General features: G+C 56.8%; 113 protein-coding genes (2 of these 113 cut by a window edge). 33 read left to right on the plus strand and 80 right to left on the minus strand.

Annotated features, from left to right (window positions below):
- Positions 1–748, minus strand: partial view of an NUDIX hydrolase gene (locus U2949_RS08660; protein WP_009457498.1) — the 5' portion only. Its footprint begins 80 nt before the window's first position; 748 of the gene's 828 nt are visible here — the first part of the coding sequence; the start codon lies at positions 746–748; the stop codon falls past the left edge of the window.
- A gap of 275 nt (positions 749–1,023) precedes the next feature.
- On the opposite strand from U2949_RS08660, the gene coxB reads away from it, so the two are divergent.
- From coxB to U2949_RS08685, 5 genes are all read left to right on the plus strand, one after another.
- Entirely contained in the window at positions 1,024–2,184 is a 1,161-nt protein-coding gene (coxB, locus tag U2949_RS08665) for a cytochrome c oxidase subunit II (protein ID WP_026483582.1), read from the plus strand.
- A gap of 75 nt (positions 2,185–2,259) precedes the next feature.
- Entirely contained in the window at positions 2,260–3,867 is a 1,608-nt protein-coding gene (gene ctaD / locus U2949_RS08670) for a cytochrome c oxidase subunit I (protein WP_009457496.1), read from the plus strand.
- A gap of 17 nt (positions 3,868–3,884) precedes the next feature.
- The gene (locus U2949_RS08675; protein WP_009457495.1) at positions 3,885–3,998 is read left to right on the plus strand and encodes a cytochrome oxidase small assembly protein; all 114 of its coding nucleotides are present in this window, start codon (positions 3,885–3,887) and stop codon (positions 3,996–3,998) included.
- 1 nt (position 3,999) lies between these two features.
- Positions 4,000–4,224 carry a DUF2970 domain-containing protein gene (locus tag U2949_RS08680; RefSeq protein ID WP_003805158.1) on the plus strand — a complete coding sequence of 75 codons (225 nt, stop codon included), beginning with the start codon at positions 4,000–4,002 and terminating at the stop codon, positions 4,222–4,224.
- 50 nt (positions 4,225–4,274) lie between these two features.
- A complete protein-coding gene (locus tag U2949_RS08685) occupies positions 4,275–5,150 on the plus strand; it encodes a cytochrome c oxidase subunit 3 (protein WP_026483581.1) in 876 nt (291 codons plus the stop codon).
- 44 nt (positions 5,151–5,194) lie between these two features.
- Here U2949_RS08685 and U2949_RS08690 read toward each other — a convergent pair whose 3' ends face one another.
- A complete protein-coding gene (locus tag U2949_RS08690) occupies positions 5,195–5,401 on the minus strand; it encodes a twin transmembrane helix small protein (protein WP_026483580.1) in 207 nt (68 codons plus the stop codon).
- A gap of 28 nt (positions 5,402–5,429) precedes the next feature.
- Between U2949_RS08690 and U2949_RS08695 the strand changes: the two genes are divergently transcribed.
- The 4 genes from U2949_RS08695 to cyoE are packed head-to-tail and all read left to right on the plus strand — an operon-like array spanning position 5,430 to position 8,753.
- A complete protein-coding gene (locus U2949_RS08695) occupies positions 5,430–6,212 on the plus strand; it encodes an SURF1 family protein (protein ID WP_257722890.1) in 783 nt (260 codons plus the stop codon).
- 1 nt (position 6,213) lies between these two features.
- On the plus strand, positions 6,214–6,843 hold the full coding sequence (locus tag U2949_RS08700; protein ID WP_321287201.1) for an SCO family protein: 630 nt from the start codon (positions 6,214–6,216) through the stop codon (positions 6,841–6,843).
- Between the two features lie 4 nt (positions 6,844–6,847).
- Entirely contained in the window at positions 6,848–7,921 is a 1,074-nt protein-coding gene (locus tag U2949_RS08705; RefSeq protein WP_022983661.1) for a COX15/CtaA family protein, read from the plus strand.
- Positions 7,860–8,753 carry a heme o synthase gene (cyoE, locus tag U2949_RS08710; RefSeq protein WP_042485530.1) on the plus strand — a complete coding sequence of 298 codons (894 nt, stop codon included), beginning with the start codon at positions 7,860–7,862 and terminating at the stop codon, positions 8,751–8,753. The genes U2949_RS08705 and cyoE overlap by 62 nt, the downstream gene beginning before the upstream one ends.
- Positions 8,754–8,796: 43 nt before the next feature.
- Here the strand turns inward: cyoE and U2949_RS08715 are convergent, their stop codons facing one another.
- A complete protein-coding gene (locus tag U2949_RS08715; protein WP_022983663.1) occupies positions 8,797–11,421 on the minus strand; it encodes a cation:proton antiporter in 2,625 nt (874 codons plus the stop codon).
- A gap of 283 nt (positions 11,422–11,704) precedes the next feature.
- Between U2949_RS08715 and U2949_RS08720 the strand changes: the two genes are divergently transcribed.
- Positions 11,705–12,142, plus strand: a complete 438-nt coding sequence (locus tag U2949_RS08720; protein WP_026483576.1) for a DUF2946 family protein — start codon at positions 11,705–11,707, stop codon at positions 12,140–12,142.
- 98 nt (positions 12,143–12,240) lie between these two features.
- A complete protein-coding gene (locus U2949_RS08725) occupies positions 12,241–14,292 on the plus strand; it encodes a TonB-dependent copper receptor (protein WP_321287204.1) in 2,052 nt (683 codons plus the stop codon).
- A gap of 250 nt (positions 14,293–14,542) precedes the next feature.
- On the opposite strand, the gene rpoH is transcribed toward U2949_RS08725, so the two are convergent.
- The 11 genes from rpoH to U2949_RS08780 form a co-directional block, all read right to left on the minus strand.
- A complete protein-coding gene (rpoH, locus tag U2949_RS08730) occupies positions 14,543–15,439 on the minus strand; it encodes an RNA polymerase sigma factor RpoH (protein WP_321287206.1) in 897 nt (298 codons plus the stop codon).
- A 287-nt stretch (positions 15,440–15,726) separates the two neighbouring features.
- Complete coding sequence (fghA, locus tag U2949_RS08735) at positions 15,727–16,620, minus strand: S-formylglutathione hydrolase (protein ID WP_257722888.1); 894 nt, start codon at positions 16,618–16,620, stop codon at positions 15,727–15,729.
- A gap of 126 nt (positions 16,621–16,746) precedes the next feature.
- Positions 16,747–17,853, minus strand: a complete 1,107-nt coding sequence (locus U2949_RS08740) for an S-(hydroxymethyl)glutathione dehydrogenase/class III alcohol dehydrogenase (protein WP_026483572.1) — start codon at positions 17,851–17,853, stop codon at positions 16,747–16,749.
- 152 nt (positions 17,854–18,005) lie between these two features.
- Positions 18,006–19,247: a cardiolipin synthase ClsB gene (gene clsB, locus U2949_RS08745; RefSeq protein WP_026483571.1), complete on the minus strand. Its 1,242-nt coding sequence runs from the start codon at positions 19,245–19,247 to the stop codon at positions 18,006–18,008.
- A gap of 41 nt (positions 19,248–19,288) precedes the next feature.
- Positions 19,289–20,140, minus strand: coding sequence for an endonuclease/exonuclease/phosphatase family protein (locus tag U2949_RS08750; protein ID WP_009457467.1), 852 nt, complete (start codon positions 20,138–20,140; stop codon positions 19,289–19,291).
- 18 nt (positions 20,141–20,158) lie between these two features.
- Positions 20,159–21,946, minus strand: a complete 1,788-nt coding sequence (gene aspS / locus U2949_RS08755; protein WP_009457464.1) for an aspartate--tRNA ligase — start codon at positions 21,944–21,946, stop codon at positions 20,159–20,161.
- Between the two features lie 42 nt (positions 21,947–21,988).
- A complete protein-coding gene (locus U2949_RS08760) occupies positions 21,989–22,648 on the minus strand; it encodes a DUF502 domain-containing protein (RefSeq protein ID WP_026483570.1) in 660 nt (219 codons plus the stop codon).
- 11 nt (positions 22,649–22,659) lie between these two features.
- The gene (locus tag U2949_RS08765; RefSeq protein ID WP_371478382.1) at positions 22,660–22,863 is read right to left on the minus strand and encodes an FmdB family zinc ribbon protein; all 204 of its coding nucleotides are present in this window, start codon (positions 22,861–22,863) and stop codon (positions 22,660–22,662) included.
- A gap of 264 nt (positions 22,864–23,127) precedes the next feature.
- A complete protein-coding gene (locus U2949_RS08770) occupies positions 23,128–24,387 on the minus strand; it encodes a putative Na+/H+ antiporter (RefSeq protein ID WP_026483569.1) in 1,260 nt (419 codons plus the stop codon).
- Between the two features lie 43 nt (positions 24,388–24,430).
- Positions 24,431–25,375, minus strand: a complete 945-nt coding sequence (gene ubiA, locus U2949_RS08775) for a 4-hydroxybenzoate octaprenyltransferase (RefSeq protein ID WP_035269713.1) — start codon at positions 25,373–25,375, stop codon at positions 24,431–24,433.
- 210 nt (positions 25,376–25,585) lie between these two features.
- Complete coding sequence (locus U2949_RS08780; protein ID WP_088451788.1) at positions 25,586–26,782, minus strand: aminotransferase-like domain-containing protein; 1,197 nt, start codon at positions 26,780–26,782, stop codon at positions 25,586–25,588.
- A gap of 295 nt (positions 26,783–27,077) precedes the next feature.
- Here U2949_RS08780 and U2949_RS08785 point away from each other — a divergent pair, with 295 nt between their 5' ends.
- From U2949_RS08785 to U2949_RS08795, 3 genes are read left to right on the plus strand one after another with little or no spacing between them, the layout of a single operon-like run.
- The gene (locus U2949_RS08785) at positions 27,078–27,683 is read left to right on the plus strand and encodes a HutD/Ves family protein (protein ID WP_026483566.1); all 606 of its coding nucleotides are present in this window, start codon (positions 27,078–27,080) and stop codon (positions 27,681–27,683) included.
- Positions 27,684–27,687: 4 nt separating this feature from the next.
- Positions 27,688–28,911, plus strand: a complete 1,224-nt coding sequence (gene hutI, locus U2949_RS08790; protein ID WP_321287213.1) for an imidazolonepropionase — start codon at positions 27,688–27,690, stop codon at positions 28,909–28,911.
- 2 nt (positions 28,912–28,913) lie between these two features.
- Complete coding sequence (locus tag U2949_RS08795; protein WP_321287216.1) at positions 28,914–30,335, plus strand: formimidoylglutamate deiminase; 1,422 nt, start codon at positions 28,914–28,916, stop codon at positions 30,333–30,335.
- 177 nt (positions 30,336–30,512) lie between these two features.
- On the opposite strand, the gene hutH is transcribed toward U2949_RS08795, so the two are convergent.
- Together hutH and hutU are read right to left on the minus strand one after the other, a co-directional pair.
- The gene (gene hutH / locus U2949_RS08800; RefSeq protein WP_026483563.1) at positions 30,513–32,048 is read right to left on the minus strand and encodes a histidine ammonia-lyase; all 1,536 of its coding nucleotides are present in this window, start codon (positions 32,046–32,048) and stop codon (positions 30,513–30,515) included.
- An 18-nt stretch (positions 32,049–32,066) separates the two neighbouring features.
- Positions 32,067–33,797 (minus strand): urocanate hydratase, encoded by a 1,731-nt coding sequence (gene hutU / locus U2949_RS08805; RefSeq protein ID WP_321287218.1) that lies wholly within the window; start codon positions 33,795–33,797, stop codon positions 32,067–32,069.
- A 316-nt stretch (positions 33,798–34,113) separates the two neighbouring features.
- On the opposite strand from hutU, the gene hutC reads away from it, so the two are divergent.
- The gene (gene hutC / locus U2949_RS08810) at positions 34,114–34,803 is read left to right on the plus strand and encodes a histidine utilization repressor (RefSeq protein WP_026483561.1); all 690 of its coding nucleotides are present in this window, start codon (positions 34,114–34,116) and stop codon (positions 34,801–34,803) included.
- A 133-nt stretch (positions 34,804–34,936) separates the two neighbouring features.
- Here the strand turns inward: hutC and U2949_RS08815 are convergent, their stop codons facing one another.
- Positions 34,937–35,458, minus strand: coding sequence for a helix-turn-helix domain-containing protein (locus U2949_RS08815; protein WP_321287220.1), 522 nt, complete (start codon positions 35,456–35,458; stop codon positions 34,937–34,939).
- A gap of 474 nt (positions 35,459–35,932) precedes the next feature.
- Between U2949_RS08815 and U2949_RS08820 the strand changes: the two genes are divergently transcribed.
- Complete coding sequence (locus tag U2949_RS08820) at positions 35,933–36,487, plus strand: GNAT family N-acetyltransferase (protein ID WP_321274566.1); 555 nt, start codon at positions 35,933–35,935, stop codon at positions 36,485–36,487.
- A gap of 9 nt (positions 36,488–36,496) precedes the next feature.
- Here U2949_RS08820 and U2949_RS08825 read toward each other — a convergent pair whose 3' ends face one another.
- From U2949_RS08825 to U2949_RS08840, 4 genes are all read right to left on the minus strand, one after another.
- On the minus strand, positions 36,497–37,351 hold the full coding sequence (locus tag U2949_RS08825) for an arylamine N-acetyltransferase family protein (protein ID WP_321287222.1): 855 nt from the start codon (positions 37,349–37,351) through the stop codon (positions 36,497–36,499).
- Between the two features lie 155 nt (positions 37,352–37,506).
- Positions 37,507–37,827, minus strand: a complete 321-nt coding sequence (trxA, locus tag U2949_RS08830; RefSeq protein ID WP_321287224.1) for a thioredoxin — start codon at positions 37,825–37,827, stop codon at positions 37,507–37,509.
- Positions 37,828–37,947: 120 nt separating this feature from the next.
- Entirely contained in the window at positions 37,948–39,138 is a 1,191-nt protein-coding gene (locus tag U2949_RS08835) for an MFS transporter (RefSeq protein ID WP_321287226.1), read from the minus strand.
- Between the two features lie 27 nt (positions 39,139–39,165).
- Entirely contained in the window at positions 39,166–39,657 is a 492-nt protein-coding gene (locus U2949_RS08840; protein WP_321287229.1) for a DUF2938 domain-containing protein, read from the minus strand.
- 80 nt (positions 39,658–39,737) lie between these two features.
- Between U2949_RS08840 and U2949_RS08845 the strand changes: the two genes are divergently transcribed.
- Together U2949_RS08845 and cml are read left to right on the plus strand one after the other, a co-directional pair.
- A complete protein-coding gene (locus U2949_RS08845) occupies positions 39,738–40,211 on the plus strand; it encodes a helix-turn-helix domain-containing protein (RefSeq protein ID WP_026483554.1) in 474 nt (157 codons plus the stop codon).
- A gap of 267 nt (positions 40,212–40,478) precedes the next feature.
- Positions 40,479–41,684, plus strand: a complete 1,206-nt coding sequence (cml, locus tag U2949_RS08850) for a CmlA/FloR family chloramphenicol efflux MFS transporter (RefSeq protein WP_321287232.1) — start codon at positions 40,479–40,481, stop codon at positions 41,682–41,684.
- Positions 41,685–41,850: 166 nt separating this feature from the next.
- On the opposite strand, the gene U2949_RS08855 is transcribed toward cml, so the two are convergent.
- From U2949_RS08855 to U2949_RS08865, 3 genes are read right to left on the minus strand one after another with little or no spacing between them, the layout of a single operon-like run.
- Complete coding sequence (locus U2949_RS08855) at positions 41,851–42,339, minus strand: GNAT family N-acetyltransferase (protein WP_321287234.1); 489 nt, start codon at positions 42,337–42,339, stop codon at positions 41,851–41,853.
- A gap of 18 nt (positions 42,340–42,357) precedes the next feature.
- Positions 42,358–43,389, minus strand: coding sequence for an LLM class oxidoreductase (locus U2949_RS08860; RefSeq protein ID WP_321287236.1), 1,032 nt, complete (start codon positions 43,387–43,389; stop codon positions 42,358–42,360).
- A gap of 12 nt (positions 43,390–43,401) precedes the next feature.
- Positions 43,402–44,025 carry a glutathione S-transferase family protein gene (locus tag U2949_RS08865; RefSeq protein WP_257722877.1) on the minus strand — a complete coding sequence of 208 codons (624 nt, stop codon included), beginning with the start codon at positions 44,023–44,025 and terminating at the stop codon, positions 43,402–43,404.
- Positions 44,026–44,170: 145 nt separating this feature from the next.
- Here U2949_RS08865 and gcvA point away from each other — a divergent pair, with 145 nt between their 5' ends.
- Positions 44,171–45,055 carry a transcriptional regulator GcvA gene (gene gcvA / locus U2949_RS08870; RefSeq protein ID WP_257722876.1) on the plus strand — a complete coding sequence of 295 codons (885 nt, stop codon included), beginning with the start codon at positions 44,171–44,173 and terminating at the stop codon, positions 45,053–45,055.
- Between the two features lie 170 nt (positions 45,056–45,225).
- Here gcvA and U2949_RS08875 read toward each other — a convergent pair whose 3' ends face one another.
- Together U2949_RS08875 and U2949_RS08880 are read right to left on the minus strand one after the other, a co-directional pair.
- Complete coding sequence (locus tag U2949_RS08875) at positions 45,226–46,443, minus strand: 2Fe-2S iron-sulfur cluster-binding protein (RefSeq protein ID WP_257722875.1); 1,218 nt, start codon at positions 46,441–46,443, stop codon at positions 45,226–45,228.
- 5 nt (positions 46,444–46,448) lie between these two features.
- Positions 46,449–47,492, minus strand: coding sequence for an aromatic ring-hydroxylating dioxygenase subunit alpha (locus U2949_RS08880; RefSeq protein ID WP_321287240.1), 1,044 nt, complete (start codon positions 47,490–47,492; stop codon positions 46,449–46,451).
- 156 nt (positions 47,493–47,648) lie between these two features.
- Between U2949_RS08880 and U2949_RS08885 the strand changes: the two genes are divergently transcribed.
- Positions 47,649–48,599, plus strand: coding sequence for a LysR substrate-binding domain-containing protein (locus U2949_RS08885; protein WP_321287242.1), 951 nt, complete (start codon positions 47,649–47,651; stop codon positions 48,597–48,599).
- 339 nt (positions 48,600–48,938) lie between these two features.
- On the opposite strand, the gene U2949_RS08890 is transcribed toward U2949_RS08885, so the two are convergent.
- Entirely contained in the window at positions 48,939–50,132 is a 1,194-nt protein-coding gene (locus U2949_RS08890; RefSeq protein ID WP_115634602.1) for an amino acid aminotransferase, read from the minus strand.
- Positions 50,133–50,607: 475 nt separating this feature from the next.
- Between U2949_RS08890 and U2949_RS08895 the strand changes: the two genes are divergently transcribed.
- Positions 50,608–51,357, plus strand: a complete 750-nt coding sequence (locus tag U2949_RS08895) for a tyrosine-protein phosphatase (protein ID WP_026483544.1) — start codon at positions 50,608–50,610, stop codon at positions 51,355–51,357.
- Here U2949_RS08895 and U2949_RS08900 read toward each other — a convergent pair.
- From U2949_RS08900 to U2949_RS08935, 8 genes are all read right to left on the minus strand, one after another.
- Complete coding sequence (locus U2949_RS08900) at positions 51,354–52,454, minus strand: MBL fold metallo-hydrolase (protein WP_026483543.1); 1,101 nt, start codon at positions 52,452–52,454, stop codon at positions 51,354–51,356. The two genes, U2949_RS08895 and U2949_RS08900, sit on opposite strands and share 4 nt — an antisense overlap.
- Positions 52,455–52,801: 347 nt before the next feature.
- Positions 52,802–53,908, minus strand: a complete 1,107-nt coding sequence (locus U2949_RS08905; protein ID WP_035274771.1) for a hypothetical protein — start codon at positions 53,906–53,908, stop codon at positions 52,802–52,804.
- 26 nt (positions 53,909–53,934) lie between these two features.
- Positions 53,935–54,957: a Nif3-like dinuclear metal center hexameric protein gene (locus U2949_RS08910; protein WP_257722873.1), complete on the minus strand. Its 1,023-nt coding sequence runs from the start codon at positions 54,955–54,957 to the stop codon at positions 53,935–53,937.
- Positions 54,958–55,205: 248 nt separating this feature from the next.
- On the minus strand, positions 55,206–55,556 hold the full coding sequence (locus U2949_RS08915; RefSeq protein WP_035269656.1) for a hypothetical protein: 351 nt from the start codon (positions 55,554–55,556) through the stop codon (positions 55,206–55,208).
- A 42-nt stretch (positions 55,557–55,598) separates the two neighbouring features.
- A complete protein-coding gene (locus U2949_RS08920) occupies positions 55,599–56,543 on the minus strand; it encodes an ornithine cyclodeaminase family protein (protein WP_321287246.1) in 945 nt (314 codons plus the stop codon).
- Positions 56,544–56,554: 11 nt separating this feature from the next.
- Positions 56,555–56,833 carry a 2Fe-2S iron-sulfur cluster-binding protein gene (locus tag U2949_RS08925; protein ID WP_009457378.1) on the minus strand — a complete coding sequence of 93 codons (279 nt, stop codon included), beginning with the start codon at positions 56,831–56,833 and terminating at the stop codon, positions 56,555–56,557.
- Positions 56,834–56,844: 11 nt separating this feature from the next.
- Positions 56,845–57,189, minus strand: coding sequence for a hypothetical protein (locus U2949_RS08930; protein ID WP_026483538.1), 345 nt, complete (start codon positions 57,187–57,189; stop codon positions 56,845–56,847).
- Positions 57,189–57,497, minus strand: a complete 309-nt coding sequence (locus U2949_RS08935) for a 2Fe-2S iron-sulfur cluster-binding protein (RefSeq protein WP_009457376.1) — start codon at positions 57,495–57,497, stop codon at positions 57,189–57,191. The genes U2949_RS08930 and U2949_RS08935 overlap by 1 nt, the downstream gene beginning before the upstream one ends.
- Positions 57,498–57,699: 202 nt before the next feature.
- On the opposite strand from U2949_RS08935, the gene U2949_RS08940 reads away from it, so the two are divergent.
- Positions 57,700–57,891 (plus strand): hypothetical protein, encoded by a 192-nt coding sequence (locus U2949_RS08940; protein WP_026483536.1) that lies wholly within the window; start codon positions 57,700–57,702, stop codon positions 57,889–57,891.
- Here U2949_RS08940 and U2949_RS08945 read toward each other — a convergent pair.
- The 6 genes from U2949_RS08945 to U2949_RS08970 form a co-directional block, all read right to left on the minus strand.
- Entirely contained in the window at positions 57,888–58,922 is a 1,035-nt protein-coding gene (locus tag U2949_RS08945) for a 2Fe-2S iron-sulfur cluster-binding protein (protein WP_257722872.1), read from the minus strand. The two genes, U2949_RS08940 and U2949_RS08945, sit on opposite strands and share 4 nt — an antisense overlap.
- Positions 58,923–58,942: 20 nt before the next feature.
- Positions 58,943–59,422: a GlcG/HbpS family heme-binding protein gene (locus tag U2949_RS08950; RefSeq protein WP_022983673.1), complete on the minus strand. Its 480-nt coding sequence runs from the start codon at positions 59,420–59,422 to the stop codon at positions 58,943–58,945.
- A gap of 31 nt (positions 59,423–59,453) precedes the next feature.
- On the minus strand, positions 59,454–60,914 hold the full coding sequence (locus tag U2949_RS08955; protein ID WP_026483534.1) for an aldehyde dehydrogenase family protein: 1,461 nt from the start codon (positions 60,912–60,914) through the stop codon (positions 59,454–59,456).
- A gap of 60 nt (positions 60,915–60,974) precedes the next feature.
- The gene (locus U2949_RS08960; RefSeq protein ID WP_026483533.1) at positions 60,975–61,709 is read right to left on the minus strand and encodes a TenA family transcriptional regulator; all 735 of its coding nucleotides are present in this window, start codon (positions 61,707–61,709) and stop codon (positions 60,975–60,977) included.
- 123 nt (positions 61,710–61,832) lie between these two features.
- Positions 61,833–63,314, minus strand: a complete 1,482-nt coding sequence (locus U2949_RS08965) for a gamma-glutamyltransferase family protein (RefSeq protein ID WP_026483532.1) — start codon at positions 63,312–63,314, stop codon at positions 61,833–61,835.
- Positions 63,311–64,828 (minus strand): hypothetical protein, encoded by a 1,518-nt coding sequence (locus U2949_RS08970; protein WP_321287251.1) that lies wholly within the window; start codon positions 64,826–64,828, stop codon positions 63,311–63,313. Before U2949_RS08970 ends, U2949_RS08965 begins: the two co-directional genes overlap by 4 nt.
- 170 nt (positions 64,829–64,998) lie before the next feature.
- On the opposite strand from U2949_RS08970, the gene U2949_RS08975 reads away from it, so the two are divergent.
- Both U2949_RS08975 and U2949_RS08980 read left to right on the plus strand, forming a co-directional pair.
- Positions 64,999–65,733, plus strand: a complete 735-nt coding sequence (locus U2949_RS08975) for a sulfite exporter TauE/SafE family protein (protein WP_026483530.1) — start codon at positions 64,999–65,001, stop codon at positions 65,731–65,733.
- 100 nt (positions 65,734–65,833) lie between these two features.
- Positions 65,834–66,541, plus strand: a complete 708-nt coding sequence (locus U2949_RS08980) for a GntR family transcriptional regulator (RefSeq protein ID WP_009461948.1) — start codon at positions 65,834–65,836, stop codon at positions 66,539–66,541.
- Here the strand turns inward: U2949_RS08980 and U2949_RS08985 are convergent, their stop codons facing one another.
- The 3 genes from U2949_RS08985 to U2949_RS08995 form a co-directional block, all read right to left on the minus strand.
- Positions 66,542–67,132: a TetR/AcrR family transcriptional regulator gene (locus tag U2949_RS08985; RefSeq protein WP_026483528.1), complete on the minus strand. Its 591-nt coding sequence runs from the start codon at positions 67,130–67,132 to the stop codon at positions 66,542–66,544.
- A 63-nt stretch (positions 67,133–67,195) separates the two neighbouring features.
- Positions 67,196–68,431, minus strand: coding sequence for a multidrug effflux MFS transporter (locus U2949_RS08990; protein ID WP_026483527.1), 1,236 nt, complete (start codon positions 68,429–68,431; stop codon positions 67,196–67,198).
- Between the two features lie 184 nt (positions 68,432–68,615).
- Positions 68,616–69,164 (minus strand): ferritin-like domain-containing protein, encoded by a 549-nt coding sequence (locus U2949_RS08995; RefSeq protein ID WP_026483526.1) that lies wholly within the window; start codon positions 69,162–69,164, stop codon positions 68,616–68,618.
- Between the two features lie 554 nt (positions 69,165–69,718).
- Here U2949_RS08995 and U2949_RS09000 point away from each other — a divergent pair.
- Both U2949_RS09000 and U2949_RS09005 read left to right on the plus strand, forming a co-directional pair.
- Positions 69,719–70,252, plus strand: coding sequence for a Chromate resistance protein ChrB (locus U2949_RS09000; RefSeq protein ID WP_080655504.1), 534 nt, complete (start codon positions 69,719–69,721; stop codon positions 70,250–70,252).
- Positions 70,206–71,462 (plus strand): MFS transporter, encoded by a 1,257-nt coding sequence (locus tag U2949_RS09005; RefSeq protein WP_407654174.1) that lies wholly within the window; start codon positions 70,206–70,208, stop codon positions 71,460–71,462. Before U2949_RS09000 ends, U2949_RS09005 begins: the two co-directional genes overlap by 47 nt.
- Before the next feature lie 40 nt (positions 71,463–71,502).
- On the opposite strand, the gene U2949_RS09010 is transcribed toward U2949_RS09005, so the two are convergent.
- From U2949_RS09010 to U2949_RS09035, 6 genes are all read right to left on the minus strand, one after another.
- Positions 71,503–71,889: a RidA family protein gene (locus U2949_RS09010; RefSeq protein WP_026483523.1), complete on the minus strand. Its 387-nt coding sequence runs from the start codon at positions 71,887–71,889 to the stop codon at positions 71,503–71,505.
- A gap of 57 nt (positions 71,890–71,946) precedes the next feature.
- Positions 71,947–72,921 carry a Bug family tripartite tricarboxylate transporter substrate binding protein gene (locus tag U2949_RS09015; RefSeq protein WP_321287257.1) on the minus strand — a complete coding sequence of 325 codons (975 nt, stop codon included), beginning with the start codon at positions 72,919–72,921 and terminating at the stop codon, positions 71,947–71,949.
- 11 nt (positions 72,922–72,932) lie between these two features.
- A complete protein-coding gene (locus tag U2949_RS09020) occupies positions 72,933–73,850 on the minus strand; it encodes a fumarylacetoacetate hydrolase family protein (protein WP_321287259.1) in 918 nt (305 codons plus the stop codon).
- A gap of 14 nt (positions 73,851–73,864) precedes the next feature.
- Complete coding sequence (locus tag U2949_RS09025) at positions 73,865–74,524, minus strand: GntR family transcriptional regulator (RefSeq protein WP_009461966.1); 660 nt, start codon at positions 74,522–74,524, stop codon at positions 73,865–73,867.
- A gap of 146 nt (positions 74,525–74,670) precedes the next feature.
- Entirely contained in the window at positions 74,671–75,186 is a 516-nt protein-coding gene (ssb, locus tag U2949_RS09030; protein WP_321287261.1) for a single-stranded DNA-binding protein, read from the minus strand.
- 259 nt (positions 75,187–75,445) lie between these two features.
- A complete protein-coding gene (locus U2949_RS09035) occupies positions 75,446–76,657 on the minus strand; it encodes an MFS transporter (RefSeq protein WP_321287263.1) in 1,212 nt (403 codons plus the stop codon).
- A gap of 111 nt (positions 76,658–76,768) precedes the next feature.
- Between U2949_RS09035 and uvrA the strand changes: the two genes are divergently transcribed.
- The gene (gene uvrA, locus U2949_RS09040) at positions 76,769–79,732 is read left to right on the plus strand and encodes an excinuclease ABC subunit UvrA (protein ID WP_321287377.1); all 2,964 of its coding nucleotides are present in this window, start codon (positions 76,769–76,771) and stop codon (positions 79,730–79,732) included.
- A 150-nt stretch (positions 79,733–79,882) separates the two neighbouring features.
- Here uvrA and U2949_RS09045 read toward each other — a convergent pair whose 3' ends face one another.
- The 3 genes from U2949_RS09045 to U2949_RS09055 are packed head-to-tail and all read right to left on the minus strand — an operon-like array spanning position 79,883 to position 82,707.
- A complete protein-coding gene (locus U2949_RS09045; protein WP_026484807.1) occupies positions 79,883–81,007 on the minus strand; it encodes a deoxyguanosinetriphosphate triphosphohydrolase in 1,125 nt (374 codons plus the stop codon).
- 5 nt (positions 81,008–81,012) lie between these two features.
- The gene (gene aroB, locus U2949_RS09050) at positions 81,013–82,101 is read right to left on the minus strand and encodes a 3-dehydroquinate synthase (RefSeq protein ID WP_321287266.1); all 1,089 of its coding nucleotides are present in this window, start codon (positions 82,099–82,101) and stop codon (positions 81,013–81,015) included.
- Positions 82,102–82,707 carry a shikimate kinase gene (locus tag U2949_RS09055; RefSeq protein ID WP_009461975.1) on the minus strand — a complete coding sequence of 202 codons (606 nt, stop codon included), beginning with the start codon at positions 82,705–82,707 and terminating at the stop codon, positions 82,102–82,104. It abuts the gene before it with no gap.
- A gap of 119 nt (positions 82,708–82,826) precedes the next feature.
- On the opposite strand from U2949_RS09055, the gene U2949_RS09060 reads away from it, so the two are divergent.
- The 4 genes from U2949_RS09060 (at position 82,827) to U2949_RS09075 (ending at position 89,927) form a co-directional block, all read left to right on the plus strand.
- Complete coding sequence (locus U2949_RS09060; protein WP_026484809.1) at positions 82,827–85,274, plus strand: penicillin-binding protein 1A; 2,448 nt, start codon at positions 82,827–82,829, stop codon at positions 85,272–85,274.
- A gap of 96 nt (positions 85,275–85,370) precedes the next feature.
- Positions 85,371–85,505: an LPS translocon maturation chaperone LptM gene (gene lptM, locus U2949_RS09065; protein WP_080655585.1), complete on the plus strand. Its 135-nt coding sequence runs from the start codon at positions 85,371–85,373 to the stop codon at positions 85,503–85,505.
- A gap of 41 nt (positions 85,506–85,546) precedes the next feature.
- Entirely contained in the window at positions 85,547–86,815 is a 1,269-nt protein-coding gene (gene lysA, locus U2949_RS09070) for a diaminopimelate decarboxylase (RefSeq protein ID WP_257722863.1), read from the plus strand.
- A 199-nt stretch (positions 86,816–87,014) separates the two neighbouring features.
- Positions 87,015–89,927: an EAL domain-containing protein gene (locus tag U2949_RS09075; protein WP_321287273.1), complete on the plus strand. Its 2,913-nt coding sequence runs from the start codon at positions 87,015–87,017 to the stop codon at positions 89,925–89,927.
- Positions 89,928–90,806: 879 nt separating this feature from the next.
- On the opposite strand, the gene ccsB is transcribed toward U2949_RS09075, so the two are convergent.
- The 3 genes from ccsB to U2949_RS09090 all read right to left on the minus strand — a co-directional run bounded on the left by ccsB (position 90,807) and on the right by U2949_RS09090 (position 95,154).
- The gene (gene ccsB / locus U2949_RS09080) at positions 90,807–92,165 is read right to left on the minus strand and encodes a c-type cytochrome biogenesis protein CcsB (RefSeq protein ID WP_026484812.1); all 1,359 of its coding nucleotides are present in this window, start codon (positions 92,163–92,165) and stop codon (positions 90,807–90,809) included.
- A gap of 15 nt (positions 92,166–92,180) precedes the next feature.
- Positions 92,181–94,223: a cytochrome c biogenesis protein ResB gene (locus U2949_RS09085; RefSeq protein ID WP_026484813.1), complete on the minus strand. Its 2,043-nt coding sequence runs from the start codon at positions 94,221–94,223 to the stop codon at positions 92,181–92,183.
- A gap of 226 nt (positions 94,224–94,449) precedes the next feature.
- A complete protein-coding gene (locus U2949_RS09090) occupies positions 94,450–95,154 on the minus strand; it encodes a c-type cytochrome (protein ID WP_026484814.1) in 705 nt (234 codons plus the stop codon).
- Positions 95,155–95,311: 157 nt separating this feature from the next.
- Here U2949_RS09090 and yihA point away from each other — a divergent pair, with 157 nt between their 5' ends.
- Positions 95,312–95,935 carry a ribosome biogenesis GTP-binding protein YihA/YsxC gene (gene yihA, locus U2949_RS09095; RefSeq protein WP_009459957.1) on the plus strand — a complete coding sequence of 208 codons (624 nt, stop codon included), beginning with the start codon at positions 95,312–95,314 and terminating at the stop codon, positions 95,933–95,935.
- Entirely contained in the window at positions 95,932–96,951 is a 1,020-nt protein-coding gene (gene hemB, locus U2949_RS09100) for a porphobilinogen synthase (protein WP_026484815.1), read from the plus strand. The genes yihA and hemB overlap by 4 nt, the downstream gene beginning before the upstream one ends.
- 118 nt (positions 96,952–97,069) lie before the next feature.
- Here the strand turns inward: hemB and dsbD are convergent, their stop codons facing one another.
- The 24 genes from dsbD to U2949_RS09220 all read right to left on the minus strand — a co-directional run.
- Positions 97,070–98,995 carry a protein-disulfide reductase DsbD gene (dsbD, locus tag U2949_RS09105; RefSeq protein WP_026484816.1) on the minus strand — a complete coding sequence of 642 codons (1,926 nt, stop codon included), beginning with the start codon at positions 98,993–98,995 and terminating at the stop codon, positions 97,070–97,072.
- A 37-nt stretch (positions 98,996–99,032) separates the two neighbouring features.
- On the minus strand, positions 99,033–99,419 hold the full coding sequence (gene cutA, locus U2949_RS09110) for a divalent-cation tolerance protein CutA (protein WP_009459966.1): 387 nt from the start codon (positions 99,417–99,419) through the stop codon (positions 99,033–99,035).
- Between the two features lie 46 nt (positions 99,420–99,465).
- The gene (locus U2949_RS09115; protein ID WP_257722860.1) at positions 99,466–100,440 is read right to left on the minus strand and encodes an AraC family transcriptional regulator; all 975 of its coding nucleotides are present in this window, start codon (positions 100,438–100,440) and stop codon (positions 99,466–99,468) included.
- 122 nt (positions 100,441–100,562) lie between these two features.
- Positions 100,563–101,108, minus strand: coding sequence for a flavin reductase family protein (locus tag U2949_RS09120; RefSeq protein WP_321287277.1), 546 nt, complete (start codon positions 101,106–101,108; stop codon positions 100,563–100,565).
- 123 nt (positions 101,109–101,231) lie between these two features.
- The gene (locus U2949_RS09125; protein WP_026484820.1) at positions 101,232–102,317 is read right to left on the minus strand and encodes an LLM class flavin-dependent oxidoreductase; all 1,086 of its coding nucleotides are present in this window, start codon (positions 102,315–102,317) and stop codon (positions 101,232–101,234) included.
- A gap of 600 nt (positions 102,318–102,917) precedes the next feature.
- On the minus strand, positions 102,918–103,304 hold the full coding sequence (rplQ, locus tag U2949_RS09130) for a 50S ribosomal protein L17 (RefSeq protein WP_003805334.1): 387 nt from the start codon (positions 103,302–103,304) through the stop codon (positions 102,918–102,920).
- 203 nt (positions 103,305–103,507) lie between these two features.
- The gene (locus tag U2949_RS09135) at positions 103,508–104,491 is read right to left on the minus strand and encodes a DNA-directed RNA polymerase subunit alpha (protein WP_003805337.1); all 984 of its coding nucleotides are present in this window, start codon (positions 104,489–104,491) and stop codon (positions 103,508–103,510) included.
- Between the two features lie 153 nt (positions 104,492–104,644).
- Positions 104,645–105,268 (minus strand): 30S ribosomal protein S4, encoded by a 624-nt coding sequence (rpsD, locus tag U2949_RS09140; protein WP_026484821.1) that lies wholly within the window; start codon positions 105,266–105,268, stop codon positions 104,645–104,647.
- Between the two features lie 11 nt (positions 105,269–105,279).
- On the minus strand, positions 105,280–105,678 hold the full coding sequence (rpsK, locus tag U2949_RS09145; RefSeq protein ID WP_003805343.1) for a 30S ribosomal protein S11: 399 nt from the start codon (positions 105,676–105,678) through the stop codon (positions 105,280–105,282).
- Between the two features lie 14 nt (positions 105,679–105,692).
- Positions 105,693–106,058, minus strand: a complete 366-nt coding sequence (rpsM, locus tag U2949_RS09150) for a 30S ribosomal protein S13 (protein WP_003805346.1) — start codon at positions 106,056–106,058, stop codon at positions 105,693–105,695.
- Between the two features lie 36 nt (positions 106,059–106,094).
- Complete coding sequence (gene rpmJ, locus U2949_RS09155) at positions 106,095–106,208, minus strand: 50S ribosomal protein L36 (protein WP_003805360.1); 114 nt, start codon at positions 106,206–106,208, stop codon at positions 106,095–106,097.
- A gap of 32 nt (positions 106,209–106,240) precedes the next feature.
- Entirely contained in the window at positions 106,241–106,459 is a 219-nt protein-coding gene (gene infA / locus U2949_RS09160; RefSeq protein ID WP_003805361.1) for a translation initiation factor IF-1, read from the minus strand.
- Between the two features lie 9 nt (positions 106,460–106,468).
- A complete protein-coding gene (secY, locus tag U2949_RS09165) occupies positions 106,469–107,794 on the minus strand; it encodes a preprotein translocase subunit SecY (protein ID WP_003805363.1) in 1,326 nt (441 codons plus the stop codon).
- A gap of 12 nt (positions 107,795–107,806) precedes the next feature.
- On the minus strand, positions 107,807–108,247 hold the full coding sequence (rplO, locus tag U2949_RS09170) for a 50S ribosomal protein L15 (RefSeq protein ID WP_022983333.1): 441 nt from the start codon (positions 108,245–108,247) through the stop codon (positions 107,807–107,809).
- 11 nt (positions 108,248–108,258) lie between these two features.
- Positions 108,259–108,444, minus strand: coding sequence for a 50S ribosomal protein L30 (gene rpmD, locus U2949_RS09175; protein WP_003805366.1), 186 nt, complete (start codon positions 108,442–108,444; stop codon positions 108,259–108,261).
- A 3-nt stretch (positions 108,445–108,447) separates the two neighbouring features.
- On the minus strand, positions 108,448–108,969 hold the full coding sequence (rpsE, locus tag U2949_RS09180) for a 30S ribosomal protein S5 (protein WP_003805367.1): 522 nt from the start codon (positions 108,967–108,969) through the stop codon (positions 108,448–108,450).
- A 12-nt stretch (positions 108,970–108,981) separates the two neighbouring features.
- Positions 108,982–109,335, minus strand: coding sequence for a 50S ribosomal protein L18 (gene rplR, locus U2949_RS09185; protein ID WP_009459977.1), 354 nt, complete (start codon positions 109,333–109,335; stop codon positions 108,982–108,984).
- A 21-nt stretch (positions 109,336–109,356) separates the two neighbouring features.
- Complete coding sequence (gene rplF / locus U2949_RS09190) at positions 109,357–109,890, minus strand: 50S ribosomal protein L6 (protein WP_009459978.1); 534 nt, start codon at positions 109,888–109,890, stop codon at positions 109,357–109,359.
- Between the two features lie 12 nt (positions 109,891–109,902).
- A complete protein-coding gene (rpsH, locus tag U2949_RS09195) occupies positions 109,903–110,298 on the minus strand; it encodes a 30S ribosomal protein S8 (protein WP_026484822.1) in 396 nt (131 codons plus the stop codon).
- A gap of 11 nt (positions 110,299–110,309) precedes the next feature.
- Complete coding sequence (gene rpsN, locus U2949_RS09200) at positions 110,310–110,615, minus strand: 30S ribosomal protein S14 (RefSeq protein WP_003805371.1); 306 nt, start codon at positions 110,613–110,615, stop codon at positions 110,310–110,312.
- Between the two features lie 10 nt (positions 110,616–110,625).
- The gene (gene rplE / locus U2949_RS09205) at positions 110,626–111,165 is read right to left on the minus strand and encodes a 50S ribosomal protein L5 (protein WP_009459981.1); all 540 of its coding nucleotides are present in this window, start codon (positions 111,163–111,165) and stop codon (positions 110,626–110,628) included.
- 12 nt (positions 111,166–111,177) lie between these two features.
- Positions 111,178–111,498, minus strand: a complete 321-nt coding sequence (gene rplX, locus U2949_RS09210; RefSeq protein ID WP_003805373.1) for a 50S ribosomal protein L24 — start codon at positions 111,496–111,498, stop codon at positions 111,178–111,180.
- A gap of 13 nt (positions 111,499–111,511) precedes the next feature.
- Positions 111,512–111,880 (minus strand): 50S ribosomal protein L14, encoded by a 369-nt coding sequence (rplN, locus tag U2949_RS09215; RefSeq protein WP_003805375.1) that lies wholly within the window; start codon positions 111,878–111,880, stop codon positions 111,512–111,514.
- Positions 111,881–112,158: 278 nt separating this feature from the next.
- On the minus strand, positions 112,159–113,713 hold the 3' portion of the coding sequence (locus tag U2949_RS09220) for a bifunctional diguanylate cyclase/phosphodiesterase (protein WP_321287283.1). Its footprint extends 386 nt past the window's final position; only the last 1,555 of its 1,941 coding nucleotides appear in the window; the start codon falls outside the window, past its right edge — the gene reads right to left on this strand; the stop codon is at positions 112,159–112,161.

Here is a 113,713-nt window from a genome sequence, read left to right on the forward strand (position 1 = left end):
TCATTTGCCAGGCTTCATCCAGCGTCAATAAGCGAAACTCACTAACCTCGCCGTCCATATTGCAGGGCCGCACATCGTCGGCCAACACACAATCGCTGACCAGGGCGTTCTCCACCTGATAGCCTTCCGGCAGGCGACGGTGCATGCGCAAGGACACGCGCAAGGGGGTGCAATTGTCCAGCACGGACTCGGCCAAACCCGCTTCTTCATAACTTTCGCGTATGAGGGAGGTATGCAGCGACTCACCGCTGACCGCCAGTCCACCGACCAGCGTGTCCCACATATTCGGGTCTGTCGATTTGGTGGGTGAACGACGTGCGGCCCAGATGCGGCCGTCTGTAGACCAGCCATTCAAATGCACCGCTTGCGTCAAAAAACCCAAAGGCCGCACTGCACCACGTTCAATTCGGGACAGGCATTGCCCTTCGCCGACCACGTCCAGCAACTCGTCACGCCAGGCCCGAATGCAACCGCCTTCCTGCAAACGCAAGGCGACCTGATCCAGGACCTGAGCCAGGCTCAATTCCTGGCTGGGGCAATCGCTCAGACGCAAGACATCTTCTTCAATCGAAACCCCAGGCAAAGGCTCAATACAGCGAGCGGCCTTGGGAGTGATCCATCCGGCAACGCGCCCATCAACAGTGACAGGACGGCTGCCCGGCGGGGGCAATTGTTGCAGCTGACTGGTCAAGCTGGCCATGCGCTGACGCAGGGCCTGAGTAAGTGATCGGTTCTGGAACAAAGTCATAGTCCGCGATTGTAATTCAAGCCTTGCCCCATTACGGCTTTTGTAGCGTTTAGTCCAACCTTGTCTTCTAGGGACATACCCTGCCCTTGAAGGCTAAAGCAAGTTCTATATAATTTCCGTGAACAGATAAGCTACTAAAAACTTCGAGCGGACCAGCACTTAGCTGCGACAAGCCCGCCACTGCAACACAGCAGTTTCTTCCAGCGTTGGATTTTTCGGAGCGTTGACGCAGCCGAACCCCGGTTTGGCATGGCAACACCAAAAGAGGGACAACAATGAAGATGTGGAGAAGTTTATTTGCTCTGACCGCCTGTTCGACGGCAGGGCCAAGCCTGGCTCAGATCACCCACATGGAGGGTGGTCCCCGTGTCAATCAGCTCAATTTGCATAACGGGGTTACCCCCATCGCCCAGGACATTGCCTGGCTGCATTGGATGATGCTGATCATCTGTACCATCATCTTTATTGGCGTGTTCGGCGTGATGTTCTATTCCATCATCCGGCACCGCAAGTCCAAGGGCGCGATTGCCGCCCGCTTTCACGAACATCTGGGTGTGGAAGTGGCCTGGACCATCATCCCTTTCCTGATCGTGATCGGCATGGCACTGCCTGCCACCAAAACCGTGGTGGCCATGAAGGACACCAGCAGCGCCGACCTGACCGTCAAGGTCACTGGCTATCAGTGGAAGTGGGGCTACGAATATCTGGACGGCCCGGCCACGGGTGTGAAATACCTGTCCAACCTGTCCACCCCGCGCGCCCAGATTGAAGGCCGCGAACCCATTGGTCCGAACTATCTGATGGAAGTGGACAAGCCACTGGTGGTGCCGGTTAACAAGAAAGTGCGCGTCATGCTGACGGCCGAGGACGTCATCCACTCCTGGATGGTGCCCGAGTTTGGCGTCAAGCAAGATGCCATCCCTGGCTTTTTGCGCGATACCTGGTTCCGTGCGGACAAGGTCGGCACCTACCGCGGCCAATGCGCCGAGCTGTGCGGCAAGGACCATGCCTACATGCCCATCGTGGTGCAAGTGATGGCGCAAGAAGACTACGACAAGTGGGCCCAGGAGCAGAACGACTTGATGACTGCCCAGGCCGATGATCCCAATAAAGAGTGGACCAAGGACGAGTTGACCGAGCGCGGCAAACAGATCTTTGCGCAAAACTGCGTGGCTTGCCACCAGGCCAATGGCAAAGGCATGCCCGGCACCTTCCCCGCTCTTGACGGCGATACGAAGTTCGTGCTCGCCCCCAAGAAAGGCCAGATCGACACGGTGTTGAATGGTCACCCTGGCACCGCGATGGCTGCTTTCCGCAATCAGCTGACAGATGTGCAGATTGCCGCGGTCATTACCTACACACGCAACGCCTGGGGCAACGCTGGCAAAGGGCCTGACCCTGTCGTGATGCCCGCCGACGTCAAGGAACAGCGCTAAGTCTGCGCTCGCCGCCTATCACACTATCAATCTATCCCTGACTACGGCCAGGGGGAGTGCAGCAAGGAGTCAAGCATGAGTAGCGTCACCGTCGACCATGTAGCGAACCCGAGCGGACATGATGATCACCATCATGCCCATGCCACCCCTAGCGGCTGGCGTCGCTGGTTGTTCGCCACCAATCACAAAGATATCGGGACCATGTACCTGATCTTCTCCTTTGTGATGTTGCTGGAGGGCGGCGTGCTGGCTTTGCTGCTGCGTACCGAACTGTTCCAGCCGGGTCTGCAGTTTTTCCGGCCCGAGCTGTTCAACCAGTTCACCACCATGCACGGCCTGATCATGATTTTCGGCGCGATCATGCCGGCCTTTGTGGGCTTTGCCAACTGGATGATTCCGCTACAGATTGGCGCATCGGACATGGCCTTTGCCCGCATGAACAACTTCAGCTTCTGGCTGCTGCCCGTGGGCGCAATTCTGTTTACCGCGTCCTTCTTTGTGCCTGGCGGCGCGCCTGCCGGTGGCTGGACCATGTACGCCCCGCTGTCCTTGCAAATGGGACCGGGCATGGACTTCACGATTTTCGCGGTCCACATTCTGGGCGCGTCCTCCATCATGGGGGCCATCAATATTGTGGTGACGGTATTGAACATGCGCGCGCCTGGCATGACGCTGATGAAAATGCCGCTGTTTTGCTGGACCTGGCTGATTACCGCTTACCTGCTGATTGCCGTGATGCCCGTGCTGGCCGCTGCCGTGACCATGCTGCTGACAGACCGTCACTTTGGCACCCACTTCTTTAACGCTGCCGGTGGTGGTGACCCGGTTCTGTACCAGCACATCTTCTGGTTCTTTGGACACCCCGAGGTCTACATCATGATCTTGCCGGCCTTTGGCATTGTCTCTGCCATCGTGCCTGCCTTCTCGCGCAAAGCCCTGTTTGGTTATGCCTCCATGGTGTACGCCACCGCCGCTATCGCGATTCTGTCCTTCCTGGTATGGGCCCACCACATGTTCTCCACGGGGATGCCGGTAACCGGGCAGTTGTATTTCATGTATGCCACCATGCTGATCTCCATTCCGACCGGGGTAAAGATCTTCAACTGGGTAGCCACCATGTGGCGCGGTTCGCTGTCCTTTGAAACGCCCATGCTGTTTTCCATCGGCTTTATCTTCGTGTTCACGATTGGCGGCTTTACCGGCCTGATCCTGGCCGTGGCCCCGATCGATATTGCGGTACACGACACCTATTACGTGGTGGCTCACTTCCACTATGTGCTGGTGGCCGGATCGCTGTTTGCCTTGTTTGGCGGTGCCTACTACTGGCTGCCCAAATGGACCGGCCGCATGTACAACGAGCGTCTGGGCAAGATCCACTTCTGGTCCACCATGATCTCGTTCAACGTGACCTTCTTCCCCATGCACTTTCTGGGCCTGGCGGGCATGCCACGTCGTTATGTGGACTACGCTGGTCAGTTCACGGACTTCCACCAGATTGCCACCATTGGCGCCTTCTGGTTCGGCCTGTCGCAATTGCTGCTGATCTACATCGTGATCCAGGCCGCACGCGGCAAGGGCGAAGTGGCCAGTGCCAAGCCGTGGGAAGGTGCCGAAGGCCTGGAATGGACTGTTCCATCGCCCGCTCCGCACCACACGTTTGAAGTACCCCCTGTCGTCAAGTAACACTGGAGGAACGCCGTATGACCCCCGAACAACGCCGTCGCAACCGCCGTCTGGGATTGCTCCTGGCCGTGTTCGTCATTGCCGTCATGGCCTGGACCTTTCTAAAAGGCAGTCAATTTTTAGGACAGTGATATGGATGACGATTTTCGGGACCTCACACGGCGCAAGCTCAGTTTTTTCCAGACATTGAAAGCCATTGCCTGGGGATTTTTTGGAGTCCGTCGTGGCCGCGACCATGAGCAGGACATTGCCAAGATCAATCCGGTCTATCTGATTATTGCCGCCTTGATCGCCACGGTTGTTTTCGTTGTGGGCCTGATTATGGTGGCCCGCTGGTTCATTGGTCAGGCCAGCTGAACCCTGGCCGGATACTGCGCCCCAGGGCACATGACCCGAAGGAGAACACTATGCATGTCGAGACTACGGCTCACCCGTCCAAGGCGCCGTATTACTACGTCCCCGGCTTGTCGGGGCATCCGGTACGCGCCAGCATTTCCCTGTGCCTGACGCTGTTGGGTGCGGCTACCTGGATCAATAACTGGCCGGGCGGCTTCTGGGTGTTTCTGGTCGGGATTCTCAGCTTCTTGCTGGTGCTGTTCTTCTGGTTCAGCGACGCCGTGCGCGAGTCTGAAACGGGTCTGAACAGCACGCGTGTCGATATCTCCTATCGCTGGAGCATGTCGTGGTTCATCTTTTCCGAAGTCATGTTTTTTGCGGCCTTTTTCGGGGCACTTTGGTATACCCGCGAAATTGCCACGCCGCTATTAAGCGACCTGGATCACCGCGCCCTGCTCTGGCCTGACTTCACCGGCACCTGGCCGAATCAAGGCCCGGCGGGCACTGTTGCCCCCTTCCAGACCGTAGGCCCGCTGTGGCTGCCTACGATCAACACGGCCTTGCTGCTGACCTCGGGCGTCACCCTGACCATTGCTCACCACGCGCTGCGAGCCAGCAAGCGTAGTAGCGCGATTTTCTGGCTGTTCATGACGGTTGCGCTGGGCTTCGCCTTTGTGGCCTGTCAGGCTTACGAATACATGCACGCCTATGCCGAACTGAACCTGAAGTTCACTTCCGGCGCTTACGGGGCCTTGTTCTATATGTTGACGGGCTTTCACGGTTTTCACGTGATTATCGGTGCCACCATGCTGACGGTGATGCTGATACGGCTGATGCGCGGGCACTTTACCGCCGAGCACCACTTTGGTTTTGAAGGGGCCGCCTGGTACTGGCACTTTGTGGACGTGGTGTGGCTGGGCTTGTATCTGTACGTGTACTGGTTCTAGCGATTCATGCTCCAGGCCCGTGTCTTCGGGCCTGGATTTTTCCTTCAAGCCAAAGGCACACCAGTGCTTTCAATCCAACCCAGATGATGGGCCAGCAACACAAACAGAAACAGGGCCACGGATAAGCCCACTCGCCAAGTCAGCGCATAGGCCATGCGATTGGAATTACCCCGGTCACGCATCAAATACACCAGGGCCGAACCCAGCGAAACAATAATCCCCAGAAACACGATCAGGACTAGCACACGCATTACGTCTCCCCCGCTTCAGGTTGAATTGATGTCCAGCAACAATCCTCGTTCTTCTTCGACTCGATCCCTGCTTGCCCTGGTTTGTCTGGGTTTGCTGATACTGCTGTTCATTAGCCTGGGACGCTGGCAACTGAGCCGCGCGCAGGAACGTCAAAGCCTGGCACAACAAATAGAACAAGGCCGCCAGCAAGCTCCCCTTCATATTGATTCCCAGGCCAGCCTGGATAAAGGTGCCTTGTGGCAGTCTGTCGCGGTGCACGGCTCCTGGCGCAGTGAGTTAACTGTACTCCTGGATAATCGCAATTTCAAAGGTAAGCCGGGCTACTGGATTGCCACCCCTTTTGTGCTGGATGAGGGCGATTTGGCGGGCTCCAGCCTGCTCGTACTACGAGGTTGGTTGGCTCGCGTACCGGGGCAACCCCCTAGTGTTCCGGCTGCACCATCCGGCCACCAGACCATTTCCGGCGAGTTGATGGAGCGCGTGCCGCGTCTGTTTGAGCTGGGCAGCAGCCCCTTGCCTGCACACTTGCCTGACCCGTCGGGCACGCCCCCTGTCGTGCAGAACCTGGCCCTGGAAGATCTGCGCAGCCGCATTGATCTGCCTGTGCTGCCGCGCGTGCTGGCCCAGACAGCTCCCACCTCGGAGTTGCAAACCAATTGGCCAGACCCGAATATCGACTTTGAAAAGAACCGTGGCTACGCACTGCAATGGTTCGGTTTTGCCCTGATTGCCCTGTGTGCCTGGATCGGTGTAGCGTGGAAATGGCTGCGACGCTCCAGGCTCAACTCTGCCCCTACAAGGAAAACCTGACGTGGACACGACTCAACCCCCTACCCGCCCGCGTTCCATGACTCCGCTGTATCTGCTGCTGGCGATCAGTCTGGCACCCGTGCTGTTTGCACTGGCCGCCTACTACATGCCTTCATTGGGACTGCGGCCAGACGAGAGCAATGCCTACGGTCAATTGATTGAGCCTCAACGCAGCGTGCCTGAACCTGCCGCACTTCCCCTGCGCAATCTCCAAGGCGAAGCTTTTGATCTGCAATCGCTGCGAGGTCGCTGGGTGCTGGTCAGCGCCGATGAAAGCGCCTGCCCCGAAAGCTGCGTGCGCAAGCTATTCATTCTGCGCAACTCCCACGCCAGCCAAGGCAAGAACGTGGAACGCCTGGCACGCGTCTGGTTTGTGACTGACCAGGGCCAGCCTTCAGAGCAAATTCTGGAGGCCTATCAAGGTACCCATATGCTGCGTGCGGACCCGCGCCAGTTGGCCGAATTCCTGGCCCCTGAAGCCGCTGGCAAGGGCCCTGAACAAGCTGTCAAAAATGGCATGTGGATCATCGACCCCAATGGCAATTTGATGATGCTGTTCCCCGAGGATGCCGACCCGCTCAAGGTTCGCACCGACATTCGCAAACTGCTGAACAACTCACGTATCGGATAAGCTCATGGCCGATATACGCCAACGCTACCGCAAGCTGGTTTACCTGACCTGGTTCCTGACCCTGGACCTGATCATGTTCGGCGCGTTTGTGCGTCTGACAGATTCGGGCCTGGGTTGCCCGGACTGGCCCGGTTGCTATGGCAAGCTTACGCCGCTGGGCGCGGGCGCACATATCGAACAAGCCTATCAAGCCATGCCCTATGGCCCAGTCAGCTGGGGCAAGGCCTGGATTGAAATGATCCACCGCTACGTGGGCGCGGCTTTGGGCATGCTGATCATTGCCATTGTCTGGATGGCATGGCGGCACCGCCATACGCTGGGGCATTCGGCCCGGCTGGCGGCTTTCACCTTACTGGCTGTGTGCGTGCAAGGGGCCTTTGGTGCCTGGACCGTCACCCACAAGCTGATGCCCATTATTGTCACCACCCACTTGCTGGGCGGCATGAGCGTGCTGGCCTTGATGACCTGGCTGGCCGTACGCGAGAACCCCGGACCGCCAGTCTCACCTGTAACCCGCCGCTGGCGACCCTGGCTGATCGGGGCCTTTATCCTGCTGACGATTCAGATTGGTCTGGGTGGCTGGGTCAGCACCAACTACGCGGCGCTGGCCTGCATGGACTTCCCGCAATGCCACGGCCAATGGATACCCGAGATGGATCTGCACGGCGGATTCTCGCTGTTCCGCGCGCTGGGCGAGCTGCCTTCCGGTGAAATGATTTCCCAGGCCGCGCTGACCGCCATCCATTGGGTTCACCGCAATATGGCCTTTCTGGTGTTTCTGGTTCTGGGTTCCGTTGCGTGGAAATTACGCGCCGACCCCATCTTGCGCCGCCCCGCAACTTTGGTGCTTTTGCTGCTGCTGGCCCAGCTCATCACGGGGTTAACCACGATCTTTTTCCAATGGCCTCTTTTGATTGCCGTCCTGCATAATGGGGGAGCTGCCGGTCTCGTTTTATGCTGCGTCACCCTGTTGGTACGGCTTTCCCGCAAGTCGACTGTCCCCCAAGGAATACAGTATGACAAACACCGCTACCCTGGCTCCCGCCTCGCTCCTGCGCCAGTATCTGGTACTGACTAAACCCAGAGTCACCCAGCTGGCTGTTTTCTGTGCCGTTATCGGCATGTTTCTGGCTGCTCCCGGCCTGCCCGATCCGGGCACCGTGGTCGCGGGCACGCTGGGCATATGGATGCTGGCGGCTGCCGCCTTTGCCATCAACTGCCTGATCGAAAGCCAGATTGATGCCCGCATGTTGCGTACCGCTCGGCGCGGTACGGCACGCGGCACCATTACCCCGCCGCAAGTCCTGGCCATGTCCGGTTTGCTGGGCGGCATGGGCATGCTGGTGCTGTATTACTGGGTGAATCCGCTGACCATGTGGCTGACCTTGGCCACCTTCATTGGTTATGCGGTGATCTATACCGTGATCCTCAAACCCCTGACCCCACAGAACATCGTGATCGGTGGTTTGTCCGGTGCCATGCCCCCTGCCCTGGGCTGGGCCGCCATTGCCAATGCCGTACCGGCTGAAGCCTGGCTGCTGGTGCTGATCATCTTCATCTGGACGCCCCCGCACTTCTGGGCATTGGCGCTCTACCGTCAGCACGACTACCAGCGCTCCGGCCTGCCCATGCTGCCCGTCACCCACGGCAAAACCTTTACGACGCTGCATGTGCTGCTCTACAGCTACATCCTGATGGCTTCCAGCCTGCTGCCCTTCATCATCCGCATGAGTGGTGTGCTGTATCTAGTAGCTGCGATCTTGCTGGGCGCACGTTTCATTCAATACGCCCACCAACTGCACCGCAACTACAGTGATGAACTGTCTCGCAAGCTGTTCCGCTTTTCCATTATTTATCTGGCGGTCTTGTTTGGGGCATTGCTGCTGGATCACTGGGTGCGCTTGATCTGATCACGCCCAATAAAAAAGCGAGCCATGATCGGCTCGCTTTTTTTTATGCCTGTCCCTCGGGGGGCTGCGCCTGTCGTACCCAGTCCGGGGGTAAAGGCGGGCCGACAAAGCTTTCTGCCTCGCTCAAGGCATGAGCCAAACCAAACAGCGGTGGCAGTTCCTCATGTTGGCGTTGGCCGGACTCGAACTCTTGCCACACTTGATACGCTCGTTGGCGCTGTCGCACCACGGCCTCGATCTTTTCACTGAAGATGGGATCTTTGCCGCGCAAGGTATCGAAATCACGCTCGGTCAGCATCAGCAAGCGGCTATAGCCCAGGGAGCGCACTTCACCAACGTGGTCGCTATGTTCCACGACATTGACTTCACCAATCGTTTGCCCTGTCCCCAGCTCCACCAGACTGCCATCAGGCAAAGTCAGTTCCAGCGCCCCGGACGCCACAAAGAACATGACACGCATGCCCCCATAACGCAGATGAATTTTCTGGTCTGGCAGCGCCAGACGTGGGCGCAAGCGCCGCGCCAGCTCTTTCTTGGCTTGCTCGGAAATGCCATCGAACATGGGCACCTGGGCAATCAGTTCCATGGCGCTCATGGTCATGTCCAGAGTGGGACGCTCGTCCAGATAGCGCCAGCGTTGTGTGATCTGCTTGACCAGATCAGCGTACATCTCGCTGGTAATCAGAGAGTGGGACAACATGGTGCGGTAGTGGGCGCGTTCTTGCGAAGCGGCGACGCGCGCCAAATAGGACTCTTGCAGCCACTGCGCAAACACCGGGTATTGCAGCGTCAAGGAATGCAAGGCATCTTCCAGCTGGGACAGACGCAACTTGTGAGCCTGCACAATCGTGCCCGTTGCCTGTTGGCCCAATAAGGGGGCCAATTCGGTTTCGGCAAAACGTATCAAACGCTGGGCCACAGACCGCTTGGCGATCAGGTTCGAGAAGCGCTTGTCCAGTTCCCGCACCAGCCAGCCCTGCAAGCCAAACAGATAGTGCAAGCGCAAGGCGGAGCGGAAACCTCGGGAGTAACGCAGATCATTGGCAATGGCGGCCTCAAAACCGGCCAAACCAGCAAGACGCACCGTATCGTTCATGCGTTCGGCCCGGCTCAATAAGGACTCGGCGGTTTTCCAATCCACAATCTGCGATTTCAGCAGCTCGTAAAACAGCTCCACCTCGCGGGCCGACAGAATCGCCATCCCCATTTTTACTTTCTGTGCTTCGGTCAGGCTTTGGATCTGACCGGATGCCACACCGGCCTGACTGGCATCGAACACCGTACACAGGCGCTCGATGACCTGTGGCTTGATCTGCTCTTGCCGACCCAGTTCCTCAGTCTTGTCGCGCAGCTCTTCCAAAGCCAGGCTCACCGCCTGATCGCGCAAATGGCGTTCCAGCGGGGTCAGTTGATTCAGGCCCAAACGGCGAATCAAGGGGCGCAAACTGATCCCATTCACAAACAGGGTCAGCAACACAAAACCCGTGGTGGCCACGCCGATGAACTGGCGCACATCATGCGGAATGGCGTGCTGTTCCGTAACGGCCAAGGCCAGTGCCAGGGAAACAGCGCCGCGCAGGCCCCCCCACAGAATTACCACCCGATAGGGGCGACTGACTCGAGTGCCAAAGCGGGTGCGCCCCAGCAAGGGGAGCACGGCAAACACCATGACAGCCCGTGCCAGCAAGGTCACTACAAACAGCAAGGCCACCAGGCCAATCTGCATCCAGGTGATTTCAGCCATCAGGCGCGGAATCAGCATGGCGGCAAACAGGAAGATCAGGGAGTTGGCCAGAAAACCCATCTGGGTCCAGGAGCTGCTCAAAAGCTCGAAGGTCGCAGGCGACATGCGGGTGCGACCTGTGGAGCCCACCACCAAACCGGAAATGACCGTGGCGACCACACCGGATACGCCCAGATAGTGCTCGGACACAAAAAAGGCCAGGTACGCCAAGGCAATGGTCAGCGTGACTTCAGCAGCCGGCCAACCGCGCAAGAGCACGAACAGGCCGCTGGCCAGACGACCCATCAAGAAACCCGCGACACCACCGCCCAGAAAACTGAACAGGAAGCTGCCCAACACCTTGCTGCCACTTAATTCCCCACCCCCCGTCAAGACTGCCAACAGCACGGAGTACAAGGCAATGGAAGCCGCATCGTTAAACAGAGCCTCGCCTTCCACCAAGGTAGACAAGCGTTTGGGTGCGCCCACTTCACGGAAAATGCCCACCACGGCCACAGGGTCTGTCGTGGCCACAATCGCGCCCAACATCAAACAGACCACCAGACCATAAGACGAAGCCGCATTCAAGGCGTAGCCAACGGCAAAGGTACAGACCACTACGGCCACGATGGCCATCATCAAGATGGCGCCGATATCGTCGAGCAGGCGGCGCAAGTTCATGGCCAGCGAAGTCTCGAACAGCAGGATGGGCAGGAAAGCGTAGAGAAAGGTCTCGGAGGAGATGTCAAAGGCCTGCAAGGTATCCAGGAAGTCCGACACCATCTTGGGCGCCCAGGCATGCAGGTGTAGCAAAATACCCAGCGCAAAGCCGATCAAGGCCAGAAGTACGGAGTACGGCAGTCGCAAGCGTCCAGCCAAAGGCGGCATAAAGGCAACCAGCCCCAGCAGGCCTGCCAACCCAAAAACAAACTGCCCAATCTGCATCGCGACATCCTTTGTCATCGGCATTGAGTCGATCGGCATGTACATACGCATTCAGGCATGGGCAGGCCAGATCGGCACGGAAAATCCCCCCGCTTTCCGCATGAATCAGAATAGCGCCTTTTTCCGGACACACAGCCGCCGAATTATCTTTTTCTCGCAAAATTTACGTTTTTTGGCCTATGGACCCGCATTCAGAAACACAAATGGACGGTGATACGGCGGCAAGCCAAAATCTGCGCCAGCGCAAGTTCACGTCTGACATAACTCGTTATACTTTCGCATCATGAATTTCCCGCGCACCTTCCTCGCTGCGACTCACTGGCCCCATCGTCTGGGCCTGTGCTTGTTGTTGCTGGCTGTAGTGCTGCGCGGCATGGTCCCTGCGGGCTATATGCCCAAGCAGACAGATCAGGGGTATGCGCTGGCCTTCTGTCTACCTTCTGGACAAAGCCTGCCCCCTGAAATGATTCAGCACTGGGCGGCCTTGTTAGGCGAGGACACCACGTCCCATTCGGACGAAGCCACCACCAGCGCCACCTGTCCGTTCTGCGTCATGCTGCAAGCCGCATTGACGCCCGCGCCGATTGCTATCGTCACGCCTTTGAGCCTGGGCCAGTTCCGGCCCTTGCTGCTTCCCCCTCTTAGCCCCGCTCTGGCGCAGGCCTTTATTCGTGGCCCGCCCGTGGGGCAACGCGCCCCGCCCTCTCTTCTTCCTGTCTGATTCCCCGCGTTCGGCTCTGCCGCCACGCCTTTTCTCCTTTGTTGCTATCGCCCAAGCGGGTTTGCCGCTGGACGACGGCTGCTCTTCGGAATTTAGTCATGAAGAAATTAATAAACCCCGGCCTGATCAGCGCCGGTGTGCTGGCCTGCGTGCCTTCTATTGCCCTGGCCCAATCCACCGTTATTGAACAACTCAGCCCTATCGTAGTGACCGGAGTGGCTCCTGAATCCCCTTTGCAGTTCAGCACCAACCCCAAACTGCCCCGCCTGCCCTTGCCTGCCAGCGACGGCACGGACTACTTGAAAACCATTCCTGGCTTTGCGGCCATTCGTAATGGCGGCAGCAACGGGGACCCGGTGCTGCGCGGCATGTTTGGCTCGCGTCTGAATGTGCTGACCAATGGCAGCTCCATGCCCGGTGCCTGCCCGTCACGCATGGATGCGCCGACCTCCTACATTTCGCCCCAATCCTTTGATGAACTGACCATCATCAAGGGCCCTCAAAGCGTGCGCTGGGGCCCGGGTGCTTCTGCCGGAACGGTACGCTTCGAGCGCAAAGCGCCCGGCTTTACCGAGAACGATGCCACGCTGGACGCCAGTATTCTGGGCGGCTCGGCGGGTCGTCACGCAGGCAATGTGGACTTTGCGGCTGGCAATGCCTCTTACTATGCCCGCCTGACTGCCAATCAAGATCGCGCGCAGGACTACAAGGACGGAGATGGCGAACGTGTGCCCTCGCGCTGGAAGAAATGGAATACGGACGTCGCCATTGGCCTGACACCGGATGCCGATACCTTGCTGGAACTCAGTGCAGGCACAGGTGACGGCTATGCCCGCTATGCTGGTCGTGGCATGGATGGCACAAAATTCAAGCGTGAAACCCTGGGTCTGCGTTTCAAGAAGGATATGCCCGAAGGCGTGCTGCGCAATGTAGAGGCTCAGCTCTACTACAACTACGCCGATCACGTGATGGACAACTACGGGCTGCGCACCTTCAAACCGGGTGGTGGCATGTCCATGCCTATGGCCTCCAATGTGGACCGCCTGACCTGGGGTGGCCGTCTAAGCATGGATTGGGCCTTGAGCGAGGACCTGACCTTAACCACGGGTGCTGATTTGATGCGCAGCCGCCATCGCAAACGCAGTGGCATGGGCATGCAGGACTACCGCGATCAGGATTGGGTGAAAGATGCCGAGTTCGACAATATTGGCCTGTTCACCGAAGCCCGTTGGGATTTGAACGACGCCAGCCGTTTGATTGGTGGTGCACGTCTGGATTGGGCCAGCGCCCGTGACCTGCGCCCCAGCCTGGGCAGCGGCATGATGAGCAAGCCCAACCCCGGCGCGAACGAGCGCCGTAAGGAAACCCTGCCCAGTGCTTTCCTGCGTATCGAGCATGATCTGGATTCCCTGCCCTTGAGCCTGTACGCCGGTATTGGCCATGTCCAACGCATGCCGGACTACTGGGAGCTGATTTCCCCAGCCAGCGGCCCGCAAGGTAGCGCCAGTGCCTTCCTGGGTATTCAGCCTGAAAAGACCACACAGCTGGATTTTGGTGCTCAGTACAAGGATGAAACGGTCTCGGCCTGGGCCTCTGCCTATATTGGCCAGACTCAGGATTACATCCTGTTCGACTACCTGCCCGGTGGCATGATGGGTATGAAAACCCAGGCCAGAAACGTCAAGGCCCGCATCATGGGCGGCGAATTGGGTGCGGACTGGAAAGCGACGCCCAACTGGACCTTGGGCGGCAGCCTGGCCTATGCCTGGGGCCGCAACAATACGGATGGCCGCGCCCTGCCGCAAATGCCCCCGCTGGATGTGCGTCTGACAGCGGATTATGTGCAAGGCCCCTGGTCCGCAGGCGGTGTCTGGCGCATTGTGGCCAAGCAAAATCGCTATTCACAGGGACAAGGAAATGTGGTGGGTTACGACTTCGGGCCTACAGGTGGCTTCAGCACCCTGTCGCTGTATGGGGGCTACAAGATCAATCGCAATCTGTCGCTGACTGCCGGTGTGGATAATGTGTTCGACAAGACTTACGGCGAACACCTGAATCTGGCCGGGAACAGTGGTTTTGGTTTTGGCGCAGCAAGCCGCTTTAATGACCCTGGCCGCACCGTCTGGCTACGTGCCGCTTTGACCTTCTAATTGTATTTGCCTGCCGAGTCAGCCCGACCCGGCAAGCAAAAAACTGAAAAATCAGGGCAAAAAAAAGGGACACCTAGCTGGTGTCCCGTAAACATCCGCTTCAAAAGGGAGGGGAAGAGGAGAAGCCGAAGCGGATGCGCAAATGCCGAATTGCATAGGTGGCAAAAATCAGCAAATGTATTGTTTAGTCCGCGAAAATCAGCTTAAGTTCTTCGGATTCCCCCGAAAAGTTGTAACTCTTTAAAACGACTTAAGCCGCAGGCGCCAAGGCGATGCGCAGCTTCTTGAATGCAGCCACTTCAATCTGACGGATACGCTCTGCCGACACGCCGAATTCGGCGGCCAGATCGTGCAAGGTGGCACCGCCATCGTCCTGCAACCAGCGGGCGCGCACAATGCGCTGCGAACGCTCGTCCAGCGTATCGATCGCTTCTTCCAGGCCGCTGCCTTCCAGCATATCCTGGGCACGACGCTCCAGCACACGTGTGGGCTCCTCGTGTCCTTCATCGGACAGGTAGGAGATAGGCGCGAAATTGTCATCGTCGTCGTTGGCCGGGGCTTCCAGGGCCATATCGTGACCGGACAGACGCACTTCCATCTCGCTGACGTCCTGAGGACGCACATCGAGTTCACGTGCAATCGCGTCTACCTGAGCCGTATCCAGCGTTTGTCCGTCCGGACGCATGCGGCGCAGATTGAAAAACAGTTTGCGCTGGGCCTTGGTAGTGGCCACTTTCACCATGCGCCAGTTGCGCACGACATATTCGTGGATCTCGGCCTTGATCCAGTGCACGGCAAAGGACACCAGACGTACACCGCGATCAGGGTCAAAGCGTTTGACGGCCTTCATCAGGCCCACGTTACCTTCCTGAATCAGGTCGGCATGCGGCAAGCCGTAACCCAGGTACTGGCGGGCAATGGAGACCACCAGACGCAGGTGCGACAAAATCAGTTCACGCGCAGCATCCAGGTCATCCTGGTCGCGCAGGCGCTGACCCAGCTCGGTTTCGCGTTCGGCGCTGAGCATGGGCAGGCGGTTAACAGCAGAAATATACGCTTCGATCGTCCCCAGTGCGCCTGGATTAGACACGGCGGCGACGAGTTCATTACCAGACGCCAGGGCCAAAGCGTTCGCTTGTTGTGTCATGGAAAATCCTTCAAAAGTCAGCCGGCGAGAGCACTAAACAAGGCTCTCAAACCGCAGAAAACGTATTTCAACAATCATTGAGTTTAGCACTCGATGGTCTGGAGTGCTAAAAATTTCGAGTACAGGAATAAGAGCGTCGCAGCAAGAAAAAGTTCACTACTTGAGGGAAAACTGCGGCAAATCGGTGGGCGGGACGCCACAAACAGGCTAAAAAACCGTGGCTGCCTGAGAGTAACGCCTTAACGCCCACCTGAAAATAACAAAGTGCGACCTTGTTTATCCAGCGATCACAGTCGCTCGGCGTGAAAATTCAGATGGTCCTGAATGAAGGTCGAGATGAAGTAGTAGCCGTGGTCATAGCCGTCGTGACGGCGCAGGGTCAAAGGCTGTTTGGCCTGCTCGCACGCCTGCTCGAATACTTCCGGATACAGTTGTTCGGCCAGAAAACCGTCACTCAAGCCCTGGTCCACCAAGATACCGGCAGGATACGGCGTACTGGTCTTGGCCATCAGGGCACTGGCGTCGTGTTGTTCCCAAGCCTGGCGATCCTGACCCAGGTAGGCACCAAAGGCCTTTTCGCCCCAAGGGCAGCGGGTCGGCGCAGCAATAGGTGCAAAGGCCGACACGGAGCGGTACTTGCCAGGGTGGCGCAGAGCCAGCGTCAAGGCACCGTGGCCGCCCATGGAATGACCAAAAATACCCACACGGCTGGCGTCGCCGGGCAGGATGGTCGTGACCAGATCAAACAGCTCCTGGGTCACATAGCTTTCCATGCGGTAATTCTTGCTCCAGCCGGGCTCAGTGGCATCCAGATAGAAACCGGCACCGGTTCCCAGATCCCAGCCATCGTCTTCGCCTTCCACGCCAGCACCACGCGGGCTGGTATCGGGAGTGACCAGCATGATGCCGTGCTCGGCAGCGTAACGCTGGGCACCGGCCTTGATCATGAAGGTTTCTTCCGTGCAAGTCAGCCCTGCCAGGAAAAACAGCACAGGCACACGGCCTTGCCCGATAGCCTCTGCCAGACTGGCGGCCCCTTTCTGAGCGCTGGCCTGTAGTTGCGGCGGCATGTACACAGAAAAACGCATGGGCAGGCCAATTGTCTGCGAAGCGTGTTGGTAGTAGCGCTGCCAACCATTAAAACAGCGGTGTTCGTTGAGCAGTTCCAGTGTCTGAGTCATAGCCCCCTCGTGTTCTCAATTGCAGATCCGGCCCACATCCTGTGGCACGCCCAAGGGCGGCCACGGACTCTGGAACCGGGATAAAGGGTGCAGGCGACTGCCTGCGCCCTTCTCAAGCGACGTCTATCAGTACATCACCACCGAACGGATGGATTTACCGGCATTCATCAGGTCAAAGCCTTCGTTGATGCGCTCCAGCGGCAAGGTGTGGGTGATCAGATCGTCGATATTGATCTTGCCATCCATGTACCAGTCCACAATCGTGGGCACGTCGGTACGGCCACGAGCGCCACCAAAGGCCGAGCCCTTCCATTCGCGACCCGTTACCAGCTGGAACGGACGGGTGGAGATTTCGGCACCAGCCTCGGCCACACCAATAATGATGGACTGGCCCCAACCACGGTGGCAGCACTCCAGTGCCTGACGCATCACCTTGGTGTTGCCGATACATTCAAAGGAGTAATCCGCGCCGCCGTCTGTCAGTTGAATGATGTGGTCCACCACGTTTTCAACCTCATTGGGGTTCACGAAATCGGTCATGCCGAACTGGCGAGCCATGGCTTCGCGCTCGGGGTTGATGTCCACTCCGATGATCTTGCCAGCGCCGACCATCTTGGCGCCCTGGATCACGTTCAGGCCAATACCGCCCAAACCGAACACCACCACGTTAGCGCCCGCTTCCACCTTGGCGGTAAACAGCACAGCGCCCAAGCCTGTGGTCACACCACAGCCGATGTAGCACACCTTGTCAAAAGGCGCGTCGCTACGAATCTTGGCCAAGGCAATTTCCGGCACCACGATGTGGTTAGCGAAAGTCGATGTGCCCATGTAGTGGTGCACTGGCTTGCCGCCAATGGAGAAACGCGAAGTGCCATCGGGCATCAGGCCCTTGCCCTGAGTCGAACGGATCGCGGTACACAGGTTGGTCTTGCGCGACAGGCAGGATTTGCACTGGCGGCACTCGGGTGTGTACAGAGGGATCACGTGATCGCCAGGGCGCAAGCTGGTTACGCCAGCACCTACATCCAGTACCACGCCTGCGCCTTCATGGCCCAGGATGGCAGGGAACAACCCTTCTGGATCAGCACCGGACAAGGTGTAGTAATCGGTATGGCAAATGCCCGTCGCCTTGATTTCGACCAGCACTTCGCCCGCTTTGGGACCTGCCAGATCGACCTCTTCAATCGTTAGCGGAGCGCCCGCTTTCCAGGCAACAGCTGCACGTGTTTTCATGTGGTCCACCCTCCGGGTAAAAGTAATTATGGTTACGGCAAACTCGGTCCTTCGGGACCAAACTCTTAAAGTATAGAGAGTATTTTATAAGGCGCTGCCCGGCTGGCGGCACCTTGTATGGGTAAAGACCCGTACAAATTGCCTGGCAGGCATCAATACAAGGACGATTTACCCGTCAGCAGCACGCCCAGGCGCAACATACCATAGGCCAGGTAATCGACCAGCCGGCTGAATACACCCAGACGCTGATACTGCTCCGGGTAGACTCGCGCTGCATTGTGCTCGATCTCGTACTCCAGCTTGGCCTGCAGGTCCTGGGTGAAAGGCACATCCTGAATCAGCACATTAGCCTCGCGCGCCAGCAGCAGACTGAACGGGTCCAGATTGGACGAGCCCACCATGGAGTAATCGTCGATAACGGCGACTTTAGCGTGTAAATAGCTGGCCTTGTACTCGTACAGCTCGATGCCATGATCCAGCAACTTCCCGTACATGAATCTACAGGCCCGATATTGCAGGAAGTATTCAGCATGGCCTTGCAGCAACAAGCGCACCCGCACGCCTCGTTCCGCCGTCTGTTCGATACGGCGACGCAAGGTACGGCCCGGAAAAAAATAGGCATTGGCCAGTACCACCTGCTCCTGCGCTTTGCCGAGCAAGTGCAGATACGCCTGCTCAATCTGCTGACGATGGCGCACATTGTCCCGCAGCAGCAAGCAGGCCCGTACTCCTTCAAAAACCTGCCCGGCCTGCTCCGCCTTCTTGCGCGCCTGACGCCGCTTGCGCCATTCACGCCACAGGGTAAAGCGCTGGGTGAAGCTGTCCCAATCCTTGCGTCTGCGCCAGGCCATGCGCAGCCATAGAGCCTGCTGAGCCCGCACCATATCGTCGACAATGGGCCCTTCGCAGCGTACAGCAAAATCAAAGCGCGGCCTGCCCTGTCCATTGATCAGGGGCACCTCATCAAAGTCGTCCAGAATATTGATGCCACCCACAAAGCCAATGCGCTCATCGACCACCAGCATTTTCCGGTGCAGTCTGCGCAAACGTCGCAAGGACAAGCGCGGTTCGCGCCACCCTTGGGGTTTGGGGCGATAAATCCGGTAGCGGGCCCGCATGGCCTTCAATTGCTCGGCAATCTGCAAGGCATGCACATCACTGCCAAAGCCGTCAATCACCACACGTACGCGTACACCCCGCTCACAGGCTCGTCGCAAGGCGTCCAGAACGCTGTGACCGCTGTCATCCAGGTTGAAGATATAGGTTTCCAGATGCAGACGCTTTTTCGCCTGATCGATAGCTTCGCAAATAGCCGGAAAGAACTCCTGGCCGTTTTGCAGCAAGGTGATTTGATTTCCTTCGTGCCATAGTGGATCGCGCTTCAGACTCGGCATGCTTGCTAGGCCTATGCGTTAAGAAACCACTGAACGCCCCTTTACGGCAGCTCCAGCTCGGTCAGGATGGGGGCATGGTCGGACAACTGTTTCCAGGGGTCTCCCACCAGTACACGGGCATTACGCACTGCAAAACCACGCTGGTAGACGCGATCCAGACGTAGCCAGGGAAATGCCGCGGGGAAGGTACGAGGCGGTGGCGTCATGCGTGCGGCACCGTTCACGCCCAACTGAATGCCTTGATCCGGCACGACCAGCCCGCTTTTGCGCATGGTACGCAGCCATTTGATGGGCTGACGCAGTCGGAAACGGTTATCGGCCTGACCACGAGGCGAGAACGAAAATACCTCGTACAGATTCAGCTGCTGCACAAAGATGGGTGCCAGGCGGTTATTCCAGTCGTTGAAGTCGCCTGCAATCAACAAGGGCTCGTCCGCAGGGACAATGCGCTTGATGCGATCGAGCAAGGCCTGAACCTGACGAACCCGGCCGCTGTTGAACAATCCCAGGTGCACCACAATGCAATGCACCGGACGACCATCGACATCAATGACGGCATGAAGCAGACCGCGCTGCTCCATACGATGGTCGGAAATGTCCTGGTTTTCGTACTGCAGAATGGGAAAGCGCGACAGCAAGGCATTGCCGTGGTCCGTATGTGGGCGAACCACGTTACAGCCGTAAGCCGTATTCATGCGCAAGGCAGCGGCCAGGGATTCGTGCTGGGCGTCCAGGCTGCCTTGCAGCTGGTTGCGCCCCTGCACTTCCTGCAAGAACAACAAGTCGGGAGACAGCCCATAAAGCCCCAGGCGCAGATCCGCCAAAGACTCCCGTTTGCCCGAAGCCGAGCGGCCTTTGTGAATGTTGTAGCTAACTACCCGAATCACTGACACGCTGTCCCCCGTTCTGACTTACTTGTTTTCAACAGCCCGCAGACGAATATGCAACTCGCGCAGCTGCTGCTCGTCCACAGCCGATGGGGCCTGGGTGAGCAGACACTGAGCACGCTGTGTCTTGGGGAAAGCAATCACGTCACGGATCGAATCGGCACCGGCCATCAGGGTGACCAGACGATCCAGACCCATAGCCAGACCACCGTGTGGAGGTGCGCCGTATTGCAGCGCATCCAGCAGGAAGCCGAACTTCAGTTGTGCTTCTTCAGGGCCGATCTTCAAGGCATTGAACACTTTGCTTTGAACGTCAGCACGGTGGATACGGACCGAGCCGCCACCCACTTCCCAACCGTTCAGCACCATGTCGTAAGCCTTGGCAAAGGCCTTGCCGGGATCTGTTTCCAGCAGGTCTTCGTGGCCGTCTTTGGGGCTGGTGAAGGGGTGGTGAGCTGCAAAGTAGCGGTTTTCGCCCTCGTCGTATTCGAACATGGGGAAGTCCACCACCCACAGGGGTTTCCAACCTTCTTCAACCAGACCGTTCGCCTTACCGAATTCGCTGTGACCGATCTTGATACGCAGGGCACCAATCGCATCGTTCACGATCTTGGCCTTGTCGGCGCCAAAGAAGATCAGGTCGCCGTTCTGGGCGCCTGTGCGCTCCATCACCTGTTTCAGAACCTCAACATTGATGTTCTTGACGATAGGCGACTGCAGACCTTCAGGGATCGAGGTCACATCATTGACCTTGATGTAAGCCAGACCCTTGGCACCGTAGATGCCGACAAACTTGGTGTATGCGTCGATTTCGCTACGCGGCATGGCGCCGCCGCCAGGAATGCGCAGAGCAACCACGCGGCAGGAGGGGTCGTTGGCCGGTGCGGAGAAGACCTTGAAATCCACTTCACGCATCAGGTCAGCCACGTCCACGAACTCCAGCTTGACGCGCAGGTCAGGCTTGTCCGAACCGTAGCGCTGCATGGCTTCAGTCCAGCTCATGGTGGGGAACTTGGGCAGCTCCACGTTTTGCACGGTGCGGAAAATGTGCGTGACCATGCCTTCAAAAATATCGCGAATCTGCTCTTCGTTCAGAAAAGAGGTTTCGCAGTCGATCTGGGTAAACTCAGGCTGGCGGTCAGCACGCAAGTCTTCGTCGCGGAAGCACTTGGTGATCTGGTAGTAACGGTCAAAGCCCGACACCATCAGCATTTGCTTGAACAGCTGGGGCGACTGGGGCAATGCAAAGAATTCACCTGCGTTCACACGCGACGGAACCAGGTAGTCGCGAGCGCCTTCAGGGGTGCTCTTGGTCAACATGGGGGTTTCAATATCAATGAAACCCAGGTCGTCCAGGTAGCGACGGGATTGCATGGCGACTTTGTAGCGCAGCATCAGGTTGTTCTGCATCTGCGGACGGCGCAAATCCAGCACACGGTGCGTCAGACGCGTGGTTTCGGACAGATTGTCATCATCCAGCTGGAAAGCCGGCGTGACCGAAGCGTTCAGGATCTCGATTTCGTCGCAAACGATTTCGATCTCGCCCGAACGCAGGTCCGGGTTGACGGTGCCTTCAGGACGAGCCTGAACGCGGCCGGTAATGCGCAGGCAGTACTCATTACGGATACGTTCGGCCACTTCAAAGGCCTGCACGTTGTCAGGGTTGACGACAACCTGCGCCAGACCCTCACGGTCGCGCAGATCAATGAAAATCACACCCCCGTGGTCGCGGCGACGATGTACCCAGCCAAACAAATTGACCGTCTGGCCCAGGTATTCTTTGGAAACCTCGCCGGTATAACACGTACGCATCTAGGATGACTCCGAAATAGTAAAAACTGCAAATTGGAAAATTCAGGTTCCAGCCAAGGGGGGTGTCCCTTCGGGACCCTCCGGCTGGTCAGAAACAGGGGGCAAAGCGATCGGCTCGGTAGGGCTGACCACTCCCATGGATACGATGTATTTAAGCGCCGCATCCACTGTCATGTCGAGCTTGTGTACATCCGCCCGAGGCATCATCAGGAAAAAACCGGAAGTCGGGTTGGGCGTGGTGGGCACGTAGACGCTGACAAAGTCCTCTCCCAGTATCTGCGCCACTTGTCCGCCCGGCGTGCCGGTCAAAAAGGCAATGGTCCAGGAACCAGCCCTGGGATACTGCACCAGAACGGCCTCGCGAAACGCCTGACCATCGGGTGCCAACACCGTATCACTGACTTGTTTGACGGAATTATAAATGGAACGCACCAAAGGAATACGCCCAAGTAGCAATTCCCAACGATCCACAACGGCACGGCCCAGGTAATTGGCCGCCAGCAAACCCGTACCAAACAAGACAGCCAGCACCAGCACAATTCTAAAGCCGGGAATCCGCAGGCCGAACAGGGCCTGCGAAGACAGAAACTCCGGCACGACGCTCTCCAGCGTTTCGATCAGCAAGGTCAGCACCCAGACGGTGATGACCAAGGGCACCCAGATGAGCAGGCCAGTGACGAAATAACGCTTGAAGGGGCGCATAAGAAATGGTGTTAGCTGGACGATGAGGAAGAAGGTGTCGTCGCAGGCGCGGGTGTGGACGTAGCGCCACTGTCCGCGGGCTTGCTGCCACCCTGGTTACGAAAATCCGTTACATACCAGCCCGTACCCTTGAGCTGGAATCCGGCCGCCGTTACCTGTTTGGTAAAGGTAGGCTGGTTACATTCTGGACAAACCTCCAAAACGGGGTCCGACATTTTTTGCAGCACATCTTTTTCGTATTGGCACGAGCTGCATTTATACGCATAGATAGGCACGACTCATCCTAACAAAAAGCCGAAACAAACTTCGAGATACAAATAAGTAGGGTCGAAACCAGCAAATTTCAAGCCGGAGACCCGCTCAATCAGCAACCGCAAAGGGTTCCCAGGGGCGCTTCTGCCGTGATTTTAGCCCTTTTGGCGTTCAATCGCACTGAACTTCGCCCCGGCCAGACAGGCCGCCCCTGGCGGCCATCCGGTTTAGATCAAGAACATGCAGGCTGCGACCAGGGTCGGCACCATGGCACTGAGCAGCAAACGCAGAGGCGAGATCGCACCATCCGGGAAGCTGCCTTTCAGAATGGAGAAGCCAGCGGGGTTGGGCGCGTTGGCAATCACGGTCAGACCACCGCCTGTAACCGCACCGGCCACCAGCATATAGCGCCAGATATCCGAGGTGCCTTCCACCAGAGAGCCCAGATAGGTCAGCGCCGCGTTATCCGTTACTCCCGTCAAGGCCGTCGCCCCCCAGAACAGCACGGTGGGCGACAAGCCGCCCAGCAGATCCTGCAGCCACCATTTTTGCAGACCACCCAGGACCACCAGACCGGCCAGGAAGAAGCCAACCATCAGGCCTTCACGCACCAGCAAAGGGTTCTGGTAATGCTTGTAGGAGTGGGCATAGCCAATAAACAGCATCAGCAGAGCCATGAACACAATGGGGTGATGCGCGCCCAGCACAATCGCCACCAGGAAAGCCACGTGAATGGCCATGACGGTAATGGGTACCGGGCGCTGCGCCTGTTTTGTTTCAGGCATGCCCTGCCCCATTTCCATCAAGGCTTTACGGCAAACCAGGGTGACCAGAGTGGCATTGATCAAGACGGCCATCACAGCACGCCAACCAAAATGCGTCGCCATAAACGCGGTGTCCCAGCCAAAGGTGCTGGCCACCATCAAGACTGGGGGGGCTGCATAGGCAGTCAACACGCCACCAATGGAGACGTTCACAAACAGCACGCCCACCGTCAAATACTTGAAACCGGCATGGCCTTGGTGACGGAAATAGGCTTTGTGCAGCAACAGCGCCGCCAACGTCATGGCAGCAGGCTCGGTAATCAGGGAACCGGCCAGAGGCACTACCGACATAGTGATGAAGTAGGTGGAAATCTTGTCAGACACGGGCACGGCACGCGCCAGTACCGACACCGTCTTGTTCACCAGTTCCAGAATCGGACGGCTGGCGGCAACCACCATGATCGCGAACACGAACATGGGTTCGGTGAAGTTGCGGGTTTCCAAATACTCGATAGCAGACTGCAAATCCACAAAAACAGCCATATAGGCCACCAGCACACAGGCCCAGACGCCAAACACGGCCTCGACCTCGGACAACATGTGCCACAGCCCTGAGTGGCTGCCGCCTTTATTGGCCAGGCGGGCAAATACCGGAACCGAGAAGGTGTGGACGATGGCAATGGCAAATAGCGCCGTTGCGACATACTCAAGAGGAGAGGCCATTCTTCAAACCTTTAAAGCTTTACGTAAATTGCTTGAACACGGATCAAGCCAAGCTGATCGTGCCAGCCAAAGCGGCCACCACCAGCAACACACCAACCCAGATGTTGGCACGGAAAAGGCGCAGGCCTCGTTCGGGATAGCGCACGTCAAACTGCCGCATCTGCCACAGCAGATGAATGCCGATGACGGCCATCACCACGTAATACAAAATCCGCTCGTTCAGCAGAAAACCGCCCACCAGCCAGCAGGCCATGGCGGCGATGTAAAAACCGCTGATCCAGGTTTTGCCTGCATCGCGGAAACGCAGAGCCGTGGAGTGCAGGCCCAGCTTGGTATCGTCAGCCATGTCGATATAGGCATAGATGGAGTCGTAGCCCACCTGCCACAAAATCGCGCCCACCCACATCAGGATGGCGCCAAAAGGCACCATGTTCTGCGTATCGGACCAGGCCATCAACATGCCCCAGTTAAAGCAGATACCCAGAACCACTTGCGGCCAGTAGGTAAAACGCTTGCACAGGGGGTAAATCATCACGATCGGGAACAGGGCCAGGGCCAGCCAACGGCTGTACTCATTGATAGCCAGCAGCAGCAAGGCACACACGGCCATTTGCGCCAGCACGAAGATCACCGCCTGACGCATGGTGATCTGGCCGCTGGTCAAGGGCCGGAAACGGGTACGTTCAACCTGATGGTCGAAGTTACGGTCCGCCATATCGTTAAAGCAGCAGCCAATACCGCGCATCAACAAGGCGCCCAGAGAAAAGATCACCAAACGCCACAGGGTAGGAATACCGTCCGCTGCCTGCACCAGAGCGGCCAGAGCGGGCAAGAGGGTCAGCCAGGTGCCCACAGGCCGGTCCAGCCGACACAAACGGGCATACGGCCCCCAGGACGCTGGCAAATAGCGGGCCACCCAGTCATTGTTGGGACGCATATCGGACAGATCGGGACGCGGGGAAGATTCCGAAGCGGATGGAGATGTCATAGAGGTAAAACCTAAATCCAGGCCTCAAGCCATAGACTGAAAACAGGCATACCCTCTGGCAGAGGGTATGCGGTGGATTCCAGGAACCTGTTCATGCTCTGGGAGCAAGCAAAACGCAATGGCCGGCGCTGAAAACCACAGCGCTGGCCGGGCCAGCGCATGAAAAGACGCAGACCCATCAGTCTGCGTCCCGTGCCTGCCAAACGGCGATCAGGCTTCCTTGATGAGTTTACCCAAGATGGCGATGCCTTCGCGAATTTTTTCCTCGGGCACGGTGGCAAAGCTCAGGCGCAAGGTGTTGCGTTTGACGTCCTTGCCGGCGTAGAAAGGTTCGCCCGGAACAAAGGCCACCAGGTTCTCAATGGCTTTTTGCAGCAGGACCGTCGCATCCACGTGCTCGGGCAAGGTCACCCAAATGAACATGCCGCCTTCAGGACGGGTCCATTGGGCTGTGTCCGGGAAGTTCTTGTCCATGGCGTCCAGCATGATGGCGCACTGTTTCTGGTAAATATCGCGCACTTTGGGCAGGTGCTTTTCCAGGAAACCGTTATGGACGGCTTCGTAAACAGCCATCTGCGTCAGTGTGGAGGTATGCAAGTCCGTGGCCTGCTTGATCTGCACCAGTTTGTCGATGATCTTGGCTGGAGCCACGATGTAGCCCAGGCGCAGGCCAGGAGCCAGCACTTTGGAGAAGGTGCCCAGGCGTATCACGGTAGCACCGGCTTTGCGGCCCAGGGACAGCAGGCTGGGCAGACGCTCGCCGGCGTAACGCAGTTCACCGTAGGGATCGTCCTCGACGATCGGGATATGCGCAGCCGCACATCGCTCTACCAGGTCCTGGCGGCGTTCCAGAGGCAGGCGCAGGCCGGTGGGGTTCTGGAAGTTGGGCAACGCGTACAGCAGACGGGCACCCATGGCTTCGGGAGCCGACACGTACTCGGGGATCATGCCCTGGCCATCGGTAGGAATAGCCACGAACGAAGGATCGTACACAGACAGAGCCTGCAAAGCGCCCAGGTAAGTAGGCGACTCCACCAGCACCTTGCTGCCTTCATCAATGAACAGCTTGCCCAGCATGTCCAGGGCTTGCTGCGAACCGTTCACCAGCAGGATTTCGTCGGCGTCCACAGGGGCGCCTTCGGCGCTCATTTGCTCTGCCAGCCATTGGCGCAGCGGCAGATAGCCTTCCGTCGTGGTGTATTGCAGCGCCACACGGCCCTGCTCGCTCAGTACCTTGTTGAACGCGCTTTGCATTTCCTCGACAGGAAAGCCGACTGGAGTGGGCAGACCGCCCGCAAAGGAAATAATCTCGGGACGCGCAGTGACCTTGAGAATTTCACGAATTGCGGAGCCACTCAGTTTCTGGGCACGTTGGGAAAAGGTAAAAGACTGCGAGAGGGTATCCATGATTCGGGGAAGTCCTGAAGAAGAACGATTAAATACTTCATATGCAAACTTTCTAGCTTGCAATAAATAACGCAGGATGCCGAAAAAACCAGGCATCCTGCACCTTTGAATGAATTATGACTCGGGTTTATTAGCGTATACCTTGCCACCAAGCGGCTTTCAGCGCAAGTAGCTCAAGGGTTTGTGCTCGGGATTTACCCTGAAAAAACAGCCTGCCCTTCAAGACGATCGTCGCGCTTTGTCTATACTCAGCTATTGTATATACAATTAAAAATCCGCCCGGAGCCATGCCACCATGAGCCAGCCCCACCCTGCCACTTTGCTTCGCCTGCTAAACATCAGCATCCTGCCCGCGCAGCCCTGGAAAAACGGTGGCGGCACCACGCGCGAGGTGCTTTGCCATCCCGAACATTCCGACTATGAGCACTTTGACTGGCGCATCAGCCTGGCCCAGGTCCAGACCTCCGGCGATTTTTCCCGCTTTCCCGGCATAGACCGACACATCATGTTGATCGAGGGCGACAACATGCAGCTGATTCACGAGCAAGATATCCATGTGCTGCATCCATTCCAGCCCTACGCCTTCGCTGGCGAGGACAAGATGGCCTGTTTGTTACCACTCGGTCCGACACAGGACTTGAACCTGATGCTGCGCCGGGGCCGAGCCCAAGGCAGCTTGCACGCATGGCAAGGACGGAACGACTCCATGAAATTGGCCGCTGGTACGCATTTTCTGTACGCACCGCAAGGCGGCTATCAACTCCAGGCCGACACACACAGCTGGACCCTGGGCGCCGGGCAAGCCCTGACAGGCAGCACACCCGCCCCCTTGTCCCTGCAACTGCAGGCCGACCATGCTGATGCCCCGCTGGTCTACGCCTATATCGCTCCCACGGAATGAAATGATGAGCTACACACTTTGGACCGATTTACGCCTGGCCCCCACCGCCGACCCCGAGTACGTCATCGAAGATGCATGCCTGGTCGTACAGGCGGACCGTATCGCCTGGATGGGCCCACGTCATGACCTGCCCGCGCAGTGGCAACACCCCGCCCACGAACACAAGCTGGGAAATCGCTGGGTGACCCCCGGCCTGATCGACTGTCACACCCATCTTGTTTACGGCGACAACCGCGCCCAGGAATTTGCCCTGCGGCTGGCCGGGGCCTCTTATGAAGAAATAGCCCGTCAGGGTGGCGGCATTGTGTCCTCCGTCAAAGCCACCCGCTCCCTGAGCGAGGACGAATTGCTGGCCCAAGCCCTGCGCCGTCTGGATGCCTTGCTGGACGAAGGCGTCACCGCGATTGAAATCAAATCCGGCTACGGCCTGAATCTGGACAGTGAACGCAAAATGCTGCGCGTCGCCCGCCGTCTGGGTGAGTTGCGTCCGGTCACGGTGCGCAGCACCTTTTTAGGTGCCCATGCCCTGCCCCCTGAATTTGCCGGGCAAACCGATGCCTATCTGGATTTGGTCTGCGATCAAATGCTGCCCACTCTGGCACAAGAAGGACTGATCGACGCGGTTGACGTCTTTTGCGAGCGTATTGCCTTCGACCTAAAGCAGTCCGAACGCGTTCTGAAAGCGGCCCAAGCGCTGGGCTTGCCCGTCAAAATGCACGCCGAGCAGCTCTCCAATCTGGGCGGCACAGAAATGGCGACCCGCTACCAGGCCCTGTCCACCGACCATCTGGAATACCTGGATGAAGCAGGCGTCATCGCCATGAAAAAAGCCGGAACCGTGGCCGTGCTGCTGCCCGGAGCCTACTACTTTCTGCGCGAAACCCAGTTACCCCCGATTGAACTGCTGCGCAAACACGGCGTACCGATGGCCCTGTCCACTGACAGCAACCCTGGCACCTCCCCCTGTGCATCCCTATTACTGATGCTGAACATGAGCAGCACGCTTTTCAGACTGACTGTTCCCGAAGCCCTGGCAGGCGTCACTCGCCATGCCGCTCAGGCCTTGGGCGCCCCTGACATCCGTGGTGAACTGAGCATCGGGTCCCGCGCCGACTTTGTCGCCTGGGACATAGACTCCCTGCCCGAACTGGTCTACTGGCTGGGCCTGCCACGCTGCGCCCTGGTCGTACACCAAGGCAAAATCAGCCGTGACCTGCGCAAGGAATGATCATGAGCATCCCCCGAAAACATGAAGCGCTCTGGGCCCCTTGGGCCTATCTGGACGGCCAGTGGCAAGCGAATGTACTGCTGCGCTGGGACCAGGACGGCACACTGACAGACGTTCTGCCCGAAGCCAGTCAGCAGGATATAGACGCAGCGGGTTCCGTTCACACAGCGCAAGGTGCCGTACTGCCGGGCATGCCCAATCTGCATTCACATGCTTTTCAAAGTGCCATGGCTGGGCTGACTGAATTCCGGGGGCAAGGCCAGGACAGCTTCTGGAGCTGGCGCGACCTGATGTACCGTTTCGCTGCCCGTCTGGAGCCCGAGCACATGCAGGCCATTGCCCAATGGCTCTATATACAGATGCTGAAAGCGGGCTACACCAGCGTGTGCGAGTTCCATTACCTGCATCACCAGCGCGACGGCCAGAATTACGCGCCCATAGGCCTGCTGGCCCAAGGCGTCATGGAAGCGGCCAGCGCCAGCGGTCTGGCCATTACCATGCTGCCCGTGCTGTACCAGTACAGTGATTTCGGCAGCAAGGCACCGCGTCAGGATCAACAGCGCTTTTTGAATAGCCCTACGCAGTTGCTGTACCTGCTGGAGTCCCTGCACAACAGCCACCCCTTGAGTGCTGACCGGCGTTACGGAGTTGCACCCCACTCCCTGCGCGCTGCCAACGTTGGTTCTATCAGTACCTTGATCGACGGCCTGCACAGCCTGCCCTCACGCCACCCGATTCACATCCACATTGCCGAACAGACAGCCGAAGTGCTGGCCTGCCGGGACATCAAAGGCAGCAGTCCGGTGGCCTATCTGTATGACAACTTCAATGTGGACGAACGCTGGTGCCTGGTCCACGCCACTCATATTGACGAGCAGGAGCGCCAACAAATTGCCCGCAGCGGTGCCGTAGCAGGTTTGTGTCCAAGCACCGAGGCGAATCTGGGTGATGGCCTGTTCCCTGCCGCCGCCTTTCTGGCTGAGCAAGGGCGTATGGGCATAGGTTCGGACAGCCACATCTGCGTAGACTGGCGCGCCGAACTGCGCTTGCTGGAATATGGTCAACGATTGATCAGCCAGCAACGCAATGTGCTGACTTCGTCCCAACAACCTTTCGTGGCGGACTACTTGTTTGACAGCTGCGCACGCGGTGGTGCACAAGCTTCCGGACGAGCCAGTGGGCAACTAAGCCCCGGTCATCAGGCAGATTTAATGGTGATTGATCTGGACCACCCCAGTCTGGCGGGTCTGGATAAGCAGCATTGGCTGTCGGCGCTGGTCTTTGCCGAACGCGCCCACGCCAACCCGATTCGTGATGTATTCGTCAGCGGTAAAGCCTGTGTGACAGACGGCCATCATCCTCAGGAAGAAGCGGCCTTTACGGCTTATAAAAAAGCGCTGCAAAGTCTGATGAAAAACGCCTAGGCCAAAAAGCCTCCTACCCATTTTCTTCATGGTGCTCTGTACACCATAGAAAATGAAGCCAAGCTGTCTGACCCGTTCAGTGCCCCGTATGGATACACAAAAAAAATCCCTGGCGTGGGGACCCATGCCAGGGACAAGTTCGTGGAGACAAAAACAATCAGCAGGACTTCATGAACACTAAAACAGATCAGCCGCCGTTGCTGCCAAGCTTTCGTCCAGTACCAAGGCTTTCAAGGCCTCGATATCGGGAGCCAGATAACGGTCCTGGTCGTAGAAAGGAACGGCCTGACGAATCGCATCCTGCACCTTCTTCAAGCGCTCGGAAGTCAGCAAAGGTGCATGGAAATCAATGCCCTGTGCCGCGCACAGCAATTCAATCGCCACAATCGCAGCCGTGTTCTGTGCCATGTCTTCCAGACGGCGCGCCGCAAAGGTTGCCATGCTGACGTGGTCTTCCTGATTAGCCGAAGTAGGCAGGCTATCCACACTGGCAGGATGTGCCAGTGACTTGTTTTCCGAAGCCAGAGCCGCCGCAGTCACATGGGCAATCATGAAGCCCGAATTCAAACCCGCGGAAGGCACCAGGAACGGTGGCAAGCCAGAGATGCTGGCATCAATCAACAAAGCGACTCGACGCTCTGCCAAGGCACCAATTTCAGCAATCGCCAGAGCCAAGCTATCGGCAGCAAACGCCACCGGTTCGGCGTGGAAGTTGCCTCCGGAAATCACCTGATCCGGCTCGCCATTCTTGCCGGGAAACACCAGCGGGTTATCCGTGACAGCATTGGCTTCCGTCAGCAGGCTGCGTTCGTTCTGTGTGATCAGATCCTGAATCGCACCCATGACCTGGGGCTGACAGCGCAAGCTGTAGGGGTCCTGCACCTTGTTGTCATTGTCGCGATGCGACTGACGAATCTGGCTGCCAGCCAGCAGCTCCCGATACAGGCGAGCCGCATAAATTTGCCCCGGCTGGCCACGGACCTCATGGATGCGCGCATCAAAAGGCGCATCACTGCCTTTGGCGGCGTCCACACTCAAGGCGCCGGCCAGAATCGCATTGCGGAACAAGGTCTGGGTGCGGAACAGGCCATTCAAGGCCAGGGCTGTAGACACTTGCGTACCATTGATCAGCGCCAGCCCTTCCTTGGCAGCCAGCACAATGGGAGTGATACCCGCCTTGGCCAAAGCCTGCTGGGCTGGCATCCATTCGCCCTGCCACTTGGCCTGTCCTTCCCCGATCAACGTCAAGGTCATGTGCGACAAGGGCGCCAGATCACCCGATGCGCCCACGGACCCCTTGGACGGAATGAAAGGCACCACGCCCGCATTCAGAATATCCAGCAAGGTCGTAACCACATGCGAGCGTATGCCCGAAAAGCCACGCGCCAAACTGGCAATTTTCATGGCCATGATCAAGCGGGCCACCGCATCGGACACCGGCTCGCCCACCCCCACGGAGTGCGACAGAATCAGGTTCTTTTGCAGTTGCTCCAGATCGTGGTCGGGAATGCGTTGCTGGGCCAGCTTGCCAAAGCCGGTATTGATGCCATAAGCCGGATTACCTTCGCTGATGATCTTGGCCACAATGGCCGAGGACGCATCCATGTCCCCGATCGCCTCTGGTGGCAGAGTCAGAACAGTCGGTTCCTGCCAGATTTGGCGTAGCTGTGCCAAAGTCAGTGCGCCGGGAGAAAGCTCGATACTCTTGCTCATTTATCTGTCCTGTTTTTCTTACTTGATCATGGGCAGTGTCAGCCCGAAATTCTTGGCTGTTTGAATCGCCAGCTCGTAGCCGGCATCCGCATGACGCATCACACCACTGGCGCAATCGTTAATCAAGACCCGCTCCAGACGGGCCGCGGCCTGCTCGCTACCGTCAGCCACAATCACCATGCCTGCGTGCTGGCTGTAACCCATGCCTACTCCGCCCCCGTGGTGCAGCGAGACCCAGCTCGCCCCGCCTGCGGTGTTCAACAAGGCATTCAACAAAGGCCAGTCCGACACGGCATCCGTGCCATCACGCATGCTTTCAGTTTCGCGGTTGGGGCTGGCCACCGAGCCTGTATCCAAGTGGTCGCGGCCAATCACAATGGGCGCTTTCAGCTCGCCTTTGCGCACCATTTCGTTAAAGGCCAGACCGGCGCGGTGACGCTCGCCCAGCCCCAGCCAGCAAATTCGTGAAGGCAAGCCCTGGAAAGCAATGCGTTCCTGCGCCATGTCCAGCCAGCGATGGACGTGCTGATTGTCGGGGAACAGCTCTTTGATTTTTTGATCGGTTTTGTAAATATCTTCCGGGTCGCCCGACAAGGCCACCCAACGGAACGGGCCTTTGCCCTCGCAAAACAAGGGGCGAATATAGGCAGGTACAAAACCGGGAAAATCGAAGGCATTGGCCACGCCTTCATCAAACGCAACTTGGCGAATGTTATTGCCGTAGTCCACAACCGGAATACCCATTTTCTGAAAATCCAGCATGGCCTGTACATGAACGGCGCAGGACTTAGCAGCGGCTTGCTGAATACGGATGTGTTGCGCCGGGTCTTTCTGCGCCGCCTGCCACTGCTCCACCGTCCAACCCGAAGGCAAATAGCCATTGAGCAGATCGTGGGCGGACGTCTGGTCCGTCACCAGATCAGGTTTCAAACCACCAGCTTGGGCACGTCGCACCAGTTCAGGCAGTACGTCGGCAGCGTTACCCAGCAAGCCAATCGACACAGCCTCCTTGGCGGCCGTGTGCTGGGCAATCAGTTCCAGCGCATGGTCCAGATCGCGCGCCTGCTTATCCAGATAACGGGTCTGCAAACGGAAGTCGATACTGCTTTGCTTGCATTCAATTGTCAGCGATACCGCCCCGGCAAAGCTGGCAGCCAAAGGCTGTGCGCCACCCATGCCACCCAGGCCAGCAGTCAGAATCCAGCGCCCAGCCAGCGAACCACCAAAATGCTGACGACCTGCTTCGGCAAAAGTCTCGTACGTGCCTTGCACAATGCCCTGGCTGCCAATGTAGATCCAGCTACCCGCCGTCATCTGTCCGTACATGAACAAACCGGCCTGATCCAGCTCGTGGAACTTCTCCCACGTGGCCCATTTGGGGACCAGATTCGAGTTGGCCAGCAGCACACGTGGCGCATCACTATGCGTACGGAACACACCCACCGGCTTGCCGGACTGAATCAGCAAAGTCTGGTCATCTTCCAGCTTGCGCAGGCTGGCCAGAATCTGGTCGTAGCACTCCCAGTTCCGGGCCGCACGCCCGATGCCGCCGTACACCACCAGATGCTGGGGATTCTCGGCCACGGCCGGGTCCAGATTGTTCTGAATCATCCGGTACGCGGCTTCCGCCACCCAGTTCTTGCAACTGAGCTGTGTACCCGTAGGGGCATGAATCTGCCGCGCAGGATCGAAACGGGGATCTTGGCTGGCCGCCGAAGTGTGATGATCAGGCATGATGCTGTCCTCCATCTGAGGTGTCTCTGGATACGCGCTGGTTCTATCTGGCAGGCTGTTTCCACACGCGGAAGGCAGGTCCAAGCGCCGACAAAACAACGGTTTTCTTGTAAGCTCATGCCAATGTATAGTCATTTTTCCAAGTTGTCTATACATATAAAAAAGAGCCTTGCATAAGCTCGTGAATGCGAGCATGGGAAGGCATCACTCGCGGCCTGGTGCACGACCTCAGATCTGGCCTGCGCAAGACTCTTTTAAGTGTGAACACGTCCTACAGGAAAGCATAAAAATGGATGTCCCCCAGACGAGCCATTCGTCAACTGAACCAAGCATGCCCGCCTACCTGCAAATCAAGAATTTTGTGCTGGAGAAAATCCAGTCCGGCCAATGGCGTGAAGGTGATCTGATCCCCACTGAACTGGCTTTATGCGAACAATTTGGCGTGTCGCGCATGACGGTCAACCGCGCGCTGCGGGAGTTGACGAATGATGAGCTGCTGATCCGCATCAAAGGCTCGGGCACCTACGTCGCGCAGCCCAAATTCCAGTCCACCCTGATCGAGATACGCAGCATCGCGCAAGACATACGGGAGCGCGGCCACCAACACAGTTGCCAAGTGCTGAGCATGGAGCGGCTGCAGGCCAGCCCGGCTCAAGCGCGGCTGTATGGCATTGCGCCGGGCGCGGCGCTGTTTCATTCCATTATTGTTCATGCCGAAAACGGCTTGCCCATCCAGTACGAGGATCGCCTGGTGGATGCGCAAATGGCGCCGGATTACATGGAGCAGGACTGGAGCCAGATCACGCCTAATGAGTATCTGGTGCGGGTTGCTCCCTTGCCGACCGGCTTTTACAGCATTGAAGTGCTGGTGCCGCCCACCGGAATCGCACAGGCCCTGCACATGAAAGAGCAGCAGCCCTGTTTGGTGATGGACCGCCGCACTTTTTCCAGCGATCAGTTCACGACTCACGCCAGGCTGTGGCATCCGGGGGATCGCTATAAATTCACCGGCAAGATGTAGGCCGTAAATCTGCTCTGCCTAGAGTTTGACCCACAAACGCATCGATCAGGCGCACAGGCTTCTGGCCTCCTGAGCCATACACCGTCGCCATTTTCTTGTCGCATTGACCTGGCACGACCAACCCTTGAGCTGATCACTTGCCAACCACACCGGAACGAGCCTGCTCATGCTGGCGATAGCGGGTCAACGACAAGCCTGTGTGGCGCTTGAAGTACCGGCACAGATAAGAGGGATCCTCAAAATTCAGCTGATCGGCAATCTGCCCGATCGCCAGCTGGCTGTAGGAAAGCAGTGCCTTGATCTCCAACACCACCTGCCTGTCGATCAAGGCCTTGGGACTGTCGTTGAAAAACTCTTTACTCAGCTGGGATAGATAAAACGGGGTGATGTTGAGCGCATCGGCATAAAACTTCACCTCCCTATGCTCCCGACAATGCTGGCCAACCAGCTCCCAAAACCGCCAACTGATCATTTCCTTGCGGCTGAACTGCTGACTACCCTGGTATTCAGGCGGAATCTGCTCGGCAGTGCGCAGAAAGAAATTCTGCAGCTGATTGCGCAGCATGATGTCCTGATACAAGGTGCAAGTCTGCACAATCTCGCGCAGCTGCACCAGCCAGGCAGCCAGCAAAGCCCGCTCTTTCCGCGGGAGCACACACACAGCGGATTGTCATGCAGGAATACAAACAAGGGGTTAGGCAACTGATACGCCACTTCTGAGGCCAGGTTCTTGGGCATCAACAGGAAAAACACCTTGAAACTGCGCGAACGCCGTTTCAGCAGCGCAATCGTATCCTCCGCCAGCACCAGCACATCATGAGGACGTACAAGCTGATCCTTGAAGTTCAGGCTGACCAGAGCGCGGCCCGACAGGCAGATCATCAAGGTCATATAGGTATGACCAAAAGACAAAGGTATTCCCACGCCTTCCGCCAGCGTTGTCTCGCCTGTCAGCCAGCTGTCTTTGGCGCTGAATAATTGTGGAATCTGATGCATGGTATTCGTCTTTCCTTTACGGCCCGGCAATCCGCAATACTTTCTAAAAGTACCGAAACTGCCAAGTTCCTGCTCTGTTCCCTGAAGCCGCCAGGTTCTATTCTGTTTTCTGCTTAATTAGTGAGTAAAGAAAATGAAACTTCAAACAGAAAGGCTGATTTTACGCCCCTGGCAGGACAGCGACGCCGAGGATTTATACGAATACGCCAAGGACGACCGAGTCGGCCCGATTGCCGGTTGGCCGGTTCATACCAGCGTTGAGGAAAGTGCTGAAATTATCCGCACAGTTTTCAATATGCCCGAAGTGTATGCCGTCGAGCACAAGGACAATGGCCGAGCTGTCGGTTGCGTTGGCATCCTGATCGGCAAGAACAGCAACTTCGAGATCAGTGAAGAAGAAGGCGAAATTGCCTATTGGATTGGCGTCCCTTACTGGGGGCAGGGCTTGATTCCCGAGGCCGTGCGCGAAGTGATGCGACACGCTTTTGAAACGCTGAAGCTGAAGGCCCTGTGGTGCGGCTACTTTGCCAACAATGCCCAATCGCAAATTGCGCAAACCAAGTGTGGCTTTCGCCATCATCACACCGAAGAAAACAAGTACAACCAGTTCCTGCAGGACTACCGGACTGAACACATCAGCCGCATTACCGCTCAGGAATGGCTGGCCTTGCCCAAACAACAGGCCTAACCCCAGCCATCACCCTCCGGTCAGCTCGAAAGCGGCATCCTGGGACTGACTCACACACAAGAACAGCTCCTGGGCTTCTTCGCGGCTTAATGTCAGGCCCAAGCGAGTCTGCAGGCATTCAGCCCAGGCGGCCGCGTCCTTGTATTGATGCCGTTGCGACAGGCCCGCATTGTTCCGCTGCGTATACGTGTCATTGACCATTAGCTCGCGTATACCGGGCTGGGTGCGGCTGATCAGCAGGCTGTTCAAGAACACCGACTGCGGATAGGTCGAGGTGTACCAATTACCGATTTCAAAATCGATCTGCGAAGCCGGAGCCAAGCCGTACTGATACACCGTCTGCCAGCCGCTACGGGTTTGGAACTGCAAGCTCAGCACTTCTCCGGCCCGCGTAATCCGATATATGCCGTGTGGCGTTGTTTGCGGCGTATCCAGCACAAACTCCAAAGGTGCCGTTTGCGTGGTGGAGCCAAAAGCCACATCCGCAAACCAGCTACGGCCTTCAATCTCGACTCGCAGCAACATATGCGTCAGGCCGGTTTCCACCTCGGCGGGGACTTGCCAGCGCACACGGGCAATCAAGGGCGTAACGTTAAAACCCATCTGCTGCAAAACCGCCAGAAACAGCGTGTTGTGCTCAAAGCAATAACCGCCTCGTTGACGCTGAATCAGCTTGTCCACAATGGCCTCCAGATCCAGAGGCACACTGTCTCCCCGGTAAGGCGCAATGTTCTCAAACGGGATCGCTTGCGGGTGCAGCACATGCAGCTGTTGCAACACTTCCAGGCTCGGTTCCACCGGCCCCTGATAGCCGATACGGGCAAAGTAAGAATCAAGAAAAGCCGCTGTAGAAATGGCAGTCATCTGACACCTCAAAAAAACGCGATTATGAAAAACGGCAGTCTGCTCCACCTGTTTATACAGGTAAAACGACCGCCCAAAGCTGTCTTGCACCCGGCGAGCCAGGTCTGCCACCCTACCGACACCCCATTGCCAGCAAAGCGACAGACCCTAGTGGCTCAAGCGCTATGCTGACTGACGAAGTTCAGCAAATTCTGTTTGGGAACCGCCCCCACCAGACGGTCAATAACCATGCCATTCTTGAACAACAACACGGTCGGAATGCTCTGGACACCATAGCGCAGGGCCAGATCAGGCGACTTGTCCAGGTCCACCTCGCCAAACTGGGCGCGGCCCTGCATATCGTCAGCCAAAGCATTGAAAATGGGTGCCATCACCCGGCACGGCCCACACCACTGCGCCCAGAAACGCACGGCATACAAATGGGAGGCCTGGCCCAGCTCAGCATCAAAATTGTCGTTATCAAGTGTCTTGAGCATGAATGAAGACTCCATAAGGTAAGGGCGAGACGCCCGTGCCAGATCGCCATGGTGTCGCGGCGATCGAAGGCAATAATCAGGCAAGCAAACAAGGTCCCGGCAGAGGGCCGGGCCAATCTTCTACCTGGAATGAGCCGCCGTACGGCTTAAACGTGCATCCAGCCCCGCCAACAGCAAGGAAACCACCGCGATGATGACACCCACCCAGGCAACCGAGGCCACGCCATAGCCCAGACTGATCGGAATACCGGCCAGCAAAGGAGCCAAGGTCAAACCAGCCTGAAAAGCGGAGGCGTTGGTAGCCCCTGCCAGCATGGGTGCATCCGGTGCCAGCACATACACGCGCCCCCACACTGCCGGGTTCAACAGAAAACCTGCCAGGCCCAGCATGAACACCATGGCAACCGTTGCCCACACCGACGCAGCAAACAAGGCGATGATGGCCGAGCTGATAATCAGGCCAATAATCCCCGCGACCAAGGTTCCACGCGGCTGAGCATCAGCGGTACGGCCACCTATCGTCAAACCGATGAAGGCACCGACACCGAACAGGATCAGGACCGCCGGCAGCCATTCCGCACTCAAGCCACTGACTTCCATCAGCAAGGCGGCGATATAGCCGAAGGTGCCCATGTACGCGGCCGTGGTGAACATGGTGGTGGCATAGGCCACCCACAGGACGGGACGCTTCATGGCACACAATTCAGTGACCAGATCTGGCTCTTTTGCATCACGGGCAGTATGCTTGGGCAAGGCCAGCAGGACGGCGACTGCAGAAATCACGGTGACGGCAATCACCGCCCAGAAACCGCCTCGCCAGCCTGTCGCCTCACTGATGTACGTACCCGCCGGGCCACCCAGCACCATAGCCACCGTCAAACCGCTGACCACAATGGACAGGGCTTTGGCGCGGCGATCCGGTGGTGACAACTGCACAGCCGTGGCCGCTGCCACGGACCAGAAACAGGCATAGGCCAGACCCATGCCAAAGCGCGCCAGCAAAATGGCCCAGTAGCCCTGTGCCAGCAAACTGACCACCGTAGCCGCAATGAAAGCCAGCTGACTGATGAACAAGGCACTGCGGCTAGGCCAGCACAAGGCCAGGATCGCAAAAGGCGGGCCACCAATCAGCGCCCCCACCGCAAAGGCTGAAATCAAGGTGCCTGCGGTAGGCAAGGAAATGCGCAGATCCTCCGCAATCATGGGCAGGATGCCGCCCATCAGAAACTCGGCACTGCCCATGGCAAACAGGCTCAGGGCAAGCAGATAGACGGCAGACGGGATGGTTCCAGTGGTTTTCAGGCTACTCATGACAGATGTCCAACAAATTACAGCGCCTTAGGCCACTTGCTGGATCAGCAAGGCCGCAAGGTACATCCCCAAACCAAAAACCGCGTGTGTCAGCACGCTGCGCAACCGGTTGATCCAAGGCGTAGGGGTACGCGATGCAGCCACTCCGGCCCCCATGGCGGGCTGCATGACAAAAAAGGGCATCACGACCGTCACCGTGCCCACCATGACGGCGGGCAGCCAGCGGGGATCTTGCAGCCATGCGGTGCCATAGACCGCGACCAGCAAAAAGGCGAAAACAATGCCCACGGCATAGTGAATGAACCAGCCCAGGGCAGACTCCCCCGCAATCGGTTCAGCCTTGCCGATATTGCTGTGCGCGATCTGACCACGCAGCAAATGTCCAGCCCAGCGGCCTACCATGGCGTAGTTCAGCGTGGCAACGCCCATCGCCCTTTGAATCAGGCCCCAGATATCCATGAAGATGGTGGCTCCGACCCCGATCAGAATCACCTGCACCCACTCATTGATCGATAACATTGGCAATCCTTTCCGTTGATAAGCACATCGTTTTGAGTGATCATAGAAGTTGAAGTCAACTTCAAGTCAATAGGTGCAAGATGGATATTTCAGCAGTCGCCAAACAGACCGGCTTACCCTCCTCCACCGTGCGCTATTACGAGAAGGAAGGCCTGATCAGCGCGATCAGCGCTCCCGGGGAACGGCGTCGTTTTACGCCACAAGTGCTGGATCAACTGGCCTTGATTGCCCTGGGGCAGGCGGGCGGTTTGTCGCTGGAAGAAATACGGGCCATGCTGCCTCCCGATGGGGCTCCGCAGGTAGACAGGCAATTGCTGCTGTCCAAGGCCGATCAACTGGATGCCACTATCAAGCGCCTGAAAGCCATGAGCGAAGGCTTGCGCCACGCTGCCCACTGCCCCGCCGCCAACCATACGCAATGCCCGACATTCCAGCGCTTGCTGAAAGCTGCCGCCGTCCGGGTGAAGAAGAACAAGACCGGCAACTCCAGCGAGGCGGTGTCGCGTCTTGCCAAAACTTTGCAGGGCAAAAAACCAACAGCCATCACGGACTGAAGCTTCAAGGCCGTAAAAGCCTCCCCCTATAATGGTCAGATATCGCGCCCCATCCCTTTGGACTGGACCAAACACAGCCATAACGTTTCCCCCGCGACACACCTTCAAGTTATTTATGTGAGGAGCCGTCTGCATGACGAGCACTGAGTCAGCAACTGAGTAAGCCGCAACAAGCTCTGGTCTTGTTGCGGCGTTCTGTACTTCCAATCCCGCTGATTGATAACAAACAGACGCCGCCCGATCTCTTTTTCGAGTGGTAATTTTGTTATGTCTTCCTCACGCTCTTCCTGGGCTTATACGCTGCCAGCCGCCCTGCTGCTGATGGCGCCCTTCGACATCCTCGCTTCCCTGGGGATGGATATTTACCTGCCCGTCGTCCCGGCCATGCCGGAGCTTCTGGGCACGACTCCAGCCGTCATCCAGCTGACCCTTAGCCTGTACATGCTGCTATTAGGTGCAGGGCAACTGCTCTTTGGCCCCCTGTCAGACCGGATAGGCCGACGACCTGTTTTGCTGACAGGCGCCGCCCTGTTCGTGCTGGCTTCAACCGCCGCTGCCTTGTCCAGTTCCGCCTGGGCTTTTGTCGGTTTTCGGGTGTTGCAAGCCCTGGGGGCCTCGGCCACCCTCGTGGCCTTGTTTGCCACGGTGCGCGATGTGTATGCCGATCGCCCCGAGGGCGTGGTGATCTACAGCCTGTTCAGCTCCATCCTGGCTTTCGTACCCGCCTTGGGGCCGATTGCAGGTGCTCTGATTGCCCGTGCGGGCGGCTGGCAAGCCATCTTCCTGAGCTTGGCCGGAATGGGGCTGCTGGCCTGGATCCATGCGCTGTTGCGTTGGCAGGAAACCCGGCCTGCCAAGCCAATACATTCACAACAGTCCGCACTGGCCGTCTTCAAAAGCCCGGCGTTCTGGGTCTATACCCTGGGCTTCTCCACCGGAATGGGGACATTTTTTGTCTACTTCTCGACCGCGCCACGAGTCCTGATCGGACAAGCAGCTTATTCAGAAATGAGCTTCAGCCTGGCCTTTGCCAGCGTTGCCCTGGTGATGATTGCCACCACCCGCCTGTCCAAAAGCTTTGTGGCTCGTTGGGGCACCGCCGGAAGCCTGAAACGCGGCATGGGGCTGATTGCCCTTGCCGCCCTGTTGCTGGCAACAGGACAGCGCTTGCTGGAGCCCTCCTTTGCCAGCTTTATCCTGCCCATGTGGCTGGCCGCCATTGGCATTGTGATGACCGTATCCGTCACCGCCAATGGCGCCTTGGCCCAGTTCAACGACGTGGCCGGTTCCGCCGTGGCAATCTACTTCTGCGTGGAAAGCCTGATCGTTAGCGTGATCGGCACCTTGGCAGTGACCTTGCTGGATGGGGACACTGCGTGGCCGCTGGTGGTGTTTGGGCTGGGGATGAGCAGTGTGGTGTTGCTTGCTTTGATGTTGCTGGAGGCAAGGACCAAACGCGAGGTTTGTAGATAAAAAGGGAAGGCTTTCGGTACGCCTTCCCTCCATTTGGATCACCCGTCGTCACTGCTCATGAGTAATTTCAGGAGCGAGCAACGACGGACAACAATGCAATCAAGCGTACCCATGTCCGTAATCCCAGTCCCAAGAACACATAAGGACTGGGATTACGGACATTAAGTCAGCAAGCCGTCCCCAAACTCAAGTCATACGTCACCCACGCTGTTGCCTGAGCCAGACCATCGTATAGCCTTCGCGCCTGCGCATTGTCCTGCGCCGTAATCCAGCGCAGGAACGGCCAGCCTTGCTCCTTACCTGCCTGGGCGACTGCCTCAATCAAACGGCGGCCCAGCCCGCCGCCTCGCTGTTCCGGCAACACAAACAAGTCATCCAGAAAACCAGCCTCCTTGCCCAGCAAGGGCTCCGGGAAAGGACGGTAATGCGCCAGGCCCAACAGCGCACCCTTCGCCGTAGCTACCACCTTGCCCTGCAAAGGATGCTGCGCATCGAGCAGCCAGCCCCAGGTACGAGCCAGGATCTCTTCATTCATGGGCTCTTTGTAAAACTCGGCGTATTGTCTGTACAGAGACTCCCAGGCGGCCCGGTCCTGTGGCTGCAGATCCCGGATCTGAATGCCATCGACTACTAGCTGTTCTGCACTGCTATTCATACTTGTATTCCACTGTTGCTACCATGCTGTTGCAAGAGCAGGCTGCTCCTGATGAGAGGCAAAATGCGGCAGTACATACTCAGCCAGCTCCTGGATAATTTCAGCCGCCGGTCGCTGCGCAAACTGAATACCCAAAGCGGCGTGATTCACACCCACTGCCTGCCATTCCTCCAACAAGGTGATCAGCCCCTTGCGCCCGGTACGCAGTGTAAAACCACCTTGCAAGGGTGTGCGTGGATAATCAGGATCATCCACCAAATCCAGCCACTCGTTGGTCATGTGTGGGCGAAAACCGCCATCTGGAATCCGGGCACGCCAGGCCTGAATTTTGGCAGCCAGCTTTTGCGGACCCAGCGGTGTATGTGTGGCTTCCGGATAGGTCAGCCAACCATCGGCATGTTCTGCGATCCATTCGGGCGACTGCCCCGAGGAGCCGGTGACAATCAAGGGGATCGAACCGTGCACGGGCTTGGGCAGCAGCTCTGCCGTATTGAAGCGGCCTAGCGGAGAGTCGATATTCAATTGCCCCCCTTGCATCAACTGACGGAAATAGCTGACAGCGTGTGCAAAACGCTCTGCCCGTTCGGCTCGCTCCACACCATAGGCGGGAAATTCTATAGGCCTATCCCCGGAAGCAATGCCCAGCACCAGCCGTCCGCCCGACAACTGATCAATGGTGAAGGCGGATTTGGCCAGATCGATCGGGTGACGCAGGGAGAAAATCGTGCTGCCCGTGGCCAAGGCCACCCGCTTGGTGCGAGCAGCCAGAAAAGCCAGGTAAGTAAAGGGATCGAACACCTGCCCCGCATCACCAAAGCTGGGGTCATACAACGGTACGTCTCGCACCCACACCGCCGCAAAATCCTGGTGATCTATCTCCTCTACCAACGCAGCCTGCCCGGCCAGCACACTCATATCGCCTTGATAAAAACGCAGAGGCAGAAAGATACCCACGGTCAGACGGCCAGGTGCAAACATGCGGCTATAACCAGGGTGAGTGGAAAAGGTAGGGAAAGATGCGCCTTGAATCAGGCTTGTTTCATTCGTCATGATGTTCTCCCCTCAAGCGCCGGTAGCGGGCTCAGGCAGTGTGATGCCTTTACGGACTGCAGGGCGCTGGGCCACGCGCTCATGCCAGGCACTCATGTGCGAGTAGTGGCTGAAATCAAAGTCGATAGTTCGCGCAATATGCGTCCAGCCAAAATGCGCAATATCGGCGATGGAATAGTCCTGTCCTGCCAGATAAGGATGGTCTGCCAAGCGTGTATCCAGCACGGTGAACAGATCATTCACCAGACGGCGGTAGCGCTCGATGGCGGCCGGGATTTTCTCCTGGGCGAACAACTCAAAATGCACGCGCTGACCCAGAATCGGCCCCACGCTGGAGGAATGAAATTGCAGCCATTTGATTGTTTCCCAGCGCTGAACAGATTCTTTTGAAAGCAATTGGCCGGTTTTCTCCGCCAGATATAACAAGATCGCGGCGGACTCGAACAGGACAACACCTGTTTCATCATCCTTCATCACCGGGATACGCCCATGCGGATTCAAGGCCAGGAACTCTGGCTGCCTATGCTCGTTCGCTTCGATACGCACGTGATGCAAGCGGTACGGTAACGCCATCTCCTCCAAGGCGATGGTCGCCTTAAAGCCGTTAGGCGAACTATCGGTATACAGATCAATCATGGTGTGGCTCCAGAACTGAAAGTTAGCTCTTCCTTGTTATATAGATAAGCTAAACTTTAAAAACGATTCAAAAGCCTATTTTCCCCAGCTATTTGACCAAAGAAAAACGATTAGATTTAATTGATAGATTTAGATAAACTAAACCATGAATCCTGTCTTTCCTTTACAAGCTCTGCGCGCCTTTACCGAAGTCGGACGCCACGGCAGCATCAAGCTGGCCGCCCAGGCGCTGGGCGTGACCTCGGGCGCAGTCAGCCAGCAAATCCGGCTACTGGAAGATCGTTTAGGCGTGACACTGTTTGTGCGCAGCCACCACAAAATGAGCCTGAGCGAAGCCGGTGAACAGGTCTACCCTGTCCTGCTGACGGCGTTCGACCAGATCGAACAGGCCATGCACACGCTGGAAGCCACCAAGCAAAGGAAGACACTGACGATCAGCACTGTGCCTTCCTTTGCCGCATCCTGGCTGATTCCCCGGCTGGCCGACTTCAAGCAACGCCATCCCGATATCGAAATCCGTGTGGAGGCGTCCCCCACGCTGGTGGACCTGCGTCGCGACAAAGTGGATATCGCCATTCGCCACGGCCTGGGCGTGTATCCCGGCTTGCGGGCCGAGCCCTTGATGGCCCCTGTCTTGCTGCCTGTAGCCAGCCCTGCGTTGCTGCAAGACAAGCCAACCATTCAGGAACCAGCAGATTGCCTGGAGTGGCCACTGCTACAAGATGCCGACCGGGCCGACTGGGCGCTTTGGCTGTCTGCCCACGGTGTGGAGGACGATGCGCGCGCCGATAGAGGCACGGCTTTTGAGGACGATTACCTGCTGATACGCGGCGCGATTGCGGGCCTGGGACTGGCTTTGATACCGCAAGAATATGCGCAGGATGAAATGGCCGCAGGCCGCTTGGTGCAAGTGCTGGACAAGCCCTGGCCAGCCCGCTTTGCCTACTATCTGGTGACCTTGCCCGATGCGGCACAAAAAGCAGAGGTCCGTGCCTTCAGTGATTGGATAAGCGAACAAGCCCAGCTATAGCAAGGTAGCCAGCCTATGTAGGACCGCCACTTCAACAGTCCTCATGTCCACACCCCCTGCTCCAGACATCGAAGATCCGCCTGACTTCCTGCAAGGAAGCATATGATTTTTTTGAAAAAAACCCCGTCCCAAAAGGACGGGGCAAACCTCAACAAGCAATTGAAAAACTCTTAAGGTAATTCCACGGCCACCGGTCCACGGGGACGGGAACAGCACAACAAGACTTTGCCCTCTGGCACAGGGTCCAGCGGCTCTTCAAAATAATCGACCTCGCCCGAGACCAGAGTGCACATGCAGGTATTGCACAGGCCCGCCCGGCAATTGAAGTCCGGGCTCAAGCCCGTTTCCTCAGCCAGATCCAGCAGGGAAGGACAGTCCTCATGCCATTGGGCCTGACGACCATCGGGCAGGAACGTCACGGTTTGCGTCGCATCCACGGCGGTCTCAGCACTGGTTTGCGCAGCAGCTTCAGTGATGGCGGGGAGCAACGCCTGCTCTGCGTTCACCCCTGCGGCGCTGGAGACCACGGCCGTTTGCCCCTCAGGCTGAACCGTGCTGGCGGCAGTATCGCCAGCCAGGGTATTTTCCAGCACCGTCGCCGGGCCAAAAAACTCGTAGTGAATGCGGTCACGCGCCACACCCAGACTGCGCAGCACACCATAATTGCTCTGCATGAAAGCACTGGGCCCACACAGGTAAAACTCGTAATCATCCAGTGGCAGCCAACGCTGCAACTGCTCACGTGTAATCAGTCCCGACACATGGTGCAAACCGACTTGCTCATCATGCTCAGTCGGGTTGCGATAACAGAAGTAAAGCTGCACACCTTCGCGTTGTGCCACCAGCTCACGCATCTCATCGGCAAAGGCATGCACCGCGCTGTTATCGCACGCATGAATCACATACACCTTACGCTGGCTGCGTTTAAGCAAGCGATGCAGCATGGAGAGCAAAGGGGTCTGGCCCACGCCACCGCTTAGCAACACCACAGGCCGCTGGCTGCTCTCGTCCAGCACGAACTCGCCCATAGGTCCGGCCGCACTCAACACCTCACCTGGCTGCACGTGTTGATGCAGCCAGGTGGAAGCCACACCATCGGCCACGTTTAACCCTGCCGGAGCCTTCTCGTGTTTGACGGAGATACGCAGACGATCCGTGCAGTCTGGGTCCCCCGACACGCTGTAATTACGCAGCACGGTTTGCCCGTCAATCTCCAGGCGGAACACCAGATACTGGCCCGGCTGATAAGGCGGCATAACACCATCCACTGGCTCCAGCACAAACGAAGTAATCACGTCGCTTTCGCGCAGTTTTTCCAGTACCCGATAGTCCCGGAAACGGCGGTTGGCCGCGGCTTCGGTGGGCACAGGTGATGCAGTCGTATTCATCGCACTCAAGCCGTTGTTGTCTCGCTGGCGACAGCTTGCTCGGCCTGGATCATCTGGCTGATCTTGCGACGGAAGCGCAAGGGACCTGAATCCAATGGCAAATCCAACGCGGCAGGACGCTCTTTCAGGGCTTTGTGCACTTCTTCCAGAACGACTTTGTCTTCCAGGAACGCGTGGCGTACATCTTCGTTGAAGATCTTGGAGATGGCCTCGTCATCCGGGCTGAAATTGCGCAGCTGGAACCAGAAGTAGCGGGTGTGTTCTTCGTCGATAGGCGTCAGGAAGTTATAGGAGTCCATCAGGAAAACGTCCTGGTGGTACTCGCTGGGCTCCTCAGTCGCCGCACCGGCGGGCAGGAAGATGGCCTTGATCACGGCCAGCGACGGGAAACGCACTTCGTATTGCTGCTTGCGGTCGCAATTGCCTTCAAATTTCACAAACTGCTTGTAAAACGGCGCAACTTCCACATTTTTTGACCAGCGCGAGACCGTCACGCCATTATTCTCAACCTTCACCGTCAAGGGCAGGCCGATGATGTCGGAGCTGCCAAACGAGCTTTGGTGTACCCAGGACACGTGCGATGGGTCCAGCAAATTGTCCGTGACGTACAGGTAATTGCAGTCCAGCTCCATGGCATCGCCACGGTTCACACCCCACTCAGGATTGTCCCACTCGGGAATGTCGATCAGTTTGGACGGATCAGCCAACTCAGGATCACCCATCCAGACCCAGACCAGGCCAAAACGCTCCGTACAGGGGTAGCTGCGCACCACCGCGCTTTTAGGGATTTGCGCCACACCGGGCGCCTTGGTACAGGAGCCGCTGCAATCAAAGGTCAGGCCGTGGTAGCCACACTCCACCTGGTCGCCAATCAAGCGGCCTTTGGACAAAGGCAGGCGACGGTGCGGACAGGAATCTTCCAAGGCCACGGGCTGGCCGTCTTCGCGGCGATACAGCACCAGGTTTTCGCTAAGCATACGCACGGGCTGCAAGCTGCGACCGAGCTGTGTAGCCAATGCGCCTACATACCAGGCATTGCGTACAAACATGATTTACCCCCAACTCTGAATACGGTGCATGATGGCTGAACGAGCCCATTCATGTTCTCTTATTTGTCATGATAGTCGCAATCAAATTCAGCCTACTATCCATATCGTTTAGAATTTCTAAAGTTAAATTACTTTTCTGGACGGGGTCTGACCATCATGGATACCTTGCCTCCCTTACGCGCATTGCAAGTCTTTGAGACACTGGGCCATAGCCAAAGCCTGCAAGAAGCCGCCCGTCGTCTGAAAATTACTCCCGGTGCCATCAGCCAGCAATTGCGTTTGCTGGAAGACACGTTGGGCTGTAGCCTGACCTACAAAGAAGGCAAACGCTTGCGACTGACAGCGGCGGGGGTCCGCTTTCATGAAATTTGTACCCAGGCGTTTGAGCTGTTGCGCGACGGCCAGCAAGAAATGGAGCGGTCGCGCAACACCAGCCTGCTGTCCATCAGCGCTTTGCCGTCCATGCTTAAAACCTGGATGGCCCCGCTGGCATTTCAATGGCAGGAACAGTACGACCCGGAGCTGACGCTGCATCTGAAAGGCAGCCATGCCGAGCCGGATCTGGAAACCGAGCAAATCGACTTTCGGATTACCTACGGTCAGGCCGCCGCCCGCCCCCGCAGCTTTACCGAGCTTTATACGGACCGTGTCGTGCCCGCCTGCAGCCCAACCCTGCTCCAAGGACAAGCCAGCTTGCGGCATCCCCGTGATCTATTGAGCTATCCCTTGCTGTCCTCGGACTGGCAGCCACGCTTTACCTCGCCTCCATCCTGGCGCGACTGGTTTGAGTCTTTGGAGATAGACATAGGCGACACACCCCTGGATCGCTTCCGTGTGTTCTCGCTGTCGCATATGGCGCTGGAGTCTGCGGTGGCCGGTCAGGGTTTTGTATTGGCGCAATGCTCGATGATAGAAAAGGAAGTGCGTAGCGGGCAGCTAATCCTGCCCTTCTCCCATTCCTTGCCTCTGCCCTGGCCCTATATGCTGACTCGACGAGCGGGTGCATTTGAGTCACCTCATAGCCAGGATTTCCATCGCTATTTATTGAATCGGGCGCGGCAGCAAGAGCAGATCAATCAGGAACTGCTGCTGCAAGCATTAGCCTGAGCAATGTCGCAGCACGACGAAACAAGGGTAGATTTCCGATAGATCTTGCTCGCCTGGCCGTGGCTAAGTACTAAACCATTGGGTGCTTCAGCTATATAAACGCAGGGTTATTGAATGGTTTAGCTCGACACTGTTCCGCTTTTCAGTTCAGGTTCAAGCCCCCAGCCAAGTGGCCAAAACAAGTCGAATGCATCAATCAGACAAGTACGTATAAGCGGCTTCCACCATTCGATCAACGCAGTTGCGGATGCATTTTCAGCATCAAAAAAAAAGCGTGTTTACCGCCCCCGAAGGGGCCATAAACACGCTCTTTAATCCTGCGGGAAAGACGTCAGTGTCTTAGGCCACAACAGCAGCCAGCGACTCCGCAAAGTAATCCACATTGGACTGATTCAGGCCTGGCACGCTGATGCGGCCCGACTCCAGAACGTACACGCCAAAATCGTCACGCAGTTTCTGGATCTGCTCTTTGGTCAGGCCGGTGTAGCAGAACATGCCTTGCTGCTTGACGAAGTAGCTGCTGTCGTACTGAGGAGCCAGCTCTTTCAAACGATCGTGCACACGCTTGCGCATGGCAGCAATACGCTGACGCATGGTTTCCACTTCTGCAGTCCACTCAGCCAGCAAGGACTCGTCGGACAAAATGGTGGCGATGGCCTGACCACCGTGCGAAGGCGGGTTGGAGTAGATGCGCCGCACCACAGCTTTGAGCTGACCCAGAACGCGGTCAGCTTCGTCCGCGCTCTGGCACACCACCGACAAGCCGCCGCAGCGCTCGGAGTAATAGGAGAAGTTCTTGGAGAAAGAGTTGGCCAGCAGGAAAGTCAGGCCTGCATCGACCATGGCGCGCACGGCGAAGGCATCTTCGTCCAGGCTACGACCAAACCCCTGATAAGCCATGTCCAGGAAAGGAATCAGCTTGCGCTGTTGCAGCACAGGGATCAGTTGCAGCCACTGCTCGTCGCTCAGATCCGCCCCGGTGGGGTTATGACAGCAGGGGTGCAGCAAGACAATGCTGTGCTCGGGCAGGACGGAAATGTCTTCCATCAGGCCGGTGAAATCCAGACCGCGCGTGGCTGGATCGTAGTAACGGTAGGTGTGGGTAGGAATGCCCGATCCACGGAAGATGGAGTGGTGGTTATCCCAGGCTGGATCGCTGATCCACATTTCGCTATTGGGGTAGGCTTCGTGCAGGAAGTCGCCACCCACTTTCAAGGCACCCGAACCGCCCAGTGTCTGAATGGTCGCAACGCGACCTTCTTGCAGCACTTTGCTGTCGGCACCAAAAACCAGTTTTTGCACGGCGCTGCGGTAGGAAGCCAAACCCTCAATAGGCAGATAGCCACGGGGCTGGCCCTTGGCCGCCCATTGTTCTTCAGCCCGACGAGCCACATCCAGCAAAGGCAGACGACCTTGGTCGTCGTAATACAAACCAATGGTCAGGTTGACCTTGCGATCGCGCGGATCGGCGTGAAATGCCTCGTTCAAACGGAAAATCGGATCGCCACCATAGGCCTGCAAATGCTCAAACATGCTTGTTCCTTGAAAAATTACGGTTGTGGGCCGCCCGGGCTGATCGCCGGTCTATTCAAATAACCATTGACCTTATACCTTGGGCCTACTTTAGCCAATATCTTGGGGATCTTTTTGCAGCACATGAGCACGCGAGCGATGCGTGAATGCGTCATCAGACTTGTCCCCCCTGAGCTCGGCACGGCACCTGTTCTTGTCTAGTCGGTGCAGGCTGCCAAACGCCAGTGTCACCATGAAGTCTGTCCACATTTCCAACAAACCGAAGCGTCAAGAACGTGAACACGGTGTACCAGCTTGTCTGCCTGGGCCTTGCCAGCAACGAATATACATGGCTTTCTGAGGATACAGAACCGTGCATTTGCATTCATTCGGCTTTTGCTCCGCCCGTACTCCCCACCTGTCACCGCATTGTCATATGCAGATCCCGTCCAAGACCGTTAACATGGGACTTTCACCGTTTCAACAGGAGTCCGCCGTGTCCGTATCGTCGCTGCCCAGTTCCCTATCCTGCCCTTTAGAAGGGGCCAGCAACTTCCGTGATATTGGCGGCTATGCCACAGACTCCGGCTCCTTTCGTAAAGGACGCGTCTACCGTTCGGACCATTTGGCGGATTTAAGCAGCCAGGACCTGGACACCCTGCAAGAGCTGGGTATTGCCTGCTCACTGGATTTCCGGGGTGCACATGAGCGCAAACGCTCTCCCTACCAGTACAGTTTTCTGACCAGTCATGCGCTGACCGTCGAACCCACCGTATTGCCTGATTTTCTGGACATGCTTGCCAAGGGCGAAGTGGACGTCAAAGCTGCCTACGGCACCATGAACAAGACCTACACGGAATTCGTGACTGGACATGCCGCAACGTTTGGACGGGTCTTTGACCAGTTGCTGGAAACCGATACCCCTGTCGTCATGCACTGCACGGCGGGGAAAGATCGCACCGGCTTTGCCGTCGCCCTACTGCACCGCGCCACCGGCGTACACCCTGATGATGTGATGCACGACTATCTGCTGACCAATCAGTTCTTCCGCCGCCCCAATCTGCCCGATAACCGTGGCATCAGCGAGGAAGTGCTGGATATTCTCTGGGGCGTCCAGCCCGAGTTTCTGGAAACCGCCTTCAAGACGATTGATGAAACGCATGGCAATCTGGAGAACTTCTTCCAGAACGCCTTGAAGCTCAGCCCCGCTCGACGCGAAGCCTTGCTGGAGCGCTACACCGCTTAAACCACGCCTACGGAGGTCGCTGGTAGTTCCCAGTGACCCTCCAGGCTCAGGGCCGGTCCCATCACATTACGCCAGGTCGGCAAATCATGCATTTGCGTGAACAAAGGCATGCAATAGCGTGGCTGCACCATGTCCACCAGCCAGCGTAAATCCGTCAAACGCGGATGCACATTCCAGCACAAGGTATGCGTGCCACGTGGTGCATGTGGGGCCACATAGCCGGTGTGAATCAACAAGCGCTCGCCAGACTGGGCATTGGGGTCCGCAGCCCGCGCCTGATGCTCGCGAATCAGCTCCCCCGCCTTGCCCTGACAGCCGTCCGGCTCACCGGCCAGCAGCAGGTGCGCTTGCGGATCAAACGTAGCCGCACGCGGCATCAACTCACGCAAGGATTGCTGCACGCCCGGCAACAACAAGTCACTGCTTTGGCTGATCATGCGAGTCAGGTTTTCGTAGCAAGACGCATCCATGCTCCAGTCCTCAAAGCCTTGCTGCTGGCGCCACAAGGCAATCTCTATCGCCCGACCTGAAGGCGGCACGGGTAACAAGGCGGGATGGGACTCCAGCAAGGACTCCAGAATGCTCCAGGCCACGTGATGAGACTGATCGTACAAACCGTAAGATGCATCCAGCAAAGCCAGATACGCAGGCGGTGGCAAATCGAAGGGGAACAACAGGGATTCGCAGGAAAAGTCCCCGCTATAGAACAGCCCACCACCCACATCCAGATGCAACCAGACACCCCCCAAAGCATGGCCGGACAAGCCGGTACGCACGGCAATATCGCCGATATAGGTCGTGCCACGGGTTGGCAGCTCACGCCAGATCCGCCCAGCAGGCAGGCTGCGCGCAGTAGAGGCCGTGGCATATATAGGTATGTGTTCAGGCAGCTTGGATAAGGAGCCAATATGATCCTGATGATCGTGCGTCACCAGAATGGCGTCTACCTCCAGCCCTTGATACCAGTCGCACACCTGTCCAGGATACAGAGGCCCGCCGGCATCCAGCAGCAATCGCAAGCCACATGCCTGCACTAGAATGGCGGCTGGCGCTTTGCCACCATAGCCGCTTAACACCGTCACCAGGGTCTGGTTCATGCTCCGTCCCCTACAAGGCATTCAGGCCAATACATCGCCAAGCCACACCCGGCATCCTGCTTTGCAGCACGGCACAACACCGGGCACAAAAGCAAAGCATCAATAAGCGCAATGGGCCGCAGCGCACGCTGCCGGACAGAAAAAGGCATCAACTTAAAGAACCAGAGTCACCGAGGTGCCCTGCCTTAAAAAGACTACGACAGGCTCAGGTTAAACAAGTGTTCTTTCAGCCCTGTTACAGTTTTATGGCAGTTCGATGGCAGTCACCACGCCTGGAGAAAACAGACAAAATAAAAAAAGAGCGCCAACATCAGCGCTCCTAAAGTGGGGGAACTACAAACAGGAACTCAGACAATCAAAGGCGTGAGAAACACAGCCAGTACCACTGCCGTCAACAAGCGCATGACAATGCCCAGAACGGCGGCCAGCATGACTTCTTTTTCATTCAGATCCGAGCATTCAGCCCAGACCACCGGAATCTGTCCAAAGACGGCCGACAGCGGCAATCCCGAAGAAGCCAGCACGAAGGAACCCACCACCAGAGATGGATCCAGTGTGGAAGCCATCGCCTGCAACTTGCCCATTGCCAAAGTGGGGCTGACCAGCATCGCCAGCACGCCGGTTTCAGGGTGAATATTCAGCGCAAGCAAACCGCGTTCAAGCACATCGCTGATAGGTGCCCAAATGCCGATATGCTCAAGCAGACCAATGACACAGAACACCAGGGCCACAGCCGGGATCAGGATCAGCAGCAACAATTCCACCCCTTCGCGGGCCGCCTTGAACAGCATGGGCGCAAAATCGATATTCGGCGTGAAACGGGGGGCTGCCAGCAGATCCACCGAGCGAACGTTGCGGTAAACCAGGCGCGACAGCAATAAGGGGGACAGCAACAAGGGGCCGAAGATCGCAATCAGCACCACGGCAAAGACATTCACCCCGGCAAAGGTCAAGGCCATCATCCCCAGCATGAACGTGGAGAACGACTGCTGAGACTGCACCATCGTGGCTACCGCAATCTTTTGCTCGTCCTTTGTTGCACCAGCCTGCCGCAACAACGGCCCCGAAATACGACCAGCCGCGTTGATATCACCAAAAATGTTGTACACGCTGGGAATAATGACGGCCGGGTTGATCCCGATAGCCCGCATCGCCGGCATAAAGACCCGCATCATGGCGTCAGTAAAACCCAAACGCTCCAGCAGGCGTCCAATGATGACGCTGATAATGACAGCCACCCCAACCTGCCCGGTCAAAAATACATCCACCACCACGGGCTTGACCTTGTTGAGCACCGTATCAAACGCGCCCGACAAGGTAGCGGGAAAGAAAAACAGCGTCAGCATGGCGAGCAGCAGCAAGCCCAGGCCTACCGCCTCGATACGCTCCATAGGCCGACGACCCGCAGGCGCTACATGCACTACTTTGTCTATTTCTATTGTTTTGTTATCCATGTCTCTCTCCGTTCAGGAAGCTGGACCTACTGGAAGCTCAACACGTTCTTGCCCATCAAATGAGCCGTCGAAAAATGCTGGGCATATTCACGCAGGCGGGCCCCACCCACCTGGTGCACAGGCGTAGACGTCACCCGATCACGGAACATGACCACCTCGACGCCATCGAGCAAGGCACTCAAGGCATAGGCCAAGGGCAGGCCATTCTCCAGGATCTCCAGCACGTGGCTATTGCCCACCAGGAAATTCAGGCCCAGTTCACGAGCACATTCGATAAGCGCATGACCGTCGTAGACCCGGCTGATAGAGGCCAGCACCGTGTCAACGCCCGGGTTCTCGGCCACCGCCTGACGCAGGTGATCGGGGCTGAATCCCGTATGCGGAAAAATGTGCAAAATACGCCCGACACGACTGTTGCGCTCCCCCAGTCGAATCGCACCACGCGTCAGGGTGCTGGTCTCCAGAATGTTTTCATTGCCCTTGATGCGGCGTTCGGCCTGCAAGACCTGATCCTCCAGATCCAGCCCCATGAAGCCGTCAAGCCGATCCAGCATGTCGCCCAAAATGCTCACCCCATCCAATGGTTCGCCCACGAACATCACATTGCCATGAATGCCTCCATAGGCAATATCGCTTTTAGCGACTTTGTGGCCATGCAGATACGCGATGCCCGGATGCAGACCATGAAACGCCTCATGACACTCCAGGGCAGCCACCCCATACAGGTCCAGGTAATCCTTCAGGGTCACGCCGCCGCAACTGGCGGCATCGGCAATCGGATGATGCGCAACAATGGCGTCCACCCCGGTTGCGCCCGCCAGCTCAATGCTCAATTCGGACATGGTCATGCACACCGCCACCTTGCGCACTTCCTTGTTAGGGTCCCCATGAATCAGCCCTGGGATTTCCAGTACTTCCTTGCCATAAATTCCAGAGGACTTCCAGATCACGAAGGGATGGTGGCCGCATTTGACCTCATCCATACAGGACACCATGCGTCCCCCCGTAATTACGTTCAATGCATCCAGCAAATCGGCTACATAGGCCATGATTTTGTCTCCAAATAAAAAGCCGGCCTCGGGCCCTGGGTAATCCCAGAGTCCGAGGCCGGCGGTATGCGAGCACTTCCTGTCGGCAACTTCCCCAAGTGGACCTGTCAGGGCCTGGGCTTGGCTCCAGAGCAAATTGCACATCCGGCAATCCACTTCGGACGGAAGGACAACAAGACTGTCTACCAGTCAGCTTCTTTTTATCGGTTCGGAATTCAGGGCAACGGTTCTCACCAATGCCACTGCATTCACACTCCTTTTTGCAACAACACCATGGTGGAAGACAATTGCGCCGCGGCGTCGTAGTCCTTGAATATGGCCACTACATCCAGGCCATATTCGTCCACCAAAACCTGCTTCATCTCCTTTTTGAAGGCCTTGATCAGATACAGATCCGCCAGATCAGCAATATGTGCATTTTCACGGCTCAGCGTCTGCAAGGCAGGCTGGCGTTTATGAACCGCCAACATGCTGATCCGATCCTCCAGCACATCAATCTTCAGCGTCACGACACCTGATGCAAAAATACTGCTGTTGATGCGGTTGTAGTCCCGGGTCAGTGCCTGCTTGAATTCGCCTAAAGAAGAAAAGCCTGCCATCCCCATTGCCTACCCCCAACATGCTTGAATTATTGTCGTTTTTCAGTGTGCAGCAAGCGCCTCCTGCGCTGTCTTGCCAAGCTGATGACGACGATACGCCAATCCAGCAACGGCAATATCTTCAATCGCCACACCCACTGATTTATACACGCAAATTCCCTGTGCGTCGTAGCCTTGTCCCCGGTCTAATTGCAACCAATCGCTTAACTCGCACAACTTGTCCGAAACGCCGCAATCGGGCGCGGCCAGAATCAGGTCCCCCGCCTCCGCGAGAGTCTGCTCACCCCACTCCACCACAATCTTGCCTGCCCGCTGCAGGCAGGCATCATCCAATTCCCGCGCCGTTGGCAAACTGGAGCCAACGGCCGCGACAAAGCAGCCTGGCTTCAGGCTGCGTCCATCAAACAAGGGATCGCGACTGCGGCTGGCCGTGACCAGAATATCCGCCTGTGCGGCGATCTCTTCCGCTCGGGCGGCTCGCACAGGCACACCACACTCCAGCTCCAGCTGGTGGCAGCGCTTCTCATCAACATTCGGGCTCCACACCAGCACACGCTGCAAGTCAAAGGTCTGGCACAACTGCAGAGCATGCGCCATCCCCTGGGCACCCAGACCCAGCACTCCCAAGGTTTGCGAATGGGGGTTGGCGCCACGCTGTGCTGCCAGCACCGAGCAGGCTGCGGTACGCCATTGCGTAATCGCGCCGGCATCCAAGGTGGCCAAAGCCTGTCCGTTCAGTGCATCAAACAGCACAATGACAAAATTGAATGCGCCATGCACGGTCGTATAAATCTTGGCACCCGCCACTTGCTGGCCTGGAATGACCGCGCCCAAGGTCGACAAGCGGGTATCGTCCACCTGCGTGCGCACACGACGCTGCTGGGCTGCCTGACCCTGTCCAAACTCGATGAAAGCCTGCTCCAGCACCTCTTGTACGGCAGGCGCATCAAGCAGCTCGTGTAATTGCTGATCGGTCAAATGCAGCATGGCCGCTCCTTTTACCAGCTCACCGTAACGTCACCACGAACAAAGGTCTGGCACGCCATACGAAAACCCTCTGCCAGATCCTGCTCGGACAAATGCTTGTGTTCCTTGGCCTTGACCTCGTCCGTATTGCTCAGCCCTTCCGTAATTCGGCATTTGCAGGTGCCGCAGATCCCGCCCCCGCACTTGAACGGGATGCCACCGCGCTCGCGGATGGAAACCCGCAGCAAGTTACTGTTCTCGGCGGCAGACACCACCAAATCATTATTCGACGCAAATGTAATCTGAACCATATTCTGCTACCTCAGGATTGCTGCTGTGCCGGGGTCTGTGCCCCTGCCTGGGGACCGTCAAGCTCACACTGACGCAATTCGGCTTGTATGCTGCCAAAGTGCGTCAATCCGGCCAGTTCTTCATAAGCCTGTTCGACTGTTGCAAACTTTTCCATTTGCCGGGTAGGGATGTCATTGATCGTGCCATTTGGCGTCTCTTCCACAATGCGAACGCGCGAGCCTTCCTGAATACGCGCAATGGCAAACACCGCCTTGAAACGACCCTGAAAATGGTATTCATAGGCCGCCACCATCTCCACGCCCACGCCCGGTTCCGTGCGGTATTCCCCTGGCTTGCTGGTCAGCACCACATACATCACTGCACCTCCTGTGTTTCAGCTTGCTCCAGAACGATGTCCTGATTAATCCATAGCTGACAGGCCAGCCGCCAGCCCTGATCGAGTCGCTCGCCCAATTGTTTTTTCTCTTTCCAGTTGGCCGCTGGCAGATGCTCGCCCCCCTCCAGAACACGGCAGGCACATTTAGCGCACTTGCCCATGCCACAACCGTAGGTCAAATGCGGAAAGGGAAATTGCTTGATACCCGCCCGGACCACCAGATTGGTGTTCTCCTGCACTTCACCCACATGCGTCTGGCCGTTTTTATGAAAAGTAATGGTTGGCATGAAACCTCCTGCTGGCTGCCAATAATGCGACCGGATTGCGAGCCCTGACCGCCTGAAAAAACCAAGAACGGTATACCAAGATAAAAACCGCAACCTTCAAGCAACAGTTTTTCTTGTTTTTAGACACAAACATCCATCAATTTGAGTAGAAACCCCTATTGCGGTATACTTAATTCAATTCAAACCCATTAACGAGATCATCATGAAAACCCCCGTCGAACTTCGCTATCTGCAGCGTCCCGTCGGCGAGCAGTTGCTGCCACACTTGGCCCAGCGCAAGCATCTGCGCCGTCGTATCCCGCTCATCAATCTGCCTTCACTGACGGAACTGTTTGGCTGCCGCAAGAAACGCGACCCCGAAGCCGGCCAGGATCAACTCTCCCACCAAGCCTAGACAAGAGAAGGCTCTGCGGAGCTGGGATCAGACTGGAAGTTGAAGGCGTCGGCATACATGAACTGCTCATTGGCGCCATGCTCCTTGAACAAACCACGGGCCTGCTCAATCATCGCGGGCGAGCCACACAAGTAAATGGCATGCTCTGACAGGTCAGGTTCATCCCGACACACCTGTTGCTGCACATAGCCGCGCGCGCCTTGCCAACTCTCGTCAGCATGGGAGAGCACAGGGACAAAACGGAACTCGCATAAGCGCTCAGTCCAAGATTCGATCTCCTGGGCCAGATACAGGTCTTCGGGCCGATTCATTCCCCAATACAGGCTGACAGGCGGGCAATCATCCTTATCCAGCAAGGACTCCAGAATCGCCTTGATGGGGGCAATGCCAGTTCCGGTTGCCACCATGACCATGGGTCGCCAGTCGCGCTCACGCCAATAGAACACGCCCAAGGGCAGCTCCAGCAGCAGCTCGTCGCCGGCTTTCAGGGTCGGCAAACATACCTGGGTGAAACGCCCACCCTCCACTTCCCGCACATGCAATTCAATGCGCCCCTGTGCGGCATCGGCATTGGCCATGGAAAAACTGCGTGCACGCCCGTCCTCGAACAAGATGTTCAGATACTGACCTGGACGGAACGACACTTGCACGTCCTGCGGCAACTGTAAAATCAGACGCCAGATCCCCTGACATGCCCTTTCCACGCTGTGAACCTGCGCCCGGACTTGCCGGGTTTCAGGCAAGTCATCACGGTGCGCGGCCAGACTGATTTCAATATCGGCATCGAGCCGTGCCTGGCAGGCGGCGGCATGGCCCTGTTCGTGCTCCTCGTCGGCAATGCTCATGGGCAGGCAGTCATCCTCATAACAAACCTTCCCACGGGTGACCTGAATGCGGCAGGTCCCGCAGCCACCAAACTCGCAGTCGCTATAAATGCGCACGCCTTGGCGCTGGGCGGCCTGCAAGATGGTCTCTTGCGGTTCTACCCAAAACTGCTCGCCGGTTTCCTTGATATCGACACGATGGGCCATGACCCGTCCTCCTGATGCCACTATTTCTTGATGTCCGCCTGAACCAGCACGTCCAGACCCTCTGCCTTCAAGGCCTCGGCCAGCGCCTGCAGGCCGGCAACACCGGCTGCCGTATCCTGCTCGCCGTTACCACCGCTCAGGCCTATGCCGCCAATGACTTCACCATTGACCACAATGGGATAGCCGCCTACAAAAGCAGCAAAACGCCCTTCAAAGCTCAACTGAATCCCGAAGGCTTCGTTACCCGGCAAGGCGGGGCCATTGGGCGGGGTGGTGAACAAATGGGTGGAGCGCTTGTGGCCTGCAGCGGTAAACGCCTTGTTCCAGGCAATCTGGGCGCCGGTAATACGTGCCCCATCCATGCGTTCCATCACGATGGGGTAGCCCCCTTCGTCAACCACGCAAACGGTCTCCAGCACGCCAATCTCCTTGGATTTGGCAATCGCCGCGTCCACCATCAAGCGCGCTTCGCGCTGTTCGAGACGTAGGATCTTTTTCATATGTCTTCTCTGTATTTCGGGTTAATAAAACTCAGATACCGCGATACACGGTCTTGATCTGGGTATAGAACTCCAGGCCCGCCCGGCCCGACTCGCGGAAAGTGGATGTGCTGGACTGTTTCAGTCCACCAAAAGGAGCATTGATCAAGTTGCCGGTTGTGGTGCGATTGATCTTGACTGTCCCGGCTTCAATGTCGTTGGCAAAGCGATGCGCATAGTCGGCACTGCGCGTCACAATGGCGGCCGACAAGCCGTATTCGGTGTCATTGGCCATGGCCAGCGCCTGCTCGTAGGAATCGATTTCCAGCAAGGCAATCACCGGACCAAAGATCTCTTCGCGGGCAATACGCATTTGCTGAGTCACGTCTGTGAACAAAGCCGGACGCATGAACAGGCCCCGTGCGTAGTCACCTTCGGTCAAACGTTCGCCGCCCAGTAAATGAGTGGCTTCCTGCTTGCCGATGGCCACATATTCCAGAATGCTTTCCAACTGGCTTTCAGTGGCAATAGGCCCCAGATCGGGATTGCCATTCAAACCATTACCCACGCTCAAAGCGCTGACTTTCTCTACCAGGCGCCGCGTGAATTCTTCTTTGACCTGACGATGCACGAGCACACGGCTGGTTCCCGTGCAGGCCTGACCGCTCAAGGAAAACCCGCCTTGAACCACCAGCTTGACGGCCAGATCCAGGTCGGCGTCTTCCATGACAATCAAGGGATTTTTGCCACCCAGTTCCATTTGGGTCCGGGTGCTCATGCGGGCCTGACGACAAATGTCTTCACCCGCCTGGGTCGAACCAGTAAACGAAATAGCACGTACCTGAGGGGATTGCACCAGCGTGGGCCCCACTTCACTGGCCCTGCCATGCACCAGATTCAGCACACCCGCCGGAATCCCGGCTTGCGCAAAGGCTTCGCACAGGTAATAGCCCGTCAAAGGTGTGTCGGATGAAGGTTTGAACACGACGGTATTACCGGTGATCAAGGCGGGGGCAATTTTGCGTGCCGGGATGGAGATAGGGAAATTCCAGGGCGCAATCACAGACACCACGCCCAATGGTTCACGCTGGGTGTACACCAGTTGCTGCGCATCATCCTGGGGGAATGTCTCGCCGGTATAGGTCTGGCCTTCAACCGCATAAAAACGCAGGGTCTGGGCCGAGCGCCCGACTTCCATCTTGCTTTGCGCCAGCGTTTTGCCCTCTTCTCGCGTCAGACCCTGAGCGATACGGTCCACATTGGCATCAAGCCAGGCTGCAGCCGCATTCAGCACACGAGCCCGAGCGGAGATAGGCGTAGCTCGCCAGCCTGCAAAGGCAGCCTGAGCAGCAGCAACGGCTGCCTTTGCGTCCTCAGCCGTGGACAGTGGGAAAGCCCCCACTACATCGTCACGATCGGCCGGATTCAGATTAGGCTGCGTACGCCCGCTCTGGCTGGGCAGCCACTGCCCATCAATGTAATTGTCGAAAACGACGTCCTTGAGATTGTCCACCGCTGTACTTCCTTGTTTCTAGGTCGGCGGGCAGCCCATCTGCCCGCTCGGCTGTCTGGCTCAGGCTGCTTCCAGCTGCAGTTCTTGCAGGCTGATTTCGTCTTTGACGTAATCGTTATACAAGGCGGTGGTATACAGTAGACGCATCTCGGCACCAATTTCGCAGATACGCAGGCAACGCTGTTGCAGCTCTACGGTATTGGCATGCTCAAGAACGATCTGGTAGCCGCGCTCGCCATGAATCTCGTCGGACACGATATGCAGATCGAAAAATTCCACTTCTTCATCGGTGAAACCGTATTTTTCGCGCAGGGTTGGTGTCTGCTTGCGGTAAATGGAGGGAACCTGAGACTCCAGGCCCACGACCAGCCCTGCGACGGCAACAACGGGGTCTTCACGCATGGCAATGGCGTAACACCAGGCCTGCAAGGCACGGGTGGTGGCATTCATATTGTCAGGATCTTCGATCCGAGCCCGTGTCGTGCCACACGCTTCGCCAAAGCGGATCAACAGGTCTGTGTGACGGTCACCCCCAATTTCCTCTTCATACATATTGGCCAGCAAGAAGTCTTTGGCTTCTACGTATTCGGCGGGGGTGCGGGCATACAGATAACCCAGGTAATCAGCAAAAGGGCCGACATAGTGGTAGTGGTTTTCGGCCCAGCGAGCCAGATGCTCACGGCTTAGCTTGCCGCTGGCCCAGGCAATGCTGAAAGGGGAAGTATTGGCACTTTTCCCTTTAATGGCGGTTTCCAATGCGGTGCGAAATTCATCGCGATTCAGCAGTTTTTCCATGACTGTTTCCTTGTTGAAAGACGTCGCCCTGACAGCAGCCGACGAAAGATGAGGTTTGGACTATTTAAGTATATTGTATACCGTCTACTATTTTAAAAAGTAGGGAATAACCCTGCCCGATTATCAATCCAGCGCCACGCAACCATCTTTGCGTGGGTCAGAAACAGCCTGCAAACGGCCGTCCCCCAAGCGCTCAACAGCTTGAGCGCCGCCAAAATCGCTGCGACCAGCAAGCTCACCTACGCCTTTATCGGGTGGCACATACCCGTGTTCACGCAGGAAGGCCGCCCGGCTTGCATCAAAACCGTCTTCCAGGGCTAGGCGGCCAGCTCCCTCCAGACGCCAGCGCGGTGCGAACAAGGCTTTCTCCAAAGGCCAGCCATCACGCAGCACACGAGTCCATATCTGTATCTGGCCTTGGGGTTGCATCAAACCACCCACCACACCCAGCCCCATATGGAACTGACCCGACTTCAAGGCCAAAGACGGAACAACCGTGTGATAAGGGCGTTTTCCCGGCCCAGGGCCATTCACATGCCCAGGCTCGGAAAAACCGAAACCCCGGTTTTGCAGCACAAATCCACAGCCGGGTACGGCATACGCAGAGCCGAATCGTTTAAAAATGCTGGACATGAACGTGACCGCCAATCCGTCTGCATCGACCACAACCGTACAGACCGTATTGCCTGCCGGATCACAGACAACCCGTGAAGCCTGAGCCATCGCCGCTTCGGTCGCCTTGACCAGTTCCAGCTCCGCCGCATCCTGGTCAACAGGGCGTTTCCAGGCACTTTGCACGGCGTCCAGGACCGCCACCCCATGCGTGTTGGGAGGGCATTCATAAAGGCTGAACTCTCCCAGCGATGCACTGACAGGCTCGCAAAAGAACCCTTTATGGCGGCGAAAGTCCTCAGTCCTCAACAGCCCCTGTACCTGCTCCATCGCCTGCTCTGCCTGCTGCGCGGGGCGTCCCAGATAGAAGGCATCGGGGCCTTGCGTGGCGATGTCCTGCAAGACAGCTGCCAGTTCAGGGTTCAGGTATTGCTCCCCTGCCCTGGGCGGCTTGCCCGCCCTATAAAGGGCGGCACACACGGGATCGCGATGCAGCACAAAATCAAAGATTTGCCATTCACGCGCCGCCACCGGCGCTACCGCAAAACCTTCCCGCGCTGCCTGAATGGCAGGCTGAAACAAGCGGGCCCAGTCCAGACGGCCATAGCGCTGGTGCATATCCCACCACCCTCGCACCAAACCAGGCGTGGTAATGGACAACACATGACGCTCCGGAATCCGTCCCCCGGGCAAAGCCTGGACATGCTCAGCCTTCAATAACAGGGGTGCCGCGCCGCTGCCGTTATAAGCCACTGGCGTACTATCGGGAGGTGCAATCATGGCCAACAGATCGCCACCAATGCCTGTCGCCATAGGCTCAACGACACCCATGACGGCATCGGCAGCAATAGCCGCATCCACTGCACTACCCTTGAGTTCCAGCATGGCCTGCGCGGCCCGCACCGCCAAGGGGTGCCCGGCAGCAACGGCCCAATGTTTCCCCAAGCCCTGTTTTTCACCGGCGCGATAGGCTGTCGTACCCATATCGCTCATCCGAACACCAGCACAGCGCAAATAGTTGACAGGGCCATCCCCGCCAGCACAGGAACCGTCAGGGCTCGCACCAGATCCAGAACATGCACTCGGGCAAAGCCCGCCACGGCAATCAATGAAGACCAGGCAATCAGAGTGCCACCGCCCGTCCAGATAGCACCGATCTGTCCTACCGCAGCCAGGGTTTCAACTTCCAGCCCGGATACCGGGCTCAAGGCCGAGGCCAGGGTCCCTGTCAATGGCAGACCCGAGAAGCCCGAGCCATCAATGCCCGAGATCATGCCCACCAACAGAACACCAAAAGCCACCAGAAAATGATTGTCCGGGATCAGATGCTGCCCCGCCGAGATCAACTCGAACAGCAGACTGGGCGTTTTTTCCAGTGGAGTGCCTAAAATGGCCGACGTTGCTTCACTGGCGCCCAGGAAGAAGAAACCGGCAATGGGCAGCACCGAACCCATGGCGCGAAAGGCGAATACAAAACCATCAGTCATATGATCCGGGCAGGTGTCCAGCATGCGCCGCGGCCCTTCTGCCATACAGGTAGCAATCATCATCAACACAAAGGCCACGCCCCCCACTAATCCGGCGGCGTCGCCACCACGCAGGACTGGCAAGGACGGGATAAAGCGGGGCAACAGCATGATGCCAATCACCGCCAGAAACGCCAGTGGCGTAATCCAGGCCAGAATGCGCGAATAGCGCTCTTCCTTGGGGCTCAGGCCGGGATGCACCGTGTGTTCATTACCCGCCGTGCCACGAGCAATCTCGGCCTTGTCATACGTGCCTTGAGATTCCACTTCATCCAGGGTGCTATCGGGCGCCTGACGCATCCAGGCATCCAGCAAACGGCTATCTGCCGGTCTGAAATAGCGGCGCATCAGCAAAAATGTCAACGTCAGCGCAACGCCACCGGTAATCCAGGAAAGCACCAGCGCACGATCCGCCAGCACGGCAACATCGGCTCCGACACCCGCTGCCTTGGCGCTGATGCCAGGAGCAACCCCAATGATGTAGTCCGACGATAGCGCCATGCCCTGCCCACAGATAGCAATAGCCATCGCCCCGACCAGAGGAGGCAAACCAGCCGCAATCGCCGCCGGCAGCAAAATGGCCGACACCAGAGGTACAGCGGGTGTGGGCCAGAAGAACAGGGAAATAAAGTAGGTAGCCGCCGCAATCATCAGAAAGGACGAGGCACTATTGACCATGACCTTGCGGAAGGGGGCCACCATCTTCACATCGGCCTCCAGCCTCTTTAACGAATTCAGCAAGGCAGTCATGAACGTGATTACCAGGAAAATATTGAACAGTTCCTGGGCCGCCACAAAGCTGGCCGAAAAAATACTGATGAAGCCTTGGATAGGGCTGCCAGTCATGGCGGTGACGACCGCCAAGGTGCCAATAACCGATGGCACCACCACATTGGCCCGAAAAATCATCGTAATGATGATGACCAGAACGCTGATCAAATAAGCCCAGTGCGCCGCACTGAGCACCACGTCGCTTTGCATGTATCCCCCTTTCCTTCTCTTTTTTCTGAATATCGAGCACACCTGAAACGGTATACTATCTTCAATTATGATTTCGAATCAGAAAAAACTATCAAAAACTGGGGAAAACTCTAAGAGTTTTATGTTTGAAACACTTAGATTGAATACCTTATACAAATGAAGAGGAAACTATGGCGGCTTTGATTGATCTGGTGGACCCGCTCTCCTGGCTGCTCATGGCTTTGCTGGTTGTGTTGGCCGCCTTCCTGCAAGGCGTTGGCGGAGTTGGGTTTGCAATGCTGGTCGCGCCGATTGCCGCCTTGATATTTCCGCAGTTGGTTCCTGGCCCTTTACTGGCCTTGGGTGGCAGCGTCTCTTTGCTGGCGGCCTTGCGAGAGCGTCAACATATCGTGCCCGATGTCGTTGTCTGTGCTCTGGGTGGCCGTGCCACCGGATCGATCATTGCCATACTGGCCATGACACAACTACCCATAGAGGCGGTGAATCTGGGTTTTGCCCTGGCCATTCTGGCCGCAGTGGCACTGAGTGCCTGGGGCTTGCGCATCCTGCCTTCCAAACGAAACATGATCCTGGCGGGCATTGCCTCGGGCATTATGGGAACCCTGACCTCGGTAGGCGCTCCCGCTCTGGCAATTGCCATGCAAAATCTGGCTCCGGCACAGCTACGCGCCTCATTGGGTCTTATTCTGTTTTTAGGTGCGAGCCTGTCCTTGATCCTGCTTATGATGGCTGGCCTGTTCTCCTGGCAACAGGCAATGCTCAGCATTGTGCTCTACCCCTTCATGCTGCTGGGCTTCGCCTTATCAGGACGATGGCGCCATAAAGTCAGCATGCCGCTAATGCGTAGACTGCTATTGGGGATTTGTTCGCTAAGCGCTGTGGTCTTGATCGCCCGCAGCGTTTGATGAGGATGCTTAGGCCGCAAACTGTATACCATATTCAGAAAAACGCCCTCACACCGTATAATCGTGGCTGGCCCTTTTGCCCAATTGCACAGGTCGCACCATGAATATCCCCAGTTTCAGCCTTCCCAACACCCTTTCCGGCGCGGAAAGCCGTCGCTTGGGCGATCAACATGCGTCATTGTTTGCGGTTATCCGTGACCAATTGCGCGAGCGCATCTTGAGCGGAGAATTTCATCCGGGAGATCGCCTTGTGGAAGGCAAATTGGCTAGCGAACTGGGCGTCTCGCGTATTCCGGTACGGGAAGCCCTGCGCGAGTTGGCCTCCGAAGGTCTGGTCACGATCGAACCACGACGTGGGGCCTCAGTGGCTATCCTGTCGACCGAGATTGCCTACAACATGGCTGAAGTGCGCGCCACGCTCGAGGGATTGAATGCAAAACTGGCCGCCCAACGCCGGGACCCAGCCAATATCGAAAAGCTGCAAACCATTCTGAGCCAGGGCCATGAAGCCATGGATGCCGGCAATCTGGATTTGCTCAAATCCCTGAACCGCCAATTTCATGAAACCCTGGCTACCATGTCGGGCAATATTGTTCTGACCGAACTCATGCGCTCCCTGCGTGACCGCACCGCCCTGTTATTTGCACCCAGCAATTTGCAGCGCATCCGCCAGAACTGGGAAGATCACTCTCAGATCCTCAATGCGGTTGTGGCCGGTAATGGTGATCTGGCCAACCTGCTGGCCACCCAACACGTGCACAATGCAGCCAAAGCCTATCAGGACGCCCAGAACGGCGAGAAAACCTGATCAGGCCGGGCGGCCTGCTCTCAAAGCCGCCTCAAATACCCTCCAGACCGATGCCAGACGCCGCTGGTATTTGTGTGCACCACCAAACAAAAGCTCGCTTTGCAGACTGTCGATCAAGGCCATGTACGTCATGGCCAAGGTCTCCACGCTCAAACCTGTTTCCGATTTGGCCAAAGCGGACTGTGCCAAGGCTTGATGGATGATGCGCTCCAGATCCTCCATGAACACATGCATGGGCTGCATCACCACATCGTACAAATGCACAGGCGGCGCAAACAAGGTGCGAATCCAGAAGCGCACTTGATGTGATTGCTCAAAGCGCTCCTGTATCCCTTCCAGGTACGCTCGCAACTGCTCCTTGATGTCATCGCCTCCCTGCAGAACTTGACGGGCGTGGTTCAGCTCATCGTCCACAATCTTCGGAATCAGGTTCAGGAACAGCTCGTCCTTATTGCGGAAATGGGCGTAGACCGAGGGCTTCTTGATGCCGACATCAGCGGCAATCTCGTTCATGGTGGTGGCATCAAAGCCCTGAACAGCAAAGCGCGCCAACGCGGCATCCTGCAGTTTTTCAGTCGTGGTTTTGCTCACAGTCCAACAGCTCTCAGTCAAAGGCCAATGATCAGGGCCGCTTTCGCGGCCCGCAGCAACTACCTATTTTACAACCCCCAGCTCACTGACTGATCGGGTCACCGTGCGGCAACGGCCAGCCAGAACATACAGAATAATAGCCAACAGACCGCAGCCACCAATTGCCACAGGCAAAACCTGCGGCCCAGGCACAGCCAGACTGACGATATAGCCCACCACCGCCGAAATCAGATAATGAAACATGCCCATCAAGGCCGCAGCCGTCCCAGCCTGTGGGCCAGCCACATCCATGGTCAAGGCCGTCACATTGCCAAACACCATGCCTAAAGAGCCCACCGAAACAGCAATCAAGGCGGCATACAGAATCAGGCCCGCCACATCCGCTTGCACCACCGCATACAGGAGCAGAGCCGAGGCCGTATGAACAATCAGTCCCAAAGCCAGCACCCGAGAGGTGGGCATCCCGGCCTTCAACAAATAATTGCTGACGACCCCACCCAGAACCAGCGCCACCGAGTTACCGGCAAACACATAGCTGAATACGGCAGGCGACAAGGAAAAATGCTGCGTGAACACAAAGGCCGAGCCACTGATGTAGACAAACAAGGCAGCCAAAGCGAATCCACCGGAGCCGGTATACGCCATGAAGGCCTTGTTACCCAACTCACGACCATAGGCACGAACAATATGGCCTGGATTCAAAGGCACACGCTGACTCACGGGCAGCGAATCCGGTATGGCTTTAAGCCCCCAAAGCAGCCCCATCGTCCCTAATGCGGCCAGCATCCAGAAAATGGCGCGCCAATCTGCGTGGCTCAACAGATAGGCGCCCAGAATAGGAGCCACAATCGGTGCAATCATCATCACCTGCATCAGCAGGGAAAAGATGCTTGCCGACTCTTTTACATCGCACAAGTCCGCCACAATGGCACGCGGTGTGACCAAGCCCGCTGCGGCGCCTAACGCCTGGATAAAACGCGCCGCCAACAAGGCTTCAACCGATGTGGCCAAAGCGCCAAAAACCGAGCCCACCACAAAGATAACCACGCCCAGCAGCAAGGGCACTCGACGCCCGAAGCGATCCAGCAAAGGGCCGTAAATACCTTGACCCAAGGCCAGGCCAGCCAGAAACACCGACAAGGTTTGCTGAATCCGGCCGGGGGAAGCCCCCAGCTCCTGCGCGATAGCAGGCATGCCCGGCAAATACATATCAATGGCCATGGCATCCAATGCCGTCAACAAGGCCAGCAACAAGATCAAGGGCCAGGCCAGGCTTCTGGCACGTGACAGCTCGCTCATGTCACACCCTTAACACTGCGGACGAACAGAAATTCAAACACGCTCACACCCCCGTATATAGCGACGTCAATCAAAGCTACCTACCGATAGGTAGGAAAGCCGCTACTGTACTCCTTTTCAGAATTCAGGCAAAAAAAAACCCCGGAAAATACCGGGGTTTTTTGTGAGCGCCTGCGCAACTTACTTAGATATCCAGCAGATCGCCCATATCGTCGGCGTGCTCTTCTTCCACCGCCATGATTTCAACCAGCATCTGGCGAGTGGTCGGGTCGGTGTCGCCAATGCGCTCGATCATCTGACGATAGGACTCGATGGCAATACGCTCGGCAATCAGGTTAGCGCGAATCATGGATTTGATATCGTCGCTATCGTCGTACTCTGCATGGCTACGCTGGACCAGATTGGCCGGGTTGAAATCCGGCTCGCCGTTCAGTTGCACAATACGTTCGGCAATGCGGTCGGCATGCTCGGCTTCTTGCTGGGCATGTTCCAGAAACTCGGCTTTGATAGGCTCATTGTTCAAGCCGGTAGCGGTGAAGTAGTGGCGCTTGTAGCGCATCACACAGACCAGCTCGGTGGCCAGGGCCTCATTGAGCATCTGAATGATTTCTTCACGATTGCCCTTGTAGCCGGATGCCACCGCCCCATCGTCCACAAACTTCTTGGCAGCTGCACGGATAGCGGCAACATCGATTGGACCTTGGCTTGTTTGGACTGCTTTCTGCTTGCTCATTGCATTCCTCCGTATTGATTCCCACCGCGAAAGTGCGGCGCTGTATCGCGCAACAACCGGAAACGAACACACTGACTTCATAACCAACAAGAGCTTGTCCTTGGGACAAGCGCTTTACCTAAACCTGGGCTTGAAGTCTGCACGCTGCTTGTGGTTGAGACCGGTCGTGCAAGAAACTGAACAAAGTGGATAGGTGTTGTCATGGTAGCCATTGCTCCTTGGCTTGGAAAGCGCAAAACCGCGGCTACCAGTAGCAAGCAGACCGGCCTTTCAAGGCCAGAAAACCACAAACCAGGCCGTCTGAAAACTGTTCAACCTCACACGGCATGCGGGCTTGGCACGAAATTTTTTACTGGTTTTCCCCAAGATAAAGAGCCCCGTTCTTGTTCAAGCAGAGATACAAGACCAAACACTTGGATACAGAATCCGGCCTCAGTTCAGACGGCAGCAGGAAGAACCGGGGTCAGCGCTCATACCTGACGGCTTCTTTTCATATCCATTCAGTTCAATTAATATGAAACGGCCGTTACTTTAAAATCAAGATCATGACTTCAATGAGCTGGCTGTTACTGACCTATAAAGTTCCCCCTGAACCCAGTGCAAAACGGCTGGCCTTATGGCGGCGCCTGAAAGCGCTGGGTGCGGTGTATCTGCAAAATGGGGTATGCGTCCTGCCCAAAACCGACGAGCATGTGCGCCGTCTGAAAGTGCTGGAAAACGACATCACCACCATGGAAGGTGAATGCGTCTTGCTGGAAACCATTGCTCTGGACAAGGCACAAGAGGACAAAGTCATCGCCCGTTTTACGGACGACCGCAATGAGCAATACCAGGAGCTGCTGGGGCGCTGCAAAGACTTTGAAGTGGAAATCACCAAGGAAATTTCGATTCAGAAATTCACCTACGCCGAGCTGGACGAAGAAGAAACCGACCTGAAAAAGCTGGAAAACTGGTACGAGAAAATCCAGAAGCTGGATTTTTATGGCGCCCCCCTGGCACAGGTCGCTCAAGAGCGCCTGCAAGACTGCAAGGCACGGCTGGATGAGTACGCCCAAATGGTCTACGACGCTCATGAAGAAAACCGCTAATCCGGCGTTCACACCGGCTGCCGACGTGCCTCGAGCCAAAATTCACCGCAGCGTCTGGGCGCTGGGTTTTGTGTCCATGTTCATGGATATTTCTTCGGAGCTGATCCACGCCCTGCTGCCCATTTACATGGTTACCGTCCTGGGCACATCGGTACTGGCCGTCGGCTTTATCGAAGGCATTGCCGAGGCCACCGCCTCCATCATGAAAGTGTTTTCCGGCGCGGTCAGCGATCGTTTTGGAAAGCGCAAACTGCTGGCAGTCATTGGCTATGGCCTGGCAGCCCTGACCAAACCCATTTTCCCGCTGGCGAACTCGCTGGACTGGCTGGTTGGTGCCCGCTTTGTAGACCGTATCGGCAAAGGCATACGCGGTGCGCCACGCGATGCCTTGGTCGCAGATGTGACCCCGCCGGAAATGCGAGGTGCCGCCTACGGCTTGCGTCAGACCCTGGATACCATTGGTGCTTTTGTTGGCCCCTTGCTGGCTATCGGCCTGATGTGGTGGACCGCCAACAACTACCAGCTGATCTTCTGGATCGCCGTGCTGCCTGCTTTTATAGCCATCGCCATCCTGGTGTTCTTTGTGCGCGAGCCCAAACTGCCCGCCAACACCCGCCCCCGCAAATTGCCTCTGAATCGGGAAGACCTCGGCCGCTTGGGTTCCCGCTACTGGTGGGTTGTCGCTATCGGTCTGGCCTTTACCCTGGCCCGTTTCAGCGAAGCCTTCCTGATCCTGCGTGGTGAAGCCAGCGGTTTGCCGCCCATGTGGGCTCCTGCGGTCCTGGTTGTCATGGGCGTGGCCTTTTCTTTATCTGCCTACCCTGCAGGTGTGCTGTCGGATCGCATGCGCAAGACCGATCTGCTCTTGATCGGCGTAGCTCTTCTCATTGCAGCCGATCTGGTGCTGGCCTTCGTTCCTGGTCTGCTTGGCCTGGGCCTGGGGGTTACCCTGTGGGGCCTGCACATGGGCTTTACTCAAGGTCTGTTCAACGTCCTGATTGCCGACAACGCCCCCGCCGAATTGCGTGGCACTGCCTTTGGCATGTTCCATTTGCTGACCGGCGTCGCCCTGCTGCTGGCCAGTGTCATCGCTGGTGTGCTCTGGGATACCATAGGCTTTCAAGGCACCTTTGCGGCTGGCGCGATCTTTGCGGTTTTGACTGGTGCAGGGTTGATTACCTTGCGACGTTCCGCTCAAGGAGCGTTCTGAATAAAAAAGGCCGACTTCATGTCGGCCTTTTTTCATTTCATCATTCCGCGACGGCAGCGATGCACTCAATTTCCAGCAGGAACAAGGGGTTCCCCATATCCGCAGCAATCGTGGTGCGGGCCGGGTATTCGCCGTCCTTGAAGTAAGTGCGATAGATCTCGTTCATGCGAGCAAAGTCACCAGCGTTCTTCAGAATCACATTGGCTTTGACGATATGGTTCAGGCTGGAGCCTGCTTCTTCCAGCAGGGCTTTCACATTGGCCATGACCTGATGCATCTGGGCGTCGAAGTCGTTTTCAGCAATCTGGCGATCGTCAAAAAAGCCTGGCTGGCCCGACACGAACACAAAGCCATTGGATCGTACAGCAGGCGACAAGGGGGCACGAGGGGGAGTCACTTTGTCGGACCGGATAATTTCTTTGTTCATATTCATCTCCTGGTTAGTAGCTTGAGCTCTCTGGGCTCTTTCGTATTCGTTAAGGGTTTATTGCGCGCTGGCGCCAGAGGCTTTTACCACTTTGGCAGCCATTTCCATTTCAGACTTCAGATACTCGGCAAACTCGGCCGACGTCGTACCCGCAGGTTCCAGTCCTTGGGCCAACAAGCGTTCGCGAATTTCGGGCAGGTTCACAATACGGACAAATTCAGCACTCAGCTTCTCCACAATCGGTGCTGGGGTACCGGAAGGCACAATCACGCCATACCAGGAGTTGGAGTTCATATTGTCCACGCCTGCTTCTTTGAAAGTAGGTACGTCGGGGATGGATTCCAGACGAGTATCGTTCGCCAGGGCAATTGCACGCAGCTTGCCGGATTTCACGTGGGGCAAAACATCGGGCGTATTGGCAAACATCATGTCTACATGACCGCCCAGCAAATCGTTCAACGCCGGGGCCTGGCCTTTGTACGGAATATGCAGCACATCAATCTTGGCTTCTGCTTTCAAGCGTTCAATTGCAATATGCGGCGATGTACCTGCACCAAAGGACGCAAAGGACAGCTCACCCGGTTTGGATTTCGCTGTAGCAATGACATCCGCCAGGCTCTTGACCGGCACATCCGGGTTCGCCACCAGCAGGTGCGGTGTGTAGGCCACCCAACTAACCGGCGTAAAGTCCTTCACCGTGTCGTAACGCAGGTTGTTGTACAGGCTGGGATTGATGGCAAAACTGTTTGCTACCATCCCCAAGGTGTAGCCATCCGGCGCAGCGCGGGCCACGATTTCCGTACCAATCACCGTACCGGCACCGGGCTTGTTGTCGATGATGACGGGCTGTTTGAAGTCATCCGACATTTTCTGCGCCAGACTGCGGGTCAGATTATCCAGTGTGCCGCCCGCCGGGAACGGAACAATGATGGTGATGGGTTTGGTGGGATATTCCTGCGCCCTCGCAAGCGAGGGCACAGCCGTTAAAGCGCTTAATACAGCCACGCCTGACAGGATTAATTTAAAGCGCATAGTCGTCAACCTTACTCAATAGTAGTGACCAGCTCGCCTATAGCGGGGATACGAGCTTTAATGACATCGCCTGGTTCCAAAGAGCGTGGAGGTTGCATGGCAAAGCCAACCCCGGAGGGCGTGCCTGTCGCAATAATGTCCCCTGGCTCCAAGGTCATGCCCGCCGACAACTGGGCGATGATGTTGGGCACATCGAACAACATGTCCGACGTATTGGCCGATTGGCGCAGTTCGCCATTCACTTCCAATTCAAGATCCAGCGCGTTGGGATCTGCGATGGACGTTTTCAGTGCCACTACCGGCCCAATCGGGCAGGTACCATCCAGAGACTTGCCCTTGAACCACTGGCCATGCAGTGCTTGCAGGTCGCGTGCCGTAATATCGTTGATCACCGTGTAGCCAAAGACGTAGTCCAACGCGTCTTCAACTGGAATGTCCCGGCCTTCCTTGCCGATCACAATGCCCAGTTCCACTTCGTAATCCAGCATTTTGGTGTGGGCCGCATGGCGGCTGACCAGGGCCTGATGGCCCACCACCGTAGTGGGCGGTTTGCTGAAAAACTCCAGTGCTTTGGGGAAATCATCCGCCGCGCGACCACGTGCCAGATTGCCTTCCACGATGTGGGCACGGTAATTGCGCCCCACACAGAAAATGTTTTTGGCCGGATTCGGGACAGGAGCCAGAAAGCACAGATCTGAAGCGGCATGGACGGGAGCCTTGGCCTGGCTTGCCTGCTCCATCAAAAGCTGCAGGCTGATCAGGATCTCGTCACCCATAAAAATGGCATCGATGACTTCAGTGGGCGCTTGCCGAGCACTTAAGGGATGCTCGTACATCCCCCAGGCCTGCGTCAGGTCTACCACCCGATCATCGTCCAGCATTCCGCCCAAATGCGTTTCCCCTGCGACTACAAAGGTCAGTAACTTCATGACAGCAAACCTCCTTATCGGATGTTGTTGGAACTGTTCAAGGTTTGCGTCAGCAGCCCTTGAACGTGCTCACGCGCCAGACGATCTGCCAGCGCCGCGTCCCGTTTTTCAATCGCGTCGATCATGGCCAGGTGCTCGGCCAAAGACTCATGTGCACGTTTCAAGCGCTCAATGGTTTTGGTCTTGAGCATGTCGCGGTGCCCAAAGGACTTCCACACCTTCTCCAGCAAGCTGTTTGCAGCCAGACGCATGATGGCCGCATGGAATTCCACATTGGCTGCCGCATATTCGCTGACACGCTCTTCCACATTGTCTTGATTGAAGGGCGCAAACAGCGCGCGCAAGGCATCCACATCCCGCTGCGAGGCATTCAAGGCAGCTTCACGAGCCGCAAAGGCTTCCAGTTCGATACGCAGCTTCAGCCATTCGATGTAGTCCTGCTTGGTCAAGGGCGAGAGCAAGGCGCCGCGACGAGGCTCCATGGTCAAAATACCTTCCTGCCCCAAGCGCAGCAGTGCTTCCCGTACCGGCGTGCGGCTGACATTGAGCATCTTGGCCAGTTCTTCTTCCCGAACCCGCACAGGTTCATCAATGTTTTTCACCAGGCCAAGAACGTGAGCACGCACCGACTCATACACCCCATCGCTGTGACTTGCTGTTTTGATCGTGGTCATTGCTTTCCTATTTTGCATTCATTTTTTATCGATTGTATACAAGATTGAAAGTTGGTACACATTAGTGTTTATACGAACGAAAAAAACCCCGGCAAGCATCGTGCTTGCCGGGGTTTTTGAACTTCAGTCCCGCTAAGGGCTAAGCCTTAGAACGGAATATCGTCATCCATATCGGCCAGATTGTCCGACATAGGAGCGGTATTACGTGGAGCCTGTTGTTGCTGCGGTTGCTGAGGCGCTGGGCGCTGAGCACGTTGCGGAGCTGGTGCACCACCGCCGCCACCGTATTCGCCACCACCCATGCTGCCGCCGCCCATATCACCACCGTCACGGCCGCCCAGCATTTGCATTTGCTCGGCGATGATTTCCGTGGTGAAACGCTCCTGGCCGTCCTGGCCTGTCCATTTACGGGTGCGCAGACGACCTTCTACGTAGACGGGACGGCCTTTGCGCAGGTATTCACCCGCGATTTCAGCCAGACGGTTGTAGAACACCACACGGTGCCATTCGGTTTCCTCACGGCGCTCGCCGGAGGTACGGTCTTTCCACTGCGAAGTCGTGGCAATGGAAATATTGCAGATGGCCGAGCCTTCTGCGCTGTAGCGTACTTCTGGGTCGCGGCCAAGATTGCCCACCAGAATGACTTTATTTACCGATGCCATGAAAAAATCCTGTAGTCAAAAATTCGATATCAAGCCGTATTATCGTGGATTCGTGCCTTAATTAACACTCCCTCCCCACTCCAGGGAGGGCAGTTTTATCCATGCAAACCATCCCGTTACAGCACCTTGAACGGCGTATATGGCTGAGCACCCGACGGTGTCACCTGTTACGTCCAGCTCTTGATTCTTGAGGCCGATCCGGCCACTTTACTTGTTGCTGCCTGCCACGTCTTTGCACAAGCGTAACAGGCAACGCCTTTTAATATTTGTCTTTGAAACCGCGCGCTGTCAGCAACCAGAGCAAAGCCAGGGCTGCGCCGGTCCACAAGACCCATTGAGTGAGCCCTCGCCCTGCCAGGATGCCGCCAATCAGGCCGCCAGCAAATACGCCCAGGGACTGGGAGGTGTTGTAAAAACCCAGCGCCAACCCTTTGTATTCTGGTGGTGCCACACGCGACACCAAAGAAGGCTGCAAGGCTTCCAGCACATTAAAGCCGATAAAGAAAAAGGTCAGCGCGGACACCATGGGAACCAGTGAATCACGCGCCCAAGGCATGATGGCCAGCACCACAATCAGCAGCAACACGGCCAGTTCCAGCGCATGCTTGTGACGCTTGCGGGTCTCTGTCCAGAACACCGCTGGCACCATCAGCACAAAGGAAACCAGGATAACGGGCAAGTACACCTTCCACAAACCCTGAGTGCCGTAGCCACCCAAAGTCGCCAGGATGCCCGGTACGACGATGAACAGGGACATCAGGATAAAGTGCAGACAGAACACGCCAAAGTTCAGGCGCAGCAAGTCCAAATGACGCAACACCTGTCCGGCGGTAACCTGCACAATCGAGGCTGGTGCTTTAGGCGCGCTGGGCACCACAAAAGCGGCAATCAACAAGCAGACAAAGCCCAGCAAACTGATGGCCCAGAACAGTCCCGACAAACCAAATTGCCCTACCAGCACTGGCGAGAGCACCAGCGATACAGCAAAAGACAGCCCAATGGAGCCACCCACCATCGCCATGGCACGTGTGCGCACTTCGGGACGGGTGGAGTCGGCAACCCAGGCAGAAATTGCCGCTGAAACCGCCCCCAGACCTTGAATACAGCGGCCTACCGTCACCCAGTCAATATTCTGGGCCAGCGCGGAGATCACCCCGCCGACCACGAACAAGGCCATGCCGATGACGATAATCGGTCGACGTCCGAAGCGGTCCGACGCCATCCCCAAGGGGATCTGCAAGACAGCCTGCGTCAGACCATAGGCCCCCAACGCCAGACCCACACGTGCGGCATCATTACCGCCGGGCAAGGAGTGCGCGGCTACAGCAAAGACCGGGGTCAGCAAAAACAGACCCAGCATTCGACAGGCAAACAACAGGGCAAGCAGGATGCTGGCCTTGCGCTCTTGCTGAGTCAGACTCAGGCGCGCTGGGCGCGATCCGGCCGTATTCATGGTTTGGTGTGTACTCATTTAATACTCTGTCACAACTGGGCTAGCAGAGAGCCCGGATACCCGTTCACATAAATTCTGACGCAACGCGCTATAGTAGCAAGTTGCCTTTTGACAAGCCTAAATAAAGCGATGGAAGCCATCCGCATTCGTGGTGCCCGTACCCACAACCTGAAAAATGTCTCCGTAGACCTGCCACGCCACCAGTTGGTCGTGCTGACGGGGCTGTCCGGTTCTGGGAAATCCTCTCTAGCCTTCGACACCTTGTATGCCGAAGGCCAGCGGCGCTATGTGGAAAGCCTGTCCGCTTATGCACGTCAGTTCTTGCAACTGATGGACAAGCCAGATGTGGACTTGATCGAAGGTTTGTCGCCTGCCATTGCCATCGAGCAAAAGGCAGCAGGTCATAACCCGCGTTCCACCGTGGGGACCACTACCGAAATCCACGATTATTTGCGCCTATTGTACGCGCGGGTCGGGACTCCTTACTGCCCGGAACACCACTTGGCCTTGCAGGCTCATAGCGTGAGCCAGATGGTAGACCAGATTCTGCAATGGGAACCTGAAACCCGTATTGCCGTGCTGGCACCCATGCACCGTGGCCTGGTCGGTGACCTGCAGCTTGAACTGCGCGGCCTGCAAGCCCAAGGCTTTGTACGGGTACGCGTTGATGGCGAGATCTCCAGCATTGAAGATCTGCCTGCACTCAATGCTCAACAGGCACACGATCTGGACCTGGTCATTGACCGTCTGCGCATTCGGCCCGATAGCCAGCAGCGTCTGGCCGAGAGCCTGGAAACCGCCCTGTCCACCAGCAACGGTCGTTGTCTGGTGGTGAATCTGGACACGGGCCTGGAACAGCCCTATTCCAGTCACTACGCCTGCCCGGTCTGCGATTACTCCTTGCCCGAGCTGGAGCCACGCCTGTTCAGCTTCAACAATCCTGCAGGTGCCTGCCCGGACTGTAGCGGCCTGGGGCAAGTGGATGTATTCGACCCCGAACGAGTGGTGGCCTTCCCGGAACTGAGCCTGGCAGGTGGTGCCATTGCAGGCTGGGACCGACGCAATGCATTTACCTACACCTTGCTGACCAGCTTGGCGGCCCATTATCACTTTGATATAGAGGCTCCCTTCGAGTCCCTGCCCGAAGCGCTGCGTCGCACCGTGCTGTACGGCTCCGGCGCGGAAGAAATCCCCTTTCTCTATTTGAACGAGAAAGGCCGCACCACCGTGAAAACTCACCCATTTGAAGGGGTGATTCCGAATCTGCAACGTCGCTGGGCGGAAACCGATTCCAGCGCCGTGCGCGAGGAACTGAACAAGCTGCGTCGCACCCAGACCTGCCCAGCCTGCCATGGCGCACGCCTGCGCCTGGAGGCACGTCACGTCCGTATCGGGGATGATCCAATTCCCAGCCATACTGGGTGCAAGCATCATGCAGGCACCGCGTCCGCCAACTCCGCAACCCTCAATGTCGACCAGCTGTCTGACAATACAGCACAGTGCACGCAGACAGGCTCCACAGCTCAAGGACAAGCCAAAGGTCTGGCCATCTATGAGGTCGAAGCCCTGGCCCTGTCCGACTGCCTGGCCTGGTTCGAGCGTCTGTCACTAACAGGCGCGAAAAAAGAAATTGCCGACCGCATCGTGCGTGAAATCCGCCTGCGGCTGGAATTTCTGAACAATGTGGGTCTGAACTACCTGTCTCTGGACCGCAGCGCCGACACCATTTCCGGTGGCGAGGCCCAGCGTATTCGTCTGGCCAGCCAGATCGGCTCCGGTCTGACCGGCGTGATGTATGTGCTGGACGAGCCTTCCATTGGCCTGCACCAGCGCGATAACGACAAGCTGATCCAGACCCTGCAACACCTGCGGGACCTGGGCAATAGCGTGATCGTGGTCGAGCACGACGAGGACATGATACGCACCGCCGACTATGTCATCGACATGGGCCCCGGCGCAGGTGAACATGGTGGTCAAATTACCGCTCAAGGCTCGCCCGCCGAGCTGGCCCAGAACCCCGAGTCTCTGACTGGTCAGTACCTGTCTGGCAAGCGTCAGATTGCCGTGCCCAAACGACGTCCTGTTGATGACAGCCTGAACTGGCTGCGCCTGTATGGTGCCAGCGGCAATAACCTGAAGTCGGTTGATCTGGCGATTCCGGCCGGACGACTGGTCTGCATTACCGGCGTGTCCGGTTCGGGCAAATCCACGCTGATCAACGACACGCTGGCAACCGCCTTCTCGCATTTGCTGCACCGTGCCCACGCCGAACCGGCGCCCTACGATCGTATGGAAGGCCTGGAGCATTTCGACAAGATCATCAACGTCGATCAAACCCCTATTGGTCGTACCCCACGCAGTAATCCGGCCACCTACACAGGCATGTTCACTGCTATTCGTGAGCTGTTCGCCAGCGTGCCCGAGGCACGTTTGCGTGGCTACGACCCAGGCCGCTTCTCCTTTAACGTTAAAGGCGGCCGCTGCGAGGCTTGTCAGGGCGACGGTGTAGTCAAGGTAGAGATGCACTTCCTGCCAGACGTGTACGTACCTTGTGATGTCTGCCAGGGCCGTCGCTACAACCGTGAAACGCTGGACATTCGCTACCGTGGCCGCAATATCAGCGAAGTGCTGGACCTGACGGTTGAGCAGGCGCTGGAATACTTTGATGCGGTGCCAGCGGTCGCGCGTAAATTGACTACCTTGATTGATGTGGGCTTGTCCTACATTCGCCTGGGTCAAAGCGCGACCACCCTGTCTGGAGGTGAGGCGCAGCGGGTGAAATTGTCACTGGAGCTGTCCAAGCGCAGCACCGGTCAGACGCTGTATGTACTGGACGAACCTACAACTGGCCTGCACTTTCAGGACATTGCTGTCTTGCTGGAAGTGCTGGACAAGCTGGTTGAGTCGGGCAATAGCGTGGTCGTGATTGAGCACAATCTGGATGTGATCAAAACGGCAGACTGGATTGTGGACATGGGACCGGAAGGCGGCCAGGGCGGTGGGCAGATTGTGGTGCAAGGCACCCCGGAGACTGTTGCTGCTTGCGAGCAAAGCCATACAGGGCGCTATCTGAAGCCTTTATTGCAGCGCTAAAGGCTGTCTCCCTTAAAAGGCCACACTGCTCAGGCCCCAAGCACCAAAAAATACGGTTTTTTGGCGCTTTATCAATGAAGAAGAGTTCCTGAACAGCACACGGCTACTGGCAGATAGCAGATCGCGTAACTCCACCACAGGCTGCAAGAGCTACATCTTGAAGATAGCGTCGTGCTCGCGAATAGCGTGGCGGTCCGTCATGCCAGCGATGTAATCAGCAATGGCACGGGCCTGAGCAATCGGGTCTTCACGGCGATGCTCCGCCGCCAGCAAACGTGGATCATCCAGAAAAGCATGGAACAGCTCGCGCACAATATTTTGCGCCTTGCTCATCATGCGCACCACCTTGTAGTGACGGTACAGATTGGCGTGCAAGAAGCGTTTGAGCTCGTCAGCCTGCGCCCGCATCTCTGGCGAGAATCCGGCCAGACGCGGCAAATGGCGAATCGCATCCACGCTGTCAGGCCTATGCTCTTCCAGCTTGGCGCGCGTGGTTTCCGTCAAATCCACGACTAGCGTGTTGATCATGCCGCGGATAATCTCCGCCACCAAGCGTTGACCGCTCAGGCCCGGATACTGGGCTTGTACCTGCTCGTAATGACTGTTGAACAGGCGCAGTTCCAGCAATTGCTCCAAACGGATCAGGCCGGAGCGCAAACCGTCGTCAATATCGTGATTGTTGTAAGCAATTTCATCGGCCAGATTGGCCATTTGGGCTTCCAGCGATGGTTGGGTGCGATCAATAAAGCGCTGGCCGACCTCACCCAACTCACGGGCGTGCTTCAGCGAACAATGCTTCAAAATCCCCTCGCGTGTTTCAAAGCACAGGTTCAAGCCATTGAAGGCGGCATAGCGCTCTTCCAGCTCGTCCACCACCCGCAGACTTTGCAGATTGTGCTCAAAACCCCCGGCCTCGGGACGCAGGCTTTGCATGCAGCTATTCAAGGTGTCCTGACCTGCATGGCCAAAAGGGGTGTGGCCCAGATCATGGGCCAGGGAGATTGCTTCGATAAGGTCTTCGTGCAAACCCAGATTGCGAGCAATGGCCCGCGCCAGCTGGGCCACTTCCAAACTATGCGTCAATCGTGTTCGGAATAAATCACCTTCGTGGTTAATGAAAACCTGGGTTTTGTATTCCAGCAAACGAAAGGCATTGCAATGAATAATCCGGTCGCGGTCCCGCTGAAAGGCGTTACGGCCTTGGGGCGCTGCCTCTGCATAACGCCGACCGCGGGACTGTTCAGGGTGACAGGCATAAGCGGCAAGCATTTGCATAGGTTTTACTCCTGTTCCACCGTTGTAAAGCGGGCCAGTGCCTGGCGCACCACATCAGGCGCTACCGCCTGCACCTTGGCATGGCCTAATTTATCCAGCAGCACAAAACGCAGCTGGCCACCTTCATTTTTCTTGTCCACCTGCATCAACTCCAGCCAGCGGTCCGCAGGCCATTGGGGTGGAGTGATCGGGCATCCACTGGCTTGCACCAGGGCCTTGATACGGGCCACATCCTGAGCGGGCAAACCGCAGACCAGGGCGGAGAGCTCGGCTGCCATAATCATGCCGCAGCCCACAGCTTCGCCATGCAGCCATTGGCCGTAGCCCATGCCGGACTCGATCGCGTGGCCAAAAGTGTGACCAAAGTTCAAAATGGCGCGCAGACCCGATTCGCGTTCGTCCTGGGAAACGACTTCAGCCTTGACCTCGCAGGAGCGACGAATCGCATAGACGATCTGTTCTTGTTCCAGCGTACGCATGGGCGCAATCTGCTCTTCACACCAGTTGAAGAAGTCCAGGTCGTAAATCATGCCGTATTTGATAACCTCCGCCAGACCGGCGGAGATCTCACGAGCAGGCAAAGTCTTTAGTACGTCCGTATCCACTTCTACAGCGATAGGCTGGTAGAACGCGCCCACCATATTCTTGCCCAGCGGGTGGTTGATCGCCGTCTTGCCGCCCACCGAGGAGTCCACCTGCGCCAGCAAGGTCGTCGGCACTTGCACAAAGCGCACACCCCGCATGAAGCAGGCTGCAGCAAAACCAGCCATATCGCCAATAACACCACCGCCCAAAGCCACAATCAGGGCCTTGCGATCCAGGTGACCGCCCAGCAGCGCGTCAAAAATCAGGTTCAGGGATTCCCAGTTCTTGTAGGCTTCGCCATCAGGCAGCTCGATCACATGGACAGGCTTGCCGGTTGCGGCCAGGGCTTCCTTTGCAGGTGCCAGGTACAAGGCGGCCACCGTAGGATTGGTGACGATTGCAATGGCAGACGTATCGGCTGGCACCGTGTCTGCAAGATGCGCCAGACGCCCGGCGGCGATATGGATGGGATAAGCGCCACCCTGGGCGTCAACATACACTACAGACATTTAGCAACCTCGTTCTTTCAACAGGGACAATAAGTGGCGCACCGCATGATGAACTGGCGCCGAGCCAGTTTCAAAGCGGACATCTGCCACTTCTTCATAGAGGGGTTCGCGCGCTTGCAACAGTTCCTGGATGCGGGCGCGTGGGTCCGCTGTTTGCAACAGCGGCCGGTTACGGTCTCGGGCCACGCGACGGTACAGCTCGTCTACGGTGGCACACAAGTACACTACGATACCGCGATCTTTGATGATCTGGCGATTGGCCTCGGACAAAATGGCCCCGCCCCCCGTTGCCAGCACAATACCGGTCTGACGCGAACAAATATCGAGCACCGCAGATTCCCGTTTGCGGAACCCTTGCTCGCCTTCGAACTCAAAGATAGTGGCCACTCGCACACCGCTACGGGCTTCCAGCTCGTGGTCCAGGTCCATAAACTCGCGCTTGAGTTCCCGCGCCAATTGACGACCAATGGTCGTTTTACCGGCTCCCATCATGCCTACCAAAATAATGGGGCGTGGGCCAGTCTGTTGTAAATGGAGCAGCTCGGCGTCTGTTAAGGGATCAGGATGTTCTACAGGCATCAGCTCAGCAGGTAAAGAGTGGTTCATTTGTGTATTATCCCATTAGCCTTCCCTAAGCACAGTCCGCTTGCTTAGTATTATTTTGTTACATTGATACTTGGTTTGAGGCCCAGTCCTGCTGCGTTTGGACTTTAAAATCAGCCCTAATGAGTTCCTCTTCCCGCTCCCCCAATTCTAAACCCGAGCAAAGCTCCGGTTCCTGGCTTGCCCGCCTCATCATCAAGACCTCGGTCTTTTTTGTGGGGCTTGGTCTGTGTGCCGTCCTGCTCGGGTCGCTTGCGCTGGCTTTGGCCTGGCCAAACCTGCCTGACCTTAGCGCCATGATCGACTACCGCCCCCGAGTGCCGCTGCGCATTTACACGGCGGATAAGGTGTTGATCGGCGAATTTGGTGAAGAACGCCGCAATGTGTTGCGTTTTGACGAAATTCCCGATGTCATGAAATCGGCCATTCTGGCTGCCGAGGACGATCGCTTCTACCAGCACGGCGGTATTGACTGGATGGGTGTTGGCCGTGCTGCCTTGGCCAATATGACCCATATGTCCAAGACCCAGGGGGCCAGTACGATCACCATGCAGGTAGCGCGTAACTTCTACCTGTCATCGGAAAAGACCTATACCCGCAAGTTCTACGAACTGCTGCTGACCTTCAAGATTGAAGCCACGCTAACCAAAGACCAGATTCTGGATCTGTACATGAACCAGATTTATCTGGGTCATCGTGCTTATGGTTTTGCTGCAGCCTCAAGAACGTATCTGGGCAAGCAACTGGGCGAAATCACCACGGCGGAAGCCGCCATGCTGGCCGGTATTCCCAAAGCCCCTTCGCGCTTCAACCCCATTGCCAACTTCGAGCGTGCCAAAACTCGCCAAGCCTATGTGCTGGGCCGCATGCGTACCCTGGGCTACATCACTGAGCAGGAATACCAGGACGCGATGGCACAGGAAATCGTTGTGAAGTCGGCCTTGGGTACACCTGCGGGTGGCTACGCTATCCACGGTGAATACGCAGCTGAACTGGCTCGCCAACTGCTGTACGGCGTCTACCAGGACAATGTGTACTCGCGCGGCTTCAATATCTACACCACGATCAAGTCCACCGACCAGGAAGCGGCTTATCTGGCCGTACGCAACGGTATTCTGGATTACACCCGTCGTGCTCCTTACACCGGCCCGCAAGGCCAGGTCGATCTGCCTGCCGGTATTGAAAACGATCACGCCCAGTTGGACTCCATTCTGGATGACTTGCAGGACAAGTACCCCGACACAGGCGACTTGCTGACCGGTGTGGTGCTGGACGCCAGCCCCAACCAGATTCGCGTGGCCCGTACCGCCCAGCAAATTATTGATGTCAACGACAAGCGCGCCCTGAAGATTGTCGCTCGTGGCCTGGTGAAAAACGCCAAGGCAGACGTGCGCATTCAGCGCGGTTCCGTGGTCTATCTGTTCCGCAACGGCGATTACTGGGAAGTGATCAATATGCCTGCGGTGCAAGCGGCTTTTGTGTCGGTACGCCCGCAAGACGGCGCTATCCAGGCCATGGTGGGCGGTTTCCACTTCTCGGACGGGAAGTTCAACCGCGTCACGCAAGCCTGGCGTCAACCCGGCTCGGCCTTCAAGCCCTTTATCTACGCCTCCTCGCTAGAGCGCGGTCTGACTCCAGCTACGCAGATTTCGGACGAACCTTTTGTTCTGACGGCTGCCCAGACCGGCTCCAAACCCTGGACGCCCAAGAACTACGGTCGCACCTACGAGCCCATGCTGACCATGCGCCAAGGCTTGTATAAATCCAAAAATATGGTGTCCATCCGTATCATGCAGGCCGTCGGCCCCAAGTACGTGCAGGAATATGTGACCCGCTTTGGTTTCGACAAAGCCCGTCAACCCGCCGTGCTGCCGCTGGCTCTGGGCGCCGGTAGCGTAACGCCCCTGCAAATGGCCGGTGCCTACTCGGTCTTTGCCAATGGCGGTTACCGCACCGAGCCCTACCTGATCGACTACGTAACCGACAGCACCAACAAAGTCATCATGCGCGCCAAGCCCATTGTGGCCGGTGATGCGGCTGCCCGCGCCATCGACGCCCGCACGGCTTACGTCATGAACGACCTGCTGCGCGGTGTGGCGACTTCCGGTACCGGTGCCCGCTCCTCGCGCGAATTGAAGCGTACGGACATTGGTGGCAAGACGGGTACCACCAACGACTCCCAGGACGCCTGGTTTGCCGGTTACACGCCAGATCTGGTCGGTATTGCCTGGATGGGCTTTGACAAGCCACGCAGCCTGGGTTCGGGTGAAACCGGCGGTGGTGCTTCCATGCCTATCTGGATCAACTACATGCGCGCCGCGCTCAAAGACAAGCCCATAGTGCCTCCAGGCCCCATGCCTTCCGGCCTGTCGCGCATCAACGGGGACTTCTACTTTGACGAATTCCCGCCCGGACAAGCGATTGCCCGTGTTGGTCTGCCCGCTCCAGGTGACGGTGCCCTGCAACAAGGCGGTGGCGATCAAAGCGATGGTATTGGCGACCTGCTGCGGCAACTGGACTCTGACTCCGGTTCTTCGGGCACGCAAGCCCAGCCCTTCGTTCCCTTCTAAATCCAGTACCCAAACGCCGGCCTAGCCGGCGTTTTTTATGCTTTGTCCCTCACAATGGCATAATGTTCTGCATTGTCTGCACTAGCTCAACACCTTATGAACAAACTACGTTCCTCCCGCCTGCTGGCCTTGCTGGCACTTAGCGTTTTTCTTAGCGCTTGCGGCTACAAAGGCCCCTTGTACCACCCTCCTGCGCAGGAAGCAGCGGACGCCCAAACAGCGCCGCGCTGATTTCCGCCCTGCTCGCTTAACCTCTGTTATTTGACGACACCATGACCGTTGCACCTCACTTCCAATTTCAGAACAACACGCTGCACGCCGAGCAAGTTCCCCTGAACAAGCTGGCTGAAGAATTCGGCACCCCTCTGTATGTGTATTCCCGCCAAGCCTTGCGCGACGCCTGGGAGTCCTATCGAGTGGCAGGCCAGGACCGCAAGTTGTTGGTGTGCTATGGCATGAAGGCCAACTCCAACCTGGCCATTCTGCAAGAATTCGCCCGTCTGGGTACCGGCTTTGACATTGTCTCGGGCGGTGAGCTGGCCCGTGTCATCGCCGCCGGTGGCGATCCAGGCAAAGTGGTGTTCTCCGGTGTCGGCAAACAGGTTTGGGAAATTGAAGCTGCCCTGAAAGCAGGCGTGAAGTGCTTCAACGTCGAATCCGAAGGCGAGCTGGAGCGCCTTGCACAGGTTGCTGAACGCATGAATGTGAAAGCGCCTGTTTCCTTGCGCGTGAATCCGGACGTAGATGCCCGTACCCATCCCTACATTTCCACTGGGCTGAAAGACAACAAGTTCGGCGTGCCGATTGATCAGGCTCCCCGCATCTATGCACGCGCCCAAGAGTTGCCCAGCCTGAATATTGTGGGTGTGGACTGCCATATCGGCTCGCAGATTACCGAAGTCAGCCCCTATCTGGATGCGCTGGACAAGCTGATCAAGCTGATCCTGACCCTGAAAGAGCAAGGCGTGAACCTGACTCATCTGGATTTGGGCGGCGGTCTGGGCATTCGCTACACCGACGAAACCCTGGTGACCCCTACCCAGCTGCTGACCGAAGTATTCGCCGCTCTGGACAAGAACGGCCTGGGCCATCTGGAAATCGTGCTGGAACCCGGCCGCTCCATGGTAGGCAATGCCGGTGTGCTGCTCAGCCGCGTGGAATACCTCAAGCATGGCGAGACCAAAAACTTCGCCATCATTGATGCCGCCATGAACGACTTGATTCGTCCCACTCTGTACGATGCCTGGCACGGCGTGGAAGCGGTAGAGCCTCGTCCAGTGACCGAGTCCACTCCCCGCTACGATCTGGTTGGCCCCATCTGCGAAAGCGGTGACTGGCTGGCTCGTGACCGTCAGCTGGATCTGAAACAGGACGATCTGGTCGCCATCATGTCCGCTGGTGCCTACGCCTTTACCATGGCCAGCCAGTACAACACCCGCCCCCGTGCGGCTGAAATTCTGGTCGACGGCGATCAGGTTCATGTGATCCGCCCCCGCGAAAGCCTGGAAAGTTTGTTTGCCACCGAACGATTGCTCCCTTAAAGGCGGGCAAGAATGCAGGTAACAACCATTCAGCCTTAAAGAACTCTCGAATCTGACCGTAAAACAGGCCGGGACTGCGCTGCCATCAGCAGGCATCGCAGTCCCGGCCTGTTGCGTCCTGTCCTAGCCAGGAACGCACAGATTTCGCTGTCAGTGGCCAGACAGTTCGATGGTAAGCGCTGGAGGCTGTACCACCATCATGACCACCCCAGGGATACCGACACACGGCTTTGAGCCTGTTACTTCGGCCAGCGAGCGCCTGATTCGCGGCTTGAGTCTTTACGTCATCCCTTTGTTTCTGATCATGCTCACTTTATGGGCATTACTGTTCCTGCCGAATCGCTACCCTACCGTTCCCGGTCAAAGTTTGGGCATTCAGGCGCTGGCCAGCCAGCAAGAGCATGCGGATCCAGAGTTACTGACGCAATTGGAAAATGCCCCGACCCGGCAACGATTGCACCTGAGCGAGCCCCATTGGCTGCTGCTGACCCTGCCCGCCCCCTTCCCCCAGCAGGACCAGGTCCTGCACTTTCCGGCCTCCCCAATTTCCTCGCTGCACTGCCAAGACGCCCGCAGCGGCCAAGCCCTGCGTAACAGTGAGCTGGACCCGCCTATCCCACTGTCACCTGCCCCGGTAAAAAGCTACACCCTGGAATTGGGCCAGGCGAACCACCCCGACACCGTGCTGTGCCGTGTCGAAACCTCCCGCCCCACCCTCCTGCAAGCTCAGCTCTGGGCCAGCGCTGACGTCACCAACTCCTCGATCCGTCTTAGCCGTGGCATAGGACTGCTGGAAGGCGGCTTGCTGACCATGGCCATGTTCATGCTGGTGCTGGCCGCCACCAACCGCGCCTGGATCTACCTGCTGCTATCGGTCTGGCTGATTGGCAACCTGCGCCTGGGTTCGATGGCCATGGGCTGGGATACCCAGTGGCTAGGCCAGATTCTGCCCTCGCAGTACATGCCGGTGCTACGCCAGGTGACCATCGCCTGCTACTTCATCCTGAGCTATTCCCTGTTCACGGTATTGCTGGGCAACTCGATTACCACCGCCCGTCTGCAACGCTTGCTGCCTACCGTGGGCATCCTGGGCCTGATCCTGTTACCCGTGTCCCTGCTGGCCCCGGCGTCCGTGTTCCAGCCCGTCATGTGGGTCAGCACCATCTACGCGCTGTGCTGCGTCTCTGCCGTGCTGCTGTCCATCCTCCTGCACACCCGCTCGCGCATCTTGCTCTGGCAACTGGTGCTGCTCAGCATGGCCCTGTGCATGCTGATTTCAGCCATCTTTCTAGTGACCTTTGGTCGCTCCAGCTTTGTAGAGAACTTCAACGGCGTCATCGCCTTCCTGCTCTCCAATCTGATGGTGGCCCTGGCCGTAGGTGAACGCTTGCGAGAAGACCGCAGCGAATCCCTGCGCGCCCGTAACGAACTCATGGCCCACTACCTGCTGACCCCTGTCGGCATGTTCACCCTGAACGAGTCCGGCGTCTTTCTGCGCATCAGTCCCATTCTGGCGCGCATGCTCAACATAGACGCAGACCCGAACGAAAGCACCATTCACTGGACCAATTTCTTTCCCGAACAAGACTGGAAAGCTGTCGCCCAAAGCACACAAAATGGTCAGGACGTGACCATTACCTACTACGACGCTGATGCCCAGCCCTGCCAATTTGCCCTGCGTGTGGCCATCGTCAATCAGTGCATCGAAGGATCTCTGCAAGACATCACCGCCCGTGCCGAGACCTACCGCCAACTGCGCCTGATGGCCGACAACGATCCGGTTACCAATGTCCTGAACCAGCGCGGTATCGAAAAAGCACTGGACGGCCTGCTCAGCCGCAGCCAGGACGACAAACCCTGCCTGCTGGCCTACTTGGACCTGAACCACATCAAATATGTGAACGGCACCTTCGGCCATTCCTCGGGCGATGCCCTGCTGCTGAAAGTCTGCGAGCAACTGGAATCCGTCCTGCGCAGCAAAGACAAGATTGGCCGTATCGGCAGCGACGAATTTGTCATCATCTTTGAAGACTGCGAACCCGACCAGGCTCGCACTCTGGCCAATAGCGTGCTGGAATCGCTAAACAAAAGTCCCTTGCTGGCTGGCAACCGCAGTTTCAACCTGCGCAGCACACTGGGGCTGGTCGAAGTCGCCCCCGGCATGGCTCCGCAAGAAGCCATCTCCGCCGCCAGCCGAGCTGCCCGTGACGCCCGCCGCCTGCATCAGGACATGATTATCTACGGACAGGACTCCAACGCCCTGCAAGAACACGCCGAAGAACTACGTTTATTTGAAGAGCTGGAAGGTGGCTCTTCTCGCGCGCTATACCTGGAAATGCAGCCTATCGCTGCCTTGCGTCGCCCCATGGACAGCCTGAACTTCGAGGCCCTGCTGCGCGTGCGCGACTCCTCTGGCCAGCTCATCCCCACCGGCCGCATCATTGCAGCAGCAGAAGAAAGCGGCACCATCACCATCATCGATAAATGGGTGTTCTCCGCCACCCTGGAATGGATGTCCAAACACGAAGCCCAGTTGAGCAAGACCCAATGGGTCACCATCAACCTGAGCGGCGTGTCCCTGAACGACGACACCTTCATCAAATGGCTCTTCGACATCCTGGCCCGCTTCGAACACCTGGCCCGCCGCCTGTGCGTGGAAATCACCGAAGGTGTCGCACTGGACGACCTGGAGCACACACGTAATTTCATGCGTCGCCTGCAGAAAATGGGTGTACGGATCGCACTGGACGACTTTGGAGCCGGCTATACCTCCTTCTCCTACCTGCGCGAACTGCCCGCCGATGCCATCAAGATCGACGGTGCCCTGATTTGCGACATGCTGAAAAAAGAAACCAACGTCGCCATCGTCCGGACCATCGTTGAACTGGCCAACAACCTGGGCATGATCAGCATCGCCGAATGGGTCGAAGACGTCCCCACCCTGAAAGCCCTGCAAGAACTGGGCGTGGACTACGTACAAGGCTTCATCATCTCCAAAGCCTGCACCCCCGCAGACCTGCTCAAAGCCAACGCCATGACCGACTTGGTCCACGACGCCGCCGCCAGACAGTTCCTGATCGAATCCCAGGATAAATTCCCGCCCGCCATGTAAATAGGTAAGCGCCCAAGCCCCACAGAGGGCCTGAGTGGCAAAGGATCGCGTTTCTCACCACATTGATGCGCCTTCATTGCAAATGTCATGGGGAAGCTATAAAAGCCTTCCTGACGCCATCATCACCCCGACACCCTGCCATATAAGAGCCTGAGTCTTCTGGCCCTATCGCACGACTTACCACTGCGTAATACCCAACTCTAAATTTCGCACTTCATATCTGCTACCGCTCCGAGTGCATGCGCGTATCTAAAGTTGGAGCAGTAAATAGCTCTGAAGATAGATACAGACATCGAGCTAGCTTGGGTTTTAGCGGTCTAGATCTGAGTCTGGCTAAGCAAAGCCACCTCAATCGAACAAACTTCCGATTAACGCCTAACCCAAAAACCGCAATCACGCTTCCCCTAAACCCATCCACCATTCACCGAAAAAATTAGGACTGGTCCATAAATAAACACTGTGAGCCGCTGGTGTGCGGGTCGGGGTGTTGGGGCGATTCAGAGTGCTTGCCGCGGGCGGAAGATCGCGTAGGGGTTCAAGCATCCTGCTGTTTGAGCACGACGCTTATGGTTTGTCCGGGGGACAAACCATCGTGCGAGTTCAGGATGCGCCCTACGCGATCTTCTGCCAAGGGCACCGGTGCGCAGCACCGGCAAGCGCTCAAGCCCCGACACCCCGACCCGCACACCAGCGGCGTCTCCCAGCGCTTATGCCACCCTACAAAACAAGGTTCAAGCCCCCCACCAAGCATCGTCCCTAAAAAAACAAGTAAACAGCCACAAAAAAACCCGAGTCCGGCACTCAGCCAAACTCGGGTTTCCCAATTCTACAACCGCCATTCCAAAGCCCAAACACAAGCACCTCGGAAAAGCAAAGACTTTACAGCTCCCCGTAGGAATGCAGTCCCGACAAGAACATATTCACGCCCAAGAACGCAAAACTGGTAATCAGTAGCCCACCCAACGCCCAGTACGCTGCCATCGTGCCACGCAGCCCTTTAAGCAAGCGTAAGTGCAACCAAGCCGCATAGTTCAGCCACACAATCAAAGCCCAAGTCTCTTTCGGGTCCCACTGCCAGTACGTGCCCCAGGCATCAGCGGCCCACAAAGCCCCCAATACCGTCGCCACCGTAAAGAAGGCAAAACCCACCGCAATCGCGCGGTACATGATGTCATCAAGCACCTCCAGCGAAGGCAGCTTGCGCGAAATCGGACCACGGAAATACAAAATCGTACCCACGATCACACTACCGATACCGAAATACAGCATCCAGGTAGGCGACAACTCGCGCGAACCAAAAATCATGGGCTCGGCACACAGAATCGCACCCAGCAAGAACACCGGAATCAGCTTGGCACGCGAACGCGTCTCGCCATTTTCCTTCACCAGATACGCAAAGCCCACCATGGCCGCCAAAGAGAACGTACCGTAACCAATAAAGTTGGCCGGCACGTGCAGCTTCATCCACCAGCTTTTCAGCGCAGGCACCAAAGGCTGAATCTGATGCGCATCACGCGTGAAGGAATACCACAGCAGAAAAATAACCAGCGAGCTGATCGCCAACAGCACAAAGCCACCCAAGGCACGCGTGTTGTAACGACGCTCGTAATACATGTAGAACAAGGCGGTAATCAGCGCCAGCAGCACAAACACTTCATACAAATTGCTGACCGGGATATGACCGATGTCCGGACCCAACAAGTGACCTTCGCGCCAGCGCACGAGCAAACCGGTCATCCCGGCATAGATCGCCGCCCAGGTCAGCCCCGACCCCATCCAGGCCGCCGTATTGCTGAAAAAACCAGCCCAGTACATCACCGTAGCCAGAATGAACAGCGCACACATCCACAAAATGGCAGACTGGGAAGAGAACAAATACTTCAGCAGAAAAACCGAATCGGCCTTTTCAATATCACCGGTGCCCAAACCATCACCCGTGCTGTAAAGCCAGACCGCCAGCAAAGCCGTCAAACCAGACAACACCAGCAGCGTGCGCAGCGGACGCCACAACCACCCCAGCCAGGCCACAAACGGCACGAACGCCACCAGAATGATCTTCTCGTAGTAATCCATGCTGGTGCTGTACACATTGAGCGCATACGCCGCACCCAAAGCCAGCACCACCAGAAACAGCACATCCGACCAGTCCGGACGGCCACGGATACCGCGCCGGTCACCACTGGAAGCGATATTGTCTTGCCACATTGTTGGAGTGGCCGAAGAAAGGGTCTGCGCCATAGTAGCTACACCTTGTCAGACAGATAGCCGGTTGAACGCCGCTTTCAGGCGATCAAACTCGAGGTTAAAGTCCATGTTGCGACGTTGAGATGTCATGGCAGCCATTACACTGCTGCCTTGGTTGTGAGGGCGAATCCAGACCCACACGCGGCGATCCCGGATGTAGAACATCGAGAACACGCCAATAATCAGAAACAGACAACCCAAGTACACAATGTACATGCCTGGGCTGCGCGCCACCTGAAATACGCTGGCCTGAACTTGCTCAAAGCTGTCCAAGGTCAACATAACAGGTGCCGGGTAGTCAGGCAGGTTGGCAAACGCAAGTACAGCAGACTGAATCCAGCGATTGGCATCGCTATTTTCCTGACTGTAATCCAGCTCTGGCAAACCTTGTTGCTGCCTGAGCAAATCACGCAATTCTGACAGTGTGAACTGAATCATGGGAATTGCAAAACCCAGAATACGCTCGCGCTCGGCCTCGGGGACACGGCTGATCAAACCATCAAAACCGGCACGCACAAACGTCTGCAAAGCGGTCCTGGAAGCGGAGAGCATCAACTCTTTTTGCTCAGGCGAAGAAGAATTACGTTCGGCAAAACGCTCGGCCGCCTGGCTCACCAGGGCCTCGTTCTGCGTCGCCGCACGCAAATCCATGAATTCTTTCAAGGAACCCTTGTCGTCAGCCGGGAAACGCACATAACGGAACGGTTCGGCAGGCGAGAAACGCATCCCCGCCAGGAACACCAAGGTGCCGTCCAGCTCCACAGGCAGCATATAGTTCACAAACTCGCGGGACTGGCCTTGGTCGTCGATCAAGCGATAGTTCACGCTGGGGCCGACGTTCTTCAGGTTCTGATCTTTCTTGTTGGCAGCGCTACCAGTCACAGCGGCCACGTGTTCAATCATGGCCTTGGGCTGAGGATCACCCTCACTCAGGTTTTCCACGTTGATGGGGCGCAGCTCGGTCAACTGAACCGTCAAAGCGTGTTCGTTGGGGCTTTCCTGGGCCGCAATGCCTACGGTCTCACCCACTTTGCCATTTAGCGCAAAGGTCTTGGAACCAGGGCCTACCAAGGGATAGCCCTTCAGGCTGAGGATACTGCCGCCATCGTCAAAACCGGACTGGTAAACCGTGACCCCCTTGTAACGCAGCGGCTCATTCACCTCGATGGTGCGCTCGAACGTATCGCCCGTGACAGGATCGGTGACTTCCACTTCACTCTTGAAGCTGCTGGGCATACCGGTTGAGTAGTACTCCACCAGGAAACGCTTGAGCTCCAGGGCAAAAGGCAGGGGCTGAATCAGGACGCCTTCACCGGAATTGACCACGGCAGTAGCCGTACGGGCTCCCTCTGGCACCAGCATATTGGCGCGGAAGCTGGGATTGCCCAAACCCAGTCGACCCGACTCGGGCACCTGGGAAATCAGCATGTTTTCAGTAATGGGCTGTTTGCCACCCAGCCACACCTGCAAGCGCACGGGCAATTCGCTGTCGAGCAGGCCGCCCACACAGATCACCACAATCGCCAAGTGGGCAAAAATGTAACCCAGCTTGTTGGCGCTGCCCTTCTTGGCTGCCATCATCATGCTGCCGTCGTCATCCTGGCGCACGCGCACGGCATAACCCTGGGACTGCAACCAGCCTTGCACCTGCTCGCGACTATGTTCGGGAGCACCGGCACTTTCCAGTTCAACGCGATGGGGGAAGGCTTTCAGACTGCCGCCGCGCACATGTTCTTTGAACGTGCGCATTTCGCGGATCATCTTGGGGGCATTACGAATGACGCACAGCGTGGTCGAAACCACCAGAAACGTCATGATGACCATGAACCAGCCACTGTTGTAGATGGACCAGATCGAGAAATGGTCGAAAAATTCAAACCAGTACGGCCCGAATTGATCGATATACGTATTGGCCGGCTGATTTTGCGCCAGAACAGTGCCGATCAGACTAGCTACGCAAATGAACATCAGCAAGCTGATGGCAAAGCGCATCGAACCGAGCAATTCCAGGAAATCGGCCGCAAAGCGACGTACGGGGAATACTTTTTTCACAAAGGCTAGCTTAGGAGGTGGGGGGTTTCACCGGAAACATCCAGACTTTGAACGCAGAACGCACACAAAGTTCGATCGCTGGACAAAACACCAACACGAGACCCGGCCCAAATCGGCACTGCCCGTTGTTAAGGCTCCCAAACTGCCATGACTATCAGGAAGCTGGGGCCAAAAAGCGAATGTCAGGCTTCAGACAGTCAGGGGGCCAATGGCCCCCTTGGACTGATTAACGCAGGCCAGCTGCAAAATCTGACACGGCTGCAATGTCGGCGTCCGACATGCGATCCGCGATGTCATGCATCATCGGGCCATTGGCACGGTCGCCGCTGCGGAACAATTTGAGCTGTTCGGCAATGTAGGCAGGGTGCTGGCCAGCCAGACGGGGGAACTGACCGGGCATACCAGCGCCATCAGGCGAGTGGCAAGCGGCACAGGCCGCAACACCGCGCTCGGGCAAACCGCCGCGCCAGATCTTCTGGCCACGTTCCATAGTGTCTTCTTTGGTAGCGTTAGCTGCCTGATCCCAGTTCACGGGCTGTTGGGACAGGAAGAAAGCCACGTTTTGCATATCTTCTTCGGTCATGCCGGCAGCAATGGCGGTCATCAGGCTGTTGGCGCCTTCAGGGCCGCGACGGGAAGGCACAGACTTCTCGTCCTTGGCACGGAAATCGTGCAGTTGCTTGACCAGGTACTCGTACGGCTGGTGAGCCAGCGACGGGTTGACCGGAATAATACTGTTGCCGCCATCCCCGTGACAGGTCACACAGGCCAGCACGCCACGCGACATCTCACCTTGCAGGTAGAGCTGCTCGCCTTTGGCGGCATCTGGCTTGGGCAGACCAGCTGCATTGGCCACGTTAGCGGTAAAAACCACAGAGCAAGCCATCGTCAGGCTGCTTGCGATAACGACTCGGGAAAGCGCACGCTTCATTTGGACCTCGATAATCGCGAATCAATCGGGGTGCCGCATGCGCCCCGCAAAAGCCACCGTAAGCCGCTGGTCAGTACCCAGTGGACTACGACATTACTGTTTCAAATCGAGAGATTATACAATAGGCGCTGAACCAATATGGAATTACGCTGCAACCATGTCGATACTGCACCGCGCTCACTTCACGATTTCAGCTGCTCAGATCGATCAGCTGCCTCCTCCCGGACCGCCAGAGGTCTGTTTTGTGGGGCGCTCCAATGCGGGCAAATCCTCCGCCATCAATGTGTTGGCCAACCAACGGAAACTGGCTTTTTCCAGTAAAACGCCGGGACGAACACGCCTGATCAATATGTTCGGCATCCCCGACCCGCTCTCGCCGGGCGACTTTCTGGGCCACCTGGTGGACTTGCCCGGCTATGGCTACGCCGCCGTGGCGCGCCACGAAAAGCAGGACTGGGCCGAAATTCTGGGCGAGTACCTGGTCTCCCGCCCCTCGATTGCCGGCATTGTGTTGCTAATCGACATCCGGCGCGGCGTGACCGACCTGGATATGCGCCTGGCGGACTGGATTGCACCTACCGGCAAGCCCGTACTGGCTCTTTTGACCAAGGCCGACAAACTGCCGTATGGTCAACGCATCAAGGCGGTGGCCGAAGTGCGCCGCCAACTCCGGGAAATTGGCGCCCTGCATGCGCTGCCCTTCTCCTCCACTGATCGTATCGGCTTGCCCGAAGCGACCGAATGCATCGAAAACTGGATTTCTCCGAAGGTTGTTCCATGACTCGTTTTATTCCTCCTGCCGACTTTCCTAATACTCGCCTGCGCCGTAACCGCCGCGACGAGTTTTCCCGCCGTCTGGTGCGCGAAAACCGCCTGTCCACAGACGACCTGATCTACCCGGTCTTTGTACGTGAAGGCGAGAAAGTTCAGGAGCAAGTGGGCTCCATGCCAGGCGTCATGCGCTATTCGCCTGATGAACTGATGCGCGTGGCCGAACAGTGTCTGGAACTGGGCATCCCCGTGCTGTCCCTGTTCCCTTCCATCGACCCGTCCCTGAAAACGCCGAATGGCAGCGAAGCCGCCAACCCGAACGGCCTGATTCCGCGCGTGGTGGGCATGCTCAAGCAGCAATTCCCCGAGCTGGGCGTGCTGACTGACGTGGCTCTGGACCCCTACACCAGCCACGGCCAGGACGGCATTCTGGACGAGGCCGGTCATATCCTGAACGAAGAGACGGTCGCCATGCTGATCCGTCAGGCCCAGACGCAAGCCCAGGCTGGCGTGGACATTGTGGCCCCCAGCGACATGATGGACGGCCGCATCGGCTCCATCCGCGCCGCTTTGGACAAGGACCAGTTCATCCACACCCGCATCATGGCTTACTCGGCCAAGTACGCCAGCGCCTTCTACGGCCCCTTCCGCGACGCAGTGGGCTCGGCTGCCAATCTGGGTCGTTCCAACAAGAACACCTACCAGATGGACCCCGCCAACCGTAACGAAGCCCTGCGCGAAGTGGCTGCCGATATCCGCGAAGGCGCCGATATGGTCATGGTCAAACCTGGCCTGCCTTACCTGGACATCCTGCGCGACGTGAAAGACGCCTTTGGCATGCCAACCTACGCCTACCAAGTCAGTGGCGAGTACGCGATGATCAAGGCTGCCGCCCAGAACGGCTGGCTGGATCACGACAAGGTCATGATGGAGTCTCTGTTGGCATTCAAGCGTGCTGGTGGCGACGGCATTCTGACCTATTTCGCCATCGAAGCCGCCAAGCTGATGCGCGAACAGAACTGCTGATTCACATCAATCAGAACGCAAAAAACGCAGCCTGTAAGCTGCGTTTTTTGTTGTGTGTACGCGACGATCTATCGTCTGTTAGGCCCTGATAAGCCCGATTTCGGGCAAATCAAGGACTTCAGGCACCGGCCAGCACCTCATCAAGCACCTTGGAAAAACGGCTGGCATCCTGAAAACCGATCACACGCAGTTGCTCCAGCTGTTTGCCCTTGGAATCAAAAAACATGATGCCGGGAGGGCCAAACAGGCGGAAATGTTTCAGCAACTCCCTATCCTCGGGGGTGTTTGCTGTCACATCCACCTGCAGCAAATCAAACTGTGCCATACGCTGTGCAACCGCAGGATCACTGAACGTGAAATTCTCCATTTCAATGCAGGACACACACCAGTCTGCGTAGAAATCCAGCATGACGGGGCGGGTGGTCTTGGCCAGACGTTCTTCCAGCTCCTGCAAAGTGAATACGCGCTGGAACTCCACTTTGCTTTGAGCGGCTGCCACCGTACCGGACGATTTCAGCCCTTCCAGTGGACGAATCACGCTGGGGCGACCCAGGGCAATGCTGATCATCATCATGATGGCCCAGACCGCCAGCATCATGCCTACTCCCTGGCGCAAACCCGACCAAGGCGTGCGTGCTGCCGTACCGCGCCCAAACGCACCCAGCAAGGCAGCAGCCCACAAAGCCAGGACAACCCAGCCAAAGACGGCAATCGTGCCGGACATCAGGGGCGAGACCATCCACCAGGCGGTAGCCAACAACAAGACACCAAAGGCGGTCTTAACGCTTTCCATCCAGGCACCGGCCTTGGGTAACACACTGCCCGAACCCGCACCCACAATCAGCAGCAACACGCCCGACCCCCAGGCCAAGGCGAACAGAGCCGAGCCGCCCAGGACCACATCACCCGTCTGCGAAATAAACAGCAGCACACCCGCCAAAGGCGCTGCCACGCAAGGGCCGACGATCAGCGCAGATAGCATGCCCATCAGGAACACACCACCCATCTGCCCGCCCGGCAAACGGTTCATGGTTTCATTCAGGCGATTTTGCAGCGCTGCCGGGGCCTGCACCGTAAATACATCCAGCATGGACAAGGCCAGCACCACCAGGATCAGGGCAAACAAGCCCAAGACCCACGGATTCTGCAACCAGCTTGCCAAGCCTGCGCCCAGCAAACCTGCCGCCACACCCAGCAAGGTGTAGACCAGAGACAAGCCCAACACAAAGGCAAAAGCCATTTTCAAACCATGCCAGCGCGATGGCGCAGGCTGATTACGGCCCGCAATGATGGACAGCAGAATCGGCACCATCGGCAAGACGCAAGGTGTAAAGGACAGCAGCAAGCCGAACACAAAGCTCAGCAGCACAATCTGCCCCCAACCAGCTTGCTTGAGGTAATCCGCCAGACCCACATCACTCAGGCTCAAAGCCGACGCAACACCACCTGAGCTGGCAGATGTAGCAGTAGACGTCGTGCCTGCGGCGTCTGTTTTCTGACCCGAGCCTTCACCCGGCGCAGGCACCGACACCACACCAAAGGGGCCTGCCACTTCCCAGCCCTGTCCGGTGGGAATCAGAGTCAAGGTTTGCGTAGAGGGGGAATAGCACAGGCCAGCATCGGCACAACCTTGGCTGACTACATCAATTTTCAGATCCTGGCCCGTACCACTATCGGCCAGAACAGGCACTCGCAGAGTGACCGAGTTGCGGTAGACCTCCATGACTTCGTCAAAGGTAGGGTCGTACACCTTTTCGCCATCGGGAAGCTGAGGAGTACCCAAATGCTCGGCCTTCTCGGTCGAGATCCCGAAGCGCTTGCGATACATATAGTATTCAGGCGCAATCTGGAAATGGATATCCAGCTGATCGGGCTGGCTCATGGCCGCGGTCAGTACAAAAGCCTGTTCCGGGTCCAGAAACTCTTCTTCTGCCTGCGCCGTCAATGGCGTTGCCAGCCAGGCCAGCATCAGGACAAAGAAAACAGCAAACCACGCGCCAAGACGCTGGGCAGAAAACAGGGAACGCTTCAAAGACAAAGGCACAAATCTATTCCGGTTTTTTAGGCTGGGCTATCTGAGATCACGCTGGACGCGTCTGGGTGCGGACCCAATCCAGATAAGCGGTGAAACCACCAACAACCGGAAGCACAATCAATTCAGGCAGTTCGTAAGGATGCTGCTCTCGCAAGCGATCTGCCAGTTCCGGTAGCCGGGCCACTGTGGTTTTGAAAGTCAGCGTGATTTCCTCATCACCCTGTAACTCCCCTTGCCACATGTACATAGACAAACTGGCGGGCGCAAGGTTCGCACAAGCGGCAATTCCATCTTCAACCAGGTGATGAGCCAGGTACTTGGCCAGCATCATATCGGGCACCGTCGTCTGCACCAGCACCAATTGCTGTGCATCCAGATCGGGCAAGGTCAAGGCCAGTTTGGGTTTGGAACTGGAGGAATTCTCAGAGGACATGCAGGGCTCCTAATCAAGCCCTTAGTGTAGCGCCGGATGCCGGCGCTTAGATGCTGGACCGAGGTCGAGTCAGGCCGCTTAATGTTTCAGAGGGGCGCTCGCCATAGCGATGTCGATAGTCAGCAGAGAACTGTCCCAAGTGGGCAAAGCCACAGGCCAGGGCCACTTCGGTGACTGACATGCCACCTTCCTGCAAATATCGGCGGGCCGCTTCCAAACGCATCTGCTTTAGACGCGCCATCGGTGCGACACCCAAATGTTCCCGGAACCCCGCATACAGACTGCGCACACTAACACCTGCCGCTTGGGCTATATCGCCAATCGTGATGGGCTGGCCGGTCTGACTTTCCATGAAATCCAGGGCACGTCGCAAAACATGCGGCAAGGCTGCCGCGGTCTTATGGGCGGGCTGATTGTGCTGGTGCAGCTCGAACAAGGCATAAATCAGGGTCTGCTCGAATTGGCGTACCTGACGGGGCTGATCAAACAAAGTGCCGTCCGACACTTCGGCAAACTGCCAATCCAGCAAGCGGCGCAAACTGGCTCCGCCAGACGCATCCAAAGGAATGGAAGGCTGGAACTCCAAGGGGCCGCGCACAGGCTGGGCAAAATAATCCTGATAATGGCGCTCCAGCCCTTGGCGTCCAATACGCACAAACAGCTTATCGGCCTCCAGACTATGTTCCATGCTGAAGTCTTGAGTCGGGCTGATGATGGAAGCCAGGCGAGAGGTAGACGCGAAACGTCCGTGCGCCGTATGAATCTGCTCTTGTCCCGACAGAGGGATTTGCAAGAGATAGAAGTCGTCCAGTGGCTGGGGCTGAATCTGCACCTGCGCGCCATAGCGCAAACGGCCATAGGCCACATCCTGGCCTTGGCGTAGATACAAGCGTGCATTCAGACGTTGACGCGTATCCGCCAGGGTCAGACTATGCGGGCAGAAAACCTGGGAGATATAGTGCTGAACGCAGTCCACATCCTGCGAATGCAGCTGGGCATAGCGATTCAGTATGGTGGTCATGAGCGTCGCAACAAGCGATAAAAAAGCTGTGCCTTAGTGTGGCACAGCCTCTCGCACTGCAACATCGAGACTATCCCTAGGCCCGGCTAAGGTGCCAAGACAGAGACAGCGATCCCGACGATTTACTGGCCCTGAAAGCGGCCAAAACGTCCCTGCCAATACAGCAAAGGCGAATCCTGTGCCTGCTCGGCATGGTGCACCTGCAAGACACGGCCCAATACCAAAGCATGGCTATGACGTTCAATTACTTCCACGATCTGGCAGGCCAAAGCGGCAGGAGCTTGTCGTGCCAACCAGATACCGTGCTCGGTGCGCAGCCAATCGTGCCCGGCATAACGCGCATCGCCTTGCTCGCCTTTGAAACCGGCAAACTGCAAAGCCATGCCTGCCTGCTCGACACCCAGAATATTTACACCAAACAGACCGCTGTCGCGCATCAAAGGCCAGGACGAGGAGCTTTGATTCACACAGACCAGTACCTCTGCCGGCTCTGCGGCTACCGAGGTGACCGACGTTGCCGTCAGGCCGCTACGCTGGCTCTGGTGTTCGACCGTAATCACATTGGCCGTGCCACCCAGATGGCGCATAGCAAGTTTGAACTGCTCGGCAGAAACCCCAGGCGCGTGCAGCGCTTGGTCTGTCGGCAAGGAAGCCAATTCCACAGGCATGATTCACCCTTTTTTAATCTTATGTGCAGCACAGTCATCAAGACGGTGCTGCCTGCGTGGCGTACGTGAACTGGCTATCCCCCGGGGCAAACCCAAGCCTGCCCGATAGCCAGCAGATCGCTCTTAGCGAATGCCACGCTGCTGCAACAAAGGCAGCACAGTATCACGGAAATAAGGGAATTCCTTTACATAGTCCACAAAGGACAAGGTTGTTCCCCGGAAACCGGCTTCGTGCAACGCGCACAAACCGTCAGCCACTTGCTCGGGCGTACCCACCAGCGGGAAGCCTCCATGGCCCGCGGCCATACGCTCGCGAATCTGCTCCAGCAGCTCGTGCGGGAAAGAATGAGCGTGGGCAAACTGCAAATTCATCAGATTATCCACGGCACCATTATCAATATTGCCCATGATGCGTTCCCACTCGGCCTTGGCCTCGGCTTCCGTAGGACGGCAAACCACGTGCGAGAACGTCATCACATCGACCTTGCGACCTTGTGCTTGGCCCTGCGCCTTGAGCTCGGCCACTTCTTTCCTGGAGCGCTCCAGCTCCATGGCGGGCGTGAACAGGAAGTTGGCATTGCGGCTGGCAAACTCACGGCCTTGACCAGAACCGGCAGCATTAAAGATAGGCGGATCAAATTCAGGACGGGGATTGCCGTATACACCCTTGGCCTGAAAGTATTTGCCATCCCAATCGAAACGGCCATCGTGGTGCCAGATCTTCTTGATCAGGTCGAACCATTCTTGCGCATAGCCATAGCGGGTTTCGTGATCATCAGGCAACTTCACGCCCAAAGCGTCGTACTCGGGCTTGTTCCAGCCAGCCACAATATTCAGACCGACACGGTTGCCGCTCATCTGGGCCATCGTGGCGATTTGCTTGGCGATCACAACGGGATGGTTCGCAACGGTGTGCACAGTGGCAAACACGCTGATATTGCGAGTATTCGCCAGCAAGGCAGTCGCCCAGGTGACAGTTTCCAGGACATAGCCGTGGAAATCGGTTTCGCCACCATAACCAATCCAACGGGCTATAGGCAGCATGAAGTCGATACCGGCATCGTCCAGCAGCTTGCCCAGCTCCAGATTGTTTTCCCACGTAGCCTGCCAGCGATCGGGCAAGGTCGACACCGTCATGCCACCACCGCAGTTGGTAGCAAAGGTTCCCAGCAGAAACTTATCGTGTGTGAGCAATGTATTCTGTGCCATCGCCAGTCTCCTGAAAATCGTTGTTCTTTACAGCTCACCACCATGGCGAAGCTGACATAGCGCAGATTTTAGAGATTGGCTTTACGGCCCACTATCGGATCACTGCCGGTTTTATCAATTGCCTGCAATTATTTGAACCGTAAAATGATGCGCCCTATAAAACTTGGCGAAAACCCTTATACAACAGCGTCTTATCAGCTTATTTAAAATGGATTTTGGCAAAGAAAAGGCTCTATCTCCATCTCTCAGCCCAAGCTAAGGACTCACACCGGGCCTTAGGCTTGTCGCCTGACCCAGTGGGGTGACGGGCAACTAAACTTTGCATTGGCTCAGGCCTTTAGACTTCAGGATCAAGTACTAACTCGAGAACCGTGGCTATTGACAAGACAGAATACGAGGCAGCAACGGCGCGGCTGAAAGAAATAAAGTCAGCGGCTCAACCACGTTCAATAACAAAGGCGGACGCTGAGGTAGAGGCACTAGCCCAGCCTGGAGCCATTCCCGCAAAGAGCCTACTGCCTGCTACTGCAAATACCCCAGACATAAAAAAACGGACTCCTGAGAGTCCGTTTTCAATACTACTGTAGAAACAAGCGGCGCTTATTCAGCAGCGGCTTCTTCCTGAACTTCTGGACGATCCACCAGCTCCATGAATGCCATAGGAGCGTTGTCACCCTGACGGAAACCCATTTTCAGGATGCGGGTGTAGCCGCCGTTACGCTCTTGGTAACGTGGGCCGAAAACTTCAAACAGCTTGGTCACTGCATCGCGGTCGCGCAGACGGGCGAAAGCCAGACGACGGTTTGCCAAGGTTGGGTTTTTAGCCAAAGTGATCAGAGGCTCAACCACGCGGCGCAGCTCTTTAGCTTTAGGCAGGGTGGTTTTGATGGCTTCGTGAGTCAGCAGGGACACGGACATGTTGCGGAACATGGCCAAACGGTGGCTGCTGGTACGATTCAGTTTACGTAGACCGTGACGGTGACGCATGATGATTTTCCTAAATAATGAATCTAATTGGCACGCCGCTTATGCGACATGCGTAAATCCGGTTCTTCTATCAGCTAAGCTGCGGACCAGATGGACAGCGCAAAACAATAGCACATTTTCAGCCGCCACCTACACTTTTTGCAGGTGTACAACACCAGAAAAAGTGTAAGCGGCGTCCAAGAAACGTCTGTCTTGCTTACTACTTATGGACGCTCAAGACCCAGTGGTGGCCAGTTCTCGAGCTTCATGCCCAAAGTCAGACCACGTGCAGCCAACACTTCCTTGATTTCGTTCAAGGACTTGCGGCCCAGGTTTGGAGTCTTCAACAGTTCGTTTTCGGTACGCTGGATCAGATCGCCGATGTAGTAGATATTTTCGGCTTTCAGGCAGTTTGCGGAACGAACAGTCAGTTCCAGATCGTCGACAGGACGCAGCAACACAGGATCGATCTGTGGAGCGCCACGCACTGGAGCTTCGTAGGCATCGCCCACACCTTCCAGAGCAGCAAACACAGAGATCTGATCCATCAGGATGCGAGCGGACTGGCGCACCGCTTCCTCGGGCGAGATCACGCCGTTGGTTTCAATGTCCAGAACCAGCTTGTCCAGGTCAGTACGCTGTTCCACACGGGCGTTTTCGACCGCGTAGCTAACACGACGCACTGGGCTGTAGGAGGCGTCCAGCACGATACGACCGATCGTGTGGGTGCGATCATCTGCCAGGGCGCGCACGTTACCAGGAACGTAGCCACGGCCTTGCTCAACCTTGATTTGCATTTCCAGCTTGCCGTCGTCGGTCAAGGTGGCAATGACATGGTTGGGGTTGATGATTTCAACATCGTGCGGCAATTCGATGTCGCTGGCCAGAACTTGGCCGGCGCCTTCCTTGCGCAGGATCAGGGTAACTTCTTCACGGCTGTGCAGCTTGAAGACCACGCCCTTCAGGTTCATCAAGATATCAACCACGTCCTCGCCCACGCCTGGCAGTGTGGAGTACTCGTGCACCACACCGGTAATCTGCACTTCAGTGGGTGCATAGCCGGTCATGGAGGACAGCAAGATACGACGCAGTGCGTTGCCCAGAGTGTGGCCGTAGCCGCGCTCGAAAGGCTCCATGATCACCTTGGCGTGATTTTTGCTGATCGGTTCAACTTCGATGGAACGGGGTTTCAAAAAACCTTGAGACATTCGATTTCCTTTTCAATACCCTCGGCTCGTTACACCGATAAGGCTGACGGAAACTGGCAAAGCCAGCGGGATAGTATCGCAAAGCCCACTTGCCGAAAATCGGGAAGTGGGCCTGCGATTACTGCATTGCGTAAGAGGTCTTCGCGTACAAAATTAACGCGAGTACAACTCAACAACCAGCGATTCGTTGATGTCTTGAGCGACATCAGCGCGATCAGGAGCTTGCTTGAACACGCCGGACAGCTTGGCAGCGTCAACTTCTACCCACTGAGGCAAGCCAATGCCCGTAGCCAGATCCAGGGATTCCTTGATACGGCCTTGGGATTTAGCTTTTTCGCGGACGGAAACAACGTCACCGGCCTTGATCAGCATGGAAGCGATGTCAGCGGTGTGACCGTTGACTTCGATAGCGCGGTGGTTCACCAGCTGGCGAGCTTCAGCACGTGTAGAGCCGAAACCCATGCGGTAAACCACGTTGTCCAGACGCGATTCCAGCAATTGAATCAGCGTTTCACCGGTGTTGCCACGGCGGCGGTCAGCTTCAACATAGTATTTGCGGAACTGCTTTTCCAGCACGCCGTACATACGCTTGAGCTTTTGCTTTTCGCGCAGCTGCAGACCGAAGTCAGACGTACGAGCACCGGAGGTGCGGCCGTGCTGACCAGGACGCGATTCCAGTTTGCACTTGGAATCCAGCGAGCGACGGGCGCTCTTCAAAAACAGATCGGTACCCTCGCGACGCGAGAGTTTGCATTTTGGTCCAATATAACGAGCCACTTCGCTTCCCCTTAGATGCGACGACGCTTGGGCGGACGGCAGCCGTTATGCGGAACCGGTGTGATGTCTGCAATGCTGGTGATCTTGATACCCAGAGCATTCAGAGCACGCACAGACGATTCACGGCCTGGACCGGGGCCCTTGATGCGAACTTCAAGATTTTTAATACCGTATTCCATGGCAGTACGGCCGGCTGTTTCAGCGGCAACCTGCGCGGCAAACGGCGTGGATTTACGAGAGCCTTTAAAGCCCGCGCCACCCGACGTAGCCCAGGACAATGCGTTGCCCTGACGGTCAGTAATGGTGATGATCGTGTTGTTAAAAGAAGCGTGGACGTGAGCAATCCCGTCCGACACGCTTTTTTTGACTTTCTTGCGTGCGCGTGAAGCGCTGCTAGAAGCTTTGGCCATCTTCTATTCCTCGATTATTTCTTCAGGGACGCGGCGGCGCGACGCGGACCTTTACGGGTGCGAGCGTTAGTGCGTGTACGTTGGCCGCGCACTGGCAGACCGCGACGATGACGCATGCCACGGTAAGTTCCCAAGTCAGCCAAACGCTTGATCGAGAGCTGAACTTCACGACGCAGGTCACCTTCTACGGTGAACAGGCCGATCTGTTCGCGAATGCGCTCGAGTTCCGCGTCGGTCAGATCTTTGACCTTCTTGGAGTATTCAATACCCGATGCTTCGCAAATCTTGCGAGCGCGGGTGCGACCGATGCCGAAAATCGCGGTAAGACCGATTTCGGCGTGTTGATGCGGCGGGATGTTAATGCCGGCAATACGGGCCATGGTTATTCCTTGTTAAATCGGTTGCGTTTCGGCAACTTAGCCTTGACGCTGCTTATGACGTGGATCGGTGCAGATGACACGCACCACGCCATGACGTTTAATGATTTTGCAGTTGCGGCAGATCCGCTTTACTGATGCCATTACCTTCATGGTTTGACTCCTAGTTTCCTGTAACCGGCCGCTTATTTGGAGCGGAACACAATTCGTGCTCGGGATAGATCATAGGGCGTGAGCTCCACAGTGACCTTATCGCCCGGCAGAATCCGGATATAGTGCATACGCATTTTGCCTGAAATGTATCCGAGCACTACGTGACCATTTTCCAGCTTGACGCGAAAAGTTGCGTTGGGAAGGTTCTCAAGAACCTGTCCCTGCATTTGAATGACGTCGTCCTTTGCCATTTTCGTGAATTACCGCATCGGCAAGCTCGAGCCTTTGAAGTTAGCCTTCTTGAGCAGCGAGTCGTATTGTTGTGACATGACATAGGCCTGGGCCTGCGCCATGAAGTCCATGGTTACTACAACAATAATCAGCAAGGATGTGCCGCCAAAATAGAACGGTACATTCCAGCGCATTTGCAAGAACTCTGGTACCAGACACACCAAGGTAATGTAGATCGCACCGGCCAAAGTCAGACGCATCAAGATCTTGTCGATATAACGCGCTGTCTGATCACCGGGACGAATACCTGGTACGAAGGCTCCACTCTTTTTCAGGTTGTCTGCAGTTTCGCGGCTGTTGAACACCAGGGCCGTGTAGAAAAAGCAGAACAAAATGATCAGCGCGGAGAACAAAGTAATGTAAAGCGGCTGACGCGGCGACAAAGCAGCCTCGATTTCACGCAACCAACCCAGACCGGGTGTGCTGGAGAACCAATTAGCAATTGTCGCTGGCAACAGAATGATGGACGAAGCGAAGATCGGAGGGATCACGCCAGCCATGTTCAGTTTCAGCGGCAAATGCGAGCTTTGACCACCATAGATACGGTTACCTACTTGCCGTTTGGCGTAGTTGACCGTGATACGACGCTGACCACGCTCGACAAAGACGACGAAGTACGTGACGGCGGCTACTAAAACGAGGATAAACAGTGCCGATAGAATCGACATGGAATCCGTACGCACCAGATCAAGCATACCGCCCAAAGCATTAGGCAGACCCGCTACGATACCGGCGAAGATCAGGATGGAAATACCATTACCCAATCCACGTTCAGTGATTTGTTCACCCAGCCACATGACGAACATGGTGCCAGTGACCAGTGTTACCACTGTCGTGAAGCGAAACAGCATCCCTGGGTCGATAACCAGACCGGGCTGCGATTCTAGAGCGATGGAAATCCCAACTCCCTGGAACAAAGCCAAAAAGACCGTTCCGTAACGGGTGTATTGCGTGATCTTGCGACGACCCGACTCACCCTCTTTCTTGATTGCTTCCAGCGTGGGCACCACAGCGGTCATCAATTGCATGATGATGGACGCAGAGATGTAGGGCATGATTCCCAGTGCGAACACTGAGAATCGCTCTAAAGCACCACCGGAGAACATATTAAACAAACCCAGAATACCACTCTGGTTTTGAGTAAACAGTTCGGACAAGGCATCAGGATTGATGCCTGGTACCGGAATGTGCGTACCCAAGCGGTAGACAATCAGGGCGAGCAACAGGAAAACGAGACGACGTTTCAAATCGCCGTAGCGCGGACCCGACTTACTCTGTGCCTGAGCTTTTGCCACCGTGACCCCTTTTTATTCCAGCGAGCCGCCGGCTGCTTCGATCGCGGCGCGAGCGCCGGCCGTTGCATTAATGCCTTTCAGCGCAACTTTACGGGAAAGTTCACCGGACTTGATGACTTTAGCGTAACGCACCATTTGGCCAACCACGCCAGCCTGCTTCAGTGCCTGGACGTCGATAACTTCGGCATCCATTTTTTGCAGTTCGGACAGACGTACTTCTGCGTACAGGTGGTCGTCCAGGGTGGTGAAACCACGCTTGGGCAAACGACGTTGCAAAGGCATTTGACCGCCTTCGAAACCGACTTTATGAAAACCACCCGAGCGGGATTTCTGGCCTTTATGACCACGTCCGCCGGTTTTGCCCAAGCCGGAACCGACACCGCGACCAACACGACGTGCTGCGTGTTTGGCGCCAGCGGCGGGCTTGAGATTGTTCAATTGCAATTCAGACATCCCGATTCCTTTCAGGCTTCCGAGACCGTAACCAGATAATCCACCTTGCGGATCATCCCACGAACCTCAGGAGTATCAACCAATACACGGCTGGTGTTGACTCGGCGCAGACCCAGGCCGCGAACGGTGTCGCGATGGCTTTGCTTTGTGCCGATGACCGAACGCACCAACGTAACTTTGATTTGTTTCTGTGCCATGACTTACCCCAGAATTTCTTCAACTGTCTTGCCGCGCTTGGCAGCAATGTCAGCAGGTGTCGAGCAAGCACGCAAACCGTTCAATGTAGCGCGAACCATGTTGTATGGGTTGCTGGAACCCAGGCTCTTGGCTACGACGTTGCGCACGCCCATCACTTCGAAGATAGCGCGCATTGGGCCACCGGCGATAACGCCAGTACCTTCAGCTGCGGGAGAGATCAGAACGGTAGCTGCACCGTGCTTACCAACTACGGTGTGATGCAAGGTGCCGTTCTTCAGAGGCACTTTGATCAGACCACGACGGGCCTGTTCCATTGCCTTCTGAACAGCAACGGGTACTTCGCGGGCTTTGCCCTTACCCATGCCGATGCGACCATCGCCATCACCGACTACGGCCAGCGAAGCAAAGCTCATGGTGCGACCACCTTTAACGACTTTGCTGACGCGGTTGACCGCAATCATCTTTTCTTTCAGGCCGTCATCGCGCTCTTGCTCTGGAGCCTGTCTGCCTTGTGCTTTAGCCATTTGATAATTCCTTTAGAATTTCAAGCCGGCTTCACGCGCGGCCTCGGCCAGCGCTTTCACGCGGCCATGGTAACGGAAGCCCGAGCGGTCAAAAGCAACCGTCTCGATGCCCGCAGCCTTCGCCTTTTCGGCGACGCGCTTGCCAACCAGGCTGGCTGCCGCTACGTTGCTGCCAACGGCCAATTCTTTGCGAACTTCGGTCTCGACAGTGGAAGCACTGACCAGAACGCGGTCGCCTTCGGGCGAGATGATGCTCGCGTAAATATGCGTATTCGTGCGATGCACCGACAGGCGGTGTACGCGCAGCTCGGCGATCTTGCGGCGAGTAGCCACTGCACGACGCATACGGGATTGTTTCTTGTCCATGATTCGTCCTTGCCTGCGGGCTTATTTCTTCTTGGTTTCCTTGAGGATGACGCGTTCGCCGACGTAACGTACACCTTTGCCTTTGTAAGGCTCTGGTGGACGATAGCCACGAATTTCTGCGGCAACCTGACCAACCACCTGCTTGTTCGAGCCCTTGATCACGACTTCCGTCGGAGTTGGGCACTCGGCTTTGATGCCTTCAGGCAGGTCGTGCACGATGTCGTGCGAGAAACCCAGTTGCAACTTCAAGGCATTACCCTGGACGGAGGCACGGAAACCCACGCCAACCAGACTCAGCTTGCGTTCGAAACCGGCGCTCACGCCAACAACCATGTTGTTGACCAGTTGGCGCACGGTGCCGGACATTGCGTTTGCGTGACGAGTTTCGTTCGCAGGCACAAAAGACAGCTGACCGTCTTGAAGTTCAATAGTGACGTCGCCAGTCAGAGTTTGAACCAAAGTGCCCAGAGGGCCTTTGACCGTGATCTGATCAGCGGCAATGGTCGTTTCTACGCCTTTAGGCAGGGAAACGGGATACTTAGCGATACGTGACATATGATGTTCTCCTTATGCCACGTAGCACAGCACTTCGCCACCGACGCCAGCTGCACGTGCTTTGCGATCGGTCATCACGCCGCGAGACGTGGACACGATTGCAACACCCAAGCCGTTCATGACTTGAGGGATGTTTGTGCTGCCTTTGTAGATGCGCAGTCCAGGACGCGAAACGCGGTCGATGCGCTCGATGACTGGCTGGCCGGCATAGTATTTCAGGGTGACTTCCAGTTCTGGCTTGGCTTTTTCGCCAACGATACGGAAATCTTCGATGTAGCCTTCGTCTTTCAGCACAGCAGCAATAGCTGCTTTCAGCTTCGAGGAGGGCATGCTGACCGATGTCTTGTTGACCATTTGCGCGTTACGCACGCGGGTCAACATATCGGCGATTGGATCGCTCATGCTCATGTGTATTTCTCCTACCAGCTGGCCTTGGTCATACCGGGGATCTCGCCGCGCATTGCCATTTCGCGCACTTTATGGCGAGTCAAACCGAATTTCTTGAAAACACCACGAGGGCGACCGGTGATAACGCAGCGGTTGCGTTGACGGGTCGGGTTCGCGTTGCGTGGCAATTGTTGCAACTGCAAACGAGCTTCGTAGCGCTCTTCGTCAGACTTGGACTGGTCGTCAATGATCGCTTTCAGTGCTGCACGCTTGGCGGCGAATTTCTCAGCCAGCTTGGCGCGCTTGATGTCGCGATTGATGAGGGAAAGTTTAGCCACGTTGCGCCCCTTAGTTGCGGAACGGGAAGCTGAACGCGCTAAGCAGCGCCTTGGCCTCTTCGTCCGTCTTGGCAGAAGTAGTGATGCTGATGTTCAGACCACGCACTGCGTCGATTTTGTCGTACTCGATTTCGGGGAAAATGATTTGCTCTTTAACCCCCATGTTGTAGTTGCCACGGCCGTCAAACGCACGACCCGACACACCACGGAAGTCACGAACGCGTGGCAGAGCCACAGCGACCAGACGATCCAGGAATTCGTACATGCGTTGACCGCGCAGGGTCACCATACAACCGATCGGGTAATCTTCGCGAATCTTGAAACCGGCAATAGCTTTGCGGGTTTTCGTGATAACGGGCTTCTGACCAGCAATTTTGGTCATGTCCGATACCGCGTTCTCGATAATCTTCTTGTCAGCAACCGCTTCCGAGACACCCATGTTCAGGGTGATCTTGGTGATGCGGGGTACTTCCATAATGCTCTTGTACTCGAACTGCTTTTGCAGATCGGCAACCACTTTTTCGCGGTAGAACTCTTGTAAACGTGCCATGTTATCCGCCCCTTAAGCCTTGGCGCCAACGGCTTTGCCGCTGGAACGATAAACACGCGTCTTCTGACCGTCGATCACCTGGATACCAACGCGGTCGCCCTTGCCGGTTTCCGGGTTGAACAGTGCAACGTTCGAGATGTGGATAGGCATGGTCTTGTCGACGATACCACCCTGCGTGCCAGCCATGGGATTGGCTTTAACGTGTTTTTTGACTACGTTGATGCCTTCCACGATGACGTGGTCTGCATCGACGCGTTGCAGTACTGTGCCACGGCGTTTTTTATCACGGCCGGTCAGCACAATAACTTCGTCGCCTTTACGAATTTTTTGCATTTTTTCGCGCTCCTTACAGCACTTCGGGAGCCAAGGACACGATCTTCATGAACTTCTCGGTACGCAGTTCACGCGTAACGGGTCCGAAGATACGGGTGCCGATGGGTTCCAGCTTGGCATTGAGCAATACGGCGGCATTGCCACCGAAACGAATCAGCGAACCGTCTTTACGGCGCACGCCCTTAGCGGTACGAACCACTACAGCGTTGTAGATTTCGCCTTTTTTGACGCGTCCGCGCGGGGCCGCTTCTTTAACGGTAACTTTGATGATGTCACCAATTGCGGCATAACGGCGCTTCGAGCCGCCCAGCACCTTGATGCACATTACGGAACGCGCACCTGTGTTGTCGGCCACGTCCAGCGTGGTCTGCATTTGAATCATGATTTTTCCTGTTCCAACTTAATTGCAACGATCCAGTCAAAATGACTGGGTCACACAACCAGTTTTGGTCCCGTCAGATTCGGATCCAGCCAGTTCGATACCGTAAACCCGATCTCGATCTGGTCCGGCAAGCCGAACCCTAGGTTGAAATCTTGCGAGAGACAAAACGTTGTATTACCAACTTCAATCCGGATAGGCGACTAAGCCTCTCCGGTCAAAATAAAGAGGTAAGCCACATATACTAGCAAATAAGCCCCAGAAAAACAAGGATTTATTTGCTAAGGCCTTGGCACGACGGCGTTTTCACGCAACAACTCGTCCAGCTGGGCACTATTGCTGCCTCGGGTCACCCGGCGCAAACCTATCCCCAATTCCTGCAGGCTCTGCAGGAACGCTGTCAGCAAATGTCGGCCACCCACCTCGGCCTGCAGCGTCTGGGCGCGCTCATCGTCCAGGACAATATATTTGAGTGCCATCATGTGCAACCACAGAATCGATTCGGGCTGCTCCAGAACACGACGCAGACCGAATTGCACACCCAAGGGCCGCAATTTATCCACGAAAGCGACCGTTTCCACATCGTGCTCACTCAGGCAATAAGCATCCAGTTCGATAATCAGACGCCGGGCCTTGTCACCGGCCTTGGCCAGAACCTCAGCCACCTGATCTGCAAATCCAGGCTTGATCACCGATGCCCAGGAGACACGGACACTCAAACTGCCCTCGTTATCGGCTAACCAATCGCTTGCCAGCTCCATCGTACGCAAGTCACACTGCCACGACAGACCCAGACGCACCGCCACCGGAATGAACAAATAGGCAGGCAAACTGGCCTGCCCCGGTTGCTCGGGCAATAAATTCAAGGTTGCATCGTAAATCTGGCCCGCTTGACCCCAAACCTCAACGCCCGGTTTCACACTCAATTCAATCCGGCCTTGCTCCAGACCACGCTCAATACGTGAATGCCATTCCTGCTCGCCAATGGAAGAGCTCGCCTCGGTGTGAGCGCCTTCAGACGGACGGTATTCCACTTCCTGATGCCCTGCCCCTTCGGCGCGCATCAAGGCATTGTCCAAACGCGTCATCACGGCGCTGAGCGAGTCCTGACCTTCATAGTTCGTCATCGCCATGGACCAGCGGCACAAACTGCCATCGGGTAGAGGCTGGCGCAATTCCTGCAAGGCAGTACGCAGTTCCTGGGCAAAGCCCATCACTTGAGGACCCGTCTGGCCCTTGAGCAGCACAATAAAATCAGAACCATTCAAGCGCGCCAGATTGCCCGCGTCCATGCCATTTTTCTGCAATAGCTCCGTACAACGCTGAGTCACCAGCTTCAGCCAGGCATCCACCGCGTCACGAGACAGGGAGGTATTCAATGGCAACAAGTCCCGCTGACGGAATAACAGCACATGGCCGCCCTCTTCCTGTTGCAGCACCTGACGGAACATATTTACGAAGTACTTGCGATTGGCCAGGCCCGTGACCGGATCGCAGTTCAACTCCAGCTGTAACTGCTCGATTCGGGCATTTTGCTCCTGGCTGCTGACACGAATACGTTTTTGCACCGTGCTTAAGGTATGTGTGACGGCTTCCAGCTCGGGGATCGTGCGCACTTTCTTGCGGCTGGGTACAGACTCGCTTTGGTCCATCCGTTGCAGCTCGAACTGGACGTGTTCACGCAAAGCCCGGCGCAACCAGGCCATGACCATCAATACAAACACACCCCAGGCAACCCCGGCGCCCAGCACCAACAAGGTAACGCGCACAAAACTTTTCCACAAACTGGCGCGGGCGTACTCGTCGGCAGGTTTTACTTCGATCGTGCCAATCTGA

Origin of the sequence: Alcaligenes phenolicus (assembly GCF_032063905.1) — a bacterium.
Lineage (GTDB): Bacteria > Pseudomonadota > Gammaproteobacteria > Burkholderiales > Burkholderiaceae_B > Alcaligenes > Alcaligenes phenolicus.

What these genes read in the sequence shown, in the direction of transcription:
- coxB (WP_026483582.1), top strand. Translation starts at nt 1,024, where the DNA reads ATGAAGATGTGGAGAAGTTTATTTGCTCTGACCGCCTGTTCGACGGCA.
- ctaD (WP_009457496.1), top strand. Translation starts at nt 2,260, where the DNA reads ATGAGTAGCGTCACCGTCGACCATGTAGCGAACCCGAGCGGACATGAT.
- U2949_RS08675 (WP_009457495.1), top strand. Translation starts at nt 3,885, where the DNA reads ATGACCCCCGAACAACGCCGTCGCAACCGCCGTCTGGGATTGCTCCTG.
- U2949_RS08680 (WP_003805158.1), top strand. Translation starts at nt 4,000, where the DNA reads ATGGATGACGATTTTCGGGACCTCACACGGCGCAAGCTCAGTTTTTTC.
- U2949_RS08685 (WP_026483581.1), top strand. Translation starts at nt 4,275, where the DNA reads ATGCATGTCGAGACTACGGCTCACCCGTCCAAGGCGCCGTATTACTAC.
- U2949_RS08690 (WP_026483580.1), bottom strand. Translation starts at nt 5,401, where the DNA reads ATGCGTGTGCTAGTCCTGATCGTGTTTCTGGGGATTATTGTTTCGCTG.
- U2949_RS08695 (WP_257722890.1), top strand. Translation starts at nt 5,430, where the DNA reads ATGTCCAGCAACAATCCTCGTTCTTCTTCGACTCGATCCCTGCTTGCC.
- U2949_RS08705 (WP_022983661.1), top strand. Translation starts at nt 6,848, where the DNA reads ATGGCCGATATACGCCAACGCTACCGCAAGCTGGTTTACCTGACCTGG.
- cyoE (WP_042485530.1), top strand. Translation starts at nt 7,860, where the DNA reads ATGACAAACACCGCTACCCTGGCTCCCGCCTCGCTCCTGCGCCAGTAT.
- U2949_RS08715 (WP_022983663.1), bottom strand. Translation starts at nt 11,421, where the DNA reads ATGCAGATTGGGCAGTTTGTTTTTGGGTTGGCAGGCCTGCTGGGGCTG.
- U2949_RS08720 (WP_026483576.1), top strand. Translation starts at nt 11,705, where the DNA reads ATGAATTTCCCGCGCACCTTCCTCGCTGCGACTCACTGGCCCCATCGT.
- U2949_RS08725 (WP_321287204.1), top strand. Translation starts at nt 12,241, where the DNA reads ATGAAGAAATTAATAAACCCCGGCCTGATCAGCGCCGGTGTGCTGGCC.
- rpoH (WP_321287206.1), bottom strand. Translation starts at nt 15,439, where the DNA reads ATGACACAACAAGCGAACGCTTTGGCCCTGGCGTCTGGTAATGAACTC.
- fghA (WP_257722888.1), bottom strand. Translation starts at nt 16,620, where the DNA reads ATGACTCAGACACTGGAACTGCTCAACGAACACCGCTGTTTTAATGGT.
- U2949_RS08740 (WP_026483572.1), bottom strand. Translation starts at nt 17,853, where the DNA reads ATGAAAACACGTGCAGCTGTTGCCTGGAAAGCGGGCGCTCCGCTAACG.
- clsB (WP_026483571.1), bottom strand. Translation starts at nt 19,247, where the DNA reads ATGCCGAGTCTGAAGCGCGATCCACTATGGCACGAAGGAAATCAAATC.
- aspS (WP_009457464.1), bottom strand. Translation starts at nt 21,946, where the DNA reads ATGCGTACGTGTTATACCGGCGAGGTTTCCAAAGAATACCTGGGCCAG.
- U2949_RS08760 (WP_026483570.1), bottom strand. Translation starts at nt 22,648, where the DNA reads ATGCGCCCCTTCAAGCGTTATTTCGTCACTGGCCTGCTCATCTGGGTG.
- U2949_RS08765 (WP_371478382.1), bottom strand. Translation starts at nt 22,863, where the DNA reads ATGTCGGACCCCGTTTTGGAGGTTTGTCCAGAATGTAACCAGCCTACC.
- U2949_RS08770 (WP_026483569.1), bottom strand. Translation starts at nt 24,387, where the DNA reads ATGGCCTCTCCTCTTGAGTATGTCGCAACGGCGCTATTTGCCATTGCC.
- ubiA (WP_035269713.1), bottom strand. Translation starts at nt 25,375, where the DNA reads ATGACATCTCCATCCGCTTCGGAATCTTCCCCGCGTCCCGATCTGTCC.
- U2949_RS08780 (WP_088451788.1), bottom strand. Translation starts at nt 26,782, where the DNA reads ATGGATACCCTCTCGCAGTCTTTTACCTTTTCCCAACGTGCCCAGAAA.
- U2949_RS08785 (WP_026483566.1), top strand. Translation starts at nt 27,078, where the DNA reads ATGAGCCAGCCCCACCCTGCCACTTTGCTTCGCCTGCTAAACATCAGC.
- hutI (WP_321287213.1), top strand. Translation starts at nt 27,688, where the DNA reads ATGAGCTACACACTTTGGACCGATTTACGCCTGGCCCCCACCGCCGAC.
- U2949_RS08795 (WP_321287216.1), top strand. Translation starts at nt 28,914, where the DNA reads ATGAGCATCCCCCGAAAACATGAAGCGCTCTGGGCCCCTTGGGCCTAT.
- hutH (WP_026483563.1), bottom strand. Translation starts at nt 32,048, where the DNA reads ATGAGCAAGAGTATCGAGCTTTCTCCCGGCGCACTGACTTTGGCACAG.
- hutU (WP_321287218.1), bottom strand. Translation starts at nt 33,797, where the DNA reads ATGGAGGACAGCATCATGCCTGATCATCACACTTCGGCGGCCAGCCAA.
- hutC (WP_026483561.1), top strand. Translation starts at nt 34,114, where the DNA reads ATGCCCGCCTACCTGCAAATCAAGAATTTTGTGCTGGAGAAAATCCAG.
- U2949_RS08820 (WP_321274566.1), top strand. Translation starts at nt 35,933, where the DNA reads ATGAAACTTCAAACAGAAAGGCTGATTTTACGCCCCTGGCAGGACAGC.
- U2949_RS08825 (WP_321287222.1), bottom strand. Translation starts at nt 37,351, where the DNA reads ATGACTGCCATTTCTACAGCGGCTTTTCTTGATTCTTACTTTGCCCGT.
- trxA (WP_321287224.1), bottom strand. Translation starts at nt 37,827, where the DNA reads ATGCTCAAGACACTTGATAACGACAATTTTGATGCTGAGCTGGGCCAG.
- U2949_RS08835 (WP_321287226.1), bottom strand. Translation starts at nt 39,138, where the DNA reads ATGAGTAGCCTGAAAACCACTGGAACCATCCCGTCTGCCGTCTATCTG.
- U2949_RS08840 (WP_321287229.1), bottom strand. Translation starts at nt 39,657, where the DNA reads ATGTTATCGATCAATGAGTGGGTGCAGGTGATTCTGATCGGGGTCGGA.
- U2949_RS08845 (WP_026483554.1), top strand. Translation starts at nt 39,738, where the DNA reads ATGGATATTTCAGCAGTCGCCAAACAGACCGGCTTACCCTCCTCCACC.
- cml (WP_321287232.1), top strand. Translation starts at nt 40,479, where the DNA reads ATGTCTTCCTCACGCTCTTCCTGGGCTTATACGCTGCCAGCCGCCCTG.
- U2949_RS08855 (WP_321287234.1), bottom strand. Translation starts at nt 42,339, where the DNA reads ATGAATAGCAGTGCAGAACAGCTAGTAGTCGATGGCATTCAGATCCGG.
- U2949_RS08860 (WP_321287236.1), bottom strand. Translation starts at nt 43,389, where the DNA reads ATGACGAATGAAACAAGCCTGATTCAAGGCGCATCTTTCCCTACCTTT.
- U2949_RS08865 (WP_257722877.1), bottom strand. Translation starts at nt 44,025, where the DNA reads ATGATTGATCTGTATACCGATAGTTCGCCTAACGGCTTTAAGGCGACC.
- gcvA (WP_257722876.1), top strand. Translation starts at nt 44,171, where the DNA reads ATGAATCCTGTCTTTCCTTTACAAGCTCTGCGCGCCTTTACCGAAGTC.
- U2949_RS08875 (WP_257722875.1), bottom strand. Translation starts at nt 46,443, where the DNA reads ATGAATACGACTGCATCACCTGTGCCCACCGAAGCCGCGGCCAACCGC.
- U2949_RS08880 (WP_321287240.1), bottom strand. Translation starts at nt 47,492, where the DNA reads ATGTTTGTACGCAATGCCTGGTATGTAGGCGCATTGGCTACACAGCTC.
- U2949_RS08885 (WP_321287242.1), top strand. Translation starts at nt 47,649, where the DNA reads ATGGATACCTTGCCTCCCTTACGCGCATTGCAAGTCTTTGAGACACTG.
- U2949_RS08890 (WP_115634602.1), bottom strand. Translation starts at nt 50,132, where the DNA reads ATGTTTGAGCATTTGCAGGCCTATGGTGGCGATCCGATTTTCCGTTTG.
- U2949_RS08900 (WP_026483543.1), bottom strand. Translation starts at nt 52,454, where the DNA reads ATGAACCAGACCCTGGTGACGGTGTTAAGCGGCTATGGTGGCAAAGCG.
- U2949_RS08905 (WP_035274771.1), bottom strand. Translation starts at nt 53,908, where the DNA reads ATGGATAACAAAACAATAGAAATAGACAAAGTAGTGCATGTAGCGCCT.
- U2949_RS08910 (WP_257722873.1), bottom strand. Translation starts at nt 54,957, where the DNA reads ATGGCCTATGTAGCCGATTTGCTGGATGCATTGAACGTAATTACGGGG.
- U2949_RS08915 (WP_035269656.1), bottom strand. Translation starts at nt 55,556, where the DNA reads ATGGCAGGCTTTTCTTCTTTAGGCGAATTCAAGCAGGCACTGACCCGG.
- U2949_RS08920 (WP_321287246.1), bottom strand. Translation starts at nt 56,543, where the DNA reads ATGCTGCATTTGACCGATCAGCAATTACACGAGCTGCTTGATGCGCCT.
- U2949_RS08925 (WP_009457378.1), bottom strand. Translation starts at nt 56,833, where the DNA reads ATGGTTCAGATTACATTTGCGTCGAATAATGATTTGGTGGTGTCTGCC.
- U2949_RS08930 (WP_026483538.1), bottom strand. Translation starts at nt 57,189, where the DNA reads ATGTATGTGGTGCTGACCAGCAAGCCAGGGGAATACCGCACGGAACCG.
- U2949_RS08935 (WP_009457376.1), bottom strand. Translation starts at nt 57,497, where the DNA reads ATGCCAACCATTACTTTTCATAAAAACGGCCAGACGCATGTGGGTGAA.
- U2949_RS08940 (WP_026483536.1), top strand. Translation starts at nt 57,700, where the DNA reads ATGAAAACCCCCGTCGAACTTCGCTATCTGCAGCGTCCCGTCGGCGAG.
- U2949_RS08945 (WP_257722872.1), bottom strand. Translation starts at nt 58,922, where the DNA reads ATGGCCCATCGTGTCGATATCAAGGAAACCGGCGAGCAGTTTTGGGTA.
- U2949_RS08950 (WP_022983673.1), bottom strand. Translation starts at nt 59,422, where the DNA reads ATGAAAAAGATCCTACGTCTCGAACAGCGCGAAGCGCGCTTGATGGTG.
- U2949_RS08960 (WP_026483533.1), bottom strand. Translation starts at nt 61,709, where the DNA reads ATGGAAAAACTGCTGAATCGCGATGAATTTCGCACCGCATTGGAAACC.
- U2949_RS08965 (WP_026483532.1), bottom strand. Translation starts at nt 63,314, where the DNA reads ATGAGCGATATGGGTACGACAGCCTATCGCGCCGGTGAAAAACAGGGC.
- U2949_RS08970 (WP_321287251.1), bottom strand. Translation starts at nt 64,828, where the DNA reads ATGCAAAGCGACGTGGTGCTCAGTGCGGCGCACTGGGCTTATTTGATC.
- U2949_RS08975 (WP_026483530.1), top strand. Translation starts at nt 64,999, where the DNA reads ATGGCGGCTTTGATTGATCTGGTGGACCCGCTCTCCTGGCTGCTCATG.
- U2949_RS08980 (WP_009461948.1), top strand. Translation starts at nt 65,834, where the DNA reads ATGAATATCCCCAGTTTCAGCCTTCCCAACACCCTTTCCGGCGCGGAA.
- U2949_RS08990 (WP_026483527.1), bottom strand. Translation starts at nt 68,431, where the DNA reads ATGAGCGAGCTGTCACGTGCCAGAAGCCTGGCCTGGCCCTTGATCTTG.
- U2949_RS08995 (WP_026483526.1), bottom strand. Translation starts at nt 69,164, where the DNA reads ATGAGCAAGCAGAAAGCAGTCCAAACAAGCCAAGGTCCAATCGATGTT.
- U2949_RS09000 (WP_080655504.1), top strand. Translation starts at nt 69,719, where the DNA reads ATGAGCTGGCTGTTACTGACCTATAAAGTTCCCCCTGAACCCAGTGCA.
- U2949_RS09005 (WP_407654174.1), top strand. Translation starts at nt 70,206, where the DNA reads ATGAGTACGCCCAAATGGTCTACGACGCTCATGAAGAAAACCGCTAAT.
- U2949_RS09010 (WP_026483523.1), bottom strand. Translation starts at nt 71,889, where the DNA reads ATGAACAAAGAAATTATCCGGTCCGACAAAGTGACTCCCCCTCGTGCC.
- U2949_RS09015 (WP_321287257.1), bottom strand. Translation starts at nt 72,921, where the DNA reads ATGCGCTTTAAATTAATCCTGTCAGGCGTGGCTGTATTAAGCGCTTTA.
- U2949_RS09020 (WP_321287259.1), bottom strand. Translation starts at nt 73,850, where the DNA reads ATGAAGTTACTGACCTTTGTAGTCGCAGGGGAAACGCATTTGGGCGGA.
- U2949_RS09025 (WP_009461966.1), bottom strand. Translation starts at nt 74,524, where the DNA reads ATGACCACGATCAAAACAGCAAGTCACAGCGATGGGGTGTATGAGTCG.
- ssb (WP_321287261.1), bottom strand. Translation starts at nt 75,186, where the DNA reads ATGGCATCGGTAAATAAAGTCATTCTGGTGGGCAATCTTGGCCGCGAC.
- U2949_RS09035 (WP_321287263.1), bottom strand. Translation starts at nt 76,657, where the DNA reads ATGAGTACACACCAAACCATGAATACGGCCGGATCGCGCCCAGCGCGC.
- uvrA (WP_321287377.1), top strand. Translation starts at nt 76,769, where the DNA reads ATGGAAGCCATCCGCATTCGTGGTGCCCGTACCCACAACCTGAAAAAT.
- U2949_RS09045 (WP_026484807.1), bottom strand. Translation starts at nt 81,007, where the DNA reads ATGCAAATGCTTGCCGCTTATGCCTGTCACCCTGAACAGTCCCGCGGT.
- aroB (WP_321287266.1), bottom strand. Translation starts at nt 82,101, where the DNA reads ATGTCTGTAGTGTATGTTGACGCCCAGGGTGGCGCTTATCCCATCCAT.
- U2949_RS09055 (WP_009461975.1), bottom strand. Translation starts at nt 82,707, where the DNA reads ATGAACCACTCTTTACCTGCTGAGCTGATGCCTGTAGAACATCCTGAT.
- U2949_RS09060 (WP_026484809.1), top strand. Translation starts at nt 82,827, where the DNA reads ATGAGTTCCTCTTCCCGCTCCCCCAATTCTAAACCCGAGCAAAGCTCC.
- lptM (WP_080655585.1), top strand. Translation starts at nt 85,371, where the DNA reads ATGAACAAACTACGTTCCTCCCGCCTGCTGGCCTTGCTGGCACTTAGC.
- lysA (WP_257722863.1), top strand. Translation starts at nt 85,547, where the DNA reads ATGACCGTTGCACCTCACTTCCAATTTCAGAACAACACGCTGCACGCC.
- U2949_RS09075 (WP_321287273.1), top strand. Translation starts at nt 87,015, where the DNA reads ATGACCACCCCAGGGATACCGACACACGGCTTTGAGCCTGTTACTTCG.
- ccsB (WP_026484812.1), bottom strand. Translation starts at nt 92,165, where the DNA reads ATGGCGCAGACCCTTTCTTCGGCCACTCCAACAATGTGGCAAGACAAT.
- U2949_RS09090 (WP_026484814.1), bottom strand. Translation starts at nt 95,154, where the DNA reads ATGAAGCGTGCGCTTTCCCGAGTCGTTATCGCAAGCAGCCTGACGATG.
- yihA (WP_009459957.1), top strand. Translation starts at nt 95,312, where the DNA reads ATGTCGATACTGCACCGCGCTCACTTCACGATTTCAGCTGCTCAGATC.
- hemB (WP_026484815.1), top strand. Translation starts at nt 95,932, where the DNA reads ATGACTCGTTTTATTCCTCCTGCCGACTTTCCTAATACTCGCCTGCGC.
- cutA (WP_009459966.1), bottom strand. Translation starts at nt 99,419, where the DNA reads ATGTCCTCTGAGAATTCCTCCAGTTCCAAACCCAAACTGGCCTTGACC.
- U2949_RS09115 (WP_257722860.1), bottom strand. Translation starts at nt 100,440, where the DNA reads ATGACCACCATACTGAATCGCTATGCCCAGCTGCATTCGCAGGATGTG.
- U2949_RS09120 (WP_321287277.1), bottom strand. Translation starts at nt 101,108, where the DNA reads ATGCCTGTGGAATTGGCTTCCTTGCCGACAGACCAAGCGCTGCACGCG.
- U2949_RS09125 (WP_026484820.1), bottom strand. Translation starts at nt 102,317, where the DNA reads ATGGCACAGAATACATTGCTCACACACGATAAGTTTCTGCTGGGAACC.
- rplQ (WP_003805334.1), bottom strand. Translation starts at nt 103,304, where the DNA reads ATGCGTCACCGTCACGGTCTACGTAAACTGAATCGTACCAGCAGCCAC.
- U2949_RS09135 (WP_003805337.1), bottom strand. Translation starts at nt 104,491, where the DNA reads ATGTCTCAAGGTTTTTTGAAACCCCGTTCCATCGAAGTTGAACCGATC.
- rpsK (WP_003805343.1), bottom strand. Translation starts at nt 105,678, where the DNA reads ATGGCCAAAGCTTCTAGCAGCGCTTCACGCGCACGCAAGAAAGTCAAA.
- rpsM (WP_003805346.1), bottom strand. Translation starts at nt 106,058, where the DNA reads ATGGCCCGTATTGCCGGCATTAACATCCCGCCGCATCAACACGCCGAA.
- rpmJ (WP_003805360.1), bottom strand. Translation starts at nt 106,208, where the DNA reads ATGAAGGTAATGGCATCAGTAAAGCGGATCTGCCGCAACTGCAAAATC.
- infA (WP_003805361.1), bottom strand. Translation starts at nt 106,459, where the DNA reads ATGGCAAAGGACGACGTCATTCAAATGCAGGGACAGGTTCTTGAGAAC.
- rplO (WP_022983333.1), bottom strand. Translation starts at nt 108,247, where the DNA reads ATGTCTGAATTGCAATTGAACAATCTCAAGCCCGCCGCTGGCGCCAAA.
- rpmD (WP_003805366.1), bottom strand. Translation starts at nt 108,444, where the DNA reads ATGGCACAGAAACAAATCAAAGTTACGTTGGTGCGTTCGGTCATCGGC.
- rpsE (WP_003805367.1), bottom strand. Translation starts at nt 108,969, where the DNA reads ATGGCTAAAGCACAAGGCAGACAGGCTCCAGAGCAAGAGCGCGATGAC.
- rplR (WP_009459977.1), bottom strand. Translation starts at nt 109,335, where the DNA reads ATGGACAAGAAACAATCCCGTATGCGTCGTGCAGTGGCTACTCGCCGC.
- rplF (WP_009459978.1), bottom strand. Translation starts at nt 109,890, where the DNA reads ATGTCACGTATCGCTAAGTATCCCGTTTCCCTGCCTAAAGGCGTAGAA.
- rpsH (WP_026484822.1), bottom strand. Translation starts at nt 110,298, where the DNA reads ATGAGCATGAGCGATCCAATCGCCGATATGTTGACCCGCGTGCGTAAC.
- rplE (WP_009459981.1), bottom strand. Translation starts at nt 111,165, where the DNA reads ATGGCACGTTTACAAGAGTTCTACCGCGAAAAAGTGGTTGCCGATCTG.
- rplX (WP_003805373.1), bottom strand. Translation starts at nt 111,498, where the DNA reads ATGCAAAAAATTCGTAAAGGCGACGAAGTTATTGTGCTGACCGGCCGT.
- rplN (WP_003805375.1), bottom strand. Translation starts at nt 111,880, where the DNA reads ATGATTCAAATGCAGACCACGCTGGACGTGGCCGACAACACAGGTGCG.